Origin of the sequence: Streptomyces sp. NPDC051136, from assembly GCF_044455745.1 — a bacterium.
Taxonomy (GTDB): Bacteria; Actinomycetota; Actinomycetes; order Streptomycetales; family Streptomycetaceae; genus Streptomyces.
Genome location: NZ_JBITFE010000016.1, coordinates 54721 through 153625 on the forward strand (window position 1 = coordinate 54721; position 98905 = coordinate 153625).

Consider the following 98905-nt stretch of genomic DNA (forward strand, 5'->3'; position numbering starts at 1 on the left):
GGCGTTGTGCCCGATGGAGACGCGCTCGCCGACGGTGACGGGGAAGCCGGGGTCGGCATGGAGCGTGCAGTTGTCCTGGACGTTGCTGCTCGCGCCGACCGAGATCCGCTCGACGTCGCCGCGCAGCACCGCGCCGTACCAGACGCTCGCTCCCGCGTGCAGCGTCACGTCCCCGACGACGGAGGACGTCGGTGCCACGAAGGCCCCGGGGTCCACCTTCGGGTCCTTGCCGCCGATGCCCGTGATCAGCGCCTGCTGCGTCATGTCGCCTCCTGCTCGGATGTTGTACGGCACCGTACGCCACCCGGTGGGGTGAAGATCACAGCACGGTGCGGTCCTGGCCGCGGCGCGCGCGGACTACCGTGAGCGGGTGCCCCACCGCAAGAACACGTTCTCGTCCTGGCGGAGCCGCCTCGCCCAGCGGGCCGTCCACGCGGGCTGGGCCTGGGTGCAGCGCACCGGCTCCGTCACCGCCGCGCACCCCGGGCGCTTCCGCTTCGGCGCGCTGGGCACGGGCACCCGGCTCGCCTTCCCGCTCGGCACGGTCTTCGGCGAGCCCTGGATCCACGTCGGCGCCCACTGCATCATCGGTGAGCAGGTCACGCTGACCGCCGGCCTCATGCCGGACCTCGACCTCGGCCCCGAGCCGATCCTGCGCATCGGCGACGGGGTCGTCCTCGGCCGCGGCAGCCACGTCATCGCCGACACCACCGTCACCATCGGCAGCGACTGCTACTTCGGCCCGTACGTCTACGTCACCTCCACCAACCACTCCTACGACGACCCGCACCAGCCCATCGGGAAGCAGTGGCCGCGGATGGACCCGGTGGAGATCGGCACCGGCTGCTGGATCGGCACCGGCGCGGTGATCCTGCCCGGCGCGCGGATCGGGCGGAACGTGGTCGTGGCCGCCGGTGCCGTGGTCCGGGGCACGGTCCCCGACCACGCCGTGGTGGCGGGCGCCCCCGCCCGCGTCGTACGGCGCTGGACACCCGCCGAGGGCTGGCAGCCGCCGCTGCGGACCCCGGCCCCGGTGCCGATCCCCGACGGGATCACACCGGGACAGCTGCGGGAGCTGTCCAAGCTGGACGAGGAGGCGGTGGCCCGGCTCGCCGCGCTGGACGAGGCCCCGGAGCGAGCGCCGGACAGACTCGCGGAACCGGCCGCCGAGGGCTGAACGGGCCGGGGGCCGAGACGCCTCGGACGTGCGGACCGCAGCGGTCACCCTCCGGTCCGGCGAGGCCGGTGCGGCCGCGACCGTGCCGGGGCGTGCTCGGGTGCTCAGGCCGTCGGCCGTCGGCCGTCGGCCGTTGGCGGCGGTGGCCGGTAGCCGCGGCCGGCAGCGCTGTCACGAGCCGGTCGCGTCGCAGTACAGTTCGGTGGACCTTCCGGTGCAGTCGACCGCAGTTCACCGCGCTGCACCCTCTCTTCCACCCTCATGCACGCACCTGTACGAGTCCCTGGACGGAACGTGGCGGACCTCGACCTGCTGACCCATTCCCTGGCGCGCAACGTCAAGCGCTGGCGCGCCGAACGCGGCTTCACGCTGGAGGCGCTGGCGGCGCGCGCCGGGGTCAGCCGGGGCATGCTCATCCAGATCGAACAGGCGCGCACCAACCCCAGCCTCGGCACCGTCGTGAAGATCGGTGACGCGCTCGGCGTCAGCATCACCACGCTGCTCGACTGGGAGCAGGGGCCCACGGTCCGCGTCGTCCCGGCCGAACAGGCCGTACGCCTCTGGCACACGGACGCCGGGAGCTTCAGCCGGCTCCTCGCCGGGGTGGAGGCGCCCGGCCCGCTGGAGATGTGGGAGTGGCGGCTGATGCCGGGCGACAGCAGCCCCTCCGACCCGCACCCCACCGGCACGGTCGAGCTGGTGCACGTCACCGCCGGGGAACTCACCCTCACCGTGGACGGGACCGCTCACCGCGTGCCGACGGGTGCGAGTGCCTCCTTCCCGTCCGACACCCCGCACACGTACGGCAACGAGGGCGACGGACCGATGGACATGATCATGGCGGTCTCGGTGCCGCCCGTCCGCTGAGACGGCCGTTCGCCGCACCGCCCGCCGTTGCTAGCGTGCCGCCATGCACGCACCCATCGGGAACTTCGACAGCGCCACGCCCGCCCCGGACCGCCTCGACGACCTGACCCGCCCGGTCGCCGACGCCGTACGGCGCTGGAGCGGAACCGTGCCGGCCGACCAGATCCTCTACGTCGACACCGAACCGGAATGGGCCGACACCGCGACCTTCGTCGAGCACTACGGCCGTGAGCTGCTGGAACAGTCCGCCAACTGCGTGGTCGTCAACGGCAAGCGGGGCGGCGGCACGACGCTCGCCGCCTGCGTGGTGCTCTCCACCACCCGGGTCGACGTCAACGGCGTCGTACGCCGTCACCTCGGCGCGCGCAAGGCCTCCTTCGCCCCGATGGACACGGCCACCGGCGAGACCGGCATGGAGTACGGCGGCATCACGCCGATCGGCCTGCCCGGCGACTGGCCCGTACTCGTCGACTCGGCCGTCGTCGACCTGCCGTACGTGCTCGTCGGCAGCGGACGCCGGCGCGGCAAGCTGCTCGTGCCCGGCAAGGCCTTCGCGGAACTGCCCGGCGCCGAGGTCCTGGACGGTCTGGGCGTCGCCTGACCGTCCCGCGGCCGGCCATGGGTGCGCGATCGCCAGGACGCAAGGCGCCGGGTCGTGCACTCCCTGCCCGAGGGGAAGCCGCGCCGTCCGGCCGGCGTCGCGTTCGACGCGGCCGGCCACCGGCTCGACGACCGGCCGCAGTACGGCCGAACGGCCCGGCCTGTCGTACTGCTGAGCGCGCCCGGCCCGGCGATCAGCCGGTCGTCCGCACGCCGAGGTACCGCTCGGCGAACTCCGCCGCCGCGGCCGGCGAGGAGAACAGGCGGTGCAGCCGGGCCAGGGCGGCACCCGCGCGGAAGGCGTCCCCCGACGCCGTGCCGTGGTACATCTCCGCGAGCCACTGGGAGAACTCCTGGTAGTCCCACACCCGGGCCAGGCACGCGGCCGAGTAGCCGGACAGCGCCGAGTCGTCGCCCTTCGTCAGGGCCGCGACCAGCCCGTCGCCGAGCAGGAAGGCGTCGTGCAGGGCGAGGTTCAGGCCCTTGGCCGCGATGGGCGCGGTCAGGTGGGCCGCGTCCCCGGCGAGGAAGAGCCGCCCGAACGCCATCGGCTCGACCACATAGCCGTGCATGTCCAGCACGCGCTTCTCGATCAGCCGCCCCTCGCGGAGCGGCGGGGCGTCCTTCGCGTCGAGCCGTGCCCGCAGCTCGGCCCAGACCCGTTCGTGCGGCCAGTTCTCCGGGTCGTCGCCCGGCGGACACTGGAGGTAGTAGCGGGTCACCTCGGGGCCGCGCGCCATGTGCCCGGCGAAACCCCGCGGATGCATGCCGAACACCACGCAGTCCGAGGACGGCGGCGCCTCGGCCAGCAGCGCCAGCCAGCCGACGCCGTAGTCGTGCCGGGCGATGCGGGCCCGCCCGGCAGGCAGCGACGCCCGCGTCACACCGCGCGCGCCGTCGCAGCCCGCGACGAAGTCAGCCTCCACGACGTGGCGTTCACCGGAGTCGGGGCATACGTACGACACCGACGGCCGCCCGGACCCGGTCCCGTGCAGGCGCACCTCCCGCACACCGAACCGGATCTCCCCGCCCCGTACGTCCGCGTACTCCCTGACCAGGTCCGTCACCAGGAACTGCTGCGGGTAGAAGAAGTGGTGACGTCCCGTCAGCTCCGTATACGCGAAGCGGTAGCGCTCACCGGCGAAGCGGAACTCGCACTCGGTCTGCGTCTGCGCCCGCCGCAGCAGGGTCCCCGCCAGCCCGCGCCGCTCCAGACCGCGTACGGCCCACTCCTCGATGACCCCGGCCCGCGGCCGCCGCTCGACGAACTCGCGGGTCTCCGTCTCCAGCACCAGACAGTCGACGCCCGCGGCGCGCAGGATGTTGCCGACGGTCAGTCCGGCGGGACCTGCACCCACCACGACGACGGGAAAGCGCCGGGGCGCAGCGGAGCCGGCATGGGGGGAGGGTGTGGGCACGCGGACATTATGACGGCGGGGCGACTCCACGGGAACGGCGGGGGACGGGTCTCGTGCGGGGAGAGGACAGGGCGGTCCCGGCCCCGCGGGCCCCGGCGCGGCCCCGGTGCTCCGCGGCGAGCGGGGCGGAGAGGCCGGAGAGCAGCCGGTCCACCCGAGGTGTCCCGGCCGCACTCACCGGCGGGCGCGGTACGCGGACCGGGAAGCCGCCCGGCTGATCAGCCCAGCCGCGGGATCTCGATGGCCGGGCAGCGGTCCATCACCATGTCGAGACCGGCGGCCCGGGTCCGGTCGTACGCCGCCTCGTCGACCACGCCGAGCTGGAACCAGACGGCCCTCGCGCCCTTGGCGACCGCCTCGTCGGCGACCGCTCCGGCCAGCTCGCTGTTGACGAAGACGTCGACGACGTCCACGTCGAACGGGACGTCCGCGAGCGAGGCGTACCCCTGCTCGCCGTGCACCGTCTCCGCCTTGGGATGCACGGGCACGACGCGCTTGCCGAAGCGCTGCAGCACCTCGGCGACGCCGTACGCCGCGCGCTGCCGGTTGTTCGACAGGCCCACCACGGCCCAGGTGTCGCCCAGCTCGGTGAGGATCTTGCGGACGTCTGTCTCGTCGCCGTACACCGGTGGCCTCCTCGCACTCCGGGCGGCCCGCGGGTCGGGCCGTCCGGTCGGGACAACGGACGGCGACGAGCCGGGATTCCCGCACTCCGGAAGTGCGGCCGGCGAGCGCGCCCCGGTGCGCCGCCGCCCCGCCCCGCCTACGCTCGCCTCGTGCTGCGCATCATCGACGCCCGTACCGGAGAGCCCGTCCCCGCCGCGCCCGCCCGGCGCGCGCCGACCCGTGTCGAGGCGCACGTGCCGGGGCGTGACGCCACCGCCCTGCGCGTCCTGCTGGTCGCGGACCTCCTGGTGCGCGCCCTGGAACTCGACGGCACGCCCGTGTGGGCGGTGCTGACCGGCACCGCCGACGGGGACCGGCTGCGCGAGGGCGCCGCGGCCCTCGGCGTCCGGCCCTTCGAGGACGCCGCGGCGGGACACGGTCCCGGCGCCGGGCAGGGCGTCCGCGTGCTGGGTGACGGCGGGGGCACCCCGGACGCGGCCACGGTCGCCGTCGGCCCCGTGCACCCCGCCGCCCCCGACCTCGCCGATCCCGACGCCGTGCGCCTCGCCCTGCTGGAACGGCACCACCACGCGCGCGTGGAGCTGGACCCGACCGCGCTGGACGCCTCCCGGGCCACCCTCGCCCGCCTGCGCCGCGCGGTCGCCGACTGGGCCCGGCACCCCTCGCGACCGGTACCGGCCGAGGTGCGCGACCGGCTGCGGGCCGCCTGGGAGGACGACCTGGACGCGCCCGCGGTGCTGAGCGTCCTGCACCGGGTGGAGACCGACCCGGACCTGCCCGACGGAGCCCGGTTCGAGATCTTCGCGTACGCCGACCGCTTCCTCGGTCTCCACCTCACCCGGGACGTCGGGGCCGCCCCGTGACGCCGGACGTCACCGCGGGCCGCGGCGGTGCCCCCGGAGGGTGCGCCGCGACGAGCGCATAGGCTGGCCGGATGCAGGACGAGTACCGCACCGTCGCCCGCGCGGGCGTGCACGAGACCGAGGTCAACCGCTCGCGCTTCCTGTGCTCCCTCGCCCCGGCCGCCACCGAGCAGGACGCCCAGGCGTTCATCGCGGGCGTCCGCAAGGAGCACGGGGACGCCTCGCACAACTGCTGGGCGTACGTCGTGGGAGCCGACGCCGCCGTCCAGAAGGCGAGCGACGACGGCGAACCGGGCGGCACCGCGGGCGTCCCGATGCTCCAGATGCTGCTGCGCCGCGAGATGCGGTACGTCGTCGCCGTCGTCACCCGCTACTACGGCGGCGTCAAGCTCGGCGCGGGCGGGCTGATCCGCGCCTACGGCGGCGCGGTCGGCGAGGCCCTGGACGACCTCGGCACGCTCACCCGGCGCCGGTTCCGCCTCGCCACGGTGACCGTCGACCACCAGCGGGCCGGCAAGCTCCAGAACGACCTGCGCACCGCGGGCCGCGCGGTGCGCGACGTGCGCTACGCCGAGGCCGTCACCATCGAGGTCGGCCTGCCGGAGGCCGACGTGGACGCCTTCCGCTCCTGGCTCGCGGACGCCACCGCCGGATCCGCCGGGTTCGAGCTGGGCGGAGAGGCCTACGGGGACGCGTGACAAGCCGGACAACCGGGTCGTAACGGGACGCGGTGCCGTCGGTGCGAGGGGCGAAACGGGAGTTACCGCCCGGGCTGTCGGACCCTCCCGTTAGTCTCGGGGATCATGCGACTCCTGCACACCTCCGACTGGCACCTCGGCCGGGCGTTCCACCGGGTGAACATGCTCGGTGCCCAGGCCGGGTTCATCGGCCACCTCGTCGAGACCGTGCGCGAGCACGCCGTCGACGCCGTGGTCGTGTCGGGGGACGTGTACGACCGGGCGGTGCCGCCGCTCGCCGCCGTCGAGCTGTTCGACGACGCCCTGCACCGCCTCGCCGACCTCGGCGTACCGACGGTGATGATCTCCGGCAACCACGACTCGGCCCGCCGCCTCGGCGTCGGCGCCGGGCTCATCGACCGGGCCGGCATCCACCTGCGCACCGACCCGGCGGGCTGCGGCACCCCCGTGCTGCTGGCCGACGCCCACGGGGACGTGGCCTTCTACGGGCTGCCGTACCTCGAACCCGCGCTGGTGAAGAACGAGTTCGGCGTCGAGAAGGCGGGGCACGAGCCGGTGCTCGCCGCCGCCATGGACCGGGTGCGCGCCGACCTCGCCACGCGTGCGCCGGGCACCCGTTCCGTCGTCCTCGCGCACGCCTTCGTCACCGGCGGCGAGCAGAGCGACAGCGAGCGGGACATCACCGTCGGCGGCGTCGCCGCCGTGCCCCGTGGCGTCTTCGACGGCGTCGACTACGTCGCGCTCGGGCACCTGCACGGCTGCCAGACCCTCACCGACCGCGTCCGCTACTCCGGCTCCCCGCTGCCCTACTCCTTCTCGGAGCACCGGCACCGCAAGAGCATGTGGCTCGTCGACCTGGACGCCGACGGGTCGGTCACCGCCGAGCGCGTCGACTGTCCGGTCCCGCGGGCGCTGGCCCGGCTGCGCGGCACGCTGGCGGACCTGCTCGCCGACCCGGAGCTGACCGCGCACGAGGACGCGTGGATCGAGGCGACCCTCACCGACCCGGTCCGCCCGGACGAGCCCATGGTCCGGCTCACCGAGCGGTTCCCGCACACGCTCAGCCTCCTCTTCGATCCCGAGCGCGCCCCCGACGAGCCCGGCGTGTCCTACGCCCGGCGCCTCGCCGACCGCACCGACCAGCAGATCGCCGAGGACTTCGTGGCCCACGTGCGCGGCGCCGGGCCCGACGGCCGCGAACAGGGCGTGCTGCGGGACGCCTTCGACGCGGTGCGCACGGACGACACCGTGCGGGAGGTGGCCCGGTGAGGCTGCACCGGCTGGACATCACCGCCTTCGGACCCTTCGGCGCCTCGCAGAGCGTCGACTTCGACGACCTCTCGGCCGCAGGACTGTTCCTGCTGCACGGCCCCACCGGCGCCGGCAAGACCTCCGTGCTCGACGCCGTCTGCTACGCGCTGTACGGCTCGGTGCCGGGCGCCCGGCAGGGCGGCGGCCAGGGCATGACGCTGCGCAGCGACCACGCGGCCGTCGGCATCCGCACCGAGGTGCGCCTCGAGCTGACCGTCGCGGAGCGCCGGCTGGAGGTCACCCGGCAGCCGCCCTGGGAGCGGCCGAAGCTCCGCGGCAAGGGCACGACCGTCGACAAGGCCCAGACCTGGCTGCGCGAGTACGACGCGACGAGCCGCGCCTGGAAGGACCTCAGCCGCTCCCACCAGGAGATCGGCGAGGAGATCACCCAGCTGCTCGGGATGAGCCGCGAGCAGTTCTGCCAGGTCGTGCTGTTGCCCCAGGGCGACTTCGCGCGCTTCCTGCGCGCCGACGCGGAGGCGCGCGGCAAGCTGCTCGGCCGGCTGTTCGACACCCGGCGGTTCGCCGAGGTCGAGAAGCACCTCGCCGAACGACGCCGTACGACCGAGGCCCGGGTCCGCGAGGGAGACGCCGCGCTGCTGGCCGACGCGCACCGGATGCAGCAGGCCGCGGGCAGCGCCATGGAGCTGCCGGAGCTGGCGCCGGGCGACGCGGGGCTGGCGGAAGCCGCCCTCGAAGCCGCCGCCGTCGCCCGTTGCACCGCGCGGGAGCTGCTGGCGGTCGCCGACTGCGGGCTCACGGCCGCCGAGTCCGCCCAGGCTGCCGCCGAGCGCGACCTGGCCGACGCCCGTGAACTCGACCGGCTGCAACGCCGGTTCGCCGAGGCGCGGGAGCGGGCCGCACGGCTGGCGGAGCGCGCCGACGACCACCGCGACGCGCAGCGGCGCATGGAGCGGGGCCGCAAGGCCGAGGCGGTGGCGCCCGCGCTGGAGCTGCGGGAGACCGCGGACACCGAACACCGGGCGGCGGCGGCAGCGGAAGAGGAGGCGCGCCTCCCGCTGCCGCCGGCCCTCGCCGACGCGGGCGCCGCGGGACTCGCCGCCGCCGCACGCCGGGCCGCCGAGGAGCTGGGCGGCCTCGAAGCCGCCCGACGCGCCGAACAGCGCCTCACCGCACTGATCGAGGAGCGAGCCGGCCTCGACCGCCAGGAACGCGCCGACGACGAGGTCCGCCAGGAAGCACAGGCCTGGCTCGCCGACTGGGACACCATCCGCGGCACGATCCAGGGCCGCGTCGACGCCGCTCAGCAGGCCGCGGCCCGTGCCGACCAGCTCGCCCTGCAACGGGAGCCGGTCCGGCGGCGACTCGACGCCGCACGGCGACGGGACCGGCTCGCCGACGACACCGAAGAGGCGCGGCGGCGGGCGCTCGCCGCGGCCGAGGACGCCGTCGCAGCCCGCGCCCACTGGCTCGACCTCAAGGAACAGCGGCTGCACGGCATCGCCGCCGAACTCGCCGCGAACCTCACCGACGGCGTCCCGTGCACGGTGTGCGGCGCCACGGAACACCCCGCGCCCGCCCGCAGGGCCGCGGGCCACGTCGACCGCGAGGCGGAGGAGCGCGCCCACGCCTCCTACCAGGCCGCCGACGAGCGTCGCGCGGACACCGAGCGGCGCCTGGGCGCCGTACGCGAGGCACTCGCCGCCGCCACGGCGGAAGCCGGCGACGCACCCACCGCCCGGCTGGCCGAAGAGGCCGAGGACCTGGAGCGGGAGTACACCCGGGCCCGGGCGACCGCCTCCGGGCTGCACGCGGCGCAGGAGGAGCTGCGGAGGGCCGAGCGCGAGCGCGAGCAGCGCGCCGCCGCCCAGCAGCAGGCCGCCGTGCGGTCCGCCTCCCGGATCGCGGCCCGGGAGCGACTGGAGGGCGAACAGGCCACTTTGGAAGAGGAGTTGACGCGGGCCCGGGGCGACGCCGAGAGTGTCGCGGCGCGTGCCGCGCAGGTGGAGCGGCAGGCCGCGCTGCTGACCCGGGCCGCCGACACCGCCCGTGCCGCCGCCGACACCGCGCAGCGGCTCAAGGACGCCGACGCCCGGCTCGCCGACGCCGCCTTCCGGGCCGGCTTCGACACCCCGGCGCAGGCGGCCGACGCGCTGCTCGACGACACGGCCCACCGCGAGCTGCAACGACGGCTCGACGCCTGGCAGGCCGAGGAAGGTGCCGTGCGCGCGGTCCTGGCCGAGGCCGACACCGCCGACGCGGCCCGGCGGGCGCCCGCCGACCCCGACGCGGCGCAGCGGGCGGCCGCCGACGCGGGCCGGCGCCTGCGCGAGGCGGCCTCGGCGCGCGACGCGGCCGCCCGGTGCTGCGCCGCTCTCGACCGGCTGTCCGCCCACGCCACCGCCTCCGTGCGCGGACTGGCCCCGCTGCGCGAGGAGCACACCCGGGTCGCCCGCCTCGCCTCCCTCGCCGCGGGCACCTCGGCGGACAACGAGCGCCGGATGCGCCTGGAGTCCTACGTGCTCGCGGCCCGCCTCGAACAGGTCGCCGCCGCGGCCACCGCCCGGCTGCTGCGCATGTCCTCGGGCCGCTACACCCTCGTGCACTCCGACGACCGCACCGGACGCGGCCGCAGCGGTCTCGGCCTGCACGTCGTCGACGCCTGGACCGGCCGCGAGCGCGACACGGCCACCCTGTCGGGCGGCGAGACCTTCTTCGCGTCCCTCGCCCTCGCGCTCGGCCTCGCCGACGTGGTCACCGACGAGGCGGGCGGGGTCCGCCTGGACACCCTCTTCATCGACGAGGGTTTCGGCAGCCTCGACGACCAGACCCTCGACGAGGTCCTGGACGTCCTCGACGCGCTGCGCGAGCGGGACCGCAGCGTCGGCATCGTCAGCCACGTCGCCGACCTGCGGCGCCGCGTCCACGCCCAACTGGAGGTCGTGAAGGGGCGGTCGGGATCGGTCCTGCGGCAGCGGGGCGCCGGCTGAGCGTCCCGGCGGCTCCCGCGCCGGTTCTCAGCGGCCCAGGGGGCGGCGGGGGAGCGGTGAGGAGTAGACGACGCTCGTGGTGACCGAGCCCAGGGCGCTGATCCGGCCGGACACCTCCTCCAGGTGCCGCATCGAACGTGCCGCGACCTTGATGACGAAGCAGTCGTCGCCCGTGACGTGGTGCGCCTCCAGGATCTCCGGCGTGACGGCGACCAGGTCGTGGAACGGCTTGTAGTTGGCGACCGGGTAGCGCAGCCGCACGAACGCCAGGATCGGCAGCCCGAGCCGCTCGGGGTCGACGACCGCCGTGTACCCCTGCACGATCCCGGCCTCCTCCAGTCGTCGCACCCGTTCGGTCACCGCGCTCGCCGACATCGAGACCGCACGGGCCAGTTCGGCGAAGCTGGCCCGCCCGTCCCGCTGGAGGGCGTCGAGGAGAAGCCAGTCGGTGGCGTCCGGGGAATACTCGGTCATCAGGGATGGATAGCAGGGAATCCGCGGCGGAACAAGGTTCAGGCCGGGGAACTCGTCTTCAGTCGCCGTCGCGTGAACCGTAGATTCACGACCGGAAGATCCTTCGAGGAGAGGCCGGACCACCATGAGCGTCACCACCCCCGCCACCGGACACGTCAACCCCGTCCTGCGCGTGGTGCCCGCACCGCCCGCCGAGAGCGCCGCCTACTTCCGGGCCAGTCTCGCCTTCCACACCGACGTCTCCGACGTCGCCGCCGCACTCGCGGCCGACGGCGATCCGGGGTTCGTGCTCGTGGACTGCCGGTCGACCGAGTCCTGGGACCAGGGACACGTCCCGGGCGCCGTCCACCTGCCCACCGCGCTCGTCGCCGATCGGGCCGGGGAACTCCTCGACCCCGCCGTACCGGTGGTGAGTACTGCTGGGGTCCGGCCTGCAACGGCGCGACGCGCGCCGCCCTCGCCCTCGCCGAACTCGGCTACCCGGTCAAGGAGATGCTGGGCGGCTTCGAGTACTGGGTGCGTGAGGGCTTCGAGTTCGGGACGTGGCAAAGCACCGAGCGCCGCGCCGCCGACCCGCTGACCGTCCCGGTGGACGCGGCCGACTGCGGCTGCTGAGCTGCGTGTAGGTTCTGCCGCATGGTGCGATACGCGGAGCCGGGCGCGGTGGAGTGGGTCGAGTCGGGCGGAGGACCGCTGATCGCGGTCCCGGAGACCGTCCTGCCGTTCTGGACCGGCGCCGACGGCGAGGAGACGGACTCCGACTACGACCGGGCCTGCGAGGTCGACGGCTTCGTCGGGCTCCTCCCGGTCGGCGACTGCACCGCCCTGGTGCTCGGCGACGAACCCGCCGCCACCGCCTACCTCCCCGACCACGGCGCCTTCGTCCGCTGGTGTGCGGCGGACTCCGAGGACGAGGTGCTGGCCGGTGTCCCCGCCGCCCTCGACGCGGCCGAGTGGGAGCCCGAGGTGGCCTGGCGCGTGCCCGGTCCCGTGCTCCTGTTCGACGCCGCCTGGCCCGGCACCGCCTCCGACCGTGCCGGCCGGGCGCGGGTCGCCCTCGCTCCCGGCCGGTACGCGGTACGCGCGGCGGAGGTGCGCCCCGGGCCCGAGACCTGGCTGAGCCTCGTACAACTGCGGCGGCTCGCCGACCGGTAGCGGGCCCCGAGGGCGCCGGTGCCCGACGGGACACGACGACGAGGCCGTCGTCGTGTCCCGTCCCGCCGGGCGGCGGGACCGCCCCACGCCCCCGACGCCCCCGGCGCCCCCGGCGGCTTCCGGCCGCTTGCGGCGCCGAGCGCCCTGCCGAACGGGCCCTACAGGCGCGACAGTTCGTCGACCAGGTCATCCAGGCCCAGCGAACCCTGGGAAAGGGCCGCCATGTGCCACGCCTTCGGGTCGAACGCGTCACCGTGCCGCTCGCGGGCCTTCTCCCGGCCCAGCAGCCAGGCCCGCTCACCGAGCTTGTAGCCGATCGCCTGACCCGGGATCGTCAGGTACCGGGTCAGCTCGCTCTCCACGAAGTCCGCCGGGCGGCTGCTGTGCGCGCCGAAGAACTCCTGCGCCAGCTTCGGCGTCCAGCGCTCCCCCGGGTGGAACGGCGAGTCCGCCGGGATCTCCAGCTCCAGGTGCATGCCAATGTCCACGATGACCCGGGCGGCCCGCATCATCTGCGCGTCCAGGTAGCCCAGGCGCTGCTCCGCGTCGGTGAGGTAGCCCAGCTCGTCCATCAGCCGCTCCGCGTACAGCGCCCAGCCCTCGGCGTTGGCGCTGACCATGCCCACGGACGCCTGGTAGCGCGAGAGGTTCTCCGCCACGTGCGTCCACTGGGCGAGCTGGAGGTGGTGGCCCGGGACACCCTCGTGGTACCAGGTCGACACCAGGTCGTACACCGGGAACCGGGTCTGGCCCATCGTCGGCAGCCAGGTGCGGCCGGGTCGCGAGAAGTCCTCCGAAGGCGAGGTGTAGTACGGCGCCGCCGCACTGCCGGGCGGGGCGATGCGCGACTCCACCCGCCGCACCCGCTCGGCGAGTTCGAAGTGCGTGCCGTCCAGCTGCTCGATCGCCTGGTCCATCAGGCCCTGCAGCCAGTCGCGGACCTCGTCCACGCCCTCGATGTGCTTGCCGTGCTCGTCCAGGTGCGCCAGCGCCACCCACGGCGTCTCGGCGCCCGGCATGATCTTCTCCGCCTCGGCCTTCATCTCGGCCAGCAGACGGTGGTACTCGGCCCAGCCGTACGCGTACGCCTCGTCCAGGTCCAGATCCGTGCCGTTGTAGTAGCGCGACCAGCGGGCGTAGCGCTCGCGGCCCACCGTGTCCGGGGCGCCCTCGATCGCCGGGGCGTACACGTCGCGCATCCAGTCCCGCAGCTCCACCACGGCGGCGGTCGCGCCCCGGGCGGCCTCGTCCAGCTCCGTGCGCAGCGCCTCGGGACCGTCGGCGGCGAAGTCCTCGAACCAGCCGCGCCCTTCGCCCGTGTCCGCCCACTCGCCGAGCTGCTCGACGAAGGTGGCGGTCGGCCGCGGCGCCGCGTACAGCTCGCGCTCCAGGCCCAGCGACAGGGACTCCCGGTAGCCCGCGAACGCCGCCGGCACCGCGCGCAGCCGCTCGGCGACCCGGGCCCAGTCCTCCTCGGTCCGGGTCGGGGTGAGGGTGAAGACCTCGCGCACCGAATGGGCGGCGGTGCCCATGTTGCCGACCGAGCGCAGGCCCTCGTCGGCCTCGTGCACCGCGAGTTCGGCCGTGAGGCGCTCGCGCAGCAGCCGCGCGCAGCGCCGCTCCACGTCGCTGTCCCCGCCGGGCCGGCGCTCGGCCTCGTCCAGCCGGGCGAGGGTGGTGCGGGCCAGCTCGGCGAGGGCCTCCTGCCCGGCGGGCGAGAAGTCGGGGAGACGGCTGGAACTCTCCGCGACACCGAGATATGTACCGGTGACCGGGTCGAGGGCGATGAGCTCGTCGACGTACGCGTCGGCGACCTCGCGGGGCAGCGGGCTGTTCGTCTCTGACATGCGGACATCCTCATACGGATACCGGTGCCGCGTCAGCCCGGTGGGCCGGGCCCGGTCGAGAGGACGGCCGGATTTCGCTCAGGGCGTGGCCGCGGACGTGGCCGCCGAGGGCGCCGCGGGGCCTGGGGGCGGCAGCAGGGGGCCGCACTCCCACTGCTGGAAGATCAGCCGGGTCTCGACCCGGGCCACCTCCCGCCGGGACGTGAACTCGTCCAGGACCAGCCGCTGCAGGTCCGTCATGTCCGCGACCGCGACATGCACCAGGTAGTCGTCCGGGCCGGTGAGGTGGAAGACGGTGCGGGACTCGGGCAGCGCCCTGATCCGCTCCACGAAGGGTCCGACCAGCTCCCGCCGGTGCGGGCGCACCTGCACGAGCAGCAGCGCCTGGAGACCGCGCCCCAGCTTCGCCGGATCCAGTTCGAGCCGGTGGCCGAGGATCACCCCGGCCCGCCGCAGCCGCGCCACCCGGTCCAGGCAGGTCGACGGGGCCACACCGACCTGGGCGGCGAGGTCGCGGTAGGTGGTCCGGGCGTCGTTCTGCAGCAACCGCAGCAGATGAAGATCCACCGGATCCAGTACGACGGAATCGGCCATGGCCCGAACGTAGCACGGACCACGCGCCCGCCGGCCCGGTCACTGTTCACTCTTCCGTCATGGACTCAGCGCGCAGGCACACGTCAGCACCCGACGACGTACGCACCACCGCCCCCGCGGGCAGGGCACTGGCCACCGAAGCCGTGCACGCCGGCCGCGACGACCTCGCCGGCCGGGGACTGCACGCCCCGCCCATCGACCTGTCCACGACCTACCCGTCGTACGACAGCCGCGGCGAGGCCGCCCGCATCGACGCGTTCGCCGCCACCGGCGCCGAACCGGACGGACCGCCGGTCTACGGCCGCCTGGGCAACCCGACCGTCGCCCGCTTCGAGGCGGCGCTGGCCCGGCTGGAGGGGACCGAGGCCGCCGTCGCCTTCGCCAGCGGCATGGCGGCACTGACCGCGGTCCTGCTGGTCCGCGGCTCGATGGGACTGCGGCACGTCGTCGCCGTCCGGCCCCTGTACGGGTGCAGCGACCACCTGCTGACCGCCGGGCTGCTCGGGTCCGAGGTCACCTGGACCGATCCGGCGGGCGTCGCGGACGCGCTGCGCCCCGACACCGGCCTGGTGCTCGTGGAGTCGCCGGCCAACCCGACGCTGGCCGAGGTCGACCTGCGGGCCGTCGCCCACGCCTGCGGCTCGGTGCCGCTGCTGGTGGACAACACCTTCGCCACGCCCGTCCTCCAGCGCCCCGCCGAACACGGCGCCCGTCTGGTGCTGCACAGTGCCACCAAGTACCTGGGCGGACACGGGGACGTGCTCGCCGGGGTGGTCGCCTGCGACGAGGAGTTCGCGGGGCGGCTGCGGCAGGTGCGCTTCGCCACCGGCGGAGTGCTCCACCCCCTGGCCGGCTACCTGCTGCTGCGGGGACTGTCCACCCTGCCCGTACGGGTCAGGGCCGCCTCCGCCAACGCCGCCGACCTGGCCGGGCGGCTCGCCGCCGACCCGCGGGTGTCCCGCGTCCACTATCCGCGCATCGGCGGCGCGATGGTCTCCTTCGAGGTGTACGGCGACCCCCACGAGGTCGTCGGCGGCGTCCGGCTGATCACCCCGGCGGTGAGCCTCGGCAGCGTCGACACGCTCATCCAGCACCCGGCGTCCATCAGCCACCGCATCGTCGACGCGGACGACCGGCGGAGCGCCGGAGTGTCCGACCGGCTGCTGCGGCTGTCGGTCGGCCTGGAGGACGTCGACGACCTGTGGGCCGACCTGGACCGGGCGCTGGGGGAGCGTGCCGCCGGGGCGATACCGCTGCGGGATGCGCTGGCGCGGACCGAGTGACCGCGTCCGCCGCACCGGTCGAGTGACCGCGTCCGCCGCGCCGGTCAGTCCCGGCCGATCCGCTCCTCGTGGGGCACGCCCGCTCCGGGGCGGGCGGAGGGGGCCAGGCGGGCCGTGACGACCAGGGTCCCCTCCTCGATCTGGTAGTCGAGGGGGAGGCCCAGGCCGCGCATCGCCGCGACCATGCCGGTGTTGGACGCCTGCGTGACCGCGTAGACGCTCTCGCAGCCCGCCTCCGCCGCCATCGCCACGAGCCGGCCGAGGAGTTCGCCGCCGATGCCGCGGCGCTGCCACGCGTCCTCGACGAGCAGGGCGACCTCCGTCTCGTCCCCGTCCCACAGCAGGTGGCCGAGCCCGACGATCCGACCCGACGCGGTCTGCACGGCGAGGGTACGGCCGAAGCGGGGGCTGAGCAGGTGATTGAGGTAGCGGTCGGCGTCCCGCACCGGGCCGTGGTAGCGCAGCCCGAGGGTCCGCGCCGAGCACCGCTCGTGCATCGCCCTGGCGGCCGGAACGTCCCGCGTGTCGGCGCGGCGCACCGTGATGTCGCTCCCCTCGGGAAGCGTCAGCACGTCCCGGGCGCGCGGGATGCGCGGACCGAGCCGGACGTCCAGCTCGACCAGGGCCCGGGCGCGCGCGAACTCGGCCGGGGTGAACGGCAGATGGGGGCGCTCCACGCTGATCACCCCGCCCTCCGGGGCCCGCAGCCGCAGCACGGTGTCCTCCAACGTGCCCTCCGGCGGAACGGTGTCGGCGGCACCCGCACCGGCGCCCGCCGTAGGGGGGAGCGACCGGATCGTGCACCGGCCCAGCAACTGGCGCAGCGCCAGGGGGAGTTCCGCCGTGTCCAGGGCCGTGCGGGCGGCCAGGCCCAGGACCCGGGTCGGCGCGTCCACCAGGTCGTGGGCATCGGCCCGCTCGGTCCAGGTCCGGGCGCCGCCCGCCGCCGTCACCACCTCGGCCAGCTCCGTCCCGCTCAGCTCGCCCGGGGCACGGAGCAGGAACTCGTCCACGGTGCCCTCGGCCAGCGGGTGCGTCTGCAGGCTCAGGATGTCGATCCGCCGGCCGGCCAGGGCGGCGCACAGCACGGCGAGTGATCCCGGCGCGTCCCGCACCGTCGTCCGCATCCGCCACAGTGCGCTGCCGGCGCCCTCGTGCCCGGTCGGAGCGGGCCCGGCCGCCCGCTCCGCACCCGGTGGCCGGGCGCCGGTATCGTCCGCCGGTGGCGCCTGCCCGTGGCGTCGTGACCAGCGGGTGCGGAGACCCGCCGTGGCGATCAGGGCGGCCACCGAGGCCAGCAGCATGGCGGGCACCGCGGTGCCCTGCTCGAAGAGGTGGGCCACGGCGTCCGTCACATCGGACATGTCTCGACTCATGCACCCACTGTGACGGAGGGGTGTTGCGTGGTCGCGAACGCTCTGTGACCGACGGGTAAAGAGGGGTTCGGCACCCCGGCCGGGCTCCCGTTCCGGCCGCGCACCGGGGGATGACGCCGATGCGCGGCACACCCGACAGGCTACGGGACTACTGGCCGACGCGGCCCGGTCGCAGCACCTTCGTGAACAGCACCGTGCCGTCCTGCTCGCGCAGGCGCACCGTCATGTCGGCGCTGTCGCCGTCGATGTGGACCTCGCCGAAGAACTGGTAACCGCCCGCGGGAGAGACGTTCGAGGCGGTCGGCGCCTTCACGAAGACCCGTTCGGGACCGAAGGTGCCGTCCAGCTCGCTCGCGGGGAACGCGCCCGCGTTGAGCGGCCCCGACACGAACTCCCAGAACGGCTCGAAGTCGTCGAACGCGGCCCGCGACGGCTGGTAGTGCTGGGCCGAGGTGTGGTGCACGTCGGCCGTCAGCCACACCGTGCCGGTGATCCGCCGGTGCTTGACGAAACGCAGCAGCTCCGCGATCTGCAGCTCGCGGCCCAGAGGTGCGCCGGGATCGCCCTGCGCGATCGCCTCGATGTTGGGCGCGCCCTCGGTGGCGTCCGGCACGACGAGTCCGATCGGCATGTCCGCCGCGATCACCTTCCACACGGCGCGCGACCGGGCCAGCTCCCGCTTCAGCCACTCCAACTGCTCCCGCCCCAGGATGCCCTGCGGGTCCACGGTCTGTCCGCCGGGGGAGTTGGCGTTGCGGTAGGTCCGCATGTCCAGTACGAACACGTCGAGCAGCGGACCCTGGCGCAGCACCCGGTGCACTCGCCCCTCGCGCGCGCCGGGGTCCAGGGTGGAGACCGGGAAGTACTCGCTGAACGCGCGCCGGGCGCGGGCGGCCAGGACGTCGACGCTCTTCTCCGTGTACCGGTCGTCCGTGTCCGCGATCACCTGGCCCGGGTACCAGTTGTTGCGGACCTCGTGGTCGTCCCACTGAACGATCGACGGAACCCGCGCGTTGAAGCGCCGCAGGTTCTCGTCGAGGAGGTTGTAGCGGAAGTTGCCGCGGAACTCGGCGAGGGTCTCGGCGACCTTGGACTTCTCCTCGGTCGTGATGTTCCGCCAGGTGCCGCCGTCCGGCAGCGCGGCGGTCTCGGCGATGGGGCCGTCGGCATAGATGTTGTCACCGCTGCACAGGAAGAAGTCCGGGTCCAGGGCACCCATGGCCTCGTAGATGCGGTAGCCGCCGAGGTCCGGGTTGATGCCCCAGCCCTGCCCCGCTTGGTCGCCGGACCACACGAAACGCACGTCCTCGCGGCGCCGGACCGGCACGGTGCGGAAGGTGCCGGTGACCGGTTCGCCTGTGCGGCGCGGATCGTCCGGGTCGGCGAGCAGCACGCGGTAGTGGATCTGCTCGCCCGGCGGCAGGCCGCGCAGCCGGGTGGTGCCGGTGAAGTCGGTGTCGCGCCCGAGCAGCGGACCGTGCCACCGGTGCGGGTGGCGGAACGACTCGGTGGCCGAGGTCTCGACGATCATCCGGGCCGGCCGGTCGGACCGCACCCACACCAGGCCGGAGTGGGAGGTCACGTCTCCCGTCTGCACACCCCAGCCCGCCCCCGGCCGGCCGGAACGGGCGAACGCCGGAGCCGTCCCGAGGGTGGTGGGCAGGGTCAGGGCCGCCGACGTGGCGAGCGACGCGCGCAGCACGCTGCGACGGGCGGGCAACGGACGTGGTGACATGGATGCGCCTCCAGGGACGGGATCCGGCCGGTGTACGGGCCCGGGTTCGAGCCAGTGTGCGGAGCCAGACCTACTGGCACCGCGCGGCGCCCACGGAAATTGCGGGTGAACAACCCGGACACCCCGGACGCCTCCGGGAGTCCAGGCGCCCCCGGGGGCCCAGGGGTCCAAGGCCCCGGGGCCCCGAGCAATCCGTCGCGCGCCCGCGGCGGGTGCCGGGTCACTCGGCCCGCGCCATCCTCGCCACCCCCTCCCGGATCCGTCCGGGCGTCAGATGCGCGTACCCCAGCACCAGCCGCACCTCCTTCCCCGTCACCGGACCCACGCCCACCGGTCCACCGGCCGCACCGCCGCACGCGTACGCCGTCAGCGGGCGCACCGCGACGCCCGTCTCCGCCACGCGCGCGAGGAACCCCTCCTCGGGCCCGAAACGCTCCGGAAGCGTGGCGATGGCGTGCAGGCCGGCGGCGACGCCGGTGACCCGTGAGCCGGGGAAGTACTCGGCCAGCGCGGCCACCAGGGCGTCGCGGCGCTCCCGGTAGGCGCGCTGGCAGACACGGAGCCGGCGGTCGTAGTCGCCACGCTCGACGAAGCGCGCGAAGACCGCCTGGTCGAGCGTCGGGTGGCCGAGGTCGGTGGTGCGCTTGCGCTCGACCACGGCGTCCGCCAGCCAGTCGGGCACCAGCAGCCAGCCCAGCCGCAGCCCCGGGGCGAGGGACTTGCTGACCGAGCCCGTATAGGCGACGCGTTCCGGATCGAGTCCCTGGAGGGCGCCCACCGGCGCACGGTCGTAGCGGAAGTCGCCGTCGTAGTCGTCCTCCAGGACGAGACCGTCCACGGCTCGTGCCCAGTCCAGCAGTTCGGCGCGCCGGTGCGCCGAGTACGCGATCCCGGTGGGGAACTGGTGAGCCGGTGTCGTCACCACGAACCGGACGCCCGACGCGTACAGCGGGCCCGTGGCGAGGCCCTCGTCGTCCAGGGGGAGGGGCACGGTGTCGAGGCCCGCCGCGGCGTACAGGGCGTGGTGCTGAGGGCTGCCGGGGTCCTCGACACCGGCGGTGCGCGTCCCGCGCGCGTGGAGCACACCCGCCAGCAGCGAGGTGGCCTGTGCCACACCGGAGACCACCATGATCCGTTCCGGGTCCGCCACCACACCCCGGCGCCGCCCGAGCAGCTCGGCCAGGGCGGCCCGCAGCCCGGGCAGCCCGCGCGGGTCGGGATAGCCGAGGCTCTCGTGCGGCAGGTCCGCCAGCACCCCCCGCTGCGCGGCGGCCCACGCCGACCGCGGGAAGAGCGACAGATCAGGTGTCCCCGGCACGAAGTCGACGCGATCGGCGGGGGAGCGCGGGGCGAGATCACGCGGGCGCGGACGGGCGGCCCGTACGGCGTCCCCCACCCACGTGCCCGCGCCCCGCCCGCTGCGCAGATAGCCCTCGGCCGTCAGCTGCTCGTATGCCTCCGTCACCAGCCCCCGCGACACCTTGAGGTCGGCCGCCAGGTCCCGGCTGGACGGGAGGCGGGTGCCCGGCGCGAGCCGGCCCGAGCGGACCGCGTCACGCAGGGCCTCCTGCAAGGCGCGGCCACGCGCGCGTGCCGGAGCCGAGGCGGCGGGCAGCAGCAACTCCCAGGCCGCACTGCCGGCGGCGGAGCCCGGAGGGCCGCCAGCAGGGCCGCCCGGGCCGGTCGACGGCGTCATGGAAGAAGTCCCCCCGAACATCACGTCCGCACCACGTCTTATCAATCGCCCCCACTTTACGAGGGGTTGGACCCGCTGGTGCGTAAACCGGAGTGACAGACCACAGCGAGGGGGCAGGCCGAGGCCGCGCCCCGGAATCGTACGCGCAATCCAGGAGCGCCCGTGGACGCCAAGAACCGTTTCGAGACGAAGACCACCTTCGCCCTCTCCCGACTCGAATGGCTGGGCTTTCTCACCGTATCGCTCGTGCTCGCGTTCCAGCACCTCACGGAAATCCGCTGGGCCGTCTTCGTGCTGCTGTTCGCGGTGATCGACGTCGTCGGATACCTGCCCGGCGCGATCGCTTTCCGACGCAGCCCGGACGGACACGTTCCGCGCGGCTGCTACGTGGCCTACAACACGATGCACAGCCTGGTCACGGCGGGTGTCCTGGCCGGGGCGTGGGCGCTGTTCGTCCGGCCGGAATGGGCGCTGCTGGCCCTTCCGATCCACCTCATGGGCGACCGGGCCCTCTTCGGGAACTCCCTCAAACCCTTCGGGGTCGCCTTCGAGCCGAAAACCATGCCGGAGTTCCGCAGGTTCGAGCAGCGGTACCACTCGACAGCGGTTCTCGGCGGAAACGGTGCCGCGCGGACTTCCGTGGAGGACGCCGATGCCGTCCGTGCTTGACACACTCGCCGCACACAGCGACAACCCCAGTTCCTTTCTCGCCCTCAACAGCGGGAACGCGTACTTCCAGGACGGCGGGTTCGACGGCGCCTGCGCCTATCGCACCTCGGGCCGCTACGTGCTGCAATTCGGCGGCCCGTTCACCGCGCCGGAACACCGGGCACGCCTGCTGGACGCCTTCGCCGCCCACGCCGGCCGCCGGCTGGTCGCCGTGCAACTGCAGCGGGCGGACGCCGAGCTGTACGCGGCGAACGGCTTCACGGTCAACCAGCTCGGGGCGTCGTACGCGGTCGACCTGAGCCGTTTCACGCTGCGCGGCTCACGGTTCGTCCGGCTGCGGAACAAGATCTCGCGCGCCCGGCGGGCGGGCCTGGAGGTCGCCGAGGTCACGGCCGGCGAGGACTGCGCCGAACTGGACCGGATCGACCAGTGCTGGCTGCGGGAGAAGGGCCGGCACGCCAAGGAGCTGCGCTTCCTCGTCGGCCAGCGCAACGGGAGCCTGCAGAGGCACCGCCGCCTGTTCGTCGGCCGGATCGACGGCGAGACGGTCGGCTACATCAACTACTCGCCGGTCTACGGCAGTCGCTCCGGCTGGCTGCACGACCTCAGCCGGCGCCGCCCCGACGCTCCACCCGGCGTGATGGAGGCGCTCAACGCCACCGTCATGGAACGGCTCACCGCCGACGGAGCGGGCTGGCTGCACTTCGGCTTCACCCCGTTCACCGGGCTCGACCCGGAGCACGAACTGCCCGGTGCCAGCCGTTCGTTCACCCGGCTCGCCCGTTTCCTGGCGGAGCACGGCGACGTGATCTACCCGGCGGCCTCCCAGCTCGAGTACAAGCAGAAGTGGGCCCCGCACGTGGTCCTGCCGGAGTACATCGCCTTCCGCGGCAAGCCCCGCCCCGGCGCGGTCTGGCAGTTGCTGCGGGCCACCAACGCCCTCTGAGTCACCGCGTCCACGGCCGCGCGAGTGCCGCGCCGATTCCGTATGCATCCCCTTCTGGAGGACCGCACGCCCATGAGATTCCTCGAGCGTGAACGCGCCACCCTTGCAAAGCTGCTGCCCGAACTGGACCCCGCCCTGCGCGAGGCCCCGCTGATGGAACTGGAGCGGCCGGGCAGCCCGGGCATCCGGCACTTCCGGGACAGCGGCGGTCCAGGACTGCTCGTCCCCGAGTCCCACCAGGGCCGGGGCGCCACCGCGCTCGACGCCCTGCGCGTGCAGCGGGCCATCGGCAGCCGCTCGCCGTCCCTGGCCGTGGCCACCACCATGCACCACTTCTCCATGGCCACCCTGGTCGGGCTCGGCGACCTCGGCGACGGTCTGGAGTGGATGCTGATCGAGGGCGTGGCCTCGTCCAACCGCGTGATCGCCTCCGGCTTCGCCGAGGGTCGCAGCGGCGCGGGCGTTCTCGACCCGTCGATGACCGCCACGGTGACCGCGGACGGCGTCCGGATCAACGGCGTCAAACGGCCGTGCAGCCTGGCCCACTCGATGGACCTGCTCACCGCCAGCGTCATGATCCCGCGCGAGGACGGGCAGGGCGACGAACTCGCCGTGGCCATCGTGCCCGCGGAGAGCGAGGGGCTGAGCGTCAGCGGCTTCTGGTCCAGCGCCTTCCTCGCCGGGGCCGAGAGCGAACAGGTCACGCTCACCGACGTCCTCGTACCGCCGGAACTCCTGCTGCGCACCTCGACGACCTCCGGTGAACAGCTCGACGAACTCCAGACGACCGGACTGATCTGGTTCCAGACGCTGATGACGGGCAGCTACCTCGGTGTCGCGAGCGCGCTGGTGGAACGGGTGCTGCTGAACGACCGCATTCCCGAGCAGGAGCGGGTACGCCTGTTCGTCGAGACCGAGGCCGCCATGGCCACCGCCGAGGGCGTCGCCCGGCGCATCGACGCCGGTGACCTCGACGAGTCGGCGCTCGCACAGGCGTTGTACGTGCGCTACGGCGTCCAGGACGCCATCGTCCGGATCGTCCCGCGCGCGGTCGAACTGCTCGGCGGGCTCAACTTCATGACGTCCGACGAGGTGGGCCACCTGGCCGCCTGCGCCAACGGCCTCTCCTTGCACCCGCCGTCGCGCTCCCGGATGACCGGCCCGTTCTCCGCGTACCTGGCCGACCGGCCGCTCGCCATCGCCTGACCCCGCCCCACCGACCATCGGTGGGCCGAGACCCGTTGGGAGAACACACCCCCATGCCGTCAGACAACCAGCGTCTCGCCCTCCTGCCCGTCGGCCGTACGGGACGGCGCGACCGCCCCTCCCTGCTGCTCACCGGCGGTTCCGGAGTACTCGGACGTGCCCTGATCGACGAGCTGTCACCCGACTTCGACCTGCTGTGCCTGCGCCGCGACACACCGTTGCGCGATCCACGGGTGCGCGAGCTCCGGGGCGACCTGGTCGCTCCCCGGCTCGGCCTGAGCCCACTGGCCTGGCACGAACTGGCCCTCGAGGTGGACGTGGTGGTGCACTGCGCCGCCGAGACCAACTGGCGTACTCCGCCGCAGGACATCACGCGCACCAACCTGCGTGGTGCCGACAACATGCTCGACCTGGCGGCCCGGGCCGACGCCCCGCTGTACCTGGTGAGTACCGCGTTCGTGGCCGACGCCCCCACCGAGGAAGGCCGCCGGCGCTTCCCGGGTGCCGCCGCCTACCTCGACTCCAGGGCCACGGCCGAACAGATGACACGCGAGGCGGGCGTGCCCGGCGCCATCGTCCGGCCCTCGCTCGTCATGGGTGACTCCGTCAGCGGGCGGATCGCCCGTCAGCAGGGACTGACCAGGACGATCGGCTCGATGGTTCTGGGGCAGATCCCGGTGCTGCCCGGGGTCCCCGAGTCCCGGATCGACGTGGTGCCCCAGGACTACGTCTCGGGGGCCATCGGCGACCTGGTCCGGGGCGGTGTGGCCGACGGCGAGTTCTGGCTGACGGCCGGCAAGGAGGCCATCGGTCTGGGGGAGTTCGCCGACGTCTGCGCGGACGTCGCGGTACGCCACGGCCTGCACCGGCCCCGGCGGCCCCGGTTCGTCCCCGTCGATGCCGTGCACCGGCTGCTGCTGCCCATGCTGGAAGGCACCTCGCTGCCCGCGTCCCTGCGGCGGCGGCTGGAGCACCACGCGGAACTGCTGCTGGTGTGCCAGCGTGACCTGCCGTTCGACACCTCCCTCGGCGAACCCGACTGCGGCACCCGCCCGACCCGGGCCGACATCAGGGCCGCGCTCGTGCGCAACGCGGAGCGCTGGGCGGGGGAGAAGGGCGGCCTGCTCACCCGGAACGGAGCCGCCGCGGCCGCTGCGATGGGGGTGGCGTCATGAGTGCGTCCCCCCTGTCCACCGGGCCTGCCGGACCGTCCTTGGGGGCCTGTGCCCCGTCCGCCGGGACCGCCGGGCCGCGCCCGGACACCGCCACGCCGCCCTCCGGGTCCTCAACTCCGTCCTCTGCCCCGTTCTCCGGGGGCTCTGCCCCGTCCTCCGGGGGCTCCACCCCGCGCTCCGGGACCGCCGCGCCGACCGACCGGCCCGACGTCGTGGACCTCTACCTCAAGCACATCGGCTCCGGCCGTGGCGTGATGGGCCGCGTCATGGGCGGCATGGCCGAGATCCGCTCCGAGGGCACCTGGATCCACGCCGACGACGGCCGCCGGTTCCTGGACTTCGGCGGCTACGGCGTCTTCATCATGGGCCACCGCCACCCGGCCGTCGTCGAAGCGGTGCACCGGCAGATCGACACCCATCCGCTGGCCGGCCGCGTCTTCCTCGAACCCGTCGCCGCCCTGGCCGCCCAGGCCCTGGCCGCCCACACCCCGCCCGGCCTCGACTACGTCCACTTCGTCAACTCCGGCGCCGAGGCCACCGAGGCGGCCCTGAAACTGGCCCGCGCGCACGGCTTCTCCTCGGTGATCACCACTCGCAGCGGCTTCCACGGCAAGACCCTCGGCGCGCTCAGCGTCACCGCCAACGCCACGTACCAGACGCCCTTCCAGCCCCTGCTCCCGGACGTCGCCCAGGTGGCCTATGACGACCCGGCCGACCTCGAACAGGCGCTGGCCGCACGCCGCGACCGGGCCTGCGTCATCCTCGAACCCGTCCAGGGCGAGGGCGGCGTACGCATCCCGCGCCACGGCTACCTCAGTCAGGTGCAGGCGCTGTGCCGCGAGTACGGCGCCCTGCTGGTCGTCGACGAGATCCAGACCGGCATGGGACGGCTGGGCGCCTGGTGGGGCGTCGACGCCGAGGACGTGCGTCCCGACGTGCTGCTCGTCGGCAAGGGACTCAGCGGCGGTGTCGTACCGGTCGCCGCGATGGTCGCCACCGCCGAGGCATACGCCCCCTTCAGCCGCGACCCCTACCTGCACACCTCCACCTTCGGCGCGTCGCCGATCGCCTGTGCCGCCGCCCTCGCCACCCTGCGGGCGATGGACGAGGAGGACACCGTGGCCCGGGCCGCCGCGCTCGGCCTGCGCATCCTCGCCGCCGTACGGGACGTGTGCGCGCCGTACGAGGGCACACTGGTGCGCGAAGTGCGCGGCCGGGGGCTGCTGATCGGCATCGAGTTCGCCGAGGAACAGGCGGTCGGCGAACTCATGCTGGAACTGATCTCCCGAGGTGTGCTCGTCAACAACTCCCTCAACTCCACCCGGGTGCTGCGGCTGACCCCGCCCGCGGTGGTCGAGGACTCCGCGCTCGACCTGTTCCTCACCACCCTCGGCGCGGCCCTGCGCAGCACGGCCGACCGCATGACCGGCTGACACCGGCTCCCGGCGCCCGCTCCTTAAGCCGGCGCCTGCCACCAGCTCCGGACACCGGCGTCCGGAAACCCTGCGGGAAGGAACCGAACGACCCATGCGCCACGTGGTACTGCACGCCCTCGCCGACGGACTGGCACCCGCCGACGTCTACGGCCGCATCAGCGACTTCCGCCGCTTTCCCGACTACAGCGACACCTTCCGCGAGGTGCACGTCGAGCCTGCGCTGCCCGACGGCTCGACGGTCTCGGACTGGACCGTCGAGTTCCGGGGCGGCCTGATGCGGTGGCGGGAACGCGACACCTACTCGCCCGAGACGTACTCCATCGCCTTCGAACAGCTCAGCGGCGACTTCCATGCCTTCGAGGGGAGCTGGCGCTGCGAGGCGAGGGACGGCGGCACGCTCGTCGTCTTCACCGCGGCCTTCGACCTCGGCATCCCCTCGATGGCCGAGGTACTCGACCCGGTGGCCGAGTCGACCCTGCGCACCAACATCGCCCGCGTGCTGCGGGGCCTGGCGGACGCGGAGGTGATCGATGAGCGCACGGCTGCGGATCGTGACTGACCGGGCGGCCGTCGCGGGCGCCCCGCCACCGGCCGCCGATCCGCCGCACGTGGAACCGCTGCACGAGGAACCGGGGCCGGGTGCCGCGCGCTGCCTCGGCCTCTACGCCAAGCTGGCCGCGGGGGTGACCGTCGTGACCGCCCGCGGCGCGGACGGCCCGCTCGGTATGACGGTGTCCGCCGTGACCTCGCTCTCCGCGCGCCCGCCGCTGCTGCTGGCCTGTCTGCGCGACGGCTCCCGCACCCTCGCGGCCGTCCGCGGCCGGCGGGTCTTCGCCGTGCACCTGCTGCGCGAGGAACAGCGGGAGCTCGCGGGCCGGTTCGCGTCCCCCGCCACGACCGCGGCGGAGCGGTTCGCCGGCACCGACACCCGGCAGGTGCTGGGCGTCCCCGTGCTGGCCGGCGCGCTCGCCTGGTCGGTGTGCCTGACCGAGGACGTACGCCGCTACGGCGACCACCACCTCGTGGTCGGCCGGGTCGCCGCCGTGCACGTGGGCGGCGGACGCCCGCTGCTGTGGCACGATCGCCGGTTCGGTGCGCTGACCGAGCCGGTGCCGGACGCCGCCGGATGACCGGGCCGCCGGCCGGAACGCCGTACTGGGACCCCGCGGAACTGCCGACGCAGCCCCAGCTGCACGGCGTGGTCACCGCGGACGTGGCCGTCGTCGGGGCCGGGCTGGCCGGGCTGTCCTGCGCCTACCACCTGGCGGAGCGTGCCCCCGGGCTCGACATCGCGGTGGTGGACGCCCAGCACCCGGCCGCCGGCGCCAGCGGCCGGGGCACCGGTCTGCTGGGCCCCCGGGCCGGCCCCGCGGTCGACCGCGCGGTGCGCCGCTTCGGCCCGCGGACGGCCCGCAGGATGCACCTGGCCAGTGAACGGGCGGTGCGGGACGTCCTCGCCCTGTGCGCCCGGCTCGACGTGCCCTGCGGGCTGCGGCCCGGCGAGCAGCTGGTGGCCACGCGGTCGTCCGCGGGCCTGGTGGCACTGGCCCGCCAGGCCCGCGCCTGCCGCGAACTCGGTCTGGACGTCCCCGTCCTCACCCCGGCCGGTATCCGCGACCGGGTCGGCGTGCCCTACCGGGCGGCACTCCTGCACCGCCCCGCCGCGACCCTCGACCCGGCCGCCCTGACCTGCGCCCTCGCCCGTGCCTGCGCCGACAAAGGCGTGCGGTTCTACGGCCGCAGCCCGCTGCTGGCCCTCCGCCCCGGCGATCTGGTCGGCCCCGAGCTGGTCCTCCCGCACGGCAGGCTCTACGCCGGTCAGGCGGTGCTGGCCGTCAACTCGGCCGCGCAGGCACTGGACCTTCCGGTCGGCACCGTCCTGCCGCTCGAGGTGTACGCCGTCGCCACCGAACCGCTGAGCACCCCCGCCTACGAGGCACTGGGCGGGCGCGCCGGTCACTCCGTCGTCGACGCCGTCCCGATGGCGCCGTACTTCCGGCTGCTCCCGGACCGGGGCCTGGTGGCGGGCGGCGGTACCGCCACGGTCCCGGCGGGTGTCTGCGCTCCCCGTCTCCAGGCCGTCAGAGAGCGTGCCTGGGCCCGGCTGGAGAGGTGGCTGCGGTCCCTGCATCCGGACCTCGCCCGGGTACGGGTCACCCACCGCTGGTCCGGCCGCATCGGTATGACGGGCGACGACCTGCCGGTGGTGGGGCCGGTGCCGGGCTTCGACGACGTCTGGTACATCGGCGGCTGCTGCGGGCACGGACTCGCCCTGTCCGTGGCGCACGGCGCGCACGTGGCCGCGGCCCTGCTGGGCGAGCCGGAACCCGGCGAACCGCTCCCCTGGCACCGTTCCCGCGCTCCGCGCCTGCCGGCCCGCGGACCCGCTCGGCCCCTGCTGCGGGCGTACGTGGACGCCATGGGGCGAATCGCGCGGCACACATGCTGACGGCGGGCGCGGCCCGCATCCGTACCCCGGCTCAGCAGACTGCAGACTGCAGACCGCAGACCGCAGACCGCGGACACCGGCTCCGCGACTGCGACCCCACAGCCCTGCTGCCCCGCGAACCCGCTGCCCTGCGAACCCGCTGCCCCGCAGACCCTCAGAACCCGACCAGGAGGTTCCACCATGCGACCTGCCTTCAGCACGGACGGCCGCCTGCCGCCGTCCCTGTCCATGGGAACCGCAGATGTCGCCTTCCACCTGGCGGCGGGCGGCAGCCCCATCCCCCTCGCGCTCACCTTCGGGTTCGAAGGCCGTGCCCCCACCCTGGACTCCGTACGCGCGCGGGTCGCCGAACGCGTCCACCACGTCCCGGCGTCGCGCTACCGCATCGCACGGGACCGCAGGAGATTCCGGCGAGTGGACCGGATCGCGGTGGACCGGCACGTGCACGAGGCATGGCTCCCCGAGGACACCGACGGGTCGGCGACCAGCCGCCTGATGCTGTCCCGGCCGATGAGCACGGACGACCGGCCGCCCTGGGACGTGTGGCTGGTCCACGGCCCGGCGGGCCGCCACACCCTGGTCTACCGGACCGACCACACCTTCCAGGACGGCATGGGCGCCGCCTACACCGCCCGCGCTCTCCTCGGAGACCACCCCGAGGGCGGACCGGCCCCACAGCTTCCCGCCCGGCCCACCGCACACGGCCTCGCGGACGCCCTGGGCGAGGTGGTGGCCGCCTTCCGCGCACCCACCCCGAAACCCGCGTTCGACGGAGAATCCTCGGGCCGCGTCGACGTCTGCCACGCCGACACCCCGCTGGCCCGGCTGCGCGCCGTCGCCCGCGCCCACGGCGGCACGGTCACGGACGTCTACCTCGCGGCACTGTCCCACGCCGTCCGCACCTGGTACCTGAAGGAGACCGGCTCGGCCCATCCGCCGCTGCCCGTGTCGATCCCGATGTCGGTCCGGGCCCCGGGAGAGGAGTACGCCCCGGGCAACCGCATGGTCACCGCCCGGCTCCTGCTCCCCTGCGACGAGGAGTCACCCCGGCGGGCACTGGCCCGGGTCGTCGCCCGTACGGGCCGGCTGCGGGAGAGCCGGCGGCGCGACGCCATGCGCCTGCTGCTGGCCGCGTCCCCGCGGACGCTCGGCGCCACCGTCGGCACCCGCCTGGTCCACGGGTCGTTCGTGGCCGGCCCGGTGAGCAGCGTGAACTTCGGCACGCCCCTGGTCCACCAAGGGGCCACGGCCCGTCGCACGGCCGCCTTCGCCGGCGTCGCGTCGGGCATCCGGTGCGTGACGACGCTGACGAGCCAGCACGACACCGCGTGCCTGACCGTCGTGCACGACGAGGCCCTGGCGACCGCGGACGAACTCCCCGACCTGTGGCTCGCGGCGCTGCTGGAGCTGGAGCGGCCGTAGGCACGGCAGCACGCGCCGGCCCCGGACGCATGGTCCGGGGCCGGCGCGTGCTGCCGTGTCAGGCAGTGCCGCGCAGCGTTCCGGTGGTGAGGAAGACGCTCTCCGCCGCGGCCGTGCCGATCAGCGGCAGATACGGGGAGAGGCGCTCGACCGCGTACGGCAGCGTGAACGGGTCGGCGACCCCCGCGTCCCAGCCGTGCTCCGCCCACCAGCGCTCCGGCTCGGCGAGCTGCCAGTTCCAGGCCAGTCCGATCGTCGACAGGGCGTCCATGAAGGGCGCGACGAGCGGAGAGGACGTGGTCGCGGAATTGACGCACTCGGCGCCGAACGTGCTTCCGGGCGCGGAGAGTTCGGTCATCGCGGCGACGACGGCCTCGACCTCCGGGGGCCGGAGGAAGTACAGGGGTGCCTCGCAGTGCCACGCGGTGGGCCTGCCGGGGTCGAATCCCGCCGCCCTGAGTTCCTCCCGCCAGCATGCCGTGCCGCCGGCTCCGACGGCGGTGCGGCGTCCGCAGGAGAGCCCGCTCCCGTCCAGTACCTGTTCCTTGAAGGCCAGTACGGCCGGGTCCTCCACCTCGAAGATGTGCACCCCGGTCGGCCAGTCGAGCCGGAAGGCACGGGTGTCCAGGCCGGCGCCGAGCACCACCACCTGGCGGCAGCCCGAACGGGCCGCGGTGAGAAGGTGGTCGTCGAAGAAGCGGGTGCGCACCACCTGCCAGTCGGGCAGCAGACGCTGCATCGTTCCCTCGCCGGGCGGGCCTCCGTCGAACCCGGCCGCGTGGAGGAGGTCGGCGGCCCACGGGTCACGGACGAGGGGCGCGGGCCGGAGGCACTCCGCCGCGTGCGCGGCGGCCGTCCAGAGCGCCGCGCTGGGAATGCCGCCCGGGGCCGCGGAGGCCGGCGCGAACGGTGACTGCGAAGGTGCGGATTGCGGCATGGGATCTCCTTGAGGCGGGGCAGAGCGGGGTAGGGGGGATGGCTTGTGCGGGCCCGGGTCAGCCGGAGCGGCGACGGCCCAGCAGGTAGGCCGCGGCACCCAGCGCGAGCAGGCTCGCGGAGGGGCGGTTGGGCCGCTGGCCGCCCATCGCGGCGGGGGTGCGCGGCTCGTGGACGTTCAGTGCGAACTGACGGTTGGCCACGTCGGAGAGGACGCCGCGGACCTGTTCGGGACTGGTGACGGCGGCCAGCAGCAGCTCCATGGAGTTCCGGGCGAACTGGTTGCGGCCGAGGAACTCGCGGCCCAGTGCGAAAAGGATCTTCGGCACCTCCCCCTGGAACACCTCGGGCAGCGTGATCTCGGGAGCCAGGCACCGCACCGAACCGTCGAGGTTCGCGAAGGACTTGCCCAGCAGTGAGACGGCCGGCGGCGAACCGATCCCGCGCTTGGTCGCCTTGGCCAGCACGGTGGTGAGCGCCACGCCGAAGTTCATGTCCTCCAGCGAGAGATGCGAGACCTTGGGCACGAACGCGGCCATGTCGGCGGCGAACGCGGGCATGTTGGCCCACGGCGTCACCCGGCCCATCTCCGCCCAGTGCTGCGCCAGCCCGGCCCCGTCGTTCTGCGCCAAGGTCATGAACAGCGGCAGCAGCTGAAGACTGGTCCTGCGGTCCAGCCGGCCCACCATGCCCCAGTCGATCAGCGTCGCGGGTCCGCCGGGAGCGGCGAAGACGTTGCCGGCGTGCGGGTCGGCGTGGAAGAAGCGATGGACGAAGTACCCGTGGTACATGAACCGCAGCAGGTCCTTGCCGATCTCCACGCGCTCGTCGTCCGTGAAGTGGGCGCGGTCGACGTGCCGCACCGACTTCCCGTCGGCCAGCGACTGGACGAGGACCCGGGGACTGGCGTGCAGTACCCGGGGCACCTCCAGCGAACGGAACGACCGGACCTGCCCGCGCGCCTCGTCCATGTTGCGGGCCTCGCCGGTGAAGTCCAGCTCCGGCTCCATGGCGTCGAAGACCGAGCCGAGCATCGCCTCGATGTCGATGACCTCGTTGAACCGGGGAGCGACGCGGGCCACGATCTTCGCCGCCCGGCGCATCAGGGCCATGTCCGCGAGTACGCCCTCGCGGATGCCGGGTCGCTGGATCTTCACCACGGCCGCGCGCCCGCCGGGCAGCGTCACACGGTAGACCTGCGCGAGGGACGCCGCCCCGAGCGGGGCGACGGTCTCGATGTCGTCGAAGCGCAGCTTCCAGTCCGCCCCGAGGTCCCGGGCCAGTACCGGCTCGAACTCCGAGAACGGCTGGACGTCGACCTGGTCGTGCAGGTTCTGCAGCTCGTCCCGGAGGGACTGGGGGACCATGTCGGGCCGGGTGGACAGGATCTGGCCGAGCTTCACATAGAAGGGCCCGAGGCTCTCCAGGGCCTGCCGCACCGCCTTGGCGCGGCGTTGCTCCGCCCCGGCCGAGGCACCGACGGCGGACCCGGCGGAGGCGTTGCCGTCCTCCGCCGGGAACCGCGTGTCCCGCCTCGTCCGCCTCCGCAGCCGGGTCGCCTGTCCCACCTCGTCGGCCACGAGGCTGCCCAGAACCCTGACCACGAGACGCAGCCGATCGCCGACGACAGACGTCATCGTGTGTGATCCTCCTCAGATCGGGACGCGGGTACGGAACGGCGGTCGGTGTGCGCAACGGAGACGGCCGGACGGGACGGTGGCACGGCCGGTCAGCGCGGGGTCGAGGACTGTCCGCCCTGGGACGGCTTTCCGCCCTGCCCCTGCTGACCGGTCAGGCCCTGGAGGGCCGCCAGCCCCTGCTGCCCGGCCTGGGCCGGCAGGTTGGTCAGGTTCTGGAGGCCCTGGACGGCCTCCAGGAGCTTGGGCAGCACCTGGAGCAGTTGGGTGAGCTGGCCCGGGAGCGCCATCAGGTCGCCCGCCCCGCTCGCCGCGTGTCCGAGGCCTCCGGCCAGCTGACCGAGCCCGCCGAGCGCACCGGCCGCGCCGCCGACCGCGGCGAGCGGGTTGGCCGCCCCGCCCAGCGCGGCAAGGGGGTTGCCCGCCCCGCCCAGCGCGGCCGCGAGCGGGTTGCCGCCGCCCGCGGCACCGGTGAGCGCGGCCAGGGGGTTCTGTGCCGCGCCCGCGGTGAGGCCCGCGAGCGGGTTGCCGGCTGCCCCGATCCCGCCGAGGGCGGCCAGTGGATTGGCGACACCCGCGAGCGCGGTCGCCGGGTTGAGGGCCCCGGCCAGTGCGGCGAGGGCGTTCGGGGGCAGACCGGCCAGCGTGTCGACGGCGTTGCCGGAGCCGCGCGACGATCCTGAGTCGTCGTCTCGGTTCAGGAGGTCGTCGAAAGCCTCCTTCCAGCTGTCGGTCATATCACCGACCAGATCCTTGGCGATGTCTTGGATGTTCTTGCTTTTACCCATGAGTGTGGTCCCTTTCCGTTTTTTTGCGAGGGGAGGGGCGTGGGTTCTGGGTGTTAGCGGGCGCAGCCTTCCAAGGCTTTCGCGCAGACGTTCTTCAAGCGTGCGCGGCCCCTGGTGAAGGCGGCTTCGGCTGCCTTGACGGAGATGTTGTGCATGCGGGCGAATTCCGCAGTGGAAATGCCCTTGGCGCGGGCGAGTATGACCTCCTGCTCACGCCCCCGCAGGTTTCTCACCTGGCCGAGCAGCCATCTGCCGAAGTCCTCGTCGCAGACGTCCTCCTCGGTCGTGCCGGGGGTGTCCGCGAACGCCGCACGCTGGAGGAGTCTGCTGCGACGCTCCATGTCACGGTAGAAGTCGATGCAGAGGCGAAGCGCCACGGACGTCAGAAAGGCACCGAGCCGATTTCTGTCCAACGTGGCGTGGGCGGCTGCCCGGGCCATGGTTTCCTGAACGCAGTCCTCGGCGTCCTGAAAACTTGGTAGTCTTCGCCGAACCAGCCGCATGAGGCGGTCCTGATGCTGGAAGATTTCTTCCCAGGAGCATTCAGCGGGCGATTGGCAGGTGGATCGTCGCACCATTGTGGATTGCAGCCCGTTGTCTCTCGGATTGGGCAGGGAGAACCGCGGCCGATTTTCCATTTGTTCGGCCATGTGGATTTCCTACCCGAGGCCCTGGAGCGGCAAACCGGAATATGTGCTTCCGCCAGTCGGCAGGAATGTTTCTCCGTGCTCATTTCCGAGGAGCGGGCCGCCGCGCCCAGTCGCGGTTCCAGTTGAGCCACATGTCCCGTACGGTCTGGTGCACTTGGGAGCTGCCGGCGCGCAGCTCGGTGGTGTACGCCTGCACCGCTTCCCTGCCCACCAGCCGCGCTCCGCCGGTGAAGTAGGAGCCCCGGACGTGCTGGGGCGAGCGGTACTTGCCCCACAGCAGGATCTTCATCAGCGGCCAGAGGGTGAACACCCCGGACGGGCACCGGTCCTCGGGGTCCAGGGTGCCCCACACCGACGGGACCAGTCCGCTCTCGCCCAGCAGCTCGTAGATGCGTGTGATCGCCTGCTCCTTCGTCAACTCACCTGCTCGATAGGCGAGTACGGCGTCCCGGGACTGGTCGAACATCCGCTCCACCCAAGGGTTGTCCATGCCCTGGAGACCTCGGTACGGCGGCAGCTCCAGCTGGTCGAAACAGGCCGGGTCGTGCGTCTTCTCGAACGTCACGGCGACCTGGTTCTGGGCGTTCGTGCCGTACAGCGTGGTGATGGTCCACACGCGGTTCCAGGCGTTCCACAGGTCGAAGTCGTCGAACGCGATGTAGCTGCAGGACACCAGGTCGTCGTAGAACCGGAACATGCGCTTGGTCCAGTGGTCCAGGTACGCGAACCGGGAGGTGTCGAAGTCGTTCTGGCGCACCGCGTCGATCAGCCGGTGGCCCAGTGCGTTGAGTGCCATCACGGTGACGGCGAGACCGCTGGAGAAGAGCGGGTCGATGAAGTCACTGGCGTGCGGCAGCAGACACCACCGGTCGCCGACCACCTTCTGCGAGGCGAACTGGGTGCGGTCGGTCGACACGTACGGCCGGACCGCCCGCGCCCGCTCGAACTGCCGGGCCACACTGGGGAACCGGCGCACGTACTGCCAGAACTCCTCCTCCGCCGAGATGTCCTCCCGCCGGGGGTGCCGGTCGAGATCGAGGTTGAGGCCGACACTGCACAACTGGTTCGTGCTGGTCGACTGGTTGTCGAACGGGATCACCCAGAACCAGCCGCCCGGGAACATGTGGTGGAGCGTTCCCTGGCTGAACGGGCTGGGCATGCCGTGCTGCGCCCGCGAAGGCGCCACGGCGTCGAAGGGGCGCACGTCCACCATGTGCGTGAAAACCGTGCGCGACCTCGTGCGGTAGGGCGGTTCCTGCCGCAGCCCGAGGCGCTCGGGCAGGACCGCCCGCATGCCGCCGGCGTCGACCACGTACGAAGCCCGGAAGGTGCCCCGGTCCCGGGTGACGAGAGTCGCGCCGTCCTCCTCGAACTTCACGTCGTCGACCATGGTGTGGGTGTACGCGGTCACGCCGTAGGACACGGCGACGTGGAACATGTACGCGTCCACGTCCTGCCGGAAGTAGTGCGAGTCGGGACCGAGCGGAGGTCCCCAGGTGGGGTACTGGGTGCACTCGTCGGGCCGGGTGGGCTCACCTTCCCGGTGGTAGATGAAGCTGAAGTTGCGCTTGACGCCGCTGTTCGACGACACGTGACGGCGCAGTGCCGCGTTGGTCGCCAGGTGCTCGAGCTCGGGGACGTCGTAGCGGCGGGCCAGGACCCGGAGCCCGAACGTGGTCTCGGGGACGGTGGACTCTCCGATGGCGAACCGGGGGTGGCCGCTGCCTTCGAGCAGCAGCACGCGCACGCCGTGACGTGCGAGTACGGTCCCCAGCATCGTCCCGCCGATGCCGCCTCCGACGATGGCGACATCGAAAACACGCTGGTCTTCTTGCATGTCTGCGGTTCCTTTCGCGACGGGAGGAGCGAGTCGCCTGGCTCCCCGGTCACCGGTGGGTGACCGGGGAGCCAGGCAGCACCCGGCGCAGCCCGCAGGCCATCACCCGGGCGGAGAAGGACACGGTGAACCAAGGGGTGGGCGCCAGTTCGGCCAGCCGCCGCCGTTCGCGCGGCACCTGCCGCGCGCCGCGTCCGGTGACGTCCAGCCACACGCCGAAGTGCAGCAGCCGCGCCTCGGGCCCGGCATCACGCGCGGGGAACGGCCGCATGTGCTCGCGCACCGCACGGGTGAGGGTCGTGCGCCGCGCCGTGCCCACCTGGTGCCGGGCCAGGAAACGGTCGAGCAACTGGGCCGAGCGGAACGGGAATCCACCGCGGCCGAGCGGCGTGCGCCCTACCAGCCCGGCGTCGTGGAACGCCGCCGCGGCCAGCAGGCCGACCCGGTCGTAGGCGGTCCCGTGGGACCGCGCACCGGCGTCGGCCAGCAGGAACGCCCGCAGGGAGTGCACGGCGACCCGGGGTGGCAGGAGCCGGCGCATCTCCGTCAGCGCGGCGCCCGCGAGGGGGTGCCCGAGCAGCTCCGCGAGGGCCGGGCGGCCGAGCAGAGGCTGCCATGCCTCCGGCCACACCTTCGGTGGATCGGAGTGTGAACTCGCCCTGCTGGCAGCGGAATCGGGGCCAGTCGGCATCTCGGGCCCTGCGGCCATGAATCAACCCCCCTTTCTTCGCGACCTCTTGGCTGTGTCTGTCTCATCTGTCTTTACGCTCGGGCCGCCCCCGCCCCCGGCTCTCCCTTTCGCAACACTCCGTCCGCGTAAGCGCGTTGGGGTGAAACCGGCGGCGCGCGATACCGGTGACGCGCGCCGGGCGTACGTTCCGGCCGTCCATTCGGACGGCGTGGCCTGTTCGAATGAATGAGCCCTACTCACCCGTGGTGATGGTGCGGGTGCGGGTGACGGTCAGGAGGATGCGCCCTGTGCTCCCACTGGTGGAAGATTTCTGTACTAGACCTCGTGAGGTACGGGGAGTGTTGAGAGCAGGACCGAATCCCACCTGTGCTGAAATGCGGTGTTGGTATGGCCGGTTTCCCGCTCACCGACGATCTGCGACTTCCGGAGGAAATCGATGCGTCGTCTCTGGCGTATGTTCCCGAAGGGCCGCCTGAGAGAATTCTGCTGACGGGAGCCACCGGATTCCTCGGCGGCTTCCTGCTCGCCGACCTGCTGGATGCCACCGACGCTCGAATCCATTGCCTGGTCAGAGCGGATTCGGCAGCTCAGGCCCGGGAGCGGCTCGCCGGGCAGTTACGCGCCCGGGATGTGCCGGAGCACCACATGTCCCGGATCGACGTCGTTCCCGGCAGCCTGGCGAAGCCGCGGTTCGGCTTGCCCGACGAGGAATTCTCGAAGCTCTCGCACGGCATCGACGTCATTTACCACTGCGGTGCCTGGGTCAATCTTCTGGCGAGTTACCCGATCCTGCGCGGCTGCAATGTGTCGGGGACCCTGGAAATCCTGAGACTGGCGACCCGGACCCGCCGGATTCCCGTGCATTACATCTCGACGATGGGGGTGATCCCGGCGGCCCGGGAGGCCGGTACCGGTGTCTCCGGTTACTGCGCCACCAAATGGGTCGCCGAGCAGCTGGTCGCGCAGGCCGCGGACCGCGGATCGCCCACGATGGTGCACCGGCCCGGCGTGATCCTGGCGGACTCGCGCACCGGCCTGGTGGGGAAGTCGGACTGGTTCGTCCACCTGACGACGGCGAGCATCCGCGCCGGCTGCGCCCCCGACCACCCCGGTCTCCTGCCGGTGGGCACGGTCGACTTCACCAGCCGTGCCATCGTCGACCTGTCCCTGAGCCGGCCGGCCCGAGGACAGGTGTTCCATGTGATCGATCCCGAGCCACTGCCCTTCAGGTCGTACTTCCAGGGCTTCGCGGACGCGGGTGTCGACCTTCCGCTCGTTCCGTTCGACACCTGGCTGGAGCGGCTTCGCGACCTGGGCGACGAGGTCCCCCGCAGCACCCTGCGGCTGGCCGGAGAGACCCTCCGGCAGATGATCCCGGCCCCAGGGCAGGACACCGCCGGCGCCACCGCGCCGTCCGCGCACCGCGCCCCGCCCGTGCTCGACTCCGACTACTTCCGCAGGATGCTCGCGTTCCTGGGCCGCGACGCCGTGCTGCCCGCCCGGTGACACCCGCGCGCGGTCCTCTCCTCCCGTCCCTCTCGTCACCCTCCCCGCACCTCATGAGCTGGAGTTTCCGCATGTCCCCTTTCACTCTGGAAGACCTGGTGGCGATGGTGGCCGAGATCGCCGGCGCCGAAGCGGCCCGGGCGCTCTCGGAGCAGTCGGCCGACGCCCCCTTCACCTCGTTGGGGTTCGACTCGATGGCCGTCATCGAACTGGCCGAGCGGATCCAGGAGCGCTTCGGCGTTCCCGTCCCGGACGAGGCGGTGCACGACCTGCGCACCGTCCGGCGGACCCTCGACTACGTGAACGGCCAGGCAGCCGTCGCCGCGGCGGACGGAGCCCACTGATGGCCCGGGGCGCGGGGCGGCTGACCGGCATCGGCGCCTACCGCCCCGGTGGCCTGCTCACCAGCGCCGAACTCGACACCAGGTTCGGCCATGAGAAGGGCTGGATCGAGCAGATCACCGGGATCCGGACCCGGCTGAAGGCCGACGCCGACGAGACCTTCGTCGAGATGGCCGCGCAGGCGGCGGACAAGGCCCTGGCCCAGGCGGGCCTGCTCGCCGCGGACCTGGACTGCGTCCTGTTCTCCTCCGCCAGCAGCGTCGGCCAGGCAGCGTGCCGGGCCGCCGGTCTCGCCCACCGCATCGGAGCCGGCCGGGCCGGCGGGTTCGACGTCAACGGCGGGTGCGCCGGGTTCGGTTACGGGCTGACCCTGGCCTCCGGACTCATCGCCGCACAGCAGGCGCGTCACGTCCTGGTCGTCGCCGCCGAGCGGCTGAGCGACATCACCGACCCCGACGACTGCGCGACCGTCATGGTCTTCGGCGATGCCGCCGGGGCCGCGGTGGTCAGCGCCGCGGAACACGCCGGGATCGGACCGGCGGTGTGGGGAACCCACGGCCCCGGTGAGCCCTGGATGACCAGCGCCCCGCCCAAACCCGGTGCCGCCGGTCCGTACATGCACATGGACGGCACCCGGGTGGTCCGCTGGTTCGGTTCGCACATGCCGCAAGTGGCCCAGGACGCACTCGACGCGGCCGGCCTCACCTGGGACGACATCGGCGCCTTCGTGCCGCACCAGTGCAACGGGCGGCTGATCGACGCGATGGTGCGCCGACTGCGCCCGCCCGCGCACGTGGCGATCGCCCGCAGCATCGTCACCGACGGCAACACCAGTTCGGCGTCCATCCCGCTGGCCCTGGAGTCGCTGCTCGCCTCGGCCACCGTACGGCCCGGCGACAAGGCGCTGCTGCTGGGCTTCGGCGCCGGGCTGACCTGGTGCGCCCAGGTGGTCGAACTTCCGTAAGGAGTACCGCATGAACGTCACGTCCGCGTCCCCCGCGGCCGACCTCAGGCCCGTCGGCGCACCCGAAGCCGGTGTCGTGGCCCGCCCCCTGTCCCGTCTGTCCGACGCCGATCTCGGCACCCTGCTGATGATCCGCCACTTCGAACTGGCCGTGCTCGAGCTGTTCTCCCAGGGCCGGCTGCACGGCACCACGCACACCTGCCTCGGCCAGGAGTACATCCCCGTCGCGCTCTACCCGCTGCTGGACCAGGGCGACCACGTCTTCAGCAACCACCGCGGGCACGGCCACTACCTGGCCCGCTTCCACGACCCGCACGGTCTGCTCGCGGAGATCATGGGGCGGGCCGGTGCCGTCTGCCACGGTGTGGGCGGCAGCCAGCACATCTACCGCGACCGCTACCTGTCGACCGGCGTACAGGGTCAGAGCCTGCCCGTCGCCGTGGGAGTCGGCCTGCACCTGAAGCGGGCCGAGCCGGGCCGGATCGCGGTGGTCCACATCGGCGACGGCACCTGGGGCGAGGGGGCCGTGTACGAGGCGCTCAACATGGCGCAGCTGTGGCAGGTCCCGGTGCTCGTCGTGGTGGAGCACAACGGGATCGCCCAGTCGACACCGACCGAGCGGCAGATGTCCGGCACCGTCGCGGCCCGGGCGGCGGCCTTCGGCGTCGGTCACCTGCGGATCGACTCCGTGGACGTCACCGATGTACGGGCCGCCCTCACCCCCGTGGTCGAGCAGGTCCGCGACCGGCACCGGCCGTACGTGGTCGAGTGCGTCACCCACCGCGTGGGCCCGCACAGCAAGGGGGACGACACCCGCGCGGCGGAGGTCCGTGAGCGGGCGGCCCGGCACGACTGGTACCGCCGCTACCGGCAGGACCATCCGGCACAGTTCGCCGCCGCCGATCAGGAGCAGGCGGAGGCCGTCGCCGCCGTCGTACGGGAGGTCGGCGCGCGTCCGGCGTCCCGATGGGAGGTCCGATGACCAGGCGCCAGCGCGTGGCCGAGAACCTCAACAGCGCACTGCACCACCTCCTCGGCGCCCACCCCGGCACGTACCTGATCGGCGAGGACGTCGCCGACCCCTACGGCGGGGCGTTCAAGGTGACCCGGGGGCTCTCCGACCGCTTCCCGGACCGGGTGCTGTCCTCACCCCTGAGCGAAGGCGGCATCGCCGGCGTGGGCGCGGGACTGGCCCTGTCCGGCAACCGGTCCGTGGTCGAGATGATGTTCTCGGACTTCGCCGCGCTGGCCTTCGACCCGCTGCTGAACTTCGCCGCCAAGTCCGTGTCGATGTACGGCCGCAGGGTCCCGATGAGCATGGTCGTCCGCTGCCCCACCGGCGGCAACCGGGGGTACGGCCCGACGCACAGCCAGAGCCTGCAGAAGCACTTCCTCGGCATTCCCTCGCTGCACCTGCGGGAAGTCTCCCCGTTCCACGACAACCGGCGCGTACTGACCGCGATGCTCGACCGCGGGGAGCCCGGTGTGCTCTTCGAGGACAAGGTGCTCTACACCCGCGCCATGTACCAGGACGGGGTCGTGGACGACCTCTTCCGCTACGAGGTGCTGGCCGATCCCAGCGAGACCGCCCGGGTGTTCGCGCCGGACTGCGGGGCCCCTGACTGGATCCTCCTGGCCCCGGGCGGGCTCACCGAACGGGCCGTCACCGCCCTGCGCACCCTGCTCCTCGAAGAGGAGATCACGTGTGAACTGCTGGTGCCCTCCCAGCTCTACCCCTTCGACTGCAAGGCGCTGCTCCCGGTGCTGTCCCGGGCCGACCGCATCTGTGTCATGGAGGACTCCACGGCCGACGGGACCTGGGGCGAGCTGCTCGCCCAGCAGATCCACGAACAGCTGTGGAGCCGGCTGGCCCGCCCGGTACTGCCGCTGAGCGCCGAGCCGAGCATCGTGCCGACCGCGGCGCACCTGGAGCACGGTGTGCTGCTCCAGCCGTCCACCATCCACCGCGCGATCACGGAGGCGACGAAGTGATCGGCGTCGAGCTGCCCACGCTCAACACGAACGACTCCAGCTACACCCTGGTCGAGTGGCTCGTCCCCGACGGCGACAACGTCAAGGGCGAGGAGCCGCTGGCGGTCGTGGAGACCTCCAAGGCCAGTGAGGAGATCGAGAGCACCGGCTCCGGAATCCTGCACGTCCTCGTCGGCGGCGGCCAGGAATGCAGGCCGGGGCAGACCATCGCCTACCTCTTCGAGTCGGCCGAGGAGCGCGACTCCTACCGGGCGTCGGCCTCCGCCCCGGCGTCGGCATCCGCACCCCCCGGCGCCGAGCCGAGCATCACCAACGCGGCCCGTGCGCTCGCCGAACGCCACGGCGTGTCGGAGGCCGAGCTCCGCGGTCTCGGGCGCACGGTCGTCCGTACGGCCGATGTCGAGGCCCTGGTGCGGCGGGCCGCGTCGGCGTCCGCCTCCACCGAGCGTCAACTGTCCAAGCGGCAGCGGACGGTGGGGGCGGTGGTGACCGAGTCGATGCGAACCGTTCCGGCCGCGGCGGCCTACGCCAAGGTCGACGTCGGACAGGCGGAGGAACTGGCCCGGCAGCTGTCCGAGCGCACCGGCAGTTTCGTCTCCCTGCCCGTCCTGCTGATCAAGGCGGTGGCGCGCCGGCACGCGGCCCACCCCCTGATGTTCGCCGCGCTCACCGACGACGGCGCGGTGCGCGAGAGCGAACGGGCCCATGTGGGCGTCACCATGGACGCGGGCCGAGGTCTGTACACCCCGGTGGTGCACGACGCCGCCGAGCTGAGCGGCGACCGGATCGCCGACCTGTTGACCGGCTTCCGGAGCAAGGCGTTCCGGGGCACGTTCCAGGCCGCCGAACTCACCGGGGCCAACATCATGGTCGCCCCGCACACCACCGAGGGCCTGGTCCTGGCCACCCCCATCGTCTTCCCCGGCCAGACCTGCGTGATCTCCGTCGGCGCCGTCGACGACCAGGTGCTCCTGGACGCGCAGGGCACGCCTCGCACCCACCGGTTCGTCCACCTCGGGCTGGTCTACGACCACCGGGTGGTCAACGGCAGGGACGCGATGGCCCTGCTCAAGGACGTCAAGGAGGAGCTGGAGGCACCGGCCGCGCTCGGCTGACCCGCCGACCCGCCACCGCGGGATCCCACCACCGCGGGACTCCGCACCGCGGAAGCCCGCACCACGGAACCCCGCACCACGGAACCCCGCACCACGGAACCCCGCACCGCGGAAGCCCGCACTACGGAACCCCGCACTACGGACCCCCGCCACCGCGGGATCCCACCACCCGGAACCCCGCCACCCCCGGGGTACCGCCCCTCGGTCCGGAAAGGACACCCCTGACATGACCACCGACACCACACCCCACAGCCGCGCCTACGAGCTGCTCACCTCAGTGCTCAGCAACAAGTTCGAAGTGCCCACCGAGGTCATCGTCCCCACCGCGACCTTCGAGCAGCTGGACCTCGACTCGCTGGCCGTGGTGGAGCTCTTCGTCGTACTCACCGAGGAACTCGGCATCGAAGTACAGGACGGCGAGGCCGACCCGGACCTCACCCTGGCCGGCGTGGCCGACCTCATGGTCGAGGCCGTCAAGTCGTGACCGGCGCCCGTCCCGACGTCGCCGTCACCGGTATCGGCCTGGTCACTCCGGCCGGCACCGGCCGCGAGGCCACCTGGGACGGCGTGTGCGCGGGCCGCCCCACCGCCCGGCACGTCCCCGAACTCAAGGGTCTCCCGGTCGACTTCGCCTGCCTCGTGCCGGACTTCTCCCCCCGCGGTCACGTCCCCGGCTCACGCCCCTGGCAGTACGACCGCTTCACCCAGTTCGCCCTCTACGCCGCCCTGGAGGCGGTCTCCGACGCCGGCCTTGACCCGGCCGACTGGGACGCGGACCGCGTCGCGGTGGTCTTCGGCAGCTCGGCCGGCGGCACCGGCACCATGCTGGAACAGCACCGCAAACTGCTCGAACTGGGCACGGCACGCGTCTCACCGCTGCTGCTGCCGATGTTCCTGCCCAACATGGCCACCGGACAGCTCACCATCCATCTGCGGGCCCGGGGCCCGGCGCTGTGCACGGTCACCGCCTGCGCCTCCGGAGCCACCGCCATCGGCACCGCCCTGCAACTCCTGCGCTCCGGGGCCTGCGACATCGCCGTCGCGGGGGCCTCCGACGCGGTCGTACAGCCTTTCTGGGTCACCGGCTTCGACCGGATGGGCGCGCTGTCCCGGCGCGGCGACGACCCGCGGGCCGCCTCCCGGCCCTTCGACACCGACCGGGACGGCTTCGTCATGGCGGAGGGCGGTGCGGCCCTGGTCCTGGAGCCGGCGAGCGCGGCCAGGGCCCGCGGACGCTCCGGCTACGCCCTGCTGGCGGGCTACGGGGCATCGTCCGACGCCCACCACCCCGTGGCACCCGACCCCGAGGGCAAGGGCGCCGCCCTCGCCGTGCGGCGGGCCCTCGACGACGCCGGCGCCGGCCCCGCGGACGTGCAGCACATCAACGCGCACGGCACCGGCACGCCCCTCAACGACGCCGCCGAGGCCCGCATGATCCGTCGCCTCTTCCCGCACGGGCCCTCCGTGACCTCGGTCAAGGGCACCCTCGGCCACCTGCTCGGTGCGGCCGGGGCGGTCGAAGCGGCGATCACCGCCCTGTCCGTGGCCCACGGCCGGGTGCCTCCCGTGGCCAACCTCGAGAAGCAGGAATCAGACGCCGAGATCAACGCCGTCACCGGCACCAGCCGGGCGCAGCCCGTCGACCTCGCCCTGAGCCATTCCTTCGGGTTCGGCGGCCACAACGCCGTACTCGCCTTCAGGAGCTGCCCCGCCGAACCGGAGCGGGAGCCGGCCGCTCCTTGACCGTGAGCATCTCCAGGCGGCGGCAGCGGCCGTCCGAACGACCTCTCCGCCGGTCGCCGCCGGTCACTCAGGTCTCTCCATCCCCCGACGAAAGGAAAAGACCGTGAGTTTCCTCGATCCCCGTGTCCCCGGCGCCAACTCGGACGACGTCGTCGCGGACATCACCGAGGCCCCGCACCGCCTGGGTGCGGTCGCCCAGGCCGGCGGGGCGCAGATCATCGCCACCGTCGACGTACCGGCGGGAGAGGACGACTGGAACACCCCGCCCACCGAGGAGCATCCGCGTCCGGTGGTGCTCGTGCACGGCACCTTCGGCAACCGCGGCTACACGTGGAGCACGGCGGCACCCCTGCTGCGGCAGAACGGCCACCGTGTCTTCCGGCTCGACTACGGCCAGCACGGAAACCCCGTGATCTTCGGCCTCGGCGACATCAAGCGCTCCGCCCGGCAACTGGCCGACTTCGTCGACGAGGTGCTGCGCCGCACCGGCACCCAGCAGGTCGACGTCGTCGGCTTCTCGCAGGGCGGCATGATGCCGCGCTACTACCTGAACGCCCTGGGCGGAGGACCCAAGGTGCGCAACTTCGTCGGCATCGCGCCCAGCAACCACGGAGTCACGGCACAGGGGCTGATGAACCTCGCCCGCCAGATTCCCGGCGCGGTGGAACTCCTCGAACAGGGCGACGTCGGGGAGGTCGTGCCGGCCTGGCCGCAACTCCAGCACGACCACCCCTTCCAGCGCGAGCTGGCCGGTCTCGGCGAGACGACGGAGGGCGTCCGCCACACCGTCATCGCCACCCAGTACGACGACGTGGTCACTCCGTACACGTCGTGCGCCCTCGCGAAGACCGAGGGCCGCTACGTCAACAACATCGTCCTCCAGGACATCGACCCGGACGACCACACCCCGCACGTGAGCATGCCCTACAACCCGACCGTGCTGAAGGAGGTCCTCAGGGCCCTGGCCGACTGAGCCCTGCTGCCGTCCAGGAGAACGCGGGCGACCAGCGCCGGGTCGTCGTTCATCGGGACGTGGCCGCAGCCGCGCAGCCGCACCAGGCGGGCCCGCGGAATGGCGTGCTTGGCGCGTATGCCCTGCCTGGGCAGGAGCAGCCGGTCCCGGTCGCCCCACGCCACGGTGACGGGGACGCCGGGCACGTCGTCGGTGAACAGCACGCTCCGTCCGGCCCGGAGCGTCTCGGAGAACCCCTGCGCGTGCGCGAGCGCCAGCGTCTCGGCGACGACCGCCTCGGGGGAGCGGCGGGCGGGGCGGGCGTAGATCGTGCTCGTCAGCGCGGTGCGGCCGACCGCGGTGCGGGACAGCCGCTCGACCAGCGGGAGGGGCAGGCTCCGGGCGGTCCGGCGCATCCCCGTCAGGACGCCGAAGGCATAGCGCCGCTCGGCCTGCGTCCAGAAACCGGCCGGGGACAGGGCCGTCACCGACCGCACCAGGTTCTCGCGGCCGAGCCCCAGGGCCAGCAGACCGCCCAGCGAGTTGCCGGCCACGTGCGGCCGGTCGAGACCCAGCGCCGCGCAGAAGGCGCCGAGTATCGCGGTCGTCGTCGGCAGATCGTGCGGCAGGCCGTGCGGGAGTGCGGGCGACTGCCCGAACCCCGGCAGGTCCACGGCCACCACCTCGCGCTCGGTCGCGAGGATGTCGACCACCGGGTCCCAGGCCTGCCGGTGGTGACCGATGCCGTGCAGCAGCAGCAGCGGCTCGCCCTCACCCACGCGCGCGTAGGCGAGGGTGACGTCCTGCGGACCGTGCTCGGTGGGGGCCGTGAAGGAGAGCGTTGCGGACACGGGGCTCCTTGGTGCTCCTTGCCGTGAACATGTGATGCAAGAACACGTGTTCACGGGAACGGATGAACGACGATGGTGCGTAGACACCTTGTCAGTAAGAGCTACCGACGGGTAGCCCCTGGTCGCCGGTCGGCCTCGGGCGGGGGCGATTCCGCCTGGACAGGGCGGGACGCGTCCGCTGGGATGGAGCGGTGACCACCGACACCGCGACCGACGTCTTCGAAGAGCACCGCCCCGTCCTCCTGGGAGTCGCCTACCGCATGCTGGGCCGCCTCGCCGACGCGGAGGACGTGGTCCAGGAGGCCTGGCTGCGCTGGTCCGGCGCCGACCGCTCCGGCGTCCGGGAGGCGCGCGGATACCTGGTGCGCGTCACCACCCGCCTCGCCATCGACCGGCTGCGTCAGATCAAGTCGCGCGGCGAGACCTACGTCGGCCCCTGGCTGCCGGAGCCCTACGCCACCGACTTCGGGGACGCCGTGCAGGACACCGCCGAGCGGGCCGTGCTCGCCGACTCGGTGTCCTTCGCCGTGCTCGTCGTCCTGGAGTCGCTGTCACCGCTGGAGCGGGCGGTCTTCGTCCTGAGGGAGGCGTTCGGCTACCCGTACGCGGAGATCGCCGCGATGCTGGAGCGCGGGGAGGCCGCGGTGCGCCAGCTCGCCGGACGGGCCCGCAAGCACGTCGAGGAGCGGCGGCCCCGCTACGACGTCGACCCGGCGCAGCGCCGCGACCTCACCGAACGCTTCCTCGCGGCCGCGGCGAACGGCGACATGGCCGGCCTGCTGGCCACGCTGGCGCCGGACGTACGGCTGGTGGGCGACAGCGGAGGCCGCGCCAAGGCGCCGCTGCGCGTGCTGGAGAGCTCCGACAAGGTGGCCCGCTTCCTGCTCGGCGTGGCGCGACAGGGCATCTCCGACGCCACCTTCCACTTCCTGGAGGTCAACGGCGGTCCGGCGCTGCTGGTCCGCTCCGGCGGGAAGCCCGACTCCGTGGTCCAGGTGGACGTCGCCGACGGCCGCATCCAGTCGGTGTACGTCATCCGCAACCCGGACAAGCTGGTGTCCCTGGCCGACGCCCCCTGACCCGGCATCCCCGCCACCGCTCCACGGCCCCGTACCCCGTCGCCGGACGGGGTCCGGGGCCGTCCTGTCGCGGGATTGGTCTTGACCAAGGGGGTGGGGCGTCTTATGGTCGCAGAGAACTGCAACAACCTTTAATAAACAAGGGCGTCAAAACGCCGCCGGACCACGGCGATTGCGGAGGACAGGGTGGGGACCACGCAGTTGGAACCGGTGCCGGAGCCCAAGTACTGGCACCTCAGGACCGTGCTCAGCGAGGCCCTGGACTCGGAGTTCGAGGTGGGCGAGATCCTGCCCAACGAGCGCGACCTCGCCGCCCGCTTCGGCGTCGCCCGCGCGACGCTGCGCCAGGCCCTTGAGCAGCTCGAACTGGAGGGCAGGCTCCAGCGTCGCCGCGGCGTCGGCACGACCGTGGCCCCGCCGCGCGTCGGCGTGGCCGTGGACACCCGGGAGCACGCCTGGCCGGGAACGGCCGACGACGCCTGGCAGCCGGTCGACTGCCTCCTCGCGGCACCGCCGGCGGCCGTGGCCGACGCCCTGGAGACAGGCCGCGACGAGGACGTCCACACCGTCCGCCGCTCCCGCGTGAGCCACGGTCAGCCCGTCGCCGCGGACCTGCTGTACGTCCCGTCGTCCTCGGTGCCCGGCCTCACCGCCATCGACGCGCCCTCCGGCGCCGCACGCGCGCGAGCCGTACTGCGCGAACTTCAGCGCGGGGTACTGGAGCGGCGGGAGAGCGCCGTGGAGCTGGGCTCGGCGGGCGCGGACGACGCGAGGGAGCTGGACCGTCTCCCCGGCGCACCCGTCCTCGTGGTCACCACCCGCTACCTCACCGAGGGCCGCACCGCCGCGCTCTCCGTCGCCACCTACCGCGCGGACACCTGCCGGCTGACCTTCGGCGACTTCGGCGACGTGGAGATCCACCACGGCCCCGAGACCCAGGCCTCCTGACCGACCCGACCCTTCCGGCCCCCTGCCACCCGATGCCGACCGCGAGAACCGGGCGGGGCCGCTACGGGACCGCAGCAGGCTCGCGCCGGCTCCCGCCGCAACGCCCCCTGGCCTGTCCAACCACGCCGACCCGGCCCCTCGCCGCGGGGTCAGCGGCGATCCGGGGCGTGCTCGTCGCCACCGTGGCCTCGCCCGGCGGGGTGAGGGCGACCCGCGGCGGCCGCAGCCGCGACGTGCGGGCTCCCGCCGCGATGGTTCCGGGACGCCGTCAGGACCGTCGGCAGGGCCTGCCGCCCGGCGCCCCGGCCTCCCGTCACACGGGTCAGCGGCGGGCCGTCGCGCCCTCGACCGCGAACAGCTGCTCCTCCACATGGTCGAGGGCGAGCCGCAGCGCACCCGTCGCCACCGCGGCCTCGCCGAGCAGTGACAGCGCCACCCGCGGCGGACGCAGGCAGTAGCGCGCCAGCTCCCGGCGCAACGGCTCCAGCACACCGTCGAGACCGGCCGCCCAGCCCCCGATGACGACCATCTCGGGGTCGAGGGCCAGCGCCAGCGCCGCCACGTCGTGCACCAGCCGCTGGAGGAAACGCTCCACGGCCGCACGGGCCCGTTCGTCGCCCTCCCGGGCCTCGGCGAAGACCTTGGCGACCGCCTGCTCGTCCAGCGGGTGCAGCGGCTGGTCCGTCGTCGACAGCAGTGTCTCCGGCGTCACGTCGCGGCCCAGCAGATGCAGCGCGCCGATCTCCCCGGCCGCCCCGCCGTACCCCCGGTGCAGCCGTCCGCCGATCAGCGCTCCGGCCCCGGGGCTCAGCCCGGCCAGCACGAACACCATGTCCTCGCACTCGGTGGCGGAACCCTTCCAGTGCTCGGCCACCGCCGCCGCGTTGGCGTCGTTCTCGACCAGGACCGGGCACTTGAAGGAACGGCTCAGCCGCTCGCCGAGGCCCAGGCCGGTCCACCCGGGCAGCGCCGTGCCCAGACGGACCGTGCCGTCCGCCTCGACGATGCCGGGGGTGGCTGCGCCGACCGCGCGCAGCGAACCGCGCGCCACACCGGCCCGGCGCAGCAGCTCGGCGACGGCCGTACGCAGCCGCTCCAGCCGCTCGTCGGCGGACGCGTTCTCGTCCACGTCCTTGGCCTGGGCACCGATCACCCGGCCGTCCAGATCGGACAGGAGCGCGGCGACCCGGTGCGGGCCGATCTCCAGGCCGAGCAGGTGCCCGGCCTCCGCCCGGAACCGGAACCGCCGCGCGGGCCGTCCCTGCCGCCTGGCCGCCCCCTCGCCGGGCGCCGTCTCGACGACCAGACCGGCCTCGATCAGCCCCTCGACGACACCCTCGACGGTCGGCCGGGACAGCCCCGTCACCCGGGTGACCTCGGTCAGTGTCGCGGAGTCCGTCGCACGCAGCGCGTGCAGCACCACAGCGGAGTTGATCCTCCGCAACAGCGACGGATCCCCGCCGGTCAGGCCTGCCAAGGTCCGTCCTCCCAGCTCGTGCGCGTGTTGGGCCGGATGGTACTCGGCCCGCCGACCCCCGGCGAGCGCCGGTCCGCCCCTCCCCGGCCCACCACCGTCCCTCACGCGGGTGCCACGAACCCCGACTCGTACGCCTTGATCACCGCCTGGGTGCGGTCCCGCGCCCCCAGCTTCGCCAGCACGGCGCTCACGTGCGACTTCACCGTCTCCGTGCCGACCACCAGCCGCGCGGCGATCTCCGCGTTCGACAGCCCCCGCGCCATCAGCCGCAGCACCTCGCCCTCCCGCTCGGTCAGCCGGGCGCGCTCCAACTCGGCGCGCGCCGCGCGGTTCCCGTCGCCGTCGCCGTACTCGGCGGCCAGCTGCCGCACCGAGGCCGGGAACAGGAGGGAATCACCCTCCGCGATCAGCCGCACCGCGTGCACGATCTCGGCCGGGCGGGCGCGCTTGAGCAGGAAGCCGTCGGCCCCCGCCCGCAGTGCCTCGTACACGTACTCGTCGTTCTCGAAGGTCGTCACCACGAGGATCTTCGGCGGGTCCGCCACCGTCCGCAGCAACGCGCGCGTGGCCTCGATTCCGTCCAGCAACGGCATACGGACGTCCATGGCGACCACGTCCGGCCGCGTCTGCCGCACCAGTGGAACGACCGCCGCCCCGTCGGCCGCCTCACCGACCACCTCGATGTCCGGCTGCGCCTCCAGTACCGCCCGAAGTCCCGCGCGTACGAGGGGTTCGTCGTCGACGAGGAGCACTCTGACCGGCATCGGACCAGCGTAGATCAGCCCGGCGGCAGCTCGACGCGCACCTTCCAGTCACCGGCGCCGTCCGGCCCCGTGTGCGCCCGGCCGCCCAGCAGCGCGGCCCGTTCCCGAATGCCCCGCAGCCCCGCGCCGCGCCCCGGCGCCGCCCGCGGGTCCGGCAGCGGATTGCGCACGTCCAGGATCAGGACACCGTCCGCCACCTCGACGCGGACCCGGGTCGGCACGGCACCGGCGTGGCGCAGCACGTTGGTCAGCGCCTCCTGAAGGATGCGGTAGCCCTCGCGGGTGACGGGGCCCGGCAGGGTCTCCACGGCACCCGTGACCTCGGCGTCGACCTTGGCTCCCGACGCACGGGCGGACTCCAGCAGCCGGTCGGCGTCGGCGAGCGTCGGTCTGCTGCTCACCGGCCGCTCCGACTCCCGCAGCACCCCGAGCACCCGCTCCAGGTCCTCCAGGGCGGCCCTGCCGGTCTCCTCGATCGCGCTCAGCGCCCGGTCGGTGAACTCGGCGCTGTTCGCCGCGCGGGCGGCGCCCGCCTGGACCACGGCGACGGTCAGCGCGTGACCGATGGAGTCGTGCAGCTCGCGGGCGATGCGGTTGCGTTCCAGGAGCTGCTCGGTACGTTCCTCAAGGGCGCTGAGCCGTTCGGCGGCGGACGGTCCGAGGAACGCGCGGGCGCCCGCCGTCGCCAGCACGCCGAGGCCGACCACGGCGCCGTACAGGGCGAGGAGAGGAAGCGGCGCGAGGAGCGCGTACGCCCAGTGCGGCGCGGCGTCACGCAGGACCGGTATGTCGTCGATCCGGTGGCCCAGGGCGAGCCGGACCAGTTCGACGGTGAGAACGGGGAGCCAGACGCAGACGCCCGTGGTCAAGGCACCCAGCAGCATGCGCAGTTCCAGCCACGCCATGGTGCGCAGCCGGTCCCGCCAGGTCGCCGAGGGGGCGACCGAGAAGGCGGGGTCCTGGAGGCCGGGTGTGAGAAGCAGCCGGGCCTGCACGCCCTCACCGGTCCGTACCGCCGGGACAAGGCCGACCGGCACCAGCAACGCTGCGGGCACCCACAGCTTGGTGTCGTCGATGAGCGCCCACACGCTCACCACGAGCATGGGCACCCACAGGTGCAGCAGCCGTGTGTACGTCGTCCCCCGGAACAGTGGGCGCAGCAAGCGGACCATGGAGTCATCGTCCCAGCCGCCTCCGGCACCGGACCTCCCCCGCACGGGGGAGACGATCTCCACCCGCGGGGGAGGCCCCGCCCCCGCGGCGAACGGCACGCTGCTGCCATGACCAGCATCGACGTCCAGAACCTCACCAAGGAGTACGGCACCCGACGAGCCGTCGACGACCTCACCTTCACCGTGCGCCCCGGCCGTGTCACCGGCTTCCTCGGTCCCAACGGCGCCGGCAAGTCCACCGCGATGCGGCTCGTGCTGGGCCTGGACCGGCCCACCTCCGGCACCGCGACCGTCGGCGGACGCGCCTACGCCGCGCTGCGTGAGCCGTTGCGGCAGGTCGGCGCCCTGCTCGACGCGGACGCGGCCCACGGCTCGCGCACCGCCAGGAACCACCTGCGCGTCCTGGCGGCGAGCAACCGCGTGCCCGTCCGCCGGGTCGACGAGGTGATGGAGGAGACGGGCATCGCGTCCGTGGCCCGCCGCCGGGTGAAGACGTACTCCCTGGGCATGCGCCAGCGGCTGGGCATCGCCGCCGCACTGCTCGGCGACCCCGAGGTGGTGATGCTGGACGAGCCGTCCAACGGGCTGGACCCCGAGGGCATCATCTGGATCCGCGGACTGCTGCGCCGGCTCGCCGCGGAAGGGCGCACCGTCCTCGTCTCCAGCCACCTGATGAACGAGACCGCGTCCTTCGCCGACCACCTGGTCGTCCTCGGCCGGGGCCGCCTGCTCGCCGACACGCCGATGCGGGAGTTCATCGACGCCCGCGTGCGGCCCCGGGTCCGCATCCGCACGTCCGACCCGACCGCCCTGAAAGCCGCTCTCGCCCGGCACGGCCACGACGCCGTGGAACACGACGACGGCCACTGGACCGTGCAGCACGCGCGCGTGGACGACATCGGCCGGATCGTGTCCGGCGCGGGCGTGCCCGTCCTCGAACTCTCCGCAGACGAAGGCACGCTGGAACAGGCCTACCTCGACCTGACCGCCACCGAGACCGAGTTCACCGCACAGCCCCAGGAGGCCTGACCATGGATCTCGCGCCCGTTCTCCGCGCGGAGGCGCTCAAGGTGCTCACCCTGCGCTCGCTGTGCGGCACCTTGCTGGCCCTGTTCGCCTTCACCACCGCGTTCTCCGCGCTGGCGGGGGTGTCCGACACCTCCGCCCCGGACTTCGACCCGCTGTTCATGGCCCTGTCCGGAGTCATGCCCGGCCAGATCGCGGCCGTAGCCTTCGGCGCGGTCGTCGTCTCCAGCGAGTACCAGGGCAACGGAATCCGGCTCACCCTGGCCGCCGTCCCGCAACGGGGGCGGTGGTTCGCGGCGAAGCTGGCGGTCGTCGCCGTACCGGTCCTCGCGGTGGGACTGGTCACCGCACTCGCCGCCCTGCTCGCCGCGCGTGCGGGCCTCGGCGCGGCGGCGGACGGACTCACCGCGGGCGAACAGACCCGGGGCGTCCTGGGATGCGGCATCTACCTCACGCTCATGGCCCTGTTCGCGGCCGGCCTCACCACCCTGTTCCGCAGTGGCGTGGCCACCCTGTCCACCCTGATCCCGTTCATCCTCGTGGTCTCCTTCGTGATCGGGGACACGGCGGGCAGTGGCGCCGACTTCCTGCCGGACAGAGCCGGGCAGATCGTCCTGTACCAGACGCACGAGGGGACTCTGGGGCCTTGGTCGGGGCTCGCGGTGACCGCCCTGTGGGCGGCGGCCGCACTCCTGGCCGGGCTCTGGCGGCTGCGCCGACGGGACGCCTGACCGCGAAGGCCCGGCGGCCGGGCTGACGCCCCGCCAATTGTCAGTGGCGGCGGGTTTACTGGAGGCATGGACATCGCGCGGCACCTCGCCCTCATCGACGAGCTGTGCTTCCGGCCGTTCCCGGCGGAGCACGGCCCGTCCGACGAAGGCACCGCGGGCCCCGGGTACTTCACGGCGGTGCTGGAGAGCAGCCACGGTCTCGGCGGCGGCGACCCGGCCCGGCGGGCGGCGACGGTGGAGCAGTACGAGAAGGATCGGGACGCCCTCTACGAGCGCCTGGCCCGGCGCTGGGGCGAGACGGACCCCTGGAACCTGCAGACGGTCCTGCTGCGGACCGAGCGGGAGGAGATACCCGAGCCCTGGGCAGGCCTGAGTGCCCGCGCGGACACGGCCTGCCTGTGGGAGGCGGAGGGCACCGGCCGCTGGGTCGCGGTGGCCGTCGCCGACCGCGACGAGACGGACGAGGTGCGGCTGCTGGCGGTGCTGACGCAAGAGGCACCCCCGTGACCGCCCCGCCCCCGCCTGCGGCGCCGGCTCCCGCCCCGCCTACGCCTGCGGTCCCGCCTGTGCCTGCGGCCCCGCCTCCGCGGCGACGCGCAGCCGGGCGAACTCCTCCGCCATCGACTCCACCGACCAGTGCGCGTTGAGGCCGCTCGGATTCGGTAGCACCCATACCCGCGTACTGCCGAACATCCGCTCCTGAGGCCCCACGTGCGCCTTCCGCTCGTCGAAGGCCGTGCGGTACGCGGTGACCCCGACCACGGCCAGCCAGCGGGGCCGCAGCCGCGCCACCTTGGCCGTCAGCAGCCGCCCGCCCTCCCGGTACTCCTCGGCGGTCAGCTCGTCCGCCCGCGCGCTGGCCCGCGCCACGACGTTCGTGATGCCGAGCCCGTACGACGGCAACAGCTCCTGCTCCGACGGCTTCAGCAGCCGCGGGGTGAACCCGGACCGGTGCAGGACCGGCCAGAAGCGGTTGCCCGGGCGGGCGAAGTGGTGCCCCGTCGCCGCCGACAGCAGCCCCGGGTTGATGCCGCAGAACAGCACTCGCAGGCCGTCCGCGACGACGTCCGGCAGCAGACGGTCGCGGGCGGCCTCCAGCTCCTCCCGGGTGATCCGGCTCAGAGGATGGCTCCCGGGGTGTAGCCCGCGGCCTCCGGGTGCCGCTTGACGATCTCCTCGATCCGGCCGACGACGACGGCGACCTGGCCGGCCGCCGCGCCGGTGAAGGAGAGCTTGTCGGCCATCAGGGCGTCGAGGGCGGCACGGTCCAGCGGGATGCGGTCGTCGGCGGCCAGCTTGTCGAGGAGCTCGTTGCGCTCGGCTCCCTGCTCGCGCATGGCCAGTGCGGAGGCGACGGCGTTCTCCTTGATCGCCTCGTGGGCGACCTCGCGGCCGACCCCGGCCCGCACCGCGCCCATCAGCACCTTGGTGGTGGCGAGGAACGGCAGGTAGCGGTCCAGCTCGCGGGCGACGACGGCGGGGAAGGCGCCGAACTCGTCGAGCACGGTGAGGAACGTCTCCAGCAGCCCGTCCAGCGCGAAGAACGCGTCCGGCAGCGCGACCCGGCGCACCACCGAGCAGGACACGTCGCCCTCGTTCCACTGGTCGCCCGCCAGCTCGCCGGTCATCGAGGCGTAGCCGCGCAGGATCACCATCAGGCCGTTGACGCGCTCGCAGGAGCGGGTGTTCATCTTGTGCGGCATCGCGGAGGAGCCGACCTGGCCGGGCTTGAAGCCCTCGGTGACCAGCTCGTGCCCGGCCATCAGCCGGATGGTCTTGGCCAGCGACGAAGGCGCCGCCGCGAGCTGCACCAGCGCGGTGACGACCTCGTAGTCCAGGGAGCGCGGGTAGACCTGGCCGACCGAGGTGAACGCCTGCGAGAAGCCGAGGTGCCCGGCGATCCGCTGCTCCAGCTCGGCGAGCCGCCCCGCGTCACCGCCGAGCAGGTCCAGCATGTCCTGGGCGGTGCCGACCGGGCCCTTGATGCCGCGCAGCGGGTAACGGCCGAGCAGCTCCTCCACCCGGCCGTGGGCGACGAGCAGCTCGTCGGCGGCGGTGGCGAACCGCTTGCCCAGCGTCGTGGCCTGCGCGGCGACGTTGTGGGAGCGGCCGGCCATGACCAGCTCGCCGTACTCGCCCGCCAGCTTGCCGAGGCGGGCCAGGACGGCCACCGAGCGGTCCCGGATCAGTTCGAGGGAGAGCCGGACCTGGAGCTGCTCGACGTTCTCCGTCAGGTCGCGTGAGGTCATGCCCTTGTGCACGTGCTCGTGCCCGGCGAGGTCGTTGAACTCCTCGATCCGCGCCTTCACGTCGTGCCGGGTGACCTTCTCGCGCTCGGCGATCGAGGCCAGGTCGACCTGGTCGAGGACGCGCTCGTAGTCGGCGATCGCGGCGTCGGGCACCTCGATGCCCAGGTCCTTCTGGGCCCGCAGCACGGCGAGCCAGAGCTGCCGCTCGAGCCTCACCTTCTGCTCGGGCGACCAGAGGGTGGCGAGCTCGGCGGAGGCGTAGCGTCCGGCGAGGACGTTCGGGATGCGGGGCTTGGCGGGAGCGGAAGTCACGTGGACGGATTCTACTGGCGATTCGTGCAGGTCGGCGCGGCGGGGCCGTTCGTCGGAAGCTACGAAGGGCCCCGGGCGCTGGCGATCACCGCGCCGGGTCCTCGTAGGGCAGCAGGTCCGGACGCTTGGGCGGCAGGCCGTCCCCGGACGAGCGGCCGGTCAGCCTGCGGCCTATCCACGGCAGCAGGTGCTGCCGGGCGAACCGGACGTCCGCGGTCCGGCGGGTCACCCAGCCCGGCGGCGCGGTCGCCGGGACCGGCGCGTGCCAGTCGGGGTCCTCGGCGTCGTACCCGAGCGCCTGCCACACCGCCTCCGCGACCCGGCGGTGGCCCTCGGCGGTCAGGTGCAGCCGGTCCACGTCCCACATCCGCGGGTCGGCCAGCGACCGGGCCGCGTACAGGTCGACGACCACGGCGCCGTGCTGTGCGGCCAGGTCGTCGATGATGGCGAACAGCGCCTCCATGCGGGGCCGGAACCGCTCCAGCACCGGACCCTGGCGGCCCGGACTGCGCATCAGCACCAGCTGCTCGCACCGCGGCGCGAGCCGCTCCACGGCCTGGGTCAGCAGGTCCCGCACCCGGGCCATGTCGCACTTGGGCCGCAGCGTGTCGTTGAGCCCGCCGACGAGCGTGATCACGTCGGCCCCCATGGCGCCGGCGACGTCCACCTGCTCCTCGACGATCTGCCCGATCAGCTTGCCGCGCACCGCCAGGTTGGCGTACCGGAAGCCGGGGGAGCGGGCGGCCATCCGCGCGGCGAGGAGGTCGGCCCAGCCCCGGTAGGAGCCGTCGGGCAGCAGGTCCGACATGCCCTCGGTGAAGGAGTCGCCTACGGCGACGAGACTGGAGTACGTGGGGTTCGTCTGCATGGCGACGGAAATGCTATCCCCTGCACATACCCGCCGGTCGGTCGCCCTCCGCGGTCGGGTCCCGACGGCCCGGGTCCACCGGGGTCACGTCGGTTGCCCGAACAGCTCCCGCAGGACGTCCTCCATGGTCACCAGGCCCGCGAGCCGCCCGTCGGAACCGAGGACCGCCGCCAGGTGGGTGCGGCTGCGCCGCATGGCGGTCAGGACGTCGTCCAGCGGGGTGCGTTCGCGTACCTGGGCGATGGGCCGCATGTCCCGCAACCGGAACGGCAGGTCCCGCGGCGAGGCGTCCAGGGCGTCCTTGACGTGCAGGTAGCCGACGATCCGCCGTCCGTCGTCCACCACCGGGAAGCGGGAGAACCCCGACTGCGCCGACAGCCGCTCCAGCTGCTCCGGGGTGATGCCCACGCGCGCGTGGACGACGCGCTCCAGCGGCAGCACCACGTCCCGCACCGGTCGCCGGCCCAGCTCCAGGGCGTCGTGCAGGCGCTCCCGGGCCCGGTCGTCGATCAGTCCGGCCTCGCCCGCGTCCTTGACGATCTCCGCCAGCTCGGTGTCCGTGAAGGTCGCCGCCACCTCGTCCCTGGCCTCCACCCTGAGCAGCTTGAGCAGCCCGTTCGCGAAGGCGTTGACCGTGAAGATCACCGGACGCAGCGCCCGGGACAGCGCCACCAGCGGCGGCCCGAGCACCAACGCGCTGCGCACCGGCTCGGCCAGCGCGACGTTCTTCGGCACCATCTCGCCGAGCAGCATGTGCAGATACGTCGCCAGCGCCAGGGCGATCACGAAGGACACCGCGTGACCCGCGCCCGAGGGCACCCCCACCGCGTGGAACACCGGCTCCAGCAGATGCGCGATCGCCGGTTCCGCGACCACGCCGAGGACCAGCGTGCACAGCGTGATGCCCAGCTGCGCGGCCGCCAGCAGCGCCGACACGTGCTCCAGCCCCCACAGCACCCGCTTGGCACGGGTGTCGCCCTCTTCGGCGTACGGCTCCACCTGGCTGCGGCGCACGGAGATCAGGGCGAACTCGGCGCCCACGAAGAACGCGTTGACGACCAGCGTCGCCAGGCCGATCAGCAGCTGTACCGCGGTCACCGCCGCGCCTCCCCTTCGTCGTCCCCGTCGCCGGGACCGGTGCCGGCCGCCCCGTCGGCGCCGTTCAGGGGCGCGTGCATCAGCACCCGGGCGGCCCTGCGTCCGGTGGCGTCCACGACGTCCAGCCGCCAGCCGGAGACGTCGAGCCGGTCGCCGGCGGAGGGGATACGCCCGAGGACCGCCGCCACCAGCCCCGCGACCGTCTCGTACGGTCCCTCGGGCACCCGCATCCCCAGCCGCTCCAGCCGGTCCACGCGCGCCGAGCCGTCGGCCCGGTACAGCGCGCGCCCCTCCTCGTCCGTGCCGGCCGGGTCGAGCTCGGGCGTCTCGTGCGGGTCGTGCTCGTCCCGCACCTGCCCCACGACCTCCTCGACGATGTCCTCCAGCGTCGCCACGCCCGCCGTCCCGCCGTACTCGTCGATCACCACGGCCATCGTGCGCCGCCCGGAGAGCCGGTCCAGGAGCCGGTCGACGGTCAGCGACTCGGGGACCAGCAGCGGCTCGCGCATCAGGTCGGCGACCGGCATGCCGGGCCGTCGTTCGGCGGGCACCGCCAGGACGTCCTTGACGTGCGCCGTCCCGACCACGGCGTCGAGGGTGTCCCGGTACACGGGGAACCGGGACAGCCCCGTCGCCCGCGTCGCGTTCGCCACGTCCTCGCAGGTGGCCCGCGCGTCCAGGGCCATGACCTGGACGCGCGGTGTCATCACCTGCTGCGCCGTCAGGTCGGCGAGGTTGAGGGTGCGCACGAACAACTCGGCGGTGTCGGCCTCCAGCGCGCCCTCCTTCGCCGAGTGCCGGGCGAGCGCCGCCAACTCCTGCGGCCCGCGCGCGGACGCCAGCTCCTCGGCGGGCTCCACGCCGAGACGGCGTACGACACGGTTGGCGGTGTTGTTCAGGTGGGTGATGAAGGGTCGGAAGGCGGTGCTGAACCAGCGCTGCGGACCACCCACCCGCTTGGCCACGGTCAACGGCGAGGAGATCGCCCAGTTCTTCGGCACCAGCTCGCCGACGATCATCAGGAAAAGCGTCGACAGGGCCGTGCCCACCACCAGGGCCAGCGACGACGCCGCCGAACGGGACATGCCCAGGTCCTCCAGCGGACCCGAGATCAGCGCCGCGACCGACGGCTCGGCCAGCATGCCGACCACCAGATTGGTGACCGTGATGCCGAGCTGCGCGCCGGAGAGCTGGAACGTCAGGTTCCGGACGCCCTTGAGGGCGCTCGCCGCGCCCCGTTCGCCCCGCGCCGCGGCCCGCTCCAGTTCGCCCCGTTCGACGGTGGTCAGCGAGAACTCGGCCGCGACGAAGGCGCCGCACGCGAGCGACAGCAGGATCGCCACCAGCAGCAGGAGCACTTCGGTCATCGGGTCACCTCGGATCCATGATCGGCCAGGACCCGGAGGTTCGCCCGATGTTCAATTCTTCAACCTTTCGTCCCGCGGTCGCTCAGCCGGCGAGGTGCTTCACCCAGCGCCGCCACTGCTCCTGCGGCTCGTACCCGGCGGCCCGCCAGGCATGCTGGGCCCGCTCGTTGCGCACCAGCACCATCGCGTCCCCGCGGCGCCCGCCGAGCCGTACGAACCGCTCGTCGGCTGCCGCGAGGAGGGCCGAGCCGATGCCCTGGCGCCGGTGGTCCGGGTGCACCGCCAGCCGGTACAGATGGCACCGCCAGCCGTCGAAGCCCGCGATCACCGTGCCCACCAGCCGCCCGTCGCGCTCCGCGAGGAGCAGCGCCTCGGGGTCACGGGTCACCAGGCGCTCCACGCCGTCCCGGTCGTCACTGATGCTCGTTCCCTCGGCCGCTGTCTTCCAGAAGGCCAGCGCGGCGTCGATGTCCTCGGGCGCGCCGGGCCGTATGCGCAGTTCGGTCATGCGGTGATCCCACCATGATCGTTCAGCCCCCGTGCGGCAATTCCGGCATGCGGACCGGTGCGGCGCGCGCGACCGGGTCACCGCCGGCCGGGAGCCGCACCCACGCCCGCCGAGCGGGCGCCGGGACCGGGACGAGCCGCGCCGGTGGAGTGTCTGACCGCGGCGCGCCTCAGGCGGGCCGCCAGGCCGTGCCCAGGACGCAGTACGAACTGGGCAGGGCCGGCCCGTTCTCCGGCATCATCACGCGCCGGTAGGGCCCCAGGGTGAACCCCGCCTCCCGCAGCGCGGCCACCGGCTCGCGGGACAGGTGGCAGCCGCCGGACAGCGGGGGCCACAGCGTCCGGTCCAGCGCGCGCTGGGCCGAGGTCATCACCCGGCCGCCGCCCCTGCCGTGCTCGAAGAACCGCACCTGTCCGCCGGGCCGCAGCACGCGCCGCAGCTCCGCGAGCGCCCGCGGCACGTCCCGGACGCTGCACAGCACCAGCGAGACCACGGCCGCGTCGAAGGCCTCGCTCTTGACGGGCAGGGCCTCCGCCGCGCCCGGCGCCACGTCCACCGGCACCCGGGCGCGCAGCGCCGCCTCCACCGCCAAGTGCCGCAGCAGGCGCTCCGGTTCGATGGCGACCACCTCGGAGACGGTGTCGGGGTAGTGGGAGAAGTTCAGCCCGTTGCCCGCACCGACCTCGATCACCCGCCCGGACAGCCCGGTGAGCAGCCGCTCGCGCACGCGGGCCATGCCCATCCGGGTCTCGGCGTTCACGCTGATCCGGGCGTAGCAGCGGGCGAACAGCGGATGGTGCACGGCGTCCCGCGGCACCCCGCGGGCCCGGACGGATCGCAGCGGCATGGGACCTCCCTCACGAGGTGGCGCCTTACCGCGATTGTCCCCCGCACCGGCCCCGCGCACCCCCCGACGGAAGAGACTCCTCGCCCGCCCCGCAACGGCCCCCCACGCGCCCGCGCCCGGAAGCCCCGGGTTCACGCCGGGTGCGTGGCGCTTCCCCACCCCCGGGCCGGCGGTGCCGTGCCGGAGAGAGGTACACCTGCCGCCGGTCGCGGGCTGCGCCGTGCCGGCGGGCGGGCGGCCCGGCGGCCCCGGGCCGGGGTCACGGGGCGTGCCGGGTGTAGAACGCGTCCGCGTCCCAGGTTCCCTCCAGCGGGGGTGCCAGCCAGGCGGGTGCCGCCGAGCGGAAGGCGGCCGGAGCGAGGGCGCCCGCCCCGGCGGGCACGGCGCCCAGCAGCGGGGCACCGGTCACGTCCGGCAGGTCCGCGAGGTTGCAGCGGGAGGCCAGGTCCGGGGAGTCGGGCCAGCTGCCGATCACCAGCCCCGGCAGGTCCAGCCCCCGGGAGCGCAGTTCACGCGCCGTCAGCTCCGTGGTGTTCAGCGTGCCGAGCCCCGCCGACGTCACCACCAGCACCGGTGCGCCCAGCAGACCGGCGACGTCCGCGAGGGTCCCGCCGGCCGCGTCGAAGCGGACCAGGAGACCACCCGCGCCCTCGACCAGGACCAGGTCGTGCTCGGTGGCCAGCTTGGCGGCGGCCTCCGCCACCTCGGGCGGGCGCACCGGCGGCAGCCCGGCCCGGCGTGCGGCCGTGCCCGGGGCCAAGGGCTCCGGGAACCTGGCGACCTCGGCGACCGTGACGTCCCCCGCGAGCCGTGCCACCTCCTGCGCGTCCCCGGCCTCGTCCGGTCCCACGCCGGTCTGCGCCGCCTTCAGGACGGCCACGGACCGGCCGCCCGCCAGGGCCGCCGCGGCGACGGCGGCCGTCACGACCGTCTTGCCGACCTCCGTGCCCGTGCCCGTGATCACCAGTACCGGCATGTCATCCCTCCCGTGCCGCCGCGCACACCGCGCGGGCGATCCGTGCCACGTCCGCGTCATCCGTGACGTACGGCGGCATCGTGTAGACCAGGTCGCGGAACGGCCGCAGCCACACGCCCTCGCGCACGGCCGCCTCCGTCGCCGCCCGCATGTCGACGGGGTGGTCCAGCTGCACCACCCCGATCGCGCCGAGCACCCGCACGTCCCGCACCCCGGGCAGCGCGGCGGCGGGCGCGAGCCCGTCGACCAGACCGGCCTCGATCCGCTTGACCTCCGCGAGCCAGTCCTGCCCGAGCAGCAGCCCGATCGACGCGCACGCCACCGCTGCGGCCAGCGGATTGCCCATGAACGTCGGCCCGTGCGCCAGCACCGGCACCTCGCCCCGCGAGATCCCGTCGGCCACCCGCGAGGTGCACAAGGTGGCCGCCATCGTCAGATAACCGCCGGTCAGCGCCTTGCCCACGCACATCACGTCCGGCGTCACCGCCGCGTGCCCCGCGGCGAACAACGCACCCGTGCGCCCGAACCCGGTGGCGATCTCGTCGAACACCAGCAGTACGTCGTGCGCGTCGCACGCCTCCCGCAGCACCCGCAGATACGCGGGGGAGTGGAACCGCATCCCGCCCGCACCCTGCACCACCGGCTCGACGATCACCGCCGCCAGTTCGCCGGCGTGCCGCTCGATCAGCGACCGCAGGTGGTCGGCGTACGCCTCCTCGTACTCCGCCGGAGGCGCGTCCGCGAAGACCTGGCGCGGCAGGACGCCGGACCACAGCTCGTGCATCCCGCCCTCCGGGTCGCACACCGCCATGGGCTGCCAGGTGTCGCCGTGGTAGCCGCCGCGCCAGGTGAGCAGGCGCCGCTTGCCGGGATGGCCGAGCGAACGCCAGTACTGCAAGCACATCTTCACGGCGACCTCGACCGACACCGAACCGGAGTCGGCGAGGAACACGTGCTCGAGACCCTCGGGCGACATGTCGACAAGCAGCTTCGCCAGCCGTACGGCGGGCTCGTGGGTGAGCCCGCCGAACATGACGTGGCTCATCCGCTCCAACTGCCCGCGCGCGGCCTCGTTCAGCACCGGGTGGTTGTAGCCGTGGATCGCCGACCACCAGGACGACATCCCGTCGACCAGCTCGCCGGAGCCGTCGGCCGGTCGCAGACGCACCCCGCTCGCCGACTCCACGACGAGCGGGTCCTGCCGGCCGGGCATGGGGCCGTACGGGTGCCAGACGTGCCGCCGGTCGAGCGCGAGCAGCTCGGCGACGTCCGTCGCGGGCTCAGGCATTGGGCGCGAGGTCCGTGCCGGCGCCGCGGCGGCGCACCGCCACCAGGTCCGTGCGGGGCTCCTCGGCGGGGCGCGGCGCAGCGGACGCGGGGGCGCACACTCCGCCGCCCGCGTGCGAACCGCAGCCCCCGGCACCGGCACCGGCCTCGTCCGCGTCCGCGTGCGAGCCGCAACCGCCGGCGTCCGCGTGCGAGCCGCAGCCGCCGCCCCGCACCGAGGCGCGGTGCTCCGGCAGCGTGACCTCGCCGGCGCCCTCCACCTCGAAGCCGGCGTCCGCGATCATCTCCAGGTCGGCGTGGCCCGCCTGGCCCTCGCTGGTCAGGTAGTCGCCGAGGAAGATCGAGTTGGCCAGGTGCAGGGCGAGCGGCTGCATCGTGCGCAGGTGGACCTCGCGCCCGCCCGCGATGCGCACCTCCACGTCCGGGCAGACGAAGCGCGTCATCGCCAGGATGCGCAGGCACCGCTGCGGGGTGAGGTGCCACTCCTTGGCCAGCGGGGTGCCCTCCATCGGGATCAGGAAGTTGACCGGCACCGAGTCCGGGTCCAGCTCGCGCAGCGAGAAGACCACGTCGACCAGATCCTCGTCGCTCTCGCCCATGCCCGCGATGAGGCCGGAGCAGGCGGACAGACCGGCCGCGTGCGCCTTGTTCACCGTGTCCACCCGGTCGGCGTACGTGTGCGTGGTCGTGATGTCGCCGTACGTCGACTCGGAGGTGTTGAGGTTGTGGTTGTAGGCGTCGGCGCCCGCCTCGCGCAGCCGCTCCGCCTGCCCGTCGGAGAGCAGCCCCAGGCAGGCGCACACCTCGACGGCCTCGTTCTGCTCCTTGATGGCCCGGATGGTGTCCGAGACCCGGTCCACGTCCCGGTCGGTCGGGCCGCGCCCGCTGGCCACCAGGCACACCCGCTTGGCGCCCCTGGACACCCCGGCCGCGGCCGCCGCGGAGGCCTGGTCGGGCTTGAGCCAGGTGTACTTGAGGATCTCCGCCTTGGAGCCCAGCCGCTGCGAGCAGTACGAGCAGTCCTCGGGGCACAGGCCCGACTTGAGGTTGACGAGATAGTTGAGCTTCACCCGTCGGCCGAACCAGTGGCGGCGCACCTTTCCGGCCGCGGCCACCACGTCGAGCAGGTCGTCGTCGGAAGTGGCGAGGACGGCGAGCGCCTCCTCGCGGCTCGGCGTCTCGCGCCGAAGCCCCTTGTCCACCAGCGTGTTCAGCAGGTCCATGAGAGCCGATCCTGTCCTAAGGGGCCGTCCGCGGCCAAGGAGACTTTGCACAACACTGACAGATCGACGTGTGGGTATTGCCACACCTCGCGGGGGTGGCCCTACCGCTAATGTCTGTTCATTGCCTACAAAACCCCGGAGGACCGCCCCATGGCGTTCGGCTGGATCGACGAGCAGGCGCGGGTACGCCGCGAGGCAGGGCTCGTACGGATTCTGCGCCCCCGTCCGGCGGCGTCGCCGCTGCTGGACCTGGCGAGCAACGACTACCTGGGGCTGGCCCGCCACCCCGAGGTCGTCGAGGGGGCGGTGCGGGCCGCGCGGACCTGGGGCGGCGGCGCCACCGGCTCGCGGCTCGTGACCGGCACCACCGCGCTGCACACCGAACTCGAGCGTGAACTGGCCGATTTCTGCGGGTTCGAGGCCGCCCTGGTCTTCTCCTCCGGCTACGCGGCCAACCTCGCCGCGGTCACCGCGCTGGCACCGCACGGCAGTCTCGTCGTCTCCGACGCGGGCAACCACGCCTCCCTGATCGACGGCTGCCGACTCGCCCGCGGTACCACCCGGGTCGTGGAGCACGCCGACCCCCAGGCCGTGCGCAAGGCACTGGCGGAGCACGCAGGGCCCGCCGTGGCCGTCTCCGACACCGTCTTCTCGGTCGACGGCGACGCCGCGCCGCTGGCCGAACTCGCCGCCGCCTGCCGGGAGCACGGCGCCGGTCTGGTCGTCGACGACGCCCACGGCCTCGGCGTCCTCGGCGACGGTGGCCGGGGCGCCCCGCAGGGGGCGGGGCTCGCGGGCCGGGACGACGTCGTCGTGACCGTCACGCTGTCCAAGTCGCTCGGCGCCCAGGGCGGCGCCGTGCTCGGCCCCGCCCGGGTGATCGACCACCTGGTCAACGCGGCCCGCACGTTCATCTTCGACACCGGACTCGCCCCCGCCGCCGCGGGGGCGGCCCTCGCGGCGCTCGCCCTGCTGCGCCGCGAGCCGGAGCGCGCGGGGCGGGCCCGCGCGGTCGCCGACGGACTGCACGCGCGCCTGACCGCCGCGGGGCTGGACGCGGTGCGTCCGGACGCCGCGGTCGTGTCGGTGCGCGCGCCCTCCCCGGAGGCGGCCGTGCGGTGGGCGGCCGATTGCCGGGCGGCCGGCCTGTCCGTGGGCTGCTTCCGCCCTCCATCGGTGCCCGACGGCATCTCACGGCTCAGGCTGACCGCTCGCGGAGACCTCACCGCGGAGCAGGTCGAACGCGCTGTACGGGTGATCGTCGAAGCGCGGCCATGAGTCGGCGTGACACGGCCGTGCGTCGTCCGGCGTCCGGTGCGGTCAGCCCTGGTGGACGCCGGTGGTGAACGCCGTCCAGCTCTCGGGGGAGAAGAGCAGGGCGGGCCCGGCCGGGCTCTTGGAGTCACGTACGGCCAGCAGCCCGGCCCAGGGGCCGGCCGACGCACGGGCCGTCTCCACACAGTTGTTCGCGCCGGTGCTGTAGCTGCTGCGCAGCCACCGGGCGCCGGGCAGATCGGTGCTGACGGGGATGTTCCGGGGACGTGCGGACATGGAGCCTGACATGGTGCCTCCTTACGCGCCTGCCGCGGTCGCGGCGATGAAGTCCAACGAGTCCTCGGGCGAAAGGGCATGGATCAGAAGGGCGTTGAAGGCCTCGGTGTAGGCCTCTAGGTCTTCTTTCCGTTCGAGATGCAGGCTACTCGTCAAGTGGTCGAGAACAACCACGTCGAGATCAGAAGTGCTCGAAAAGGAGAAGATTACGAAAGGGCCGGTGACACCGATGTGCGCCCCGGCGGCAAAGGGCAGGACCCGGAGCCGGACATGGGGCAGTCGCGCGGCCTCGACCAGTCTGTCCAGCTGACGCGCCATCACCTCCGGTCCGCCCACCTCCCGGCGCAGCACCGCCTCGTCGAGGACCGCGCTCAGTTCCAGCGGCGGCTCGCCGCGCAGCACGTCCTGCCGGGCCAGCCGGACCTCCACCAGCGCGTCCAGCCGCTCCGCCGGCATCCCGTCCACCGCGGCCCGGGTCACTGCGCGCGCGTACTCCGGCGTCTGGAGCAGGCCCGGGACCACCGTGGTCTCCAGCGTGCGCATCGCGCTGGCCTGCGACTCCAGGCTGATGTAGTCGCGATAGGTCGGGGGCAGCACCCCGCGGTAGGCGTGCCACCAGTGGTTGCGGCCGCCCGCGTCCTCGGAGCGGGCCAGCATCACCAGCAGGCCCCGCAACTGCTCGTCGTCCACCCCGTAGACGTCCAGGAGTAACCGCACGTCGGCCGGTTTCGCACCGCTCGTGCCGGTCTCGATCCGGCTGACCTTCGACTGGTGCCAGCCCGCGAGCCGGGCCGCCTCCCCGCTGGTGATGCCCGCCGACGTGCGCAGGGCGCGCAGCTCCGCGCCCAGCTTGCGGCGGCGCACCACGGGACCGTGCTGCATGGGACAACTCCCTTACTCCTTATGAGCCGCCCAAATACGCTCTGCCGTCGCAGAGTTCACCGCTTCGAGCGACAGATATATGCATATCTTGGGGGATCGCCGCCCTTCACGGGCCTGGTGATGGCACTCTGGCGGCGAAGCACCAGTCCGGGACCGTACTCGAACCACCCCCTCCGTGTCGGGCCTGCGGTCCCGTGAGAAAGGGACGACGTCGCCATGGCAGACCATCTGGAAGCATCCGTCACTCTGCCGAGCGATCCCGCCTCGGTGGCCGCCGCGCGGACCTACGCGGTCGGCACCCTGGCGGAATGGGGGCTGCCGCCCGACGCGGACCTGTCCGAGACGGTCCGCCTCGTCGTCTCCGAGCTGGCGACCAACGCGGTCCAGCACACGCTCGGGCAGTCGCCCACCTTCACGGTGGACCTCGTCCTCGACCGTGACGAGCGACTGCGGGTCGGTGTCACCGACAGCCATCCGCGCTTCCCCAAGCGGCTGCCCGCCGCCGTGCAGCAGGACAACGGGCGGGGCATGGTGATCATCCGGTGGCTGACCGCCGAGTGCGGCGGCAGCCTGAGGGTCCGGCCCACGCGCGAGGGCGGCAAGACCGTCTCCATCGAACTGCCCTGGACTCCCCCCGACGGTACGGGCGCACCCGCGGGAGTGACGGCGGGGCAGAACGCCGTCACTCCCGCGGGCGGACTACTTGACCCGGCCGTACCAGACGCTTGAGGTCCAGATCTTCTGCAGGCGTACCACGTCCCCGGTCTTCGGGGCGTGCCAGAGTCTGCCTTTGCCGGCGTAGATGCCGACGTGGTAGACGCTCGGTCCGGAGTGGAAGAACACCAGGTCGCCGACCTTGCGTTTGGCGGCGGAGACATGGCGGGTCTTGTTGTACTGCTGGGCCGCGGTGCGCGGCAGCTTCTTCCCGGCCTTCTTGAACGAGTACAGCGTCAGGCCGGAGCAGTCGAACCGGTGCGGACCGATGGCCCCCCAATGGTACGGGGAGCCCTTCTTCGAGGCCGCGATCTTGAGGGCTTTCGTCGCATGGCTCGCCGCGGCCGCCTCCGAGGCGACACCGGGGACCACGACGGAACCGCCCACGGCGGCGAGGGTGAGAGCCGAGGCCGTACCGGCACGAGCCATCAGCGACGGGACACGATTGAGCGCGGACATGCGCAACCCTTCGTCAGCCGCCTGTGAAGGATGACCTGTCGGATTCGGGCTGGCGAAGTTGCCCGGCCGCACGAGTGCGGCTTCACCCCAAGGACCGCTCGGCCCGGTGCCTCTCGCGAGGACGGCCGTGCCGGCGACCCGTCGTGCTCGGGTCCTCCACTCCTGCCGATCCACTTCCGTTGCGACCGGTCGTCCGGACGGCGGCAGGACTCGGCGTCCGCCCGGACCGCCCCGCCGCTGCGGCGGGGTCTTGTCGTCAGTCACGGATCTTGTCCCGCCCCGAGGGGAATTCCCAACGGAACGTGCCCTTTGTGTTGTTACGTGGCGCTCGTCCGTTCGGGTTGCCGCCCCGTGTCGCGGACAGTGCCGAGCGCGGCGGCGGCCCCGGGACCAGCGGCGGAGCGCGGTTCCGCCCCGGCCGGACGCCGGACGGCGCAACTTCGGCCGGTCGCCGATCGGAGGCGTTCCTACGCCGAAGGGGGGTAAGCCGTTTGGTCCGTTTCGGCCTGGGGCCGTCCGGACCGTGCCGAGGGACCGGAACCCGTCCCGGGCGCGGGCATGCGGAAGCAAGCCGATGGCACTGGTAATCAATCGGTCAAAACCGGGTCATGTGGCCGTAACACTCTAGCCCTAGTCTGCACCCCGATCCACCTGCGGTTTTCCATGTAGCGGTAGGTTAATTCCAGCCTGTTCCTGTGTGTTACATCTAGAACCGTCGCGGTGGCCGCGGCAGCCGGACCGTTCGGTCCCGGCGTCATGCCCTGTGAGGTGGTACATGCAACTGACCCCGCACGAGCAGGAGAGACTGCTCATCCATGTGGCGGCGGACGTGGCGGAGAAGCGCCGCGCACGAGGCGTCAAGCTCAATCATCCCGAGGTCGTCGCGCTGATCACCGCGCACATCCTCGAAGGCGCCCGGGACGGGCGCGGCGTCGGCGAACTCATGTCCTCCGGGCGCAAGCTGATCCAGCGCGACGAGGTCATGGAGGGCGTCCCCGAGATGATCCACGACGTGCAGGTCGAGGCCACCTTCCCCGACGGCACCAAGCTGGTCACCGTCCACGAGCCGATCATCTGACGGGGCCGCAGCCGTGATCCCCGGAGAGATCCTTTTCGCCGACGGCCCGGTCGCCTTCAACGAAGGCCGGGAAGCCGTCCGCACGACCGTGCTCAACACCGCCGACCGGCCCGTTCAGGTCGGCTCCCACTACCACTTCGCCGAGGTCAACCCCGGTCTCGAGTTCGACCGCGCCGTGGCGCACGGCAGGCGGCTGGACATCGCCGCCGGCACCGCCGTCCGGTTCGAGCCCGGCATTCCCGTCGACGTGCAGCTGATTCCCCTCGCGGGCGCCCGTGTCGTCGTGGGTCTGCGCGGCGCGACCGGAGGTGCCCTCGATGCCTGAACTGTCCCGGCCCGCCTACGCCGACCTGTTCGGCCCGACCACCGGCGACCGGATCCGCCTCGCCGACACCGACCTCCTGGTCGAGATCGAGGAGGACCGCTCGGGCGGTCCCGGCCGCTCCGGGGACGAAGCCGTCTTCGGCGGCGGCAAGGTGCTGCGCGAGTCCATGGGCCAGGGGCGCACCACCCGCGCCGAGGGCGCCCCCGACACCGTGATCACCGGAGCCCTGATCATCGACCACTGGGGTGTGGTCAAGGCCGACATCGGCATGCGCGACGGACGGATCACCGGCATCGGCAAGGCCGGCAACCCGGACACCATGGACGGCGTCCACCCCGACCTGGTCATCGGCCCGGAGACCGAGGTCATCGCGGGCAACGGCAAGATCGTCACCGCGGGCGGCATCGACACCCACGTCCACTTCATCGCGCCGAACGCCGTCGACGAGGCGCTGGCGTCCGGCATCACCACCCTCATCGGCGGGGGCACCGGCCCGGCCGAGGGCAGCAAGGCGACCACCGTGACGCCCGGGGCCCGGCACCTCGCCTGGATGTTCGCCGCGATGGAGTCGAGCCCCGTCAACATCGGCTTCCTCGGCAAGGGCAGCACCATGTCGAAGGAGTCGATGCGCGACCAGCTGCGCGCCGGCGTCCTCGGCTTCAAGATCCACGAGGACTGGGGCGCGACCCCCGCCGTCATCTCCGCCTGCCTGGACGTCTGCGAGGAGTCCGGCGTCCAGCTCGCCGTCCACACGGACACCCTGAACGAGTCCGGCTTCGTCGGTGACACCTTCGACGCGGTCGCGGGCCGCACCCTGCACGCCTTCCACGTCGAGGGCGCCGGCGGCGGGCACGCACCCGACATGATCACCGCGGTGTCGCTCCCCAACATGCTGCCGGCGTCGACCAATCCGACCCGGCCGCACACCGTCAACACCGTCGAGGAGCACCTCGACATGCTGATGGTCTGCCACCACCTCAACCCGGCCGTCCCCGAGGACCTGGCCTTCGCCGAGTCCCGGATCCGGCCCAGCACCATCGCGGCCGAGGACATCCTGCACGACATGGGGGCGATCTCCATCATGTCGTCGGACGCCCAGGCCATGGGCCGCATCGGCGAGGTGATCCTGCGCACCTGGCAGACCGCGCACGTGATGAAGCGGCGGCGCGGCTTCCTGCCCGGTGACACCCGTGCCGACAACCTGCGCGCACGTCGCTATGTCGCCAAGTACACCATCAACCCGGCCGTCGCCCAGGGCATCGAGCACGAGGTCGGTTCGGTGGAGACCGGCAAGCTCGCCGACCTGGTGCTCTGGGACCCCCGCTTCTTCGGGGTGAAGCCGCAGCTGGTCATCAAGGGCGGTCAGATCGCGTACGCGCAGATGGGCGACGCCAACGCCTCCATCCCCACCCCGCAACCGGTCCTGCCGCGCCCGATGTTCGGGGCGCTGGGGGCCGCACCCGCCACCAACTCGGTCAACTTCGTCTCCGAGCAGGCCGTCGCGGACGGGTTGCCCGGGCGGCTGGGACTGGGACGGGAGTTCGTGCCCATCCGGTCCACCCGCGGGCGTACCAAGGCCGACATGCGGCAGAACGACGCGCTGCCCCGCGTGGAGGTCGCCGCGGACTCCTTCGCGGTGACCATCGACGGTGAACTCGTCGAACCCGCTCCCGTCGACGAGTTGCCGCTGGCCCAGCGGTACTTCCTCTTCTGAGCGCCCGGATGAGCCGCGCAGCACTGCTCGTCCTCGCCGACGGCCGCTTCCCCGCCGGAGGGCACGCGCACTCCGGCGGGGCGGAGGCCGCCGTCCGGGCGGGCCGCGTCACCGACGCCGCGAGCCTGGAGGCGTTCTGCCGGGGGCGGTTGCACACCAGCGGAGTGGTCGCGGCCTGCGTGGCCGCGGCCGCCGCGCTCGGTGCCGACCCCGGCGCACTCGACCGGGCCGCCGACGCCCGCACCCCGTCGCCCGCCCTGCGGGTGGCGGCGCGCAGACTGGGGCGGCAGCTGACCCGGGCCGCCCGCTCGACCTGGCCGAGTCCCGAACTGGACGCGCTGGCCTCGGCGTTCCCCAAGGGGGCCCATCAACCCGTGGTGCTGGGGCTGGCCGCGCGCGCGGCCGGTCTGGGGGCGCTGGACGCGGCGTACTGCTCCCTCTACGAGGGGGTGAGCGGGCCCGCGACGGCCGTCGTGCGGCTGCTCGGCCTCGATCCGTTCGACGCGACGGGAGTGCTGGCGCGGCTCACGGGCGAGGTGGACCGGATCGCCGCGGACGCCGTGGAGGTGGCGGAACGAGTGGTGACCGACGGGGTCGGCCTGCTGCCCGCGCGGTCCGCGCCGTTGCTGGAGATCGGGGCGGAGGCGCATGCCGCCTGGCCGGTGCGGTTGTTCGCCTCGTAGGCGGGATCGCCCCCGCCGCCCCTTCCGGTTCCCGACCCCAGGGGCCCCGTCCCTTCGACCCCGTCAGGGAGGTCTGCCCCCTGACTCCCCTCTGCCTGGACCCCACTCGGTCCTGACTCCCCTCTGCCTGGACCCCACTCGGTCCTGACCCCACTCGCCTGGAGGGCCTCGCCCTTGAGCGCCGGACGGGCTGGAGGGCCGACCCGACTTCGACAGGAGCCGTTCATGCACCTTGACCACCACCTCGAAACCCCCGCCGCCGTCTCCGCCGACGCCCGGCGGCCCGACGGGACCCGTCGCGCGCTGCGGATCGGTCTCGGCGGGCCCGTCGGGTCCGGGAAGACCGCCACCGTCGCCGCGCTGTGCCGGGCGCTGCGGGAGGAGTTGTCCCTCGCCGTGGTGACCAACGACATCTACACCCGGGAGGACGCCGAGTTCCTGCTCCGCGAGGCGGTGCTGCCGCCCGAGCGGATCACCGCCGTGGAGACCGGCGCCTGCCCGCACACCGCGATCCGGGACGACATCTCCGCCAACCTGGAGGCCGTCGAGGACCTGGAGGACGAGGTCGGGCCGCTCGACCTGGTGCTGGTGGAGTCCGGTGGGGACAATCTCACCGCCACCTTCTCCAGGGGGCTCGTCGACGCGCAGGTGTTCGTGATCGACGTGGCGGGCGGCGACGACATCCCGCGCAAGGGCGGGCCCGGGGTCGCCACCGCCGACCTGCTGATCGTGAACAAGACGGACCTCGCGCCCTACGTCGGCTCCGATCTCGCGCGGATGGCCGCCGACGCCGAGGCGGCCCGCGGCGAACTCCCCGTCGTCCTGCAGTCGCTGCGCGGCGAGGACGGGGTCCGGGAGGTCGCCGACTGGGTGCGGGAGCGGATCGCCGCGTGGACCGCGTGACCACCGCACCGGGCGGCGTCCGGGCCCGCGCCCGCCTCCTCGCCCGCGGCGACGGACGGGGCGGCACCGCGCTGCCGGTGCTGGAGGGGGAGGGGCCCCTGGCCGTGCGGCGGACCCGGGGGAGCGGTGCCGAGGCCCTGGTGATGCTGGTCGGCGCGATGAGCGGGCCGCTCGGCGGCGACCGGTTCGAGGTGGCGGTCCACGCGGCCCAGGGAGCCCGGTTGCGGGTCGGGTCGGCCGCCGCCACGCTCGCGCTGCCCGGACAGGACAAGACCGGCGCCCGCTACGACGTCCGGCTCACCGTGGACGACGACGCCGAGCTGTGCTGGCTGCCGGAACAGCTGATCTGCGCCGACGGCAGCGACCTGGCCGTCACCACGACGGCCGACCTCGCCGCCGGGGCGCGGCTGCTGCTGCGCGAGGAGCAGGTGCTCGGACGGTCCGGTGAGGAACCCGGCCGCCTCACCAGCCGTCTGACCGTACGGATCGACGGCCGGTGCGTCCTCGACCAGGAGCTGGCCTGCGGGCCCGGTGCGCCGGGCGGCTGGGACGGGCCCGCCGGGCTGGCCGGGCACCGCGCGGTCGGCCAACTGGTCGTCGTGCGGCCGGAGTTCGCCGATACGCCACCGACCTCCCGGGTGTACGAGGAGGGGGCGGCCGTTATGCCGCTCGCCGGGCCCGCCGCCCTGGTCAGCGCGGTGGCACCGGACGCGCTGCGGCTGCGGCGGCTGCTGGACGGGGCGCTGGCCTCACTGGACTGAGGCTCCCGGCGCGGGCCGGCCGACGGGTCCGCCGATCGAACGCGTTTCTCCGTTTATCGGATTGGTAAAGAAGTAGCACCACCTCTGTTCTCAGGAATCCCACAGCCGCGAGGATCCCCGTACTTGTCGCGAACACGTACGGGGAGGGCCACTTGAGGAAGAGCAGCATGCGGCGGAGGGCGACCGCGATCGGCTCGGCCGGAGCGCTGGTCACGGCCACGCTGATAGCCGGCGCCGTCTCGGCACCCGCCGCGAGCGCCACCCCGGCCGACGGGCACGGCCACGCGCGGGGCCGGGACCGGGAGGCACGCGGTGTCGCCATCGCCGCGGCCCTCGCCGCCCGGGCCGGCATCGACTGGCAGGACTGCGCCGCCGACTGGAACCTGCCCAAGCCCATCCAGTGCGGCTACGTCACGGTGCCGCTGGACTACGCCAAGCCGTTCGGCAAGCAGATCAAGATCGCGGTCGACCGCATCGGCAACACCGGGGGCCAGAGCGCGCGCCAGGGCGCCCTCATCTACAACCCCGGCGGCCCCGGCGGCTCCGGTCTGCGCTTCCCGGCCCGCGTCACCGCCAAGAACGCGGTGTGGGCCAAGACCGCCGAGGCCTACGACTTCGTCGGGTTCGACCCGCGCGGCGTCGGCCACTCCGCGCCCATCTCCTGCGCCGACCCGCAGGAGTTCGTCAAGGCGCCCAAGGCGGACCCCGTGCCCGGCTCCGAGGCGGACAAGCTCGCCCAGCGCAAGCTGGCCCGCGAGTACGCCGAGGGCTGCTTCGAGCGCAGCGGCGAGATGCTGCCGCACATGACCACGCCGAACACCGCGCGCGACCTCGACGTCGTCCGCGCCGCACTCGGTGAGAAGAAGCTCAACTACCTCGGCGTCTCCTACGGCACCTACCTCGGCGCCGTCTACGGCACCCTCTTCCCGGACCACGTCCGCCGCATGGTCGTCGACAGCGTCGTCAACCCGTCCCGCGACAAGATCTGGTACCAGGCCAACCTCGACCAGGACGTCGCCTTCGAGGGCCGCTGGAAGGACTGGCAGGACTGGGTGGCCGCGAACGACGCCACCTACCACCTCGGCGACACCCGCGCCGAGGTCCAGGACCAGTGGCTGAAGCTGCGCGCCGCGGCCGCGAAGGAGCCGCTGGGCGGCGTCGTCGGTCCGGCGGAGCTGATCTCCTTCTTCCAGAGCGCCCCGTACTACGACTCCGCCTGGGCGCCGACCGCGGAGACCTTCAGCAAGTACGTCGCCGGTGACACCCAGGCCCTCGTCGACGCCGCGGCACCCGACCTGTCCGACACCGCGGGCAACGCCTCCGCGGAGAACGGCAACGCCGTCTACACGGCCGTCGAGTGCACCGACGCCAAGTGGCCCACCGACTGGAAGACCTGGGACCGGGACAACACCCGGCTGCACCGCGACCACCCGTTCATGACCTGGGCCAACGCCTGGATGAACCTGCCGTGCGCCACCTGGCCGGTCAAGCAGCAGACCCCGCCGGACGTGAAGACCGGCAAGGGACTTCCCCCGGTGCTGATCGTCCAGTCGGAGCGGGACGCGGCCACCCCGTACGACGGTGCCGTCGAACTGCACCAGCGGTTCAAGGGCTCGCGCCTGATCACCGAGCGGGACGCCGGCTCGCACGGCGTCACCGGGCTGGTCAACCCGTGCGTCAACGACCGCGTGGACACCTACCTGCTCACCGGCAAGGTGGACGGCCGCGACGTGACCTGCGCGCCGCACGCCACGCCCAAGCCGTAACACGGCCCACGCGAGAGGGGGCGGCCGGTCGCACCGGCCGCCCCCTTCGCCATGTCCGGTGCTCAGCCGGACCGGCCCGCCAGCCAGGCGTCCTCCGCCGCGTAGTCGAAGAGGTCGCCGTACGCCGTGAACATCTTCGGGTACGCCTCCCGCCAGTCCCGGCCGGCCAGCCGCTCCTCAAGGAAGGCCACCGTCTCCGGCAGGCTCTCGGCGTAGCGCACCACCGGGCGGTAGCCCAACTGCTCCCGCGCCGCGCTCATGTCGCACACCACCGGCGACGGTGTGCTCCACGGGGTCCCGCCCACACCGTCCACCGGCGGCGGCCCGTCCACCAGCACGTCCCGCACCTCGACGCCCATCACCGCGTCGATCGCCGCCGCGATCTCCGCCACCGTCGGAGCGTCCGGGTCCACCGCGTTCAGGACGCGCGTGCCCGGCCGGGCGGCGGCCAGCCGGATCAGCTCGGCGATGTTGCGCACGCTCGCCGGGTGGAAGCGGCTCGCCCCGCCGTACGCGAGCACGCGCCGGCGCCTGCCGTCGAGGTTGCGCTTGACGAAGTACAGCTCGCGAGGGCTCCGGCAGTGCGGCCCGTGGATCGCGCCCGCCCGCAGGAGGGTCACCGGCAACCGGTCCCCGGCCGCGAGGAGTTCGCGCTCCAGCGCCACCTTGCGGGTGCTGTACGAGGCGCCGCCCGGAGAGACGGTGCGCTGCGTCTCGGGGACCGGCACCGGATACTCGGGGAAGCCGTCGGGCTCCGCCTGGGTGTCGAAGCCGCGGCCCTTGTCGTCCTCGTAGACCGACACGCTGGAGATCACCACAGCCGAGCCCACCCGCCCGGCGAGCGAGACCAACTGCCGTGCGTGCGGCTCCCCGTAGGCCACCATGTCCACCAGGACGTCGCAGCCCTCGCCCACCGCGGCCGACAGTGCCGCGTCGTCCTCCCGGTCGGCCCGCGCCACCCGTACGTCCTCGGGCCAGCACGCGTCCCGCTCGCCGCCGCGCGAGACGGCCGTCACCTCCCAGCCGTCCCGGGCCAGCGCGTCGACCGCCGCCCGTCCGATCTGCCCCGTCGCCCCGACCACCACCGCATGTGTCATGCGACGACCGTAGGCGCACCGCGGCCCGCCCGGCCACGACCTCTGCCGACGGCAGAGGAGGCGACCGCGAGGGGCCACCGCGAGGGAGCCGCCGTGGCCACGGCTCGCGGCGCCTACCGGTGCGGCAGCCGGGGGAACCGTCGGCCCTGGGCCGCCTTCGCGGCCTCCTCCGCCTTCACGTCCGCCGCGTAGCGGTCGACGTACTCCTGCCCGGACAGCGTGAGGATCGCGTAGACGATCTCGTCGGTGACGGCGCGCAGCACGGCCTTCTCACCCTCCATGCCCGCGTAGCGGGAGAAGTCGAGGGGCTCGCCGAAGCGGATCACCACCGGGTGCAGCTTCGGGATCTTGCGGCCCGGCGGCTGCGCCTCGAAGGTGCCGATCATCGCGCAGGGCACGACCGGCACCCCGGCCCTGATGGCCATCACCGCGACACCGACCTTGCCCTTGTAGAGCCGGCCGTCGTGCGAGCGGGTGCCCTCCGGGTAGATGCCGAGCAACTCGCCCCGGCTCAGCACCCCGAGCCCCTCGCGGATCGCGGCCTTCCCCGCCTCCTTGCCGGAGCGGTCGACGGGGATCTGTCCCGCGCTGCGGAAGAAGAACGCGGTCAGCCTGCCCTTGAGGCCCGGCCCCGTGAAGTACTCGGCCTTGGCGAGGAAGGTGATGCGGCGCTTGAGCACGGCGGGCATGAGGAAGTGGTCCGAGAAGGAGAGGTGGTTGCCCGCGACGATGGCCGCACCCGACCCCGGCACATGGTTTAGGCCCTCGATGCGGGGGCGGAAGACGACCCTCAGCAGCGGACCCAGCAGTACGTACTTGAGCACGTAGTAGAACACGGTGTGTCTCCCAGTTCTCCGGGCTCCCGGCCGGCCGTCCGTGACCGGTGATCGATCGTAGCCCGGCCACGCCGGAACCGGACGGGACCGGTTCGGCCGCTCTTCGGTCAACTCGATTGACGCCGTGCACCCCGTCCTCTGTGCTGTCCGGTGGCGGAACGCGCGCGCCGCCCGGGCCGCGCGCGCGGACCGCTGCGGGGCGCGACCGCGGGAGGGCGGATGAGCGGTGGACCGGCGCGGACGGCGGGGACCTCGTGGGCGGAGTTCGGGCGGCAGTTGCGCTCCCTTCGCAGGGCGGCCGGGTTGACCCAGCTGCAACTCGGCCTGCGGGTCGGCTACCACCACTCGGCCGTGAGCAAACTGGAGGCGGGTCTGCGCGAGCCGCCCGCGGGCCTCGTGAGCCGGCTCGACGCGGTACTGGAGACCGGCGGCCGGCTGGCCGCGATCGTCGCCGCGCCGCACGAGGTGCCGAGGCGACCGGGCCGGTTTCCGGCGGATCCGGCACTGTTCGCGCCGCTGCCCGGCGCGGACGACCCCGGCGGCCGGGAGACTCCGGACCCCGCGATGTGGCCCGCGCGGCTGCCCGCCGAGGGCCTGGTGTGTCCGCTGCACGGCACCGCGGGATGCGCGGTGCCCGGTCCGGGGGAGTTGCCGGGACTGCTCGGCGAGCCCGGTCCGGCGGGCGGCCCGGGCCCGGGGTGGGCCACGGGCACGGGGCGGGGCATGGGCACGGGTCGGGGCGCGGGCACGGAATGGGGCGCGGTATCCGAACCGGGCGTGGGCCGTGTCCGGGCGACGGTGGCCGAGGCGGAGTTGCTGCACGGCCTCACCGCCGTCCTCGCCTGTCTCATCCGCGAGGCCTTCCGGTACGGGGGCCGCGTGACGGCCGTCGAGGGACTGCTGCGCGCCCTGGCCCGCTGGGCCGGTGAGGTCAACTCCGCCGGACGGCTGCCGTACGGGCAATTGCGGCTCGGCGCGCAGTACGCGCAGGTCGCCGGACGGTTGCGGATGGAACGCGGGCAGACCGGCGTGGCGATGGCCTGGTTCGGCCACGGACTGCGCTGGGCGGACGCCGTCCAGGACGCCCCGGCCCGCGCCACGCTGCTCAGCGACATGTGCACCCTGGTCCGGCTCGACGGGGACCCCTCGTCGATGCTCGGGTACGCGCAGGGCATCGGCGCCGTGGACGGGCGGCGCCGGTGGACGGCCACCCTGTCGGACCTCTACCAGGCGCGCGGCCACGCCCTGGCGGGCGACGCGGCGCAGTGCCGCCGTCACATCACCCTGGCCCGCCGGGGGTTCGCCCGCCTAGGCCCGCGGGACCTCCTGGAAGCGCCCTGGATGGCCGGGGCGGAGGGCGCGATGCGGGTCGACTCGGCGATCGGCGGCGCTCTGCGCGACCTCGCCGTGGCGACCGGGGACCGGGCCGCGGCCAGGCGCGCGGTCGACGCCACCGCACGCTCACGGGCGCAGGTGCCGCCCCAGATGCGGGGCGCGCGGCTGCTGCTCACCCTGCGGCTGGCGGACAGCTGGGCGTGTGCCGGCGACCCCGGCGCCGCCGTCGCCCTCGCCTCGGAGGTCCTGCCGGAGGCCGTGCGCTCGCGCGAGTCGATGGTCACCGCCGAACTGCGCGGACTGCACAGCCGGCTCACCGGGAAGTGGGCCGACCTGCCGGAGGTCCGGGAGTACCGCAGGCGACTGCTGGACGCGGGGGAGTGAGCGGCGCGGACCGCGGTTTCGCAGGGGCGGGCCGCTCGCGGGGCGCACCGCCGCTTGCCGGTTTTTGACAGGTCCGTACCACCCTCGCGGAGCCGTTGCCTCCGCCGCGGCGGGGTGTGAGGGTTCCGCCAGCCCGCGACATGACATGCAACGGACATCCGTAGGACGCGCTCCCGCACCCCGGGGAGCGCGACCGGCAGGTCACGGCCCGGGCCGGCCCGACAGGCGCCTCCCCACTCTCACAAGGAGCCACGATGCTCAGACAGACCGCGGTGGCCGGGACAGTCCTGGCCATGACGCTCGCAGGGGTGGTGGTACCGACCTCCCTCGCCTCGGCCTCGGAGCGGTCCGCGCCCTCCGCGGCGGAACCCGCCCCCGTCGAGAAGGCCGTCGCCGCGGCCGACCGGGCCGTCCGCAGCGGCCTCGACGCCCTCGCCGCCGGCGGCCCCGACGAGCAGTACGACCGTCACCAGGTCACCCCCTGGGGCGAGGACCTGTTCTCCGTCGCCTACGAACGCACCTACCACGGGCTGCCGGTGGTCGGCGGCGACGCCGTCGTCCTCGCCGACGGCAAGGGCCGGGTGCGCGCCGTCCAGTCGGCCACCGAGGCCGCCGTCGCGGTACCGGTCGAGGCCCGGATCAAGGCCGAGCAGGCGGTGCGGACCAGCCGCAAGCTGCTCGCCGATGTCGACGAGGCCGGCTCCGCACGGCTGGTGGTCCGCATCGAGGACGACGTGCAGACCCTGGCCTGGGAGACCGTGCTCGTCGGCTCCACCGAGGAGCACGTGCCCAGCAGACTGCACGTCTTCGTCGACGCCCGCACCGGCAAGGTCGTCGACAGCTACGACGAGGTGAAGGCCGGCACCGGACACAGCGAGTGGAACGGCCCGGACCCGCTGGCCATCGACACCTCGCGCTCCGGCAGCCAGTACGCCCTGCGCGACACCACCCGCCCCGGCCTCCAGTGCTCGGACTACAACGGCGGCCTGTTCACCGGCCCGGACGACGACTGGGGCACCGGCAGCGCCTCCAGTCGGGAGACCGGCTGCGTCGACGTCATGTACGCGGCGCAGAAGGAGTCCGACATGCTCCGCGACTGGCTCGGTCGTAACGGCCACAACGGCAACGGCGGCAGCTGGCCGGTCCTCGTCGGCCTCGACCAGCTCAACGCCTACTGGGACGGCTCACGGGTCACCATCGGCCACAACAGCGCCGGCAAGTGGATCGCCGGCATGGACGTGGTGGGCCACGAGTTCGGCCACGGCCTGGACAGCAACACCCCCGGCGGCGCCAACCACGAGAGCGGCCTGGGCGAGGCCACCGGCGACATCATGGGCGCGCTGACCGAGGCCTACGCGAACCAGCCGGCGCCCTACGACACCCCCGACTACACCGTCGGCGAGGAGATCGACCTCCAGGGCCGCGGCCCGATCCGCAACATGTACAACCCGCGGCTGGTCAACAACGACCCCTCCTGCTACTCCGCCTCCATCCCGAACACCGAGGAACACGCGGCCGCAGGCCCCATGAACCACTGGTTCTACCTCCTCGCCGAGGGCTCCAGCCCCGGCGGCGGCAAGCCCGCCAGCCCCACCTGCGACGGCAGCCAGGTGACCGGCGTCGGCATCCGGAACGCCGGAAAGATCTTCTACGGCGGGATGCTCCTCAAGACCAGCGGCATGACCTACAAGCGGTACCGCACCGCCACCCTCACCGCGGCCAAGAACCTGGACGCCTCCTGCGACCTGTTCGACGCCACCAAGGCGGCCTGGACCGCGGTCGCCGTCCCGGCACAGGGCGGCGACCCGACCTGCACCCGGCAGGAGACCGACTTCTCGCTGGTCCTGAGCCCCGCGAGCGGAAGCGTCGAGGCCGGCTCCGCGGCCGAGGCCAGGGTCGACACCGGCACCGTCGCCGGCGGCGCCCAGCAGGTGGCGCTGACGGCCACCGGCACGCCGCCCGGCGTCGGCGTCACCTTCAGCCCCTCGACGGTCACCTCCGGATCCAGCTCGACGATGCGCGTGACCACGACCTCCGGCACCGCCGCCGGGACCTACTCGATCACCGTCAAGGGCACGGCGGGCAGCAGGAGCCACACCGCGCAGTACACCCTCACCGTCGGCGGCGGCACCGGCCCGGGCACACCGCCCGATGTCGACGTCGCCCAAGTGCAGGCCCACCTCGCGCAGTTCAACTCGATCGCCGCTCAGAACGGCGGCAACCGCCGGTCCACGGGCACCGGGTACGACGCCTCCCTCGCGTATGTGAAGGGCAGGCTCCAGGCGGCCGGCTACACCGTCACCGAGCAGACCTGCACCTCCGGCTGCGCCGCGGGCGCCGGCGACAACCTCGTCGCCGAGTGGCCCAAGGGCGACGCGAACAGCGTCTACATGTTCGGCGCCCACCTCGACGGCGTCGCGGCCGGTCCCGGCATCAACGACAACGGCTCCGGTTCCGCCGCGCTCCTGGAGACCGCGCTCACCCTGGCGAAGCAGAACCCCACCATGAAGAACCGGGTCCGCTTCGCCTGGTGGACCGACGAGGAACAGGGCCTCAACGGCTCCGACTTCTACGCCCGGAACCTCACCTCGACCGAGCGCGCCAGGATCAAGGCGTACTACAACTTCGACATGGTCGCCTCCGTCAACGGCGGCTACTTCATCAACAACCTGACCTCGGCAGCCTCCGCCCCGATGCGGGAGTACTGGACCTCCCTCGGCCTGGCCCCGCAGGAGAACGTCGAGGGCCAGGGCCGTTCCGACGACTACTCCTTCCAGCAGGTCGGCATCCCCACCTCCGGCTACGCCACCGGCGCCTCCGCGACCAAGTCCGCCTCGGAGGCGGCCAAGTGGGGCGGCACCGCCGGCCGTTCCTACGACCCGTGCTACCACTCCGCCTGCGACACCACCGCCAACATCAGCGCCACCGCGCTGAACCGCAGCGCCGACGGCATCGCGTACACCATCTGGAAGACCGCCGTCGGTGACGCACCGAACCCGCGGGACGACTTCTCCCTCTCCGTGAACCCGTCCTCGGGCACGATCGATCCGGGCGGCTCCGCGGCGGTCACCGTGAACACCGCGACGACCGGCGGCGAAGCGCAGACCGTACGGCTGTCGGCGACCGGCGCCCCGACCGGCGTGAGCGTGGGCTTCAGCCCCGCCTCCGTCACCTCCGGTCAGTCCGCCACCGCCACCGTCCGGGTCGCCGCGGGCACGGCCGGCGGCACCTACACCCTGACCCTCACGGGCACGGGCACCGTCACGCACACCACCACGTACACCCTCACCGTGCCCGGCGACGGCGGCGGCGAGACCACCTGGCAGCTGGGAGCCACCTACGCGGCCGGTGACGTGGTGACCTACGCCGGCGTCCGTTACCGGTGCGTCCAGGGCCACACCGCCTACCCCGGCTGGGAGCCCCCGAACGTCCCGGCCCTGTGGCAGCGACTCTGACACCCGTACGCCGGCCCACACCCGGACACGCCTGACACGCCGACGGGGCGGTGGGGTTCGCGACCGAACCCCACCGCCCCGTCCCCGCGCGCTCGCGGCCGCGGTGTCAGAACCTCGGCGTCGGCGCCTGCGCCTCGACGATCTCCGCGGCCTCCTCCTCGGTCCCCACCGCCGGCGGGGAGCCCGCCAGCGGCTTCCGGGCCGTCTCCCGCATGCAGGCCACGGCCACCACGCCGACCAGCGCGGCCGCCATCGAGTAGTAGGCGGGCATCATGTCGGAGCCGGTCACGCTGATCAGGGCGGTGATCACCAGTGGTGTGGTGCCGCCGAAGATCGACGCCGACAGGTTGTAGCCGACCGACAGGGACCCGTAGCGGACGTTGGTCGGGAACATCGCCGGGAGCGCCGCCGACATCGTGCCCAGCAGGCAGACCAGCGACAGGCCGAGCATCAGCATGCCGCCCGAGACCGCGAGCAGACTGCCCTCCTGGACCAGGACGAAGGCCGGGGCGGACAGCACGAAGAAGCCGATCATGCCGGTCATCAGGACGGGCTTGCGGCCGAAGCGGTCGGAGAGCCGGCCCACCTGGTTGATGATCAGCATCAGCAGCACCATCGTCGCCACCAGGATCATCAGACCGTGGCTCTCGCTGTAGTCCAGCTCGTCCGACAGGTACGTCGGCATGTACGACAGCAGCATGTAGTCGGTGATGTTGTAGGCACCGACCAGCGCGATGCACAGCACCAGCGACCGCCAGTGCGTACGGAAGATCTTGGCGAGGTCGCCCCGCGCGGTGGTCTCCACCGCGTCCGCCGCCTCCGAGATGTGGACGTTGGAGTCCTCCAGCTTCAGGAAGGCAGGCGTGTCGTCCAGCTTCAGCCGCAGGTAGATACCCACGATGCCCAGCGGCGCCGCCACCAGGAACGGGATCCGCCAGCCCCAGGCGTCCATCGTGTCGCTGCCTAGCCCCGCCGTCAGCGCGGTGACGAGACCGGCGGCGCCGGTGTACCCGGCGAGCGTGCCCAGCTCCAGGAAGCTGCCGAAGAAGCCGCGCCGCTTGTCGGGCGCGTACTCGGCGATGAAGGTGGAGGCGCCGCCGTACTCGCCGCCGGTGGAGAAGCCCTGGAGCAGGCGGAACAGGATCAGCAGCAACGGGGACCAGAAGCCGATCGAGGCGTAGCTGGGGATGAGCCCGATGGCCGCGGTGCCGATCGCCATGAGGATCATGGTCAGCGCGAGCACCTTCTTGCGGCCGATCCTGTCGCCCATCGGTCCGAAGACCATGCCGCCGATCGGCCGCACCAGGAACGCCACGGCGAACGTGGCGAACGAGGAGAGCAGCTGCGCGGTGTCACTCCCCGAGGGGAAGAACACGCGGCCGATGGTGCCCGCCAGGTAGGCGTAGATGCCGAAGTCGAACCACTCCATGGCGTTGCCGAGAGAGGCGGCCTTCACGGCTCGCTTGACCGCGGCCTCGTCGGTGACGGTGATGTCCGACCGGCGCAGCCGGGGGTTCTTCCGACGCTTGATCGCCCGGAAGAGGGCGGGGTGGCGGCGCACCGCTGCGGCGTCGGTCTCTGGGCCGTTGTCGGTGGGGGACGTGGCAGCCTCCCTTTCCACACGCAGACACTCCGGACGGAGCCTGCTGGGTCGTACGTCTCTCGGCTCGTACCCGTTCCCCCGATCATGCTGGGTATGGTCGTGACTTCGGTCATGTGACTGGGCCGATGAGGTGAGCGGACGGTGAGTACGCTGCGCACATGCGTATCTGCGTCTCCTCCGACATGGACGAACCCGTCGCCCGGCTCCTCGTCGAGGAGCTGCGCGGTCGCGGACACGACGTGCGGACGTACGGCGCGCTGAGCCCGGGGGCGGACGCCCGGTGGGCGACGTGCTCCGAGCGGGCGGCGCGCGAGGTCGCCGAGGGGCGGGCCGACCAGGCCGTGGTGTGCTGCTGGACCGGCACCGGCGCGTCCATCGCCGCCAACAAGGTCCCGGGCGTCCGCGCGGCCCTGTGCACCGACGCGTACACCGCGGACGGGGCGCGCCGCTGGAACGACGCCAACGTGCTCGCGCTCGGCCTGCGGCTGACGTCCGGGCCGCTGCTGCGGGAGATCCTCGACGCCTGGTTCGCGGCCGGGCCCAGCGAGGACGCCGAGGACCGCGACAACGTCACCCACGTGGAGCGGCTCGACGAGGGACGCCGAGCCGCTCGGTGAACGCCCTGCGGGCGTGGTCAGGACGTCAGGACCTTCTCCAGCGTCCCGAGGGCGCCCGACAGCTCCCCGGCCGTGACGGTCAGCGGCGGGGCGAGGCGGATCGTGGAGCCGTGGGTGTCCTTGACGAGGATGCCCTCACGCATCAGCCGCTCACTGATCTCGCGTCCGGTGCCCAGGGCCGGGTCCACGTCCACGCCCGCCCACAGGCCGCGGGCCCGGAAGCCGACGACGCCCTTGCCGACCAGAGCGGCCAGGCCCTCGCGCAGCGCCGCGCCCAGCTCGGCCGCGCGGCGCTGGAACTCGCCGGTCTCCAGCAGCTCCACCACCGCCGTGCCCACCGCGGCGGCCAGCGGATTGCCGCCGAACGTCGAACCGTGCTCGCCGGGATGCAGCACGCCCAGCACCTCGCGGCGGCCGACCACCGCCGACACCGGGACGATGCCGCCGCCGAGCGCCTTGCCGAGCAGCACCACGTCCGGCACCACCGACTCGTGCTCGACGGCCAGGGTGTGCCCCGTGCGGCCCAGACCCGACTGGATCTCGTCCGCGACGAACAGGCAGCCCCTGCGCCGGGTCAGCTCCCGCACGCCCGCCAGGTAGCCGTCGTCCGGGATCAGCACCCCCGCCTCGCCCTGGATCGGCTCGATCAGCACGGCCGCCGTCGTCTCGTCGACCGCCGCCTCCATCGCCGCCAGGTCGTTGTACGGGACGATCCGGAAGCCGGGGGTGAAGGGCCCGAATCCGGAGCGGGCCGTCTCGTCGGTGGAGAAGCCGACGATCGTCGTCGTACGGCCGTGGAAGTTGTCCGCGGCGACCACGATCGTCGCCCGGTCGGCCGGGACGCCCTTGACGTCGTAGGCCCACTTGCGGGCGACCTTGATGCCGCTCTCCACCGCTTCCGCGCCGGTGTTCATCGGCAGCACCATGTCCGTGCCGGTCAGTGCGGCCAGCCGCTCGGCGAAGCCCGCCAGCCGGTCGTGGTGGAAGGCGCGCGAGGTGAGCGTCAGCCGGTCCAGCTGGCGGTGCGCGGCCTCGATCAGCGCCGGGTGGCGGTGCCCGAAGTTGAGCGCCGAGTAGCCGGCCAGCATGTCCAGGTAGCGGCGGCCCTCCACGTCCTCCACCCAGGCGCCCTCGGCGCGGGCCACCACGACGGGCAGCGGGTGGTAGTTGTGCGCGAGGACGGGCTCCTCGGCGCGGATCAGCTCCGCGGAACCGCGGGTGGCGCGGGCGGGTGCGGTCATGAGCGGGTCTCCCGGATCTCCTGGGTGCAGCACTTGATGCCGCCACCGGCCTTGTGGAACTCGGACAGGTCGACGGGGACCGGCACGTAGCCGAGACCCGAGAGCCGCTCGGCCAGCCCCCCGGCCTCCGGAGCGATGAACACGTGCCGTCCGTCGGACACGGAGTTGAGCCCGAACGCCAGCGCGTCCTCGCGGGTGGCGAGCACCGCGTCCGGGTAGAGCCGCTCCAGCACCTCGCGACTGCCGGGGGAGAAGGCGCCCGGGTAGTAGGCGATGTTCCCGCCGCCCGCCCCGGCTGCGCCGTCCCCCTCCGTGCCGTCGTCCAGCACGAACAGGGCCGTGTCCAGGTGGTAGAAGTACGGGTCCACCAGGGTCAGCGAGATCACCGGCACGCCGAAGAACTCCTGCACCTCGCGGTGCGCGTCCCGGGTCGTGCGGAACCCGGTGCCGGCCAGGATGAAACGCCCGGCCGGGACCAGGTCGCCCTCGCCCTCGCAGACCGACTCGGGATGGTGGACCTCGAAGCCCTCCGTCTTGAACCACGCCTCGAAGGGCACCGACTCGGGGCGCCGCTCCGGCGCGTGGAAGCGGGAACCGAAGACCCGGCCCCCGACCACGACCGCGCAGTTCGCGGCGAAGACCATGTCGGGCAGGCCGGGGACCGGGGCGACGACGTCCACGGTGTGTCCGTGGGCACGGTAGGTGTCGACCAGCGCCTGCCACTGGTCGAGTGCGCGGATGACGTCGACGGGCCGGCCGGTGCTCATCCACGGGTTGATCGCGTACTGCACGGCGAAGTGTCGGGGTTCGCAGACGACGAAGCGTCGCCGGCGCGGCACACGGGACTCGGTCACAGAGGGGTACCTCCGCTTTTCACGGTGCGTGACGGGGTGTTGACTCCACGGTAGGAAGCGGCGCCCGAGCCCGACAAGCGACAAAGGCTGCGTGTTCCCGCAGGATCGCTGCGTCGTTCCCCCGGTCAGCGCACTTCTGCTGCGCCGTCCGGAGCAAGCAGGGCCGCTCCCGCCTCCGGACTGTCCGGGATCAGGTGGGACAGCACCATCACACTGATCGTCTTCCGGATGAACGGCTCCGCCCGAATGCGCTCCAGGACCTCCTCGAAGTGCTCCACGTCCCGCGCCCGCACGTGCAGCAGCGCGTCCGCGCCACCGGTCACCGTCATCGCCGCCGTGATCTCCGGGTAGCCCCGCACGACCTCCGCGAGCCGCCGGGGCGGCGCCGCACCCTCGCAGTACACCTCCACGTACGCCTCCGTGCGCCACCCCAGCGCGGAGGGCCGCACCGTCGCCGTGAACCCGGTGATCACGTCCGTCTCGCGGAGCCGGTCCACCCGGCGCTTGACCGCCGTCGAGGAGAGACCGATCTCCGCGCCGATCTCGGCGAAGGACGTCCTGGCGTTCTCCATCAGCGCGGTGACGATCTTCCGGTCGAGTTCGTCGAAGGAAGCGGGCCTGCTGTTCATGCGGGCACTGTATCCAGCGGATACGGCCACGTCGCAGGCGTGTGCAGGCGCACGGATCGCCCCTACACTCCACGTTCATGCTGCGCGCCCTGGCTGTCGACGACGAACGCCCCACGCTCGAGGAACTCGTGTACCTGCTGAACGCCGACCCCCGCATCGGCACCGCGGAGGGAGCGGGCGACGCGACCGAGGCGCTGCGCCGCATCAACCGGGCCCTGGAGTCGGGCCCGGACGGACCGGACGCCATCGACGTGGTCTTCCTCGACATCCAGATGCCCGGCCTCGACGGACTGGACCTCGCCCGGCTGCTCACCGGGTTCGCCCGGCCGCCGCTGGTCGTGTTCGTCACCGCGCACGAGGACTTCGCCGTCCAGGCCTTCGACCTCAAGGCCGTCGACTACGTGCTCAAACCGGTGCGCAGGGAGCGGCTGGCGGAAGCCGTGCGCCGGGCCGTCGAACGGCGCGGCACCGCCGCCGTGCCCGCCCCGCGCATACCCGTGCACGAACCCGACCCCGACCACGTCACCGTGGAACTGGGCGGCGTCACCCGCTTCGTCCCCGTCGACGACATCACCCACGTCGAGGCCCAGGGCGACTACGCCCGCCTGCACACCGACCGGGGCAGCCACCTCGTCCGCATCCCCCTGTCCACCCTGGAGGAGCGCTGGCGCGCCCGCGGCTTCGTCCGCATCCACCGCCGCCATCTCGTCGCCCTGCGCCACATCGGCGAGCTGCGCCTGGACGCCGGCACCGTCAGCGTCCTGGTCGGCACGGAGGAACTCCAGGTCAGCCGGCGCCACGCCCGCGAGCTGCGGGACCTGCTCATGCGGAGGCCGTGAGCCGTGCCCCAGGACCCCGCCGAGCGCCGCGTCACCGTCACCGGCCCGCCCCGGCGCACCGCCCCGCCCGCCCGGCTCCGCTCGCGCGGGCGGCACCCCCAGGCCTCCGGCCACTACCGCCCGCGCACCGAGATCGACGAACAGACCACCCTCGGCCACACCTACGTCCGCTCCCTGATGCGCAGCCAGCTGCGCGCCGGGCTCACCGCCCTCGCGGTCCTCGGCCTCCTCGTCGGCCCGCTCCCGCTGCTGTTCGCGGCGCTGCCCGACGCCCGCCACCTGGAGTGGGCCGTCCTCGGGTTCGGCCTGTACGCCCCGCTGGTCCTCCTCGCCCGCTGGTACGTGCGCCGCGCCGAGCGCAACGAACGCGACTTCGTACGGCTCGTCGAGGACCGATGACCCCACCGGACGCGCACGAGGCCGGGGCCGTGCACGAGAGGGACGAGGACGAGGCCGTGCAGAAGAAGGACGAGGCCGGGGCCGTGCACGCGAGGGACGAGGACGAGGCCGGGAAGGCGCCGTGAACTCCAGCTACGCCATACCCGCCGTCGCCCTGGTCGTCGTCGCCACCGTCCTCGTCGGCGCCTTCGGCCTGCGCATCTCCCGCACCACCTCCGACTTCTACGTCGCCTCCCGCACCGTGGGCCCCCGCCTCAACGCCGCCGCCATCAGCGGCGAGTACCTCTCCGCCGCGTCCTTCCTCGGCATCGCAGGGCTGGTCCTGGTCCAGGGCCCCGACATGCTCTGGTACCCGGTCGGCTACACGGCCGGCTATCTCGTCCTGCTGCTCTTCGTCGCCGCACCGCTGCGCCGCTCGGGCGCCTACACGCTGCCCGACTTCGCCGAGGCCCGGCTCGCCTCCCCGGGGGTCCGGCGGCTCGCGGGGGCCTTCGTCGTCGGGGTCGGCTGGCTGTACCTGCTGCCCCAGCTCCAGGGCGCCGGGCTGACCCTGACGGTGCTCAGCGGTGCGCCCGACCGGCTGGGCGGGGTGATCGTCGCCGTCGTCGTGACCGCCATCGTCGCGGCCGGCGGCATGCGCAGCATCACCTTCGTCCAGGCCTTCCAGTTCTGGCTCAAACTCACGGCCCTCCTCGTCCCCGCCCTCTTCCTGGTGCTGGCCTGGCAGGGCGACGGCGCCCCCGGGCGCCCCTTCGAGGAACCCGCCACCTTCCGCGAGCAGCGCTCGGTCCGGGTCGACGACGCCCTCACCCTCAAGCTCGACGAGCCGCTGACGGTCACCGTCGACGGCACCGTGGACGGCCGCGCCCGCGACGGCGCCCGCGTCGCGCTGCCCGCCGGCACCCACCGCATCGAGGCCGGCACCCGTCTCACCTTCGCCGCGGACACCCCCGTCCCCGCCGCCGGGCGCGGCGCCGACGACGCCCTGTCGCCCTCCCGGGCCGAAAGCCGCACGGAACGCCCGCTGTACGCCACCTACGGCCTGATCCTGGCCACCTTCCTGGGCACCATGGGCCTGCCGCACGTCGTGGTCCGCTTCTACACCAGCCCGCACGGTGTCGCCGCCCGCCGTACCACCGTCGCCGTACTGGGCCTGATCGGCGCCTTCTACCTGCTGCCGCCCCTCTACGGCGCCCTCGGCCGCCTGTACGCCCCCGAGCTGACCCTCACCGGCGACGCCGACGCCGCCGTCCTGCTGCTGCCCGACCGGGTGATCGGGGGAGTGGGCGGCGACCTGCTCGGCGCGCTGGTCGCGGGCGGCGCCTTCGCGGCGTTCCTGTCCACCGCGTCGGGTCTCACCATGGCCGTCGCGGGCGTGCTCACCCAGGACGTGCTGCCGTCCCGCGCGGTGCCGCACTTCCGGCTCGGCACCCTGCTCGCCATGGCCGTGCCACTGGCGGCGAGCGCACTGGTCGGCGGGCTGCCGGTCGCCGACGCCGTAGGACTCGCCTTCGCCGTGTCCGCCTCCTCCTTCTGCCCGCTGCTCGTCCTCGGCATCTGGTGGCGGCGGCTCACCCCGCCCGGCGCCGCGGCCGGGATGCTGGTGGGCGGCGGCTCCGCCCTGCTCGCCGTCGCGGCCACCATGGGCGGCTTCCCCGGCGGCGGAGGCGCGCGGCACGCCCTGCTCGCCTGGCCCGCCCTGTGGTCGGTGCCGCTGGGCTTCCTCACCATGGTGCTGGTCTCCCTGGCCACCCCGGGCCGGGTACCGCCCGGGACGGCGGCGATCCTGGCCCGCTTCCACCTGCCGGAAGAACTGCGTGCGGAAGAACTGCGTGCGGAGGAGCTGCGTACGGAGGAACCACGCTCGGAGGAGCCGCGCACGGGCGACGGGACTACCGATGCCGGGCGTACGGACGGCAGGCGTACGGACGACGTGCGGGTGACGGGCGGCCCGCGCAAGGAGACGACGCGATGAGCGGCTCCGCCGGCGGCTTCCTGGCGGGCCTCGCCGTCGCCCTGCTTCCCCTGCTGGCCGCCGGCTTCTGGCTGGGGCGGCGCACGGCCCGCCCGCAGCACCTCGGCGGCCTGGGCACCCCCGTGGAGCACGCCACCTTCCAGACCCTGCACACCGCCTCGCTGGCCGCGCCGCCGCTGCGGGCGGGCCTGACCGAGGAGACCGCCGGCAAGTCGGCCCGCAAGCTGCGCTCGCTGCTGGGCACGGACGCGCTGTGCCTGACCGACCTCGAAGAGGTGCTGGTGTGGGACGGCCTCGGCACCCACCATCGCGCCGAGATCATGGAACGGCTCTCCGGTCCGCTGGAGAGCGGCCGCGGCGAGGCCTTCCGGCTCACCTGCGACACCCCGGACTGCACGGTGCGCTGGGCCGTCGTCGCCCCGCTCACCGTCGACGACCGGGTGCACGGCGCCCTCGTCGCCTGCGCGCCCCGCGAGTCCGCCGTCCTGGTCCGCGCGGCCGGGGAAGTGGCCCGCTGGGTCTCCGTCCAGCTGGAGCTGGCCGACCTGGACCGGTCCCGCACCCGCCTCATCGAGGCCGAGATCAAGGCGCTGCGCGCGCAGATCTCCCCGCACTTCATCTTCAACTCGCTCGCGGTGATCGCGTCCTTCGTGCGCACCGACCCCGAGCGCGCCCGCGAGCTGCTCCTGGAGTTCGCCGACTTCACCCGCTACTCGTTCCGCAGGCACGGCGACTTCACCACGCTCGCCGACGAGCTGCACGCCATCGACCACTACCTGGCGCTGGTGCGGGCCCGCTTCGGCGACCGCCTCGCCGTCACCCTCCAGATCGCCCCCGAGGTACTGCCGGTCGCCCTGCCCTTCCTCTGCCTCCAGCCCCTCGTGGAGAACGCCGTCAAGCACGGCCTGGAGGGCAAGGCCGACCGCTGCCGCATCCAGATCACCGCCCAGGACGCGGGCGCCGAGGCGCTGGTCGTCATCGAGGACGACGGCGCCGGCATGGACCCGGACCTGCTGCGCCGCATCCTGGCGCGCGAGGTCAGCCCGTCGGGCGGCATCGGACTGTCCAACGTCGACGACCGCCTCCGCCAGGTCTACGGAGACGACCACGGCCTCGTCATCGAGACGGCCGTCGGCGCGGGCATGAAGATCACGGTCCGGCTGCCGAAGTACCAGCCGGGCGTGCACTCGGCGGCCCGGATCGGCCGCGAGTGAGCCGGGGCGCCCCGCGAGGGGCTCAGGCGCTGCGCGTGGCCACCAGCCCCACGGTGATCAGGCCGAGCACGACCCAGCCGAACCACAGCCAGCCGTTGCTTCCGAGCGCCACCGTGTAGGCCGTCACCGCGACGAGCCCGCCGATGGTGAGCGCTCCCATCGTCTTCGTCGAACTGTCCGTGGAACCGGGCATCGCAACACCCTCCTCGTGGTCCGCTCCTCCTATGGTGCCCCGGTTCCGGCTCCGAAGGGGTGCGGACGACGAGATGCGTGCCGTCGCGGGGTCAGCTGCCCCGGGTGTTCAGCGAGGCCAGGTAGGCGTTGTACGCCGCGAGCTCCTTGTCGCCGTCGCGGTCGGCGGCCCGGTCGCTGCGCCGGGCCCGGCGCTCCTCCGAGGCGTACCACTGGAACAGCAGCGCGAGCAGCACCAGCACCGACGGGACCTCACTGAAGGCCCAGGCGATGCCGCCGGCCGCGTTCTGGTCGGAGAGCGCGTCGATACCGAGCGAGGCGGGCGGGTTCTCGAACGTGCCGACCATCGGAGAGGAGGCCATCATCAGGGCGATGCCGAAGAACGCGTGGAACGGCATGCCCGCGAACAGCTCCAGCATCCGCATCAGGTAGCCCGGCCGGTGCGGACCCGGGTCCACGCCCATGATCGGCCAGAAGAACACCACTCCGACGGCGAGGAAGTGCACCATCATCCCGATGTGCCCGGCCTGGGAGCCCATCAGGGTGTCGAAGAGCGGGGTGAAGTACAGCGCGTACAGGCTCGCGATGAACAGCGGGATCGTGAACGCCGGATGGGTGATGATCCGCATGTACCGGCTGTGCAGCAGCATCAGCAGCAGCTCACGGGGTCCCTTGCGGCCACGGCCCGCCGGGGGCAGCGCGCGCAGGGCCAGCGTGATCGGGGCGCCCAGCAGCAGCAGGATCGGCGACACCATGCTGATCACCATGTGCTGGACCATGTGCACGCTGAACATGACCATGCCGTAGTCGTTCAGCTTGGTGCACATCATCAGGGCGACGCTCAGCACCCCGGCGACGAAGGCCACGGTCCGCCCGACCGGCCACTTGTCACCGCGCCGCACCAGGCGGGCGACGCCCCAGCCGTAGAGCGCCAGCCCCACGAGGCAGGCGATCAGGAAGAAGGGGTCCGCCGACCAGGCGAGCCCTCGCCCCAGCGTGAACGGCGGCAGATCCATCGTCATGCCGTGCCCGCTGTGATCCATCCGCCGGCTCCTGTTTCGTGGGGGTTGAGCGCGGTTGCACGCCGCTTGTCCGAAGCAAGCGTAGAACCGCCCCCGGTGACATCTGCGACCGGGGGCGGCGAAACGCGCCCCTGGGGGCGCGGGGAACTGCGCGACAAGCCACAAGCGGCCCGCAGACCGCGAATCACCTCAAGGCCCGAGCTCCGACCGGCAGGTCAGAGAACACACTCCGCTTCCGCGTACCGCGCGTCCGGCACCGTCTTCAACGACTCCACCGCCTCGGCCAGCGGCACCATCTCGATGTCCGTGCCGCGCAGCGCCGTCATCTTCCCGAACTCCCCGCGGTGCACCGCCTCCACCGCGTGCCACCCGAACCGCGTCGCCAGCACCCGGTCGTACGCCGTCGGGGTACCGCCGCGCTGGACGTGTCCGAGGATCACCGGCCGGGCCTCCTTGCCGAGCCGTTCCTCCAGCTCGATGGAGAGCTGGCGGGCGATCCCGGCGAAGCGCTCGTGGCCGTAGACGTCCTTGCCGCCCTCGTCGAAGTCCATGGTGCCGGCCCTCGGCTTGGCGCCCTCCGCGGCCACCACGATCGCGAACCGCTTGCCCGCGGAGAACCGCTCGCCGACCTTCGCCGTCAGTTCGTCGATGTCGAAGGGCCGCTCCGGGACGACGACGGCGTGCGCGCCCGCCGCCATGCCCGAGTGCAGCGCGATCCATCCGGTGTGGCGGCCCATGACCTCGACGATCAGCACCCGCTGGTGGGACTCGGCGGTGGTCTTCAGCCGGTCCAGGGCCTCGGTGGCGACGGTCACGGCGGTGTCGAAGCCGAACGTGACGTCGGTGACCGCTATGTCGTTGTCGATGGTCTTCGGCACGCCGACGATCGGCAGCCCGTTGTCGGACAGCAGCCGGGCCGCCTTCAGCGTGCCCTCGCCGCCGATCGGGATGATCGCGTCGAGGCCGAGTTCCTCGACGTGGCCGCGGGCCCGCTCGACGCCGTCCCGCAGGTGCTCGGGGCGGACCCGGGACGAGCCGAGGATGGTGCCGCCGCGGGCCAGGATGCCGCCGACCGCGTCGAGGTCGAGCTTGAGGTAGTCGCACTCCAGGAGGCCCTTCCAGCCGTCCCGGAAACCGATGACCTCGTCGCCGTGGTCGACGACGGCACGGTGCACGACGGACCGGATGACGGCGTTCAGGCCGGGGCAGTCGCCGCCGGACGTGAGGACACCAATGCGCATAGCCCGAAATACCTTCTCAACGTGGCACGGGTCCGGACCGCCCTGTCCGGCTCGATCCCCGCCACCCTAGCGGCAACGGGGGGCGGGACCGAACCGTGCGTCCGCCTACTGGACGAGCCCGCTCACCTGTGCGGACGCACCATCAGAAGGGCCGCGGCGGACAGCGTCACGCAGGCTGCTGCGCGGCCGCGATGCGCTCGTTGCGGAGCGCCTCGTACCAGCGGTCGTCCGTCGGCGGCAGCGCGTTCACGTCCAGGGCCAGCTTGAGCAGGAGGTCCGCGATCTGCGGGTTCCGCGCCAGCACCGGGCCGTGCATGTACGTACCGAACACCGTGTCGTTGTACGCGCCCTCGGTGCCGTCCCCCGTGCCGTTGCCGTTGCCGAAGCGGACCTGGGCGAGCGGGCGGGCGGTGGGGCCGAGGTGGGTGACGCCCTGGTGGTTCTCGAAGCCGGTCAGCGGCGGCAGGCCGAGCCGCGGGTCGATGTCGCCGAGGACGTCGCCGACGCACCGCGCGCCCTCGCCCCGGGTCGAGACCACGTCGAGCAGGCCGAGGCCGGGCTCGCGCTGTCCGAGGTCGTTGATGAACTCATGGCCCAGGATCTGGTAGCCGGCACAGACGGAGAAGACGATGGCGCCGTTCTCCACCGCCCGGTGCAGCCCGCCGTCACGGCGCAGCCGCTCGGCCGCGAGCCGCTGCGGGCGGTCCTCGCCGCCGCCGACGAGGTAGATGTCGCCGGAGGTCGGGATCGGCTGGTCGCTGCGCACGTCGAGCCGCGCCACGTCGAGGCCGCGCTGGCGGGCCCGGCGCTCCACGACCAGGGCGTTGCCCTGGTCGCCGTAGGTGCTGAGCAGGTCCGGGTAGATCCAGACGATCCGCAGTTGGTTGTCGCTCACGAGAGTCCCCTGAAGTTGCGCGGTCAGTTGCCGACGCGGCGGCGCAGGTCCTGGAAGGCGGTGTAGTTCGCGATGACCTCGATGCGTCCCGGCGGGCACAGCTGCACCGCCTGGTCGAGGTCCTCGCAGACCTGGAACTGCTGGTTCGCGACCTCCAGGCGCACCGCGAGGTCCAGCTTCCGGTCGCCGACCACGCAGATCGGATGGCCGGACAGCCGGGTGTAATCCACGTCCCACAGCCAGGAGGTGTCCGTGCCGTCGGCGCCGCGCGCGTTCACCGAGAGGATCACCGGGGCCGGCGGCGGGTCGATCAGGGAGAAGGTCTCCAGCCAGCCCGCCGGGTTCTTGGCGAGCAGCAGACGCAGGTCACGGCCCTGGAACTGGACCACGTCGTAACGGCCGGCGACCGCCTGCACCTGGTACATGCGCTCCAGGGCGACCTGCGGCGGCACCCCGAAGACGGCGGCGACCGCGGCCGACGAGGCGGCGTTGGCCTTGTTGGCGCGGCCCGGCAGCTGGAGGTGGATCGGCCAGGCGGAGCCGTGCGGGTCCAGGACGTGGTCGCCGGACAGCGCCCAGCTCGGCGTCGGGCGGCGGAAGCCGCACTCGCCGCAGAACCAGTCGTCGCCGGGGCGCTGCATCACACCGCCGCAGGACGGGCAGGACCAGGCGTCGTCCTTCCACATCTGCCCGGCGGCGACCCAGATCACGTTGGGGGAGGAGGAGGCGGCCCACACCACCAGCGGGTCGTCGGCGTTGGCGACGATCACGGCCTTCGAACCGGCCAGGCCCTCGCGCCAGTTCTCCGCGAGCATGCGGGTCTCGGCGGCGCGGTCCAGCTGGTCGCGGGAGAGGTTGAGCAGCGCGATGCACTTCGGGTCGGTGGCCTGGGCGACGCCGACGAGGTACTTCTCGTCGACCTCGATGACCCCGTAGCGGGAGTCCGCGCCGCCCGCGAGGGCCGAGGTGATGCCGGCCGGCATGTTGGCGCCGAGCGCGTTGGAGACGACCGGTCCGGCCGCCTTGAGCGCCTCGGCGATGAGCCGGGTGGTGGTGGTCTTGCCGTTGGTCGCCGAGACCAGGGTCACGTCCAGGTGCTGGGCGAGCCGGTGGAGGAGGTCGGGGTCGAGTTTCAGCGCGACCCGGCCGCCGATCACCGAACCGCTGCCGCGCCCCGCGGCGCGCGAAGCCGCCGCGACCGCCTTGCCCGCGGTCACGGCGATCTTGGCCCGCGGCGTGAGCGGGTCCGAGTTGCCTGCCATCAGTTCTCGATCCTCCTTGCCGTACGCGCCGCGCCTGAAGCCTGTGAAGCCTGACGGCCACGTGGTGTGGACCTCAGCCTATCGAGATCCATTCGCACTCCCGAATCGCGGCACCGGCCACCGGGTTCCGGCGGTGGGCGCGTGCCGCCGGGGGACACTGGGACCTTACTCTGACCGCCATGCGACAAGGCCCCATCCCGGGCGCCCACGGGCGCGTCCGTCCCCTCAGTCTCCTCGGCGACCCCGTCCTGCACGCTCCCTGCGCGGAGGTGACGGACTTCGGCCCGGAACTCGCGGCGCTCGTGGAGGACTTGTTCGCGACCATGTACGCCGCCCACGGCGTCGGCCTGGCCGCGAACCAGATCGGCCGGGCGCTGCGCGTCTTCGTGTACGACTGCCCGGACGACGAGGAGGAGCGGCACCTCGGGCACGTCGTGAACCCGCGGCTGGTGGAGACCGGCGGGGTGGTGGTGCGCGGCCCCGAGGGCTGTCTGTCCCTGCCGGGTCTCGAGGCGGGGACCGAGCGGCACGACGAGGCGGTCGTGACGGGCTTCACGGTGCGGGGCGAGCCGGTCACCGTGCGCGGCACGGGGTTCTTCGCGCGGTGCCTCCAGCACGAGTGCGATCACCTGGAGGGGCGGGTCTACGCCGACCGCCTGACCGGCCGGCGTCACCGGAAGCTGATGCGCCAGGTGGAGCGGGCGGCCTGGCGCCGCTGAACGGGCCCGGCCGACCAGGCTCCCCGCAGCGGCTGGTCGGGGCGGTCAGAAGCCGGGGCCGCCCGCCTTGTCGCCGGCCGCGGCGAGGCGGCCCCACAGCAGGTCGGCCAGGCTGCGGACCAGCTCCTCCCGGGGGCAGGGCCGCTCGCCCAGCCACCAGTCCCCGGCGGCGTGCATCATGCCGACGATCCCGTGCCCCCAGACCCGGGCCAGCTGCTGGGTGCCCGGCCCGACGTCGAGGCGCTCCTCGATGACCTGGGCCAGTTCCTCGCCCATGCGGCGCAGCAGCGGCGCCGAGTGCCTGCCGACGTCGAAGCCCTGTTCCGACTGGTCGCCCGGAGCGCCGGCGCCCTCCGCCGGATGCATCAGGAAGCGGTACACCTGCGGGCGGGCCTCGATGGCCGCCAGATAGGTGTCCAGGGTGGACTCGACGCGCTGCCGCCGCTCCGCCGGGGCGTCCAGGGCGGCCCGCAACGAGGCGAGCAGGGCGTCCGTGTGCCGGACGGCGAGGGCGGCGTAGAGTCCGCCCTTGTCGCCGAAGTGGCGGTACAGGATGGGCTTGGTGATGCCCGCCTCGGCGGCGATGGCGTTCATCGAGGCGTGCGGACCGTCGCGCAGCACCACCCGGTCGGCGGCCTCGAGGAGCTCGCGCCGTCTGCGGTCGGCGGACGTCTGCTGTTCGGTCCGCTGTGTGGTGTCCATGTACTTCTCCCCACCCGTGCTGTTTCGGTGACGCCTGCGCAAAGTAACACTCACGGGGCGCGGCACATCGAACGGGAGGGCGAGGTGGTCCGGGGAGTTGACTTTTCCTACCCGTCGGTAACACACTCGGGGTTACCGCAAGTAACATGCACGGGCGTCACTGGAGGGGACATGGCCGAGTTCACCATGGAGCTGAGCGACGAACAGAAGGAGGTCCGGGACTGGCTGCACGGCTTCGCGGCCGACGTCATCCGTCCCGCGGCCGCCGAATGGGACGAGCGCGAGGACACTCCCTGGCCGGTCATCCAGGAGGCCGCCAAGGTCGGCATCTACTCCCTCGACTTCTACGCCCAGCAGTACTTCGACTCCACCGGCCTCGGCATCCCCATGGCCATGGAGGAGCTGTTCTGGGGCGACGCGGGCATCGCCCTGTCGATCGTCGGTACCGGCCTGGCCGCCGTGGGCGTGCTCGCCAACGGCACCGAGGAGCAGATCGGCACCTGGATCCCGCAGATGTACGGCGACGCCAACGACGTGAAGGTCGCCGCCTTCTGCTCCTCCGAGCCCGACGCCGGCTCCGACGTGGCCTCCATGCGCACCCGTGCCGTCTACGACGAGGCCAAGGACGAGTGGGTGCTCAACGGCACCAAGACCTGGGCGACCAACGGCGGCATCGCCAACGTCCACGTCGTCGTCGCGGTCGTCGACCCGGACCTGGGCTCCAAGGGCCACGCCTCCTTCATCGTGCCGCCGAACACGCCGGGGCTGTCCCAGGGCCAGAAGTTCAAGAAGCACGGCATCCGCGCCTCGCACACCGCCGAGGTCGTCCTCGACGGCGTGCGGGTGCCCGGTTCCTGCCTGCTCGGCGGCAAGGAGAAGCTGGACGCCCGCCTCGCCCGGGCCCGGGAGAAGGCCAAGAAGGGCGGCGAGCGCGTGAAGAACGCGGCGATGGCCACCTTCGAGGCGTCCCGCCCCGCCGTCGGCGCGATGGCGGTGGGCACCGCACGGGCCGCGTACGAGGTGGCGCTGGAGTACGCCCAGACCCGCGAGCAGTTCGGGCGGCCGATCATCGACAACCAGGGCGTCGCCTTCCAGCTCGCGGACATGCGGACGTCCATCGACGCGGCGCGGCTGCTGGTGTGGCGGGCGTCCTGGATGGCGATCAACGGCAAGCCGTTCACGGCGGCCGAGGGGTCGATGTCCAAGCTGTTCGCGAGCGAGACCGCGAAGAAGGTGACCGCCCAGGCGATCCAGATCCTGGGCGGCAACGGCTACACCAGGGAGTACCCGGTGGAGCGGATGCACCGCGACTCCGCGATCTACACGATCTTCGAGGGCACGAGTGAGATCCAGCGGCTGGTGATCGCGCGGACGCTGGCCGGGATGCCGATCCGCTGAGCGCCGGGTCCGGTCCGTGACGCGGCGCCCGCCCGACACGGCGGGGGGGGGGGGGGGGGGGGGGGGGGGGGGGGGGGGGCGGGGGGGGGGGGGCCGGGGGCGGCGGGGGGGGGGCCGGGGCGGGGGGGGGGGGGGGGGGGGGGGGGGGGGGGGGGGGGGCGGACTCCGGGGCGGTGGCCGCCCGCGCGGTGGTCTCCGCGGTCGCGGGGGCGCATACGGCCGTCGCGTGGAGGGTGTTTCGCCCCCGCC

General features: G+C 73.2%; 95 protein-coding genes, 1 pseudogene and 1 riboswitch (1 of these 97 cut by a window edge). Of the genes and pseudogenes, 52 read left to right on the plus strand and 44 right to left on the minus strand.

All coding sequences use genetic code 11. The features are described from left to right. Window positions 1-264, minus strand: the 5' end (the start) of a protein-coding gene (locus tag ACIBCJ_RS34385) for a gamma carbonic anhydrase family protein (RefSeq protein WP_362509675.1). The gene continues 273 nt to the left of window position 1, outside the view; the window shows 264 of its 537 coding nt (coding positions 1-264); its start codon is at window positions 262-264; its stop codon lies beyond the left edge, outside the window. Between the two features lie 106 nt (window positions 265-370). Here ACIBCJ_RS34385 and ACIBCJ_RS34390 point away from each other — a divergent pair, with 106 nt between their 5' ends. From ACIBCJ_RS34390 to ACIBCJ_RS34400, 3 genes are all read left to right on the plus strand, one after another. Beyond that, complete coding sequence (locus ACIBCJ_RS34390) at window positions 371-1177, plus strand: acyltransferase (protein WP_365979675.1); 807 nt, start codon at window positions 371-373, stop codon at window positions 1175-1177. A gap of 294 nt (window positions 1178-1471) precedes the next feature. After that, window positions 1472-2044, plus strand: coding sequence for an XRE family transcriptional regulator (locus ACIBCJ_RS34395; RefSeq protein WP_362105989.1), 573 nt, complete (start codon window positions 1472-1474; stop codon window positions 2042-2044). 43 nt (window positions 2045-2087) lie between these two features. Further along, window positions 2088-2645: a YbaK/EbsC family protein gene (locus ACIBCJ_RS34400; RefSeq protein ID WP_362105986.1), complete on the plus strand. Its 558-nt coding sequence runs from the start codon at window positions 2088-2090 to the stop codon at window positions 2643-2645. A gap of 193 nt (window positions 2646-2838) precedes the next feature. On the opposite strand, the gene ACIBCJ_RS34405 is transcribed toward ACIBCJ_RS34400, so the two are convergent. Both ACIBCJ_RS34405 and ACIBCJ_RS34410 read right to left on the minus strand, forming a co-directional pair. Next, window positions 2839-4062: a 4-hydroxybenzoate 3-monooxygenase gene (locus ACIBCJ_RS34405; RefSeq protein WP_362105983.1), complete on the minus strand. Its 1224-nt coding sequence runs from the start codon at window positions 4060-4062 to the stop codon at window positions 2839-2841. Window positions 4063-4280: 218 nt separating this feature from the next. Next, on the minus strand, window positions 4281-4688 hold the full coding sequence (locus tag ACIBCJ_RS34410; protein WP_365979676.1) for a CoA-binding protein: 408 nt from the start codon (window positions 4686-4688) through the stop codon (window positions 4281-4283). 150 nt (window positions 4689-4838) lie between these two features. Here ACIBCJ_RS34410 and ACIBCJ_RS34415 point away from each other — a divergent pair, with 150 nt between their 5' ends. The 4 genes from ACIBCJ_RS34415 (at window position 4839) to ACIBCJ_RS34430 (ending at window position 10512) form a co-directional block, all read left to right on the plus strand. Continuing rightward, window positions 4839-5552 carry a hypothetical protein gene (locus ACIBCJ_RS34415; RefSeq protein ID WP_362105977.1) on the plus strand — a complete coding sequence of 238 codons (714 nt, stop codon included), beginning with the start codon at window positions 4839-4841 and terminating at the stop codon, window positions 5550-5552. 71 nt (window positions 5553-5623) lie between these two features. Continuing rightward, window positions 5624-6250, plus strand: a complete 627-nt coding sequence (locus ACIBCJ_RS34420; protein WP_362105974.1) for a YigZ family protein — start codon at window positions 5624-5626, stop codon at window positions 6248-6250. A 105-nt stretch (window positions 6251-6355) separates the two neighbouring features. Continuing rightward, complete coding sequence (locus ACIBCJ_RS34425; RefSeq protein WP_365979677.1) at window positions 6356-7519, plus strand: exonuclease SbcCD subunit D; 1164 nt, start codon at window positions 6356-6358, stop codon at window positions 7517-7519. Continuing rightward, entirely contained in the window at window positions 7516-10512 is a 2997-nt protein-coding gene (locus ACIBCJ_RS34430; RefSeq protein WP_365979678.1) for an SMC family ATPase, read from the plus strand. The genes ACIBCJ_RS34425 and ACIBCJ_RS34430 overlap by 4 nt, the downstream gene beginning before the upstream one ends. A gap of 27 nt (window positions 10513-10539) precedes the next feature. On the opposite strand, the gene ACIBCJ_RS34435 is transcribed toward ACIBCJ_RS34430, so the two are convergent. Continuing rightward, entirely contained in the window at window positions 10540-10986 is a 447-nt protein-coding gene (locus ACIBCJ_RS34435; protein ID WP_362509699.1) for an Lrp/AsnC family transcriptional regulator, read from the minus strand. A 124-nt stretch (window positions 10987-11110) separates the two neighbouring features. On the opposite strand from ACIBCJ_RS34435, the pseudogene ACIBCJ_RS34440 reads away from it, so the two are divergent. Then, a pseudogene (locus tag ACIBCJ_RS34440) lies at window positions 11111-11601 on the plus strand (rhodanese-like domain-containing protein). 21 nt (window positions 11602-11622) lie between these two features. Then, window positions 11623-12141, plus strand: coding sequence for an immunity 21 family protein (locus ACIBCJ_RS34445; protein WP_362096717.1), 519 nt, complete (start codon window positions 11623-11625; stop codon window positions 12139-12141). Window positions 12142-12299: 158 nt separating this feature from the next. Here ACIBCJ_RS34445 and ACIBCJ_RS34450 read toward each other — a convergent pair whose 3' ends face one another. Beyond that, a complete protein-coding gene (locus ACIBCJ_RS34450) occupies window positions 12300-13988 on the minus strand; it encodes a DUF885 domain-containing protein (RefSeq protein ID WP_365979679.1) in 1689 nt (562 codons plus the stop codon). Window positions 13989-14066: 78 nt separating this feature from the next. Then, window positions 14067-14582, minus strand: coding sequence for an Lrp/AsnC family transcriptional regulator (locus tag ACIBCJ_RS34455; RefSeq protein ID WP_365979680.1), 516 nt, complete (start codon window positions 14580-14582; stop codon window positions 14067-14069). 59 nt (window positions 14583-14641) lie between these two features. On the opposite strand from ACIBCJ_RS34455, the gene ACIBCJ_RS34460 reads away from it, so the two are divergent. Next, the gene (locus tag ACIBCJ_RS34460; protein WP_365979681.1) at window positions 14642-15865 is read left to right on the plus strand and encodes a PLP-dependent transferase; all 1224 of its coding nucleotides are present in this window, start codon (window positions 14642-14644) and stop codon (window positions 15863-15865) included. A 44-nt stretch (window positions 15866-15909) separates the two neighbouring features. Here the strand turns inward: ACIBCJ_RS34460 and ACIBCJ_RS34465 are convergent, their stop codons facing one another. The 3 genes from ACIBCJ_RS34465 to ACIBCJ_RS34475 all read right to left on the minus strand — a co-directional run bounded on the left by ACIBCJ_RS34465 (window position 15910) and on the right by ACIBCJ_RS34475 (window position 20672). Next, the gene (locus tag ACIBCJ_RS34465; protein WP_365979682.1) at window positions 15910-17229 is read right to left on the minus strand and encodes a GNAT family N-acetyltransferase; all 1320 of its coding nucleotides are present in this window, start codon (window positions 17227-17229) and stop codon (window positions 15910-15912) included. Between the two features lie 160 nt (window positions 17230-17389). Then, on the minus strand, window positions 17390-18976 hold the full coding sequence (locus ACIBCJ_RS34470) for an alkaline phosphatase D family protein (protein WP_362096710.1): 1587 nt from the start codon (window positions 18974-18976) through the stop codon (window positions 17390-17392). A gap of 220 nt (window positions 18977-19196) precedes the next feature. Beyond that, window positions 19197-20672, minus strand: coding sequence for a PLP-dependent aminotransferase family protein (locus ACIBCJ_RS34475; protein WP_365979683.1), 1476 nt, complete (start codon window positions 20670-20672; stop codon window positions 19197-19199). Between the two features lie 162 nt (window positions 20673-20834). On the opposite strand from ACIBCJ_RS34475, the gene ACIBCJ_RS34480 reads away from it, so the two are divergent. The 9 genes from ACIBCJ_RS34480 (at window position 20835) to ACIBCJ_RS34520 (ending at window position 29975) form a co-directional block, all read left to right on the plus strand. Then, window positions 20835-21341 (plus strand): hypothetical protein, encoded by a 507-nt coding sequence (locus ACIBCJ_RS34480; RefSeq protein ID WP_365979684.1) that lies wholly within the window; start codon window positions 20835-20837, stop codon window positions 21339-21341. After that, on the plus strand, window positions 21325-22287 hold the full coding sequence (locus tag ACIBCJ_RS34485; RefSeq protein WP_362096702.1) for a DUF2156 domain-containing protein: 963 nt from the start codon (window positions 21325-21327) through the stop codon (window positions 22285-22287). The genes ACIBCJ_RS34480 and ACIBCJ_RS34485 overlap by 17 nt, the downstream gene beginning before the upstream one ends. A 72-nt stretch (window positions 22288-22359) precedes the next feature. Continuing rightward, window positions 22360-23493: an acyl-CoA dehydrogenase family protein gene (locus tag ACIBCJ_RS34490; RefSeq protein WP_365979685.1), complete on the plus strand. Its 1134-nt coding sequence runs from the start codon at window positions 22360-22362 to the stop codon at window positions 23491-23493. A gap of 53 nt (window positions 23494-23546) precedes the next feature. Next, window positions 23547-24668 (plus strand): SDR family oxidoreductase, encoded by a 1122-nt coding sequence (locus ACIBCJ_RS34495; protein WP_365979686.1) that lies wholly within the window; start codon window positions 23547-23549, stop codon window positions 24666-24668. A gap of 212 nt (window positions 24669-24880) precedes the next feature. Next, window positions 24881-26101 carry an aminotransferase class III-fold pyridoxal phosphate-dependent enzyme gene (locus tag ACIBCJ_RS34500; RefSeq protein ID WP_365979687.1) on the plus strand — a complete coding sequence of 407 codons (1221 nt, stop codon included), beginning with the start codon at window positions 24881-24883 and terminating at the stop codon, window positions 26099-26101. Window positions 26102-26195: 94 nt separating this feature from the next. Beyond that, window positions 26196-26663, plus strand: a complete 468-nt coding sequence (locus ACIBCJ_RS34505) for an aromatase/cyclase (protein ID WP_362096691.1) — start codon at window positions 26196-26198, stop codon at window positions 26661-26663. Then, entirely contained in the window at window positions 26635-27234 is a 600-nt protein-coding gene (locus ACIBCJ_RS34510) for a flavin reductase family protein (RefSeq protein ID WP_362096688.1), read from the plus strand. Before ACIBCJ_RS34505 ends, ACIBCJ_RS34510 begins: the two co-directional genes overlap by 29 nt. Beyond that, the gene (locus tag ACIBCJ_RS34515; protein WP_362509727.1) at window positions 27231-28553 is read left to right on the plus strand and encodes an FAD-binding oxidoreductase; all 1323 of its coding nucleotides are present in this window, start codon (window positions 27231-27233) and stop codon (window positions 28551-28553) included. Before ACIBCJ_RS34510 ends, ACIBCJ_RS34515 begins: the two co-directional genes overlap by 4 nt. A gap of 180 nt (window positions 28554-28733) precedes the next feature. Next, window positions 28734-29975, plus strand: a complete 1242-nt coding sequence (locus ACIBCJ_RS34520) for a wax ester/triacylglycerol synthase domain-containing protein (protein ID WP_365979688.1) — start codon at window positions 28734-28736, stop codon at window positions 29973-29975. A gap of 58 nt (window positions 29976-30033) precedes the next feature. Here the strand turns inward: ACIBCJ_RS34520 and ACIBCJ_RS34525 are convergent, their stop codons facing one another. From ACIBCJ_RS34525 to ACIBCJ_RS34550, 6 genes are all read right to left on the minus strand, one after another. Continuing rightward, the gene (locus ACIBCJ_RS34525) at window positions 30034-30912 is read right to left on the minus strand and encodes an SAM-dependent methyltransferase (RefSeq protein WP_365979689.1); all 879 of its coding nucleotides are present in this window, start codon (window positions 30910-30912) and stop codon (window positions 30034-30036) included. A gap of 58 nt (window positions 30913-30970) precedes the next feature. Beyond that, window positions 30971-32548, minus strand: a complete 1578-nt coding sequence (locus ACIBCJ_RS34530) for an AarF/UbiB family protein (protein ID WP_362503445.1) — start codon at window positions 32546-32548, stop codon at window positions 30971-30973. A gap of 92 nt (window positions 32549-32640) precedes the next feature. Then, window positions 32641-33336 (minus strand): hypothetical protein, encoded by a 696-nt coding sequence (locus ACIBCJ_RS34535; RefSeq protein WP_362096674.1) that lies wholly within the window; start codon window positions 33334-33336, stop codon window positions 32641-32643. A 53-nt stretch (window positions 33337-33389) separates the two neighbouring features. Further along, complete coding sequence (locus tag ACIBCJ_RS34540) at window positions 33390-33986, minus strand: sigma-70 family RNA polymerase sigma factor (RefSeq protein WP_362096671.1); 597 nt, start codon at window positions 33984-33986, stop codon at window positions 33390-33392. A gap of 79 nt (window positions 33987-34065) precedes the next feature. Further along, window positions 34066-35823, minus strand: coding sequence for a tryptophan 7-halogenase (locus tag ACIBCJ_RS34545; protein WP_365979690.1), 1758 nt, complete (start codon window positions 35821-35823; stop codon window positions 34066-34068). Between the two features lie 49 nt (window positions 35824-35872). Then, entirely contained in the window at window positions 35873-36454 is a 582-nt protein-coding gene (locus tag ACIBCJ_RS34550; protein WP_365979691.1) for a hypothetical protein, read from the minus strand. Window positions 36455-36901: 447 nt separating this feature from the next. On the opposite strand from ACIBCJ_RS34550, the gene ACIBCJ_RS34555 reads away from it, so the two are divergent. The 9 genes from ACIBCJ_RS34555 (at window position 36902) to ACIBCJ_RS34595 (ending at window position 45149) form a co-directional block, all read left to right on the plus strand. Further along, complete coding sequence (locus ACIBCJ_RS34555) at window positions 36902-38020, plus strand: thioester reductase domain-containing protein (RefSeq protein WP_365979692.1); 1119 nt, start codon at window positions 36902-36904, stop codon at window positions 38018-38020. 71 nt (window positions 38021-38091) lie between these two features. Beyond that, complete coding sequence (locus ACIBCJ_RS34560) at window positions 38092-38364, plus strand: acyl carrier protein (protein ID WP_362096661.1); 273 nt, start codon at window positions 38092-38094, stop codon at window positions 38362-38364. Further along, complete coding sequence (locus tag ACIBCJ_RS34565; protein WP_365979693.1) at window positions 38364-39326, plus strand: ketoacyl-ACP synthase III; 963 nt, start codon at window positions 38364-38366, stop codon at window positions 39324-39326. The genes ACIBCJ_RS34560 and ACIBCJ_RS34565 overlap by 1 nt, the downstream gene beginning before the upstream one ends. 10 nt (window positions 39327-39336) lie before the next feature. Next, the gene (locus ACIBCJ_RS34570) at window positions 39337-40308 is read left to right on the plus strand and encodes a thiamine pyrophosphate-dependent dehydrogenase E1 component subunit alpha (RefSeq protein WP_365979694.1); all 972 of its coding nucleotides are present in this window, start codon (window positions 39337-39339) and stop codon (window positions 40306-40308) included. Then, entirely contained in the window at window positions 40305-41318 is a 1014-nt protein-coding gene (locus ACIBCJ_RS34575; RefSeq protein WP_365979695.1) for a transketolase C-terminal domain-containing protein, read from the plus strand. Before ACIBCJ_RS34570 ends, ACIBCJ_RS34575 begins: the two co-directional genes overlap by 4 nt. Next, a complete protein-coding gene (locus ACIBCJ_RS34580; RefSeq protein WP_365979696.1) occupies window positions 41315-42433 on the plus strand; it encodes a 2-oxo acid dehydrogenase subunit E2 in 1119 nt (372 codons plus the stop codon). The genes ACIBCJ_RS34575 and ACIBCJ_RS34580 overlap by 4 nt, the downstream gene beginning before the upstream one ends. Before the next feature lie 226 nt (window positions 42434-42659). After that, the gene (locus tag ACIBCJ_RS34585; protein WP_362096646.1) at window positions 42660-42917 is read left to right on the plus strand and encodes a phosphopantetheine-binding protein; all 258 of its coding nucleotides are present in this window, start codon (window positions 42660-42662) and stop codon (window positions 42915-42917) included. Beyond that, complete coding sequence (locus ACIBCJ_RS34590; protein ID WP_362096643.1) at window positions 42914-44176, plus strand: beta-ketoacyl-[acyl-carrier-protein] synthase family protein; 1263 nt, start codon at window positions 42914-42916, stop codon at window positions 44174-44176. Before ACIBCJ_RS34585 ends, ACIBCJ_RS34590 begins: the two co-directional genes overlap by 4 nt. 103 nt (window positions 44177-44279) lie before the next feature. Continuing rightward, a complete protein-coding gene (locus ACIBCJ_RS34595; protein ID WP_365979697.1) occupies window positions 44280-45149 on the plus strand; it encodes an alpha/beta fold hydrolase in 870 nt (289 codons plus the stop codon). Here the strand turns inward: ACIBCJ_RS34595 and ACIBCJ_RS34600 are convergent. Further along, window positions 45101-45979, minus strand: a complete 879-nt coding sequence (locus ACIBCJ_RS34600; RefSeq protein WP_365979698.1) for an alpha/beta fold hydrolase — start codon at window positions 45977-45979, stop codon at window positions 45101-45103. The two genes, ACIBCJ_RS34595 and ACIBCJ_RS34600, sit on opposite strands and share 49 nt — an antisense overlap. Window positions 45980-46170: 191 nt before the next feature. On the opposite strand from ACIBCJ_RS34600, the gene ACIBCJ_RS34605 reads away from it, so the two are divergent. Both ACIBCJ_RS34605 and ACIBCJ_RS34610 read left to right on the plus strand, forming a co-directional pair. Further along, window positions 46171-47058: an RNA polymerase sigma-70 factor gene (locus ACIBCJ_RS34605; RefSeq protein WP_362096635.1), complete on the plus strand. Its 888-nt coding sequence runs from the start codon at window positions 46171-46173 to the stop codon at window positions 47056-47058. 186 nt (window positions 47059-47244) lie between these two features. Then, window positions 47245-48006 carry a GntR family transcriptional regulator gene (locus tag ACIBCJ_RS34610; protein WP_365979699.1) on the plus strand — a complete coding sequence of 254 codons (762 nt, stop codon included), beginning with the start codon at window positions 47245-47247 and terminating at the stop codon, window positions 48004-48006. A gap of 322 nt (window positions 48007-48328) precedes the next feature. Here the strand turns inward: ACIBCJ_RS34610 and ACIBCJ_RS34615 are convergent, their stop codons facing one another. The 3 genes from ACIBCJ_RS34615 to ACIBCJ_RS34625 all read right to left on the minus strand — a co-directional run bounded on the left by ACIBCJ_RS34615 (window position 48329) and on the right by ACIBCJ_RS34625 (window position 51419). Continuing rightward, complete coding sequence (locus ACIBCJ_RS34615) at window positions 48329-49483, minus strand: ROK family transcriptional regulator (RefSeq protein ID WP_365979700.1); 1155 nt, start codon at window positions 49481-49483, stop codon at window positions 48329-48331. Window positions 49484-49584: 101 nt separating this feature from the next. Next, complete coding sequence (locus tag ACIBCJ_RS34620; protein ID WP_362096626.1) at window positions 49585-50247, minus strand: response regulator transcription factor; 663 nt, start codon at window positions 50245-50247, stop codon at window positions 49585-49587. Between the two features lie 14 nt (window positions 50248-50261). Next, a complete protein-coding gene (locus ACIBCJ_RS34625) occupies window positions 50262-51419 on the minus strand; it encodes a histidine kinase (protein ID WP_365979701.1) in 1158 nt (385 codons plus the stop codon). Window positions 51420-51527: 108 nt separating this feature from the next. On the opposite strand from ACIBCJ_RS34625, the gene ACIBCJ_RS34630 reads away from it, so the two are divergent. From ACIBCJ_RS34630 to ACIBCJ_RS34640, 3 genes are all read left to right on the plus strand, one after another. After that, window positions 51528-52448, plus strand: a complete 921-nt coding sequence (locus ACIBCJ_RS34630; protein ID WP_365979702.1) for an ATP-binding cassette domain-containing protein — start codon at window positions 51528-51530, stop codon at window positions 52446-52448. Window positions 52449-52450: 2 nt separating this feature from the next. After that, complete coding sequence (locus tag ACIBCJ_RS34635; protein WP_365979703.1) at window positions 52451-53176, plus strand: ABC transporter permease; 726 nt, start codon at window positions 52451-52453, stop codon at window positions 53174-53176. A gap of 66 nt (window positions 53177-53242) precedes the next feature. After that, window positions 53243-53683 carry a hypothetical protein gene (locus ACIBCJ_RS34640; RefSeq protein ID WP_365979704.1) on the plus strand — a complete coding sequence of 147 codons (441 nt, stop codon included), beginning with the start codon at window positions 53243-53245 and terminating at the stop codon, window positions 53681-53683. Between the two features lie 39 nt (window positions 53684-53722). Here ACIBCJ_RS34640 and mug read toward each other — a convergent pair whose 3' ends face one another. From mug to bioB, 10 genes are all read right to left on the minus strand, one after another. After that, a complete protein-coding gene (mug, locus tag ACIBCJ_RS34645; RefSeq protein WP_362503462.1) occupies window positions 53723-54298 on the minus strand; it encodes a G/U mismatch-specific DNA glycosylase in 576 nt (191 codons plus the stop codon). Then, complete coding sequence (gene purB, locus ACIBCJ_RS34650) at window positions 54295-55737, minus strand: adenylosuccinate lyase (RefSeq protein ID WP_133886935.1); 1443 nt, start codon at window positions 55735-55737, stop codon at window positions 54295-54297. Before purB ends, mug begins: the two co-directional genes overlap by 4 nt. Before the next feature lie 85 nt (window positions 55738-55822). Beyond that, window positions 55823-56605: an SGNH/GDSL hydrolase family protein gene (locus tag ACIBCJ_RS34655; RefSeq protein ID WP_365979705.1), complete on the minus strand. Its 783-nt coding sequence runs from the start codon at window positions 56603-56605 to the stop codon at window positions 55823-55825. Between the two features lie 84 nt (window positions 56606-56689). Continuing rightward, complete coding sequence (locus ACIBCJ_RS34660; protein ID WP_362096605.1) at window positions 56690-57703, minus strand: hemolysin family protein; 1014 nt, start codon at window positions 57701-57703, stop codon at window positions 56690-56692. After that, a complete protein-coding gene (locus tag ACIBCJ_RS34665) occupies window positions 57700-59070 on the minus strand; it encodes a hemolysin family protein (protein WP_365979706.1) in 1371 nt (456 codons plus the stop codon). The genes ACIBCJ_RS34660 and ACIBCJ_RS34665 overlap by 4 nt, the downstream gene beginning before the upstream one ends. Window positions 59071-59152: 82 nt before the next feature. After that, window positions 59153-59578 carry a GNAT family N-acetyltransferase gene (locus ACIBCJ_RS34670; protein ID WP_362503387.1) on the minus strand — a complete coding sequence of 142 codons (426 nt, stop codon included), beginning with the start codon at window positions 59576-59578 and terminating at the stop codon, window positions 59153-59155. A gap of 169 nt (window positions 59579-59747) precedes the next feature. Further along, entirely contained in the window at window positions 59748-60425 is a 678-nt protein-coding gene (locus ACIBCJ_RS34675) for a class I SAM-dependent methyltransferase (protein ID WP_365979707.1), read from the minus strand. Between the two features lie 259 nt (window positions 60426-60684). Further along, window positions 60685-61401 carry a dethiobiotin synthase gene (gene bioD, locus ACIBCJ_RS34680; protein WP_365979708.1) on the minus strand — a complete coding sequence of 239 codons (717 nt, stop codon included), beginning with the start codon at window positions 61399-61401 and terminating at the stop codon, window positions 60685-60687. Between the two features lies 1 nt (window position 61402). Continuing rightward, window positions 61403-62689, minus strand: coding sequence for an adenosylmethionine--8-amino-7-oxononanoate transaminase (locus ACIBCJ_RS34685; RefSeq protein ID WP_365979709.1), 1287 nt, complete (start codon window positions 62687-62689; stop codon window positions 61403-61405). Further along, window positions 62682-63911: a biotin synthase BioB gene (gene bioB, locus ACIBCJ_RS34690; protein WP_365979710.1), complete on the minus strand. Its 1230-nt coding sequence runs from the start codon at window positions 63909-63911 to the stop codon at window positions 62682-62684. The genes ACIBCJ_RS34685 and bioB overlap by 8 nt, the downstream gene beginning before the upstream one ends. Window positions 63912-64061: 150 nt before the next feature. Between bioB and ACIBCJ_RS34695 the strand changes: the two genes are divergently transcribed. Beyond that, window positions 64062-65189 carry an 8-amino-7-oxononanoate synthase gene (locus ACIBCJ_RS34695; RefSeq protein WP_362096584.1) on the plus strand — a complete coding sequence of 376 codons (1128 nt, stop codon included), beginning with the start codon at window positions 64062-64064 and terminating at the stop codon, window positions 65187-65189. 42 nt (window positions 65190-65231) lie between these two features. Here ACIBCJ_RS34695 and ACIBCJ_RS34700 read toward each other — a convergent pair whose 3' ends face one another. Further along, the gene (locus ACIBCJ_RS34700) at window positions 65232-65462 is read right to left on the minus strand and encodes a DUF397 domain-containing protein (protein ID WP_133887057.1); all 231 of its coding nucleotides are present in this window, start codon (window positions 65460-65462) and stop codon (window positions 65232-65234) included. 21 nt (window positions 65463-65483) lie between these two features. Next, complete coding sequence (locus tag ACIBCJ_RS34705; RefSeq protein WP_362096581.1) at window positions 65484-66344, minus strand: helix-turn-helix transcriptional regulator; 861 nt, start codon at window positions 66342-66344, stop codon at window positions 65484-65486. 216 nt (window positions 66345-66560) lie between these two features. Between ACIBCJ_RS34705 and ACIBCJ_RS34710 the strand changes: the two genes are divergently transcribed. Beyond that, a complete protein-coding gene (locus tag ACIBCJ_RS34710) occupies window positions 66561-67073 on the plus strand; it encodes an ATP-binding protein (protein ID WP_362096578.1) in 513 nt (170 codons plus the stop codon). Here ACIBCJ_RS34710 and ACIBCJ_RS34715 read toward each other — a convergent pair. Further along, entirely contained in the window at window positions 67044-67517 is a 474-nt protein-coding gene (locus ACIBCJ_RS34715) for a C40 family peptidase (protein WP_362096575.1), read from the minus strand. The two genes, ACIBCJ_RS34710 and ACIBCJ_RS34715, sit on opposite strands and share 30 nt — an antisense overlap. 3 nt (window positions 67518-67520) lie before the next feature. Continuing rightward, window positions 67521-67663: riboswitch (cyclic di-AMP (ydaO/yuaA leader) on the minus strand. A gap of 629 nt (window positions 67664-68292) precedes the next feature. Here ACIBCJ_RS34715 and ACIBCJ_RS34720 point away from each other — a divergent pair. The 7 genes from ACIBCJ_RS34720 (at window position 68293) to ACIBCJ_RS34750 (ending at window position 74747) form a co-directional block, all read left to right on the plus strand. Continuing rightward, window positions 68293-68595 (plus strand): urease subunit gamma, encoded by a 303-nt coding sequence (locus ACIBCJ_RS34720; RefSeq protein ID WP_362096572.1) that lies wholly within the window; start codon window positions 68293-68295, stop codon window positions 68593-68595. Between the two features lie 13 nt (window positions 68596-68608). Beyond that, complete coding sequence (locus ACIBCJ_RS34725; RefSeq protein WP_365979711.1) at window positions 68609-68920, plus strand: urease subunit beta; 312 nt, start codon at window positions 68609-68611, stop codon at window positions 68918-68920. Further along, window positions 68913-70634 (plus strand): urease subunit alpha, encoded by a 1722-nt coding sequence (locus tag ACIBCJ_RS34730; RefSeq protein ID WP_133886920.1) that lies wholly within the window; start codon window positions 68913-68915, stop codon window positions 70632-70634. The genes ACIBCJ_RS34725 and ACIBCJ_RS34730 overlap by 8 nt, the downstream gene beginning before the upstream one ends. An 8-nt stretch (window positions 70635-70642) precedes the next feature. Further along, window positions 70643-71317, plus strand: coding sequence for an urease accessory UreF family protein (locus ACIBCJ_RS34735; RefSeq protein WP_362096565.1), 675 nt, complete (start codon window positions 70643-70645; stop codon window positions 71315-71317). 225 nt (window positions 71318-71542) lie between these two features. After that, a complete protein-coding gene (gene ureG / locus ACIBCJ_RS34740) occupies window positions 71543-72220 on the plus strand; it encodes an urease accessory protein UreG (protein ID WP_362096562.1) in 678 nt (225 codons plus the stop codon). Further along, the gene (locus tag ACIBCJ_RS34745; RefSeq protein WP_365979897.1) at window positions 72217-72981 is read left to right on the plus strand and encodes an urease accessory protein UreD; all 765 of its coding nucleotides are present in this window, start codon (window positions 72217-72219) and stop codon (window positions 72979-72981) included. The genes ureG and ACIBCJ_RS34745 overlap by 4 nt, the downstream gene beginning before the upstream one ends. A gap of 152 nt (window positions 72982-73133) precedes the next feature. Then, window positions 73134-74747: an alpha/beta hydrolase gene (locus tag ACIBCJ_RS34750; RefSeq protein ID WP_365979712.1), complete on the plus strand. Its 1614-nt coding sequence runs from the start codon at window positions 73134-73136 to the stop codon at window positions 74745-74747. 62 nt (window positions 74748-74809) lie between these two features. Here ACIBCJ_RS34750 and ACIBCJ_RS34755 read toward each other — a convergent pair whose 3' ends face one another. Both ACIBCJ_RS34755 and ACIBCJ_RS34760 read right to left on the minus strand, forming a co-directional pair. Further along, on the minus strand, window positions 74810-75844 hold the full coding sequence (locus ACIBCJ_RS34755) for an NAD(P)-dependent oxidoreductase (protein ID WP_365979713.1): 1035 nt from the start codon (window positions 75842-75844) through the stop codon (window positions 74810-74812). A gap of 113 nt (window positions 75845-75957) precedes the next feature. After that, window positions 75958-76680, minus strand: coding sequence for a lysophospholipid acyltransferase family protein (locus tag ACIBCJ_RS34760; protein WP_365979714.1), 723 nt, complete (start codon window positions 76678-76680; stop codon window positions 75958-75960). A 219-nt stretch (window positions 76681-76899) separates the two neighbouring features. On the opposite strand from ACIBCJ_RS34760, the gene ACIBCJ_RS34765 reads away from it, so the two are divergent. Beyond that, window positions 76900-78399: a helix-turn-helix transcriptional regulator gene (locus tag ACIBCJ_RS34765; protein WP_365979715.1), complete on the plus strand. Its 1500-nt coding sequence runs from the start codon at window positions 76900-76902 to the stop codon at window positions 78397-78399. Between the two features lie 254 nt (window positions 78400-78653). Beyond that, the gene (locus ACIBCJ_RS34770) at window positions 78654-81854 is read left to right on the plus strand and encodes a M20/M25/M40 family metallo-hydrolase (RefSeq protein ID WP_365979716.1); all 3201 of its coding nucleotides are present in this window, start codon (window positions 78654-78656) and stop codon (window positions 81852-81854) included. 106 nt (window positions 81855-81960) lie between these two features. Here ACIBCJ_RS34770 and proP read toward each other — a convergent pair whose 3' ends face one another. Beyond that, the gene (gene proP / locus ACIBCJ_RS34775) at window positions 81961-83475 is read right to left on the minus strand and encodes a glycine betaine/L-proline transporter ProP (protein WP_362096545.1); all 1515 of its coding nucleotides are present in this window, start codon (window positions 83473-83475) and stop codon (window positions 81961-81963) included. A 140-nt stretch (window positions 83476-83615) separates the two neighbouring features. On the opposite strand from proP, the gene ACIBCJ_RS34780 reads away from it, so the two are divergent. Beyond that, window positions 83616-84074, plus strand: coding sequence for an RpiB/LacA/LacB family sugar-phosphate isomerase (locus ACIBCJ_RS34780; RefSeq protein WP_365979717.1), 459 nt, complete (start codon window positions 83616-83618; stop codon window positions 84072-84074). Window positions 84075-84091: 17 nt separating this feature from the next. Here the strand turns inward: ACIBCJ_RS34780 and rocD are convergent, their stop codons facing one another. The 3 genes from rocD to ACIBCJ_RS34795 form a co-directional block, all read right to left on the minus strand. After that, complete coding sequence (gene rocD / locus ACIBCJ_RS34785) at window positions 84092-85315, minus strand: ornithine--oxo-acid transaminase (RefSeq protein WP_365979718.1); 1224 nt, start codon at window positions 85313-85315, stop codon at window positions 84092-84094. Beyond that, a complete protein-coding gene (gene ddaH, locus ACIBCJ_RS34790) occupies window positions 85312-86169 on the minus strand; it encodes a dimethylargininase (RefSeq protein WP_362503350.1) in 858 nt (285 codons plus the stop codon). Before ddaH ends, rocD begins: the two co-directional genes overlap by 4 nt. A gap of 125 nt (window positions 86170-86294) precedes the next feature. Then, window positions 86295-86798 carry an Lrp/AsnC family transcriptional regulator gene (locus tag ACIBCJ_RS34795; protein ID WP_133886908.1) on the minus strand — a complete coding sequence of 168 codons (504 nt, stop codon included), beginning with the start codon at window positions 86796-86798 and terminating at the stop codon, window positions 86295-86297. Between the two features lie 77 nt (window positions 86799-86875). On the opposite strand from ACIBCJ_RS34795, the gene ACIBCJ_RS34800 reads away from it, so the two are divergent. The 5 genes from ACIBCJ_RS34800 to ACIBCJ_RS34820 are packed head-to-tail and all read left to right on the plus strand — an operon-like array spanning window position 86876 to window position 91225. Then, entirely contained in the window at window positions 86876-87637 is a 762-nt protein-coding gene (locus ACIBCJ_RS34800; protein ID WP_362096533.1) for a LytTR family DNA-binding domain-containing protein, read from the plus strand. Between the two features lie 3 nt (window positions 87638-87640). After that, the gene (locus tag ACIBCJ_RS34805) at window positions 87641-88036 is read left to right on the plus strand and encodes a hypothetical protein (RefSeq protein WP_133886906.1); all 396 of its coding nucleotides are present in this window, start codon (window positions 87641-87643) and stop codon (window positions 88034-88036) included. Then, window positions 88033-88161: a hypothetical protein gene (locus tag ACIBCJ_RS34810; protein WP_365979719.1), complete on the plus strand. Its 129-nt coding sequence runs from the start codon at window positions 88033-88035 to the stop codon at window positions 88159-88161. Before ACIBCJ_RS34805 ends, ACIBCJ_RS34810 begins: the two co-directional genes overlap by 4 nt. Then, entirely contained in the window at window positions 88158-90011 is a 1854-nt protein-coding gene (locus ACIBCJ_RS34815) for a cation acetate symporter (protein ID WP_365979720.1), read from the plus strand. Before ACIBCJ_RS34810 ends, ACIBCJ_RS34815 begins: the two co-directional genes overlap by 4 nt. After that, complete coding sequence (locus ACIBCJ_RS34820) at window positions 90008-91225, plus strand: histidine kinase (RefSeq protein ID WP_362096523.1); 1218 nt, start codon at window positions 90008-90010, stop codon at window positions 91223-91225. The genes ACIBCJ_RS34815 and ACIBCJ_RS34820 overlap by 4 nt, the downstream gene beginning before the upstream one ends. Window positions 91226-91247: 22 nt before the next feature. On the opposite strand, the gene ACIBCJ_RS34825 is transcribed toward ACIBCJ_RS34820, so the two are convergent. The 5 genes from ACIBCJ_RS34825 to ACIBCJ_RS34845 all read right to left on the minus strand — a co-directional run bounded on the left by ACIBCJ_RS34825 (window position 91248) and on the right by ACIBCJ_RS34845 (window position 95837). Beyond that, entirely contained in the window at window positions 91248-91418 is a 171-nt protein-coding gene (locus ACIBCJ_RS34825; protein ID WP_166661743.1) for a hypothetical protein, read from the minus strand. A 91-nt stretch (window positions 91419-91509) separates the two neighbouring features. Then, window positions 91510-92460 (minus strand): cytochrome c oxidase assembly protein, encoded by a 951-nt coding sequence (locus tag ACIBCJ_RS34830; RefSeq protein ID WP_362096519.1) that lies wholly within the window; start codon window positions 92458-92460, stop codon window positions 91510-91512. A 194-nt stretch (window positions 92461-92654) separates the two neighbouring features. Then, a complete protein-coding gene (locus ACIBCJ_RS34835) occupies window positions 92655-93680 on the minus strand; it encodes a 6-phosphofructokinase (RefSeq protein ID WP_362503332.1) in 1026 nt (341 codons plus the stop codon). Window positions 93681-93846: 166 nt separating this feature from the next. Beyond that, window positions 93847-94575 (minus strand): glutamine amidotransferase, encoded by a 729-nt coding sequence (locus ACIBCJ_RS34840; protein ID WP_362096514.1) that lies wholly within the window; start codon window positions 94573-94575, stop codon window positions 93847-93849. Between the two features lie 23 nt (window positions 94576-94598). Continuing rightward, on the minus strand, window positions 94599-95837 hold the full coding sequence (locus ACIBCJ_RS34845; protein ID WP_133886900.1) for a MurT ligase domain-containing protein: 1239 nt from the start codon (window positions 95835-95837) through the stop codon (window positions 94599-94601). 179 nt (window positions 95838-96016) lie between these two features. On the opposite strand from ACIBCJ_RS34845, the gene def reads away from it, so the two are divergent. After that, entirely contained in the window at window positions 96017-96556 is a 540-nt protein-coding gene (def, locus tag ACIBCJ_RS34850) for a peptide deformylase (protein ID WP_362096509.1), read from the plus strand. Between the two features lie 45 nt (window positions 96557-96601). On the opposite strand, the gene ACIBCJ_RS34855 is transcribed toward def, so the two are convergent. After that, complete coding sequence (locus ACIBCJ_RS34855) at window positions 96602-97258, minus strand: TetR family transcriptional regulator (RefSeq protein ID WP_362096507.1); 657 nt, start codon at window positions 97256-97258, stop codon at window positions 96602-96604. 171 nt (window positions 97259-97429) lie between these two features. Here ACIBCJ_RS34855 and ACIBCJ_RS34860 point away from each other — a divergent pair, with 171 nt between their 5' ends. After that, window positions 97430-98656, plus strand: coding sequence for an acyl-CoA dehydrogenase family protein (locus ACIBCJ_RS34860; protein WP_365979721.1), 1227 nt, complete (start codon window positions 97430-97432; stop codon window positions 98654-98656). Window positions 98657-98905: the final 249 nt, after the last annotated feature.

What these genes read in the sequence shown, in the direction of transcription:
- ACIBCJ_RS34400 (WP_362105986.1), top strand. Translation starts at nt 2,088, where the DNA reads ATGCACGCACCCATCGGGAACTTCGACAGCGCCACGCCCGCCCCGGAC.
- ACIBCJ_RS34420 (WP_362105974.1), top strand. Translation starts at nt 5,624, where the DNA reads ATGCAGGACGAGTACCGCACCGTCGCCCGCGCGGGCGTGCACGAGACC.
- ACIBCJ_RS34425 (WP_365979677.1), top strand. Translation starts at nt 6,356, where the DNA reads ATGCGACTCCTGCACACCTCCGACTGGCACCTCGGCCGGGCGTTCCAC.
- ACIBCJ_RS34435 (WP_362509699.1), bottom strand. Translation starts at nt 10,986, where the DNA reads ATGACCGAGTATTCCCCGGACGCCACCGACTGGCTTCTCCTCGACGCC.
- ACIBCJ_RS34445 (WP_362096717.1), top strand. Translation starts at nt 11,623, where the DNA reads ATGGTGCGATACGCGGAGCCGGGCGCGGTGGAGTGGGTCGAGTCGGGC.
- ACIBCJ_RS34450 (WP_365979679.1), bottom strand. Translation starts at nt 13,988, where the DNA reads ATGTCAGAGACGAACAGCCCGCTGCCCCGCGAGGTCGCCGACGCGTAC.
- ACIBCJ_RS34455 (WP_365979680.1), bottom strand. Translation starts at nt 14,582, where the DNA reads ATGGCCGATTCCGTCGTACTGGATCCGGTGGATCTTCATCTGCTGCGG.
- ACIBCJ_RS34460 (WP_365979681.1), top strand. Translation starts at nt 14,642, where the DNA reads ATGGACTCAGCGCGCAGGCACACGTCAGCACCCGACGACGTACGCACC.
- ACIBCJ_RS34465 (WP_365979682.1), bottom strand. Translation starts at nt 17,229, where the DNA reads ATGTCCGATGTGACGGACGCCGTGGCCCACCTCTTCGAGCAGGGCACC.
- ACIBCJ_RS34470 (WP_362096710.1), bottom strand. Translation starts at nt 18,976, where the DNA reads ATGTCACCACGTCCGTTGCCCGCCCGTCGCAGCGTGCTGCGCGCGTCG.
- ACIBCJ_RS34475 (WP_365979683.1), bottom strand. Translation starts at nt 20,672, where the DNA reads ATGACGCCGTCGACCGGCCCGGGCGGCCCTGCTGGCGGCCCTCCGGGC.
- ACIBCJ_RS34485 (WP_362096702.1), top strand. Translation starts at nt 21,325, where the DNA reads ATGCCGTCCGTGCTTGACACACTCGCCGCACACAGCGACAACCCCAGT.
- ACIBCJ_RS34490 (WP_365979685.1), top strand. Translation starts at nt 22,360, where the DNA reads ATGAGATTCCTCGAGCGTGAACGCGCCACCCTTGCAAAGCTGCTGCCC.
- ACIBCJ_RS34495 (WP_365979686.1), top strand. Translation starts at nt 23,547, where the DNA reads ATGCCGTCAGACAACCAGCGTCTCGCCCTCCTGCCCGTCGGCCGTACG.
- ACIBCJ_RS34505 (WP_362096691.1), top strand. Translation starts at nt 26,196, where the DNA reads ATGCGCCACGTGGTACTGCACGCCCTCGCCGACGGACTGGCACCCGCC.
- ACIBCJ_RS34510 (WP_362096688.1), top strand. Translation starts at nt 26,635, where the DNA reads ATGAGCGCACGGCTGCGGATCGTGACTGACCGGGCGGCCGTCGCGGGC.
- ACIBCJ_RS34515 (WP_362509727.1), top strand. Translation starts at nt 27,231, where the DNA reads ATGACCGGGCCGCCGGCCGGAACGCCGTACTGGGACCCCGCGGAACTG.
- ACIBCJ_RS34520 (WP_365979688.1), top strand. Translation starts at nt 28,734, where the DNA reads ATGCGACCTGCCTTCAGCACGGACGGCCGCCTGCCGCCGTCCCTGTCC.
- ACIBCJ_RS34525 (WP_365979689.1), bottom strand. Translation starts at nt 30,912, where the DNA reads ATGCCGCAATCCGCACCTTCGCAGTCACCGTTCGCGCCGGCCTCCGCG.
- ACIBCJ_RS34530 (WP_362503445.1), bottom strand. Translation starts at nt 32,548, where the DNA reads ATGACGTCTGTCGTCGGCGATCGGCTGCGTCTCGTGGTCAGGGTTCTG.
- ACIBCJ_RS34535 (WP_362096674.1), bottom strand. Translation starts at nt 33,336, where the DNA reads ATGGGTAAAAGCAAGAACATCCAAGACATCGCCAAGGATCTGGTCGGT.
- ACIBCJ_RS34540 (WP_362096671.1), bottom strand. Translation starts at nt 33,986, where the DNA reads ATGGCCGAACAAATGGAAAATCGGCCGCGGTTCTCCCTGCCCAATCCG.
- ACIBCJ_RS34545 (WP_365979690.1), bottom strand. Translation starts at nt 35,823, where the DNA reads ATGCAAGAAGACCAGCGTGTTTTCGATGTCGCCATCGTCGGAGGCGGC.
- ACIBCJ_RS34555 (WP_365979692.1), top strand. Translation starts at nt 36,902, where the DNA reads ATGGCCGGTTTCCCGCTCACCGACGATCTGCGACTTCCGGAGGAAATC.
- ACIBCJ_RS34560 (WP_362096661.1), top strand. Translation starts at nt 38,092, where the DNA reads ATGTCCCCTTTCACTCTGGAAGACCTGGTGGCGATGGTGGCCGAGATC.
- ACIBCJ_RS34565 (WP_365979693.1), top strand. Translation starts at nt 38,364, where the DNA reads ATGGCCCGGGGCGCGGGGCGGCTGACCGGCATCGGCGCCTACCGCCCC.
- ACIBCJ_RS34570 (WP_365979694.1), top strand. Translation starts at nt 39,337, where the DNA reads ATGAACGTCACGTCCGCGTCCCCCGCGGCCGACCTCAGGCCCGTCGGC.
- ACIBCJ_RS34575 (WP_365979695.1), top strand. Translation starts at nt 40,305, where the DNA reads ATGACCAGGCGCCAGCGCGTGGCCGAGAACCTCAACAGCGCACTGCAC.
- ACIBCJ_RS34585 (WP_362096646.1), top strand. Translation starts at nt 42,660, where the DNA reads ATGACCACCGACACCACACCCCACAGCCGCGCCTACGAGCTGCTCACC.
- ACIBCJ_RS34620 (WP_362096626.1), bottom strand. Translation starts at nt 50,247, where the DNA reads ATGCCGGTCAGAGTGCTCCTCGTCGACGACGAACCCCTCGTACGCGCG.
- ACIBCJ_RS34625 (WP_365979701.1), bottom strand. Translation starts at nt 51,419, where the DNA reads ATGGTCCGCTTGCTGCGCCCACTGTTCCGGGGGACGACGTACACACGG.
- ACIBCJ_RS34630 (WP_365979702.1), top strand. Translation starts at nt 51,528, where the DNA reads ATGACCAGCATCGACGTCCAGAACCTCACCAAGGAGTACGGCACCCGA.
- ACIBCJ_RS34635 (WP_365979703.1), top strand. Translation starts at nt 52,451, where the DNA reads ATGGATCTCGCGCCCGTTCTCCGCGCGGAGGCGCTCAAGGTGCTCACC.
- ACIBCJ_RS34640 (WP_365979704.1), top strand. Translation starts at nt 53,243, where the DNA reads ATGGACATCGCGCGGCACCTCGCCCTCATCGACGAGCTGTGCTTCCGG.
- ACIBCJ_RS34655 (WP_365979705.1), bottom strand. Translation starts at nt 56,605, where the DNA reads ATGCAGACGAACCCCACGTACTCCAGTCTCGTCGCCGTAGGCGACTCC.
- ACIBCJ_RS34665 (WP_365979706.1), bottom strand. Translation starts at nt 59,070, where the DNA reads ATGACCGAAGTGCTCCTGCTGCTGGTGGCGATCCTGCTGTCGCTCGCG.
- ACIBCJ_RS34670 (WP_362503387.1), bottom strand. Translation starts at nt 59,578, where the DNA reads ATGACCGAACTGCGCATACGGCCCGGCGCGCCCGAGGACATCGACGCC.
- ACIBCJ_RS34675 (WP_365979707.1), bottom strand. Translation starts at nt 60,425, where the DNA reads ATGCCGCTGCGATCCGTCCGGGCCCGCGGGGTGCCGCGGGACGCCGTG.
- bioD (WP_365979708.1), bottom strand. Translation starts at nt 61,401, where the DNA reads ATGCCGGTACTGGTGATCACGGGCACGGGCACGGAGGTCGGCAAGACG.
- ACIBCJ_RS34685 (WP_365979709.1), bottom strand. Translation starts at nt 62,689, where the DNA reads ATGCCTGAGCCCGCGACGGACGTCGCCGAGCTGCTCGCGCTCGACCGG.
- bioB (WP_365979710.1), bottom strand. Translation starts at nt 63,911, where the DNA reads ATGGACCTGCTGAACACGCTGGTGGACAAGGGGCTTCGGCGCGAGACG.
- ACIBCJ_RS34695 (WP_362096584.1), top strand. Translation starts at nt 64,062, where the DNA reads ATGGCGTTCGGCTGGATCGACGAGCAGGCGCGGGTACGCCGCGAGGCA.
- ACIBCJ_RS34700 (WP_133887057.1), bottom strand. Translation starts at nt 65,462, where the DNA reads ATGTCCGCACGTCCCCGGAACATCCCCGTCAGCACCGATCTGCCCGGC.
- ACIBCJ_RS34705 (WP_362096581.1), bottom strand. Translation starts at nt 66,344, where the DNA reads ATGCAGCACGGTCCCGTGGTGCGCCGCCGCAAGCTGGGCGCGGAGCTG.
- ACIBCJ_RS34710 (WP_362096578.1), top strand. Translation starts at nt 66,561, where the DNA reads ATGGCAGACCATCTGGAAGCATCCGTCACTCTGCCGAGCGATCCCGCC.
- ACIBCJ_RS34715 (WP_362096575.1), bottom strand. Translation starts at nt 67,517, where the DNA reads ATGTCCGCGCTCAATCGTGTCCCGTCGCTGATGGCTCGTGCCGGTACG.
- ACIBCJ_RS34720 (WP_362096572.1), top strand. Translation starts at nt 68,293, where the DNA reads ATGCAACTGACCCCGCACGAGCAGGAGAGACTGCTCATCCATGTGGCG.
- ACIBCJ_RS34730 (WP_133886920.1), top strand. Translation starts at nt 68,913, where the DNA reads ATGCCTGAACTGTCCCGGCCCGCCTACGCCGACCTGTTCGGCCCGACC.
- ACIBCJ_RS34735 (WP_362096565.1), top strand. Translation starts at nt 70,643, where the DNA reads ATGAGCCGCGCAGCACTGCTCGTCCTCGCCGACGGCCGCTTCCCCGCC.
- ureG (WP_362096562.1), top strand. Translation starts at nt 71,543, where the DNA reads ATGCACCTTGACCACCACCTCGAAACCCCCGCCGCCGTCTCCGCCGAC.
- ACIBCJ_RS34755 (WP_365979713.1), bottom strand. Translation starts at nt 75,844, where the DNA reads ATGACACATGCGGTGGTGGTCGGGGCGACGGGGCAGATCGGACGGGCG.
- ACIBCJ_RS34765 (WP_365979715.1), top strand. Translation starts at nt 76,900, where the DNA reads ATGAGCGGTGGACCGGCGCGGACGGCGGGGACCTCGTGGGCGGAGTTC.
- ACIBCJ_RS34770 (WP_365979716.1), top strand. Translation starts at nt 78,654, where the DNA reads ATGCTCAGACAGACCGCGGTGGCCGGGACAGTCCTGGCCATGACGCTC.
- ACIBCJ_RS34780 (WP_365979717.1), top strand. Translation starts at nt 83,616, where the DNA reads ATGCGTATCTGCGTCTCCTCCGACATGGACGAACCCGTCGCCCGGCTC.
- rocD (WP_365979718.1), bottom strand. Translation starts at nt 85,315, where the DNA reads ATGACCGCACCCGCCCGCGCCACCCGCGGTTCCGCGGAGCTGATCCGC.
- ACIBCJ_RS34795 (WP_133886908.1), bottom strand. Translation starts at nt 86,798, where the DNA reads ATGAACAGCAGGCCCGCTTCCTTCGACGAACTCGACCGGAAGATCGTC.
- ACIBCJ_RS34800 (WP_362096533.1), top strand. Translation starts at nt 86,876, where the DNA reads ATGCTGCGCGCCCTGGCTGTCGACGACGAACGCCCCACGCTCGAGGAA.
- ACIBCJ_RS34810 (WP_365979719.1), top strand. Translation starts at nt 88,033, where the DNA reads ATGACCCCACCGGACGCGCACGAGGCCGGGGCCGTGCACGAGAGGGAC.
- ACIBCJ_RS34820 (WP_362096523.1), top strand. Translation starts at nt 90,008, where the DNA reads ATGAGCGGCTCCGCCGGCGGCTTCCTGGCGGGCCTCGCCGTCGCCCTG.
- ACIBCJ_RS34825 (WP_166661743.1), bottom strand. Translation starts at nt 91,418, where the DNA reads ATGCCCGGTTCCACGGACAGTTCGACGAAGACGATGGGAGCGCTCACC.
- ACIBCJ_RS34830 (WP_362096519.1), bottom strand. Translation starts at nt 92,460, where the DNA reads ATGGATCACAGCGGGCACGGCATGACGATGGATCTGCCGCCGTTCACG.
- ACIBCJ_RS34835 (WP_362503332.1), bottom strand. Translation starts at nt 93,680, where the DNA reads ATGCGCATTGGTGTCCTCACGTCCGGCGGCGACTGCCCCGGCCTGAAC.
- ACIBCJ_RS34845 (WP_133886900.1), bottom strand. Translation starts at nt 95,837, where the DNA reads ATGGCAGGCAACTCGGACCCGCTCACGCCGCGGGCCAAGATCGCCGTG.
- def (WP_362096509.1), top strand. Translation starts at nt 96,017, where the DNA reads ATGCGACAAGGCCCCATCCCGGGCGCCCACGGGCGCGTCCGTCCCCTC.
- ACIBCJ_RS34855 (WP_362096507.1), bottom strand. Translation starts at nt 97,258, where the DNA reads ATGGACACCACACAGCGGACCGAACAGCAGACGTCCGCCGACCGCAGA.
- ACIBCJ_RS34860 (WP_365979721.1), top strand. Translation starts at nt 97,430, where the DNA reads ATGGCCGAGTTCACCATGGAGCTGAGCGACGAACAGAAGGAGGTCCGG.